Source organism: Bradyrhizobium sp. C-145, from assembly GCF_023375135.1.
GTDB classification, from domain to species: Bacteria; Pseudomonadota; Alphaproteobacteria; order Rhizobiales; family Xanthobacteraceae; genus Bradyrhizobium; species Bradyrhizobium zhanjiangense.
This window is the reverse complement of sequence record NZ_CP088150.1, coordinates 3,283,156-3,398,498: the sequence shown is the minus strand read 5'-3', so window position 1 is coordinate 3,398,498 and position 115,343 is coordinate 3,283,156. Positions and strand designations below refer to the sequence as shown.

Genomic DNA, 115,343 nt, shown 5'->3' with positions numbered 1-115,343 from the left:
CGAGTCTTAGGCCGCGCGACCTCAGGCCGGCAACGATCGCGCTCGCAAAGCCATGCCAACTGGTCTCGCCGGTGCAGACGAGATTGACGACGCCGCCTTTGCGGGCGAAGAGCTCATTAAGGTTCGACAGATTTGGCAGCACGATATCTGCAATCGCGTTGGCGATCGTCCTCGCAGTGGTCGGCGCGCCGATCTGGTCAGCAACGATGCGCAGCTCTTTGCGCTCTGCCGCATGCCGCGCGATCGTGCGTAGGAAGTTGGCGCCCTTGGCGGCGTAGACCCAAGAGGTACGTGCAATCAGATGCGGACCGCCTGCTGCACAAATGGCTGTGTCACCGGCGAGCTTGCTCGCGCCGTAGACCGACAACGGCCCCGTTGGACTATCCTCGCGCCATGGCGCCTTCCCGGAGCCGTCGAAGACGTAGTCCGTGGAAAAATGTACCAGCGGCACGCGACGTTTCGCAGCCCATTTGGCGATCACCTCGGGTCCCGCGGCATTGATGCGGAATGCGAGCTCGCGCTCGTCTTCCGCGCGGTCCACGGCGGTATAGGCCGCGGGGTTGATGATGAGATCCGGCTGGAACGTGTCGAGCGCCCCGACGAGTCTGTCAGGCTTCGACAGATCGAACTCATTGAGGTTAGGCGCGATGATTGTGCCTAGTCGAGCCAGGAGTGGTTGCAATGCACCTCCGACCTGCCCGCCGGTTCCCGTCAACAGTATCCGCATCAGACTTGCCCATACAATGGAAGGTTTTTTATGTCGGCAAGCAGCGGCGCGTCCGCGTCCTTGGCCGAGAGCGACGGCTTTTCGATACCCCAGTTGATACCGATCGCCGGGTCGTCCCAGCGGATCGAAACCTCGTTCTCCGGACTATAGAAATCATCGCATTTGTAGAAAAAGTCCGCGGTCTCTGAGAGCACCAGGAAACCATGCGCGAAGCCGCGCGGAACCCATAGCTGCCGCCGATTCTGCTCGCTCAACTCGACGGCAACGTGACGTCCGAAATTCGGGCTCCCGACGCGGATGTCGACGGCGACGTCGAGCACCTTGCCCCGCAGCACGGCGACCAATTTGCCCTGGGTAAGGGGATTTTGCAGATGCAGACCCCGCAGCACGCCGCAGCGCGAACGGGACATGTTGTCCTGCACGAAGGGCCGCGTGATGCCGTATGTGATGTAACGAGTGAATTGATAGCTCTCGACGAAGAAGCCACGGTCGTCGCCGAAGAACTTGGGCTCGATGACGAGGACTTCAGGAAGCTCGGTCCGGATCACATTCATTTTCGTAGCACTGCGAATTTTTGCCGACCGACACCAGTGTTTCGGCGTCGTCACTAACTTGTACTCTTCACATTATATGTTATGGTTGTGATAAGTAAACTGTGAGGAGCAATGAAAGGCATCATTCTCGCAGGCGGCACCGGCTCTCGCCTCTATCCCGTGACGACCGTCGTCTCGAAGCAACTTCTGCCGGTCTTCGACAAACCCATGATCTACTATCCGCTCTCGACGCTAATGCTCGGCGGAATCAGGGAAATTTTGATCATCTCCACGCCGCAGGACAAAGCGCTTTTCGAGCGCCTGCTCGGCGATGGCAGCGAAATCGGCTTGCGTTTCTCCTACGCTACGCAAGCGACTCCGCGCGGACTTGCCGACGCGTTCATCGTCGGACGGCATTTCATCGGCGACGATCCGGTCGCCCTTGTGTTAGGCGATAACATTTTCTACGGGCACAGCCTGCCTGGTATGTTAACTAAGGCATCCCTGCGCAATAAAGGCGCTACCATATTCGGTTACGTCGTCAACACACCCGAGCAATATGGCGTGGTCGAGCTCGATCAGGCCGGCCGCGCGCTTTCGATCGAGGAGAAGCCGAGACAGCCGAAGTCCAACGTCGCGGTGACCGGCCTCTACTTCTACGACAACGACGTGGTCGACATTGCCGCACGCATCAAGCCGTCGGCTCGTGGCGAGATCGAAATTACGGACGTCAACAAGGCCTATATGGATCGGGGCGATCTCTATGTGGACGTGCTTGGTCGCGGCTTTGCCTGGCTCGACACCGGTACGCATTCCTCGCTCGTCGAAGCCAGCCATTTCGTCCAGATCCTCGAGCAACGCCAGGGCCTGCGCATCGCCTGCCCAGAAGAAATCGCGTTGCGACAGGGCTATATTACGATTCAAGCGTTCGAGCGAGTGGCCGCGAAAACCGCCAAGAGCAGCTACGGCGAATACCTACAATCTGTCGCACGAGCGCACAGAGCAGCCTGATTCGTCACACGGAGTTGATTGATCATGCGTTTGAAAGGATTGACCATCTTCGTGACGGGCGGGGCCGGGTTCATCGGCTCCGCGGTCGTACGACATCTCCTTCGCAACAGCCACGCACGCGTCGTCAACCTCGACAAGCTCACCTACGCCGCGAACCTTGGTTCCCTGCCCGGCGCGATGGAAAACCTCAACTACGCCTTCGAGAAGCAATGTATCTGCGACGCGCCGGGTCTGCGCCGACTGTTCGAGCACTATCAGCCCGACGCTGTGTTGAACCTTGCCGCAGAGAGCCACGTCGACCGCTCGATCGACGGCCCCGGCGAATTCATCCAGACCAATATCGTGGGGACGTTCACACTGCTCCAGGAGACCCTGCGCTACTGGAGGACACTATCTCCGGACAAGCGGACGCGGTTCCGCTTCCAGCATATCTCCACGGACGAAGTGTTCGGCTCGCTCGGCGAGGAAGGCATATTCACGGAAACCACGCCCTACTCCCCCAGTTCACCCTACTCCGCAAGCAAAGCTTCGTCCGACCATTTGGTGCGCGCCTGGCATGAGACCTACGAGCTGCCGACGCTCCTGACCAATTGCTCGAACAATTACGGCCCCTATCACTTCCCTGAAAAGCTGATCCCGCACATGATCATCAAGGGCCTAGCCGGAGAGCAGCTTCCCGTCTACGGCGACGGAAAAAATGTTCGCGATTGGCTCTATGTCGAGGATCACGCCAAGGCCCTCACACTCGTGCTAGAGCACGGAGCCGTCGGCGAGACCTATAATATCGGTGGCCGGAACGAGCGCACCAATCTCCATGTGGTTGAAAGTATCTGCGATCTCCTCGACGAGATTAGTCCGGGTCAAAGCGGGCGGCGCCGCGATCTCATCACCTTCGTCGCCGACCGTCCCGGCCACGATCGCCGCTACGCGATCGACGCCTCGAAGCTCGAACGCGATCTCGGATGGCGCGCAGAGGAGACTTTCGAGACCGGCATTCGCAAGGTCGTGCACTGGTACGTCGATCAACAGCCGTGGTGGCAGGCGATCCTGGAGCGCGGATATCAGACCAAGCGAGTCGGACTCGCCCAGTAGGTCTGAAAGAGGCGGCATTCTGCCTCAAAACCCGGCGTTTTCTCAATCGAGGACGAGATGCACAACACCGAGATCAACAAGATATATGAGACCTATGCGCCTCTTACCGACCAGGAATGGCGGTCCGATCTGGTCAGGAGCATCAGAGAGCCTTCGATACGGGGCATCGCCTTCCCCTCATTTCCGTCAGCGGACCTGCAGCGCCATCTGCAGGGAAACTCGAATGAGATGGCGATCAGAGGTGCGCTCAGCTTTCGCGAGCACTGCGTCGGCGTCTTGAACGCCAACGGCGCCTCCCTCTCCAAGGACAGCATCCTGATCGACTTTGGAACCGGCTGGGGCCGCATCGCGCGCGCTTTTATGAAGGATGTGCCCGCGGCGAACATCTACGCGATTGAACCGTTCGACTTCATCGTCGAAGCGCGCAAGGCGAACAGCTATATCAGCTTCGTCAAAACCGATCCGTTGCCACCGCTCCCGTTCCGTGACGGATTTGCGACCCACTTCGTCACGTGGTCGACTTTTTCACACTTTAACCAGCATTATTTTGATCGGTGGATTTCCGAAATTGCCCGCATTCTCAGACCAGGTGGCATTTGCTTTATAACGACTCTCGGCATTCGGTTCTTAGAGGACCTGAAGGACGCACACCGAAAAAAGATCAATGGTCAAGAGATACACTTCTGGATAGATCTCATTCTGAAGCGGCTTCCCCATGACGCGATCGACACCGCAATAGCGGAAGTCAGGTCCGGCAATTTCTTTTGGCTGCCCTCGGACTCAGTGGCGCGCAGCGAGTTTGCAGAATGCTTCGTAACGGACAGATATCTCTCCGATAAGTTCTCCAATCTATTCGCTGTCATCGACTATGCTGATCACGGACAGTTAGCCCAAGATTGCATAGCACTGAGACGAAAGTAGAGCGTGGTGCCGCAGCTCTCAAAAGACGTTTTCGAGGGAGACGACGGCCATCTCTTCCTGGTCGGTGGCAGCAACGACGTCGCACATCTTTTCTCCGAATCCGACCACAATCTCCAATTGATCTGTTCTGCATGGAAAACTCTCCTGACCAGCAGAAAGAGAGCTGCTACGGATAGAGGAATCAAATATCTTCATTGTTTTGTTCCGGACAAACTCTCGATTCTCAGGACGAAGGCACTCGCCGTCACAGCTCAAATGAGATTTCCGGCCGAAATCCTGGAAGAAAGCGATGATGCCGAGTTGCGCGGGATCTTGGTGCCGCTAACCAAGTATCTCAGAAAGCAGGCAGGCAACTACGAAGTATTCCATCGGACCGATACTCATTGGACGGTGGAGGGCTGTTTCAGCGCCTATCAGATGCTGTGCTCTTACATGGTGATACCGCAAAAGGCAGATCTGATCACGCGGAACGCACCAGCCCGCGAGGGTAGCTGGGATCTCGGCTCTAAGTTGACGCCAAAACGGTTCGAGACGATCCGGTTCGGACGTTTTGGCATCGGAGCATCCCGGGTCGAGGCCAACGATATCGTGACCGCGCGTGAAACCGCCCAAGTGCCGAACGATCTGTTACTGCACGTCGGATCGATCGTCGAATATCGCAATGAAAGACACCCTCTGGCGAAAGTGCGGATGCTCGTGTTCGGTGATTCCTTTTTTGAGTATCGGCCTCATATGCTCACCGGAATGTTTGCCGAGACCGTCGATGTCGTGATGTTTGTCTGGTCGGCCGCCATCGACTGGAAATTGGTCGACGAGTTCAAGCCGGATATTCTCCTGACAGAGATTGCGGAGCGATTTGTCCGCGTCATACCAATGGATGACATCGATATCAGGCGCCATGCGACCAACAAACTTCAGTCTGTCTTGCGTTCGCAAGTCCGAACGGCGAGCTTCATGACCTGAAACGGGAACCGCGCATGCCTCCAAGCGTGGAACAAACTCCCGTGGCGCGAGTTCTTGTCCCTCACGTCTACGAGGCGTGTGCAGCTTGTTCTGGAACGATCAGCAGCTCCGTGGATGTCTTCCGAGGCAAATGAATGGCCCCACCTATCTGGTCGTAACCGTAGATGTCAGCCATCTCGTACCTATCAACGCGTCGGACTCTTCTGCGAGCGTTTCTCGCCAGCCTTCTGCTTCCCACCCGCAGTTACGCAAGAACTCGATGCCCGATCTTCGGAGCCATAAGGTGGGACGCACAATACTGCGACACGAGGGGGGAACCCTGTTATGAAGAAGAAAAAGCTCTGAGTCCCCAACGCTGGCAGTTTCGTGCGCCGCTCCATAGCCGTCTGACTGATTCCAAAACGTTGCAATTCAACGCTACCGAGGCCTCGTTCGACCAAGAGATACGGGTCGCTCATGCGGCCGGTCTCGGCTATTGGGCATATCTAGCGTACGGCGGCGATGGCAAACTGGATCTCGCGCACTCGATGATGCAGGGGCTGAAGTACCATCGTCGAAGCGGCATTGCCGATCAGATGAACTATTGTCTGATAGCGACCTTGGACACGCTAGGTCGCGCTAACGGATTCGACGAAGCGACAAAGCGCATTCACGGTCTCTTTTCGGACCACAACTACCAGAGAACGCAAGACGGCAGACCGCTTCTGTTCCTCTACTACCTCGATGCCCTATTGCCCTCATACTGGAATGGTTCGCTCGCCGAGCTCGGGAAATCGCTGTCTCACCTGCGAAATCAGACGACTTCTTCGGGTGGTAGAACTCCCTACATCGTACTTCTGCACACACCACCTGCTACAGCTGAAACGATCCGAAAGCAGATAGGCGCCGATGCCGTTTCGGCATATGGGATAAATTTCGGGCCAAACAGGTCTGGCACTTATCCCGAGCTCCAACGACACGTAGAACAATATTGGGAACATGAGTTGGCCCACACCTCGGGCAGTGTGGTGCCGACCGTCATGGTCGGCTGGGATTCGCGACCGCGAAAGGAGACCCCTCCCGCGTATGACAAACGGGATTACACGCGCATCGACAAGAGTGCGCATGTCGCGATCGCAACCCCTAGCGAGTTCTCTTTCGCCTGCCGACAGGCGGCGCGCTTCATGTCGAACCATCCGGATCGATGCCCCTATCAGATTGCGCTGATCTATTCCTGGAATGAATACAGCGAAGGTGGAGCACTGGCCCCGACCTTGGGTGATCCGTCCGCCTCAATGTTGAGAACTGCGAGCGAGGTTCTGAAGGCTTGTCGCGCGGGAGAGAACTAAACATCACACGCGGTCCAGGTCCAACGACGGCACCCGCGATCAGCCTCGGCCTTACAAATCAGATCGTACGATAGCAACAACTTGCAATATACTGCGTCGATGTACCCGGCAAGGAAGCGGCCACTCGTCACTGTAAGCACACACGCTTTCCGCTTATGACCGGCTGCTCGATCTGGAACGACGGATCAACCGCAATGCTACCGACGCGCTTACATGCCCGCTGCAGTCCCGGGATCTGAGACTAGAGACGGTCAGTTCAGTTCTTGACGATGAGTTTGTTAGCCGAGAGAAATCGCGTGTATGCTGGATAGAGCCCTTGATAGCGTCGCGCGAGACTTCCGAGCCCGACACGACTATAGAGTTGCGCCACATCGATTTTATCAAGATCAACGATGGAGACGAATGGCATACCTAGGAACCGACACATATCCTCGGTCCTTGTATCGTGACAGATCACAAGAGCAGGAACGCCGCGTTGTAGAGCGGCCATGCAGCCGTGAAAGCGACTCCCGAACACGAAATCATAGTTCTGAACGGTATCGAGCCAGTCATCCACGTCGAAAAAGACCCGCACGTGATCGGCCGCCCACTTCCGTACGTCGACCTCGGGGGCGACGTTCGCCAAGAATGTTGAAATTTCCTTCAACGCTTCTTCAGAATTCCGAGCCTGCTTGTCTGCCAATCTTATTTCGGCCTGCTCGCTTTGAGCAACGAAATCCGCTTTCCAGACTATTCCCGTGCCGTAGATTTCGCGCACGAGCCGGAGCATCCTTTCCTTGTCGAACGAATGACCGACGACGTCTCGCGACGCGTTGATGGAAAGGCGCTTGACCTCTTCAAACGGCCGCCGGGGGATGTTCATGCCGTGAGGTCCTCCCATGTAGTAGGAAGGGCATCCGGTCACAGTCACATTGTGCACACCGCGAAGCGCGAGAACTTCTTGAGTGTAGGGGCCGCGAACGCCGATGCTGACGGCTCTTTCGGCAATAACTTTCACGAACCGCTCGGTGCCAGGCATCAAGCTTATGTTCGGGTCGTAGTTGCTTGATTGAGCTCCGAGACCAACTATCGCCACCGGCAGGTCGGCCCGCTCGATATATTGCGCCATGCCGCCCAAATCAAATTTGGGAAACAGGAAGTTGGCCGCCGCAACGACGATCATGTCGAAGCGCTCATGCACCGCCCTGGGATCGATACTGTGATCCCACGAGAGGTCGTCATACACGATACGATCAAGCAGCCCGCGCGCAATCAACTGGTTCCCGGTATTGCCTCCGGTCTTCGCCAGCTTTGAAATTGGATCTTCGCCAACTTCCGCGGAAAAGCTCGGCGTTGCTCCAAGCAGAAAAATCTTCACTGTGCTCCTCCGGCGGCGATATCGATCCTAAACCAATATGTAGTGCACTTATTCCCACCCATATTGCTCTTCACCACCATCATCCAAATAACTTTGCGGCCACAACAAGGATCGTCACCGCATCTTCACCCTACCTTCTCTCTGATCGCTGATTTCCATTGCGCCGCCTCGGCTTCGTAGTCAGCCGCGGGCGACCGCCCTTCTCCGCCACCAATCGATAGAAAGTGTGCTTCCGCCGATTTCACCCGACCATCTCTAACGGCTGCCGCGACGTCGGGATATTTGCCGAGATACCATTCGGCATCTACGGCCGGCCCTCCTCCGCGGCGGCCCTCAAAGTAGCCGAAGCCTATGTAGTGCATGTGTGCACTTTCGAGCTCCCCACGAGAAATGGCCTTTGCGACGTCGGGATTCTCCCGCAAATAGCTGTCCTCGTCGAAATCGGCAGCGGCTACGGCGATCTGTAGCAACAGCTTGAGCAAGCCTGCCGGCACCTTGACATAGCCGGAACCATCCAAAGCGGACTTGTCGAGGTTTAAGGCACTCATCAACGATTCAGCAGAAGGCACAAACATCAAATCACCCAAAAAAGCCCTTAGTTGCAGTCACCACGATCACATCCCGGCGGCAGCGCGCGCCGCAGCTTTTGCTGTCCGCTTCGGCTTCTCGGCGTCACTGGCTGTTCCCAGCAATTGCACCGACACCTCGTCGAGGTAGGCAGCCTGCGCTCCGATTTCCCGCTCTCCGAAGCCGAACCGCTCGCGCGCGAGGCGGTGCATCGTATCGATCTCTTCGATGTGCTTTTGCGCCTTCAACGAATGGGTGACGCTCGCCGCATGGCGACGGTGAACGTTGAGGGGATCGGCGACATAGGCAATTTTCGCGCCCGGTGCCGCAAGCGCCTCGAGATAGAGCAGCCAATCACCAGCCATCCGGAAGTTCGTTAGACGGTCGCGGCACGCACTCAGCGCCCGCAACAGCGCCTCCCGACGCCACAGAACCGAGCTGACATTCAGAATCGTATTCCGGACACCGAGGTAACGGGTTACGAAGTCGCGACCGCCGAAGATCTCGTTGCGCGATAGCGCACCAGGCTCGATCGTGGCGTAATACGGCTTATAGCTCGCATAGAGATGCGCGCCGTCGGCATCAATGGACTTCGAGTCGGTAAAACCGATGGCGATGTCCGGATCGCCCTGCATGAGCGCGAGCAGGCTGGAGATGAAGGTCGGCTCCGAGAGATCGTCGGCCTCGGCGATCCAAAGGAACTCCCCCTTCGCCATCTCGGCAGCCTTCGCCCATTGCGCGAACACCGAGCCGGAATTCTGTTCATTGATGACGAGGGTGAGATCACGCTGGCGCTGGTCCGCAAGCTTCATGATGACGGAAATGCTGTCGTCGGACGAGCAGTCGTCCAGCACGATGATCTCCTCGACCGGATGGTTCTGGTCGAAGATAGTGTAAAGCCGCTCCGGCAGGCAGTGCGCATAGTTGTAGTTGGGCACCGCGACCGAGACGGTGGGCACGGATGGAACGGCAAGCCGGAGGAGATCGCGGACATAGTCTGCGAAGGCGAACTTGGTCTGGATGATCTCAGCCATGCGGGCACGCTCGGCGTCCGATGGCGTCCAGCGCAGAAAATTCTCCACGGCCTGTGCCATCGACGGCGCATCGCAATAGGGCACGACGCGGCCGACGTTCTCCTTGAGAAGGAAGCCCGGAATGCCGCCGGAGTCCTGAAACGCAACGACGGGCACGCCGACGCTGAGCGCCTCCAGCGCCACTGTCGGGAACGGGTCCTCGCGTGAGGTCAACGCGTAGACGTCGGAGGCGGAATAGAGCGCCTGCATGTCCGAACGATAGCCGGCGAGATGGAAATGGCCGGTGGCCTCGGCCCGCTTGATCTCCGGCCCCAGCCATTCCTGCAGGCTTGGATCGATGCCGCCAGCCCAGCAGAAATGAACATTTGCATCGCGTCGTCGCACCAGGTTCCAGACTTGCAGAAACAGGTCAAAGCCCTTGCGCAGGTCGGCATAGCCGACGCCGAGCACCATCTTGTCGGCGGGCGCAATGCCAAATTCCTTGCGAACGAGCGCGGCCTCCGTCGGCGCCGGCTCGATCTGCTTGTAGCTACCCTGCGCGCGAATGAGGAAACGCTCGTCAGTCGCATCAAGCCCGAGCGCTTCGACGAGCTTGTCGCGTACGAAGTCCGAGGCGAACACGACATTATGCGCACTCCCGATCGCCGCCCGTGCGATCTCCTCCAGGTGCTTCTCATGCAGGATCCGCGGCAGTTCGTGCACAAGGGAAACGGTCCGAAAGCCCATTTCAACGAGGAACTTCGCGGCGCGCCCGCTCGCCGCCGTGTTGGCGATGGCCGCCGTAAAGCCCTTTTCCCGGAAGTGTCGCAGCGTCGCAGGGATCTCCGAGGCCTGCTTGAGCACGGTGAGTGGAGCGACCGAGGCGTATTCGGCCTCCATCGCTCCGCCCTGAAGCAGGAGATATTCAACCTCAATGTTGAAGGCGCTGCGCAGCGTCTTGCCGATGTTGAGCAAAAGATGCTGCGCGCCGCTGGGGAACGCATCATGTCCGACCAATAGAACCTTGGGCAATGACAGGTCCCGGGTCAGACCGGTAGCCGCACGCGCAGTGGCATTCAGGTAAGCCGAGCCGAAATGCAGATCAGGCTCGAGATAAGCGCCTTCACACCATTCGTTCCAGGCGTTGATACAGACGAACGACTCGCCGAAGAAGGTGTGGGTTTGCGCCTGGTCGACCAGCGCCGACAACCAGGCTTCATATTTCTGCGGGGTCGAACCCTGGATCACCAGGCCCGAGCCCTGCCGGCGGGCATCATTGTCCCAGCTCGGCACCACCGTCTTGATCAGTGGAAACTTCGGACGCGGCTCCTCGAGCGAATATTTGGCGACATCGTCATAGCTATAGATCTGACCCGCATAAGTGTCGTCCAGGATCTTGGCTTCGGAGTTCACCAACGGCACGTATTTGGTCAGCTTGTGCGGCGGAAACTCGATCGCGCCGTCCATGCCGCTCGCAGCCGGATCATAATCATCAAAACTCTGGCTCATGATGATGATCGGATCTTCGTTGAATTTCTTCGCGAAGATCGATCGCCAGCGCGCGATCACACTTGCCGTATTCGGAATGAGGCGCGGCCGATAGATCATCAGGAGCGGCCGGCCCTGGATACGAATGTAGCGCTTGTCCTTGAAGTGCCGGTTGAAGTCGGACAACAGGCGCTCGTCATCATCGGAGAGGTAGTCCTGCGAGATTAGGACCTCGCCCTCCATGCCGTCCCAGCGCCGTGTCCAGTTCTCGTTGGCCCACATCAGGCAGAACGGCATGTTGATATCGCGCGTCTTGAGGAACTGCTCCAGCGGCTTTTCCAAGAGGCGCTTGCCGTTGAACCAGTAGTAATAATACACGAAGCCGTGGACACCCGCCGCCTTGGCGAGCTTCGCCTGCTTGCGCATGGTCTCGATGTCGGCAAGCGAATAGAAGCCCAGGTCGCGCGGAATCCGCGGCTGGTAGTGATCCTTGAACCGCGGAATGCCGCGCGCGATGTTCGTCCATTCGGTGAAGCCGGTGCCCCACCATTTGTCGTTCTCAGGAAAGGCGTGAAACTGCGTCAGATAGTAGGCCAGCACCTTGGCGCGCGGCTTGGCGCCGGCCGGCAATGGACGCAGCTCCTCGAACAGCGGGCTCGGCCGGGTGAACCGCTTGATCTCCGCCGGGATGGTGGCTTCGTCCTCCGGAGGTGACGGATAGATGCCATCCTCATGGCGATGCTCGAGATAATGCAGAAGCGGATTCTGATCCGTCTTACCCTTGAAGTAGCGCTGAATATAGAACTTGGTGTCGAAATCCGCTGACGGGTTGCGCCCTTCCTTGTAGCCATGAAAGATGAAATGCTCGAACGGATCGACGCCGGCCGCGGCGACGTCCTGGTAAGCCTGAAGATAGTATTGCGCGTCAAATTCCGGGATCGGGCTGAACGGGCCCAAGCGGTTCTTCAGATAGTGCGCGAGCGGGCTCTCGCCTTCCGGAATGCCGTACTTCTCCCGATACCAGGCCGGCTGAAAATAGGGGCTTGGCCGCCGTCCATCGCGCTCGCCGACCGTCGCATAATGCAGGAACGGATGTGCATCCGCCTCCTGCACATCGGGATAGGTCGTGACGTACCAGATCGGGTCGAAGATCAGATTTGGCTTACGACCTTCCCTGTAGCCATAGAGGAAGAAATGCTCGAATGGATCAGCGCCGACCGCGATCACGTCCGGATAACTCGCGGCGTAGAAGTCCTCGTCGAACAGACCGAGGCCCCTGAGGGTGCGCGCGGCATCTGCAAGGTCGGCGGCCGGCGCTAGCTGCTCGACTTCGCGCGACGGCTGTCTGCTCGCCGGTCCCTCGGCGGCGAGCTCCTTCGCAGAACTGTTTAGCTTTGTGGCGCCCGGTTCTGGCTTGGATTGCAGCCTTGCGGCAGCACTGCGCCTTGCCCGAGGTTCTCTCTGACCGGCGTCGCGCGCGAGCTTCGAAAGGAAATCAGCCATTGTTACTCATTCATGCATTGGATGCTTCGTTCCGCACTGGCAGACTAGCGCAAAGTTTCTGTCTCCGGTGTGAAGGCCCGATCGCGTGTCGCGCCGATCGACTGGAGGCGCCGCACGGCGCCTTCATTGCGTTGCCGCGCCGCGTATTGATACCAATTGACCGCCGCGTCGCGATCTTGCGCGGTGCCTCGGCCCGACATCAACGCGTCGCCTAGCGCAACCTGTGCTTCCGCCATGCCTCGCTCGGCGGCCCTCTGAAACCATTCCGTCGCCTTCGTCACGTCAGCATGGCGCCCCTGTCCCTTCCCGAGCATCACGGCGAGGTTGTATTGCGCAACCGTGTGCCCCTGCTCCGCAGCGGCCTCGTACCAGTTCACACCCTCTGCAAGATCCAGGCCCACTCCGGCGCCCGTGCAGTACATGACGGCGAGTTGGAATTGCGCCGCCGCATGCCCCGCGCGCGCCGCCTTGGCCATCCACGATGAGGCTGCCTGCGCATTCCCCACGCCGCTCTTCGGATCCAGATGAAGAAGTCCCAGCATGTATTGCGCCTCGACATGGCCGGCATCGGCCGCGCGCGTGAGCCACGGGGTGGCGCCTGGCATATCGGCGGTCCCGCCGAACTTGCCCATCTTCAGGGCGCCGAGTTGAAACGCCGCCGGCGGATGACCGGCTTCCGCGGCCTCTCCCAGCAAAGAGTGCGCGCGTGCAACGTTATCATCAGACGCATCCTGATGAAGCAGGAAGAGCGCGTAGGCGGTCTTGGCGTCAGGATCTCCGCTACCGGCGGCCCTGCTCAACCATTCCGACGCCATTTCCTGATCTTTGGGAACGCCCGCACCGGTCGAATAGAGCTTCCCGAGTTGCACCTGTGCAGCGCTGATGCCGCCATCTGCGGCACGTACGAACCATTTGATTGCAGCCTCCACGTTGCGCTGAACACCGGAGCCGTTGAGATAGAAGATCGCAACGTTGAACGCCGCGGTGGCATGGCCATTTTCGGCCGCGCGCTCGAACCACTTCGCGGCCTGGCGAATGTTGGGCGAGACACCGACACCAGTCGCATAGAACCGGCCGACGAAGAATTGCGCCTGCACATCGCCCCGCTCGGCGGCCTTCTCGTACCAAACCGCCGCCTCCCGCAAATTGGGCTCGGCATCGGCTCCGTTCGAATAGAATTCCGCGAGTGCCTGAATTGCCGGAAGATAATCCTTCCGCGCCGCCTTGCGCAGCGCGGTCTCGGCGCGATCGAGGTCTTTGGCGACGCCCTTGCCGCTGAGCCGTAACAGGCCGATGTTGTAGAGTGCGATCGGATCATCATGCGTGGCCGCACTCTGGAACAGGCGAGCGGCCTCAGTCGGGTTCTCGGGCAAGCCCATACCCTTCAACGTCATGAATGCGAGCCCAATCTGCGCCCTCACGTGATCCTGCGCGGCGGCCTTGCCATACCAGATCGCAGCCTGCGCGAAATCGACGAGTACGCCGCGTCCCTGATAATAGACATCGCCGAGCGCGAACTCGGCCGGCGCAAATTTCTGATCGGCCGCCGCCTGATACCAACGAAGTGCAGCAGCAACGTCCTTCGTGCACCCCTGCCCTTCGCTGTAGAGATTGCCCAGGATGGTCTGAGCATCCGCTTTGCCGGCTTCGGCCGCGGCCGATATCCAGCGAAACGCGGCGCAAATATCCTTAGCGACACTGGTCCCGTGCGGGAATATCAGGTGATGCACATTCGACGCGGTATCACCCAATCGCGCGGCGGAGGATTGACGCCAGGTCTCCGGCCTATTCGGTCCGAGGCTGGCGTTGACACCGTACAGATAGATCAGGCCGAGTTGATATTGCGCCTCGGCGTGACCTCGCTGCGCCGCGCGTTCGTACCACACCGCGGCATCGGGAATGCTGCCCGCCACTCCCTGGTTCTTGGCGTAGAGCATGCCGATTCGATAGTCCGCTTCCGCGTCGCCGTTTTGCGATGCACGCTTCCAGAGCTTTAGTGCCTCCAGATAGTGACCGCGCTCGAACGCTGCCTCCGCCGGACCAAGCCGCCTTTCGTCAGATCCGTGAGCGGGCCGAAGCCATTGGAGGAGCGATCGGGTCAATGCGGTCATGGCTCACGCATGGCCTCCCGGATGCCCTTCAGCATTCCGCCAAGCAAATACATTCCGACCGCCCGCGTGCCGACATGGACGTCTCCCGCAAGCGTCATGCCAGGAATCAGGCGGAAGTTTTTCGGGACATCCTTGAAGTTGGTCGAGTCTACCGAGCAACGCGCCTTGTAGTAGGCTTCGATAGGCTTTCCATCGTCGTCGGTGGTGAAGGCGCCCTCGCTGATCCAGCGCACTTTGCCGTCCGCTGTACCATGCTCCGCGGCATTGAACGCATCGATCCGCATCGTGCAGGGGTCTCCGGGCCGGATAAAACCGACATCGCGCGAGGCGATGCGAATTTCAGCCTCGAGCTTGGTGTCGGTCGGCATCAGAGTAATAAAGGGATCGCCGGGCTTCAGCACCGACCCGACCGAGAGCCTTGCCATCGTCAACACGACCGAGTCTTCGGCGGCGGTCAATCGGACCAGATCCTGATGCCTGAGCGCCTTCTCATAAGAGGCTCTCGCCTCGTCGAGCTTGTTGCGGGTCGTCACGAGATCCTGACTCAGTTGCGCAAACCATTGCTGCTTGAAGGCGTCACGATCCGCGATTGACGCGGCGAGCGTATTCTGGGCTTCGATTAGGCTGTTATGGGTGTTCTCCAGGGTCCGCAGCAATTCAAGCCTTGTGTCCTGGGAGATAAACATATTGAGCTGCGAGCCCGTGCCGTGCTCGGCCAGCGTCGTGCGCATGGTCTCGATCTTCTGCAAGATCTCGTCACGCTGCCGATATCTCGCATCGTCCCCGCGAAGCTTCTCCATCGTCGCCTGCGTCTGCTTGATCTTCGAATCGAAACTATTGATCTGCGCGGTATATTGCGCCATCCGCTGATCATAGAGCGCCTTCTGCAAGGCTGCGTATTTCTGGTAGTCCGGGTCGGGCTTGCTCGCAAAGACCAACGGATGCTGATTCAGCTCGGCTTCATCGCGCGCCACCTGAGTCTCGAGACTAGCGATCTGCAACTTCGCCTGGGTCAGGTCCGCCGACGTAAAGGTCGCGTCCAGGGTCGCAATAAGCTGTCCCGGTTGCACCTGCTCGCCTTCCCGCACGTCAATCGTCTTAATGATCGATGGATCCAGCGCCTGAAGGACGCTGATCTGTCCCACCGGCACGATCCGCCCCCCGACGCTGGTGATGACGCGATCTATCCGCGTCAGAGCGAGAATGGCAACGATCGTGACCAGGAAGGCCGAGAGCACAAACAGCGTTGCTCGCGCGATCAGAGGCTCAGCCTCCTCTCGGATCGCATCCGTTTCCGATTGAAATTGGCGAACGGTCGCAAGCGCACCATCAGGAGACAAGCGTCGGACTCCCAAATCTTGACCGATCGTTGCGTGCTGCCGGCGCCAAATGCGTGTTCTGCTGATACCACAGCGAGCTGTAGATATCGTTGCGCGCCAGCAGCTCCTCATGCCGCCCGATATCGTCGACCACACCACGATTAAGCACGAGAATTGCGTCCGCCTTTGTCAGGGACGACAGGCGATGCGAGATGATGATCAGCGTCCGGCCATGCGCGATGCGCGTTATGTTGGCGTTCACGATCGCCTCGCTGTCGGCGTCGAGCGCGCTTGTCGCCTCATCGAGAATCAGGATGGGCGGGTTGACGATCAACGCGCGCGCGATCGCAAGCCGCTGCCGCTGCCCTCCTGAGAGGTTCGGCGAACCTTCATAGATATGCGTCTCGTAGCCACGCGGCAGCTTGTCGATGAATTCTTCCGCGCCCGCCAGCCTCGCCGCCCTGACCACATCGTCGAATGACGCGTCCGGCTTGGCCGCGGTGATGTTTTCGCGGATGGTTCCACTGAAGAGAAAATTCTCCTGGAGCACCACACCCACGTTACGACGGAGATGGTCGATGTCGTACTCGCGAACGTCGATACCATCTATCTTGATCAATCCCTCATAATCGGAATGCAGCCGCTGCAGCAGACGCGTAATCGTGGTCTTGCCGGATCCGCTCTTGCCCATCACGCCCAAAGTAGTCCCCAGCGGGATTTCGAAGGAGATCTTGTTCAGCGTGGGTGATAGCGCTCCCTTGTATTTGAAGGTGACGCCGGAGAACTCCACCTTGCCCTCGAGCGGCGAACGCACGCCATGGCCGGAACGTCCCTCTTCCGCCGGCCGGTTGACGAGATTGCCGACGACTGCAACCGCACTTCGCGCCTCGTCGTATTGATTGATGAGCTGCGCCATCTGCATCAGCGGACCCGAGACGCGCTGCGATAGCAGCAGGAATGAGAACAGGGCCCCGATATAGACGGGATCGTTGCTTTCGAGCGCGAGATAGACGCCGAGCGCATAGGAGCCGCTGACGGCCAGCCGCTCCAGCGGACGCACCACCGACTGGATGGCGTTTCCAGTCATGCCTTCCACGAGCCGGGCCTTGGCAACGCGTGCGACCAGAACATCCCACATGTGGCGCTGCCGCGTATCGAGCGCGAGCGACTTGATCGTCCGGATGCCATTCAAGGTCTGAACCAAAAATGCGCCCTGCGCGCCCTCCGCGGCCAGCACGGCAGTCGACGCCTTGCGGTAATTCGGCAACATCAGGACGAGCCACGCGACGATCAATGCCGACAAGGCGAGAACCACGATCGTCATGACGGGGCTGAAGAAGAACATGACGGGCAGGAAGAATATCAGCGTCGTAGAGTCGAGAATGGTGCCGAACAATTGCCCCATCAGGAACGAGCGAATGCGAAAGACTTCGCGAATGTCGCGCGCGACGAGGCCGACGGCCGTCTGCTCGAAATAGTCGATGGGAAGATTGAGGACCTTTTCGAAGACGTAGGTCGACAATTTGACGTCCAGCCTGGTCGTCAAACGATGGACAAGGAACTGTCTCAAGAACGAGAACGCCGCCTCGAAGGCTATGACCACCAGCATCGCGACGCAGAGCACATAGAACGTGTTGTACGCCTTGTAGAAGATCACCTTGTCCGACAACAAGCGCCAGAACATGATCGGCGCCAGGCCGAGAAGCCCGAGGATCACGGCGGCAATCGCGACGTCGCGAACCATGCGGCGTTCGCGGAACAACAGCGCGGCTACCAGGCCGAAACTGAACGGCTGCGCTTCGTCCGATATCTCGTAGTTGCGCTTGATCAGGACGAGATCGCCGGACCAGATATCTTCAAATCGTGGTTGGTCGATCACGAGCAGCGCGTCTTCCGCGGCATTCGGATCCCTCAGCACGATGCGCGTATTGTGCGCGTCTCCCTCGACACGCAGGAGCACCATATGGCTCCCATTGCGCAGCCGAACGATGACCGGGAGCGCCTTCTTCAGATGAGACAGTCCGCCCCAATCGAGCTTGACGCACTTAGCGCGCATGCCCGCTTTCTCCGCGCAGCGGACAAGCTGATGGAGTGTGACGTTCTCGTCCGGCAGAAGGTTGTCTTGAATGAGCTGTGAGGACGTGAGGTGCAGCCCGTGCTGTCGTGCGACGATGATCAGGCACCCCAGTGCCGATGCGGGTGGCGCATCGGCAAGGTTCTGGTCATCGACATCGTGGACGGTCGTGGATGTCAAGCTACCTGCCATCTATGTTAATACTTTCACGTTCGACTGTGAGCATAACATTTTGCGACAAAAAGGCCAGCAGCACTTATCGTTAAAATTGTGAGGAATGGCTGGCCGCACTCACAGATATGTCAGGCCTAGGCTTCCTGAAAATTGAAGCCGGATTCTAACAAAGACCTCTGGATGGCCTCGCCGTCGGCCTCGGGCATCAGCGCGAGCGCACAGACCTCGAAATTTTGGGTGCTGACCGAAACGGTCGGAAACCCAGCCATCAGCAGGAGATTACCGAGTCGCTCGGCCGTAAATCCGGTTCGGTGGGCCATGTGAACGCGCCCCTCCTCGATCGCGCGCGAATGGCCGTAGAGCATGTCGAGCGGCCTGATCGGCCCCGCCGGCGAATGATAGGCTATCGCGGCAATGCCATGCTCAACGATGAACTGAGCGATCGATTCTACGTCCGGGCTCATGATCAAGGCGAATCCTCCAGGCTTCAGGACCTGGTGGAACTGACGCAGCGTCGGATAGATCTCGTGGGCATAGAGGTGTTCGAGCACGTGCGATGACCAAACCGCGTCGAAAGACTGAGACTCGAACGCGCCGCTCAAACCAAGAATCGAGCCGAGCACATCTGGCTTGACGTCGGGGTCGATGTCGAACCGAATCTCCTCCCAGCCATGATCGACGATCATCCGGGCAATGCGCTGGGCCGTACCAGGCCCGGAGCCCGCATTGAGCAAGCGTTTCATCTTGGCAGACAAGATCCGTTCCTGGCATCGGGCGCCCGGTGAGCGCCAGGTGACGATATTAGCAAATCACAACTTCTCCAGCATCGAAGCAAGACATGGCAATGATAAGACGTCAGAAGGCGAAAGACGTCTTAACTCTCGAACTTCAAAAGCAAAAGCCCCGCCGTGAGCGGGGCTTTCACTCGCGTAGCTTGCATGAGCCGGATCAAAGCTTCGGCAGATGGACGTCCTGATCGGTGAAGTGGAGATCCTCGACGCCACTGACCGCGACCGTCTGGTTGTCGCTAAAGTGTAGCGTGTAGGTGCTCGTTTTCGCGTCGACGTCGATCTTCGTGACATCGAAGAAGGAGCGATTGGCGAAGTCCACGGTGTCCGTGCCGGTGCCGCCAACGATCGTGTCGTTTCCGGTGTGGGTCTGGACATGGAACGTATCGTCGCCGCTCCCGCCTTGCAGCGTCGAGTTCGCAGCAGCCCCGCCGCCGTAGACCCAGAACACGTCTTTGCCGTCACCGCCTTGGAAGACATCGCCCTGCGCGCCGACCAGCGTATCGTTGCCGTCGCCACCGGACAGCGTGCTGTGCCCCGACGCCAGATCTTTCAGGAAGTCGTTGCCACCGTCGCCTTCGAGCAACTGAGCGCCGGAGCCCGCCTCGAGACGGTCGTTGCCGGTGCCGCCGGTCAACGTATCGTTGCCAGTGCCGCCATAGATGCTGTCATTGCCGGCGCCGCCGAACAGCGAGCTATTGCCGTGCCCGCCATGGATCGCATCGTTGCCGCTGCCGCCATAGACCGTGTCGTCGCCGCTATCGTACAGGTTCACGCTGTCGGAACCCTTGCCCATGGCGACGAACACGTCGTTATCGCCGCCGATCACATCGAGCGTCTTGCCGCCGGCGTCATCGAGGATGATCGCCTTCAGGTTCGGCGTGGTCTCGACCGTGGTGGACTGCGAAACGTCGAGGACGTTAACGACCGGCGGAACGCTCCCTCCGGAGAACGGTCCGGACTCGAACCATGCTCTCGAAGCATCCCCGGGATCGTCACTGAATACACCGCTTTGCTCGAGCGAGTCGATCAACGCCGATCTGACGCTCGCCTCGATGTGGTTTCCGTTCTGGTGAAGAAATTGGCCCAGCTCAGTCTTCGTCAGGTACGAGACGGCCATGGTACCCCCTTTCAAGTTTTACTGATGATGATCCGACGCGCCAATCAGCGGCAAAGGTGCTTGAGGCTGAATGTGCTGCGACTTGAACGGGAGCAAACAGGTTGCATCCGCCCGGCTCACCCGCGCCTTATGTTAGAATGTTAAGGCGCTGGCTACTTTTGTTATGATGAATGTTAGTCGCGACGCACAATCACTGTCAAGGATCAAATTCACGCGCTGATAACTCGAATTTGAGGCAATGTCATATTGTGTTAACTATCGCGCGGCGATGCGGGGGGAATCCGCGATCGAATGACGCTTTTCTCGCCATGTGCCGGCGGTTTTGATCCGTACCCATACGAAATTCGTCGACGAGGCATGTGTGGAGACCATATGTACGAGCTTCGCCCGCCTCACTGCACGAGGAGCAAGCGGTCGGCAGCCCGCGAGATGAAGGCACCGACCGAATCTGCCGAGAATACGATCACTTGTTATTGTAGCGCCGCATGAATTCTCCCCGACCGATGCGGACAACCATCACAGTCACCCAACGCAAGGGAGGGGTTGGCAAAACGACGATCGCGATCTGCATCGCCGCCGAGCTGACGCGCAGGGGTCACGATGTCGCGCTGATCGACAGCGATCCTCAGCGCTCCGCCGCTCATTGGGCGGAGTTGGGCAATCTGGAATTCCCGGTCTACGAGATGGCCCTGGAGGACATTTCCGTATCCACCTGGGCGCAGGAGGTCCGAAACGTCGAGGCCGGTATGGTGGTGATCGATACTGCCCCCAACGCGCGCGGAATGGGAGCATCGATCGCGGTGGCAGACTTGATCCTAGTCCCCTGCACTGCCTCAGGGCTGGATCTCGATGCAACGACGCAGACGCTGGCCATCATTGAGGCGGCGCGCGAGCGCCGGCGAGATCGAGTTCAGGTCATTCTGGTTCCGAACCGGGTCGATGGCCGTACCCTCGAGGGGCGCCAGCTTGTCGAGGAACTGAGTGAATTCGGCGAGATTGTTGGGCCTCCGATCGCAAGCCGCCTCGCGTTCGTTCGGTCCTTCACTTACGGACAGTCGGTCGCGAGCTTCGTGGCTGGCGATCCGGCCGATCGAGAAATTCAAGCCCTGGCAGACGAAATCGAGAAAATCGTCGGAAGCGCGCGATAGCAGCAGCCGACAATCGCACGACGCGCGTTCAGCACATCCACTGCATGATCCGCAGAGATGCAGGTACTCGTTCGACCAGTGAGATGAATGATATTCGAATCAGGCTTTGCGTGCCTGGCCAGCGCGGAGCGCCGGTGTCGAAGTCTCTTCGAGCCTCATCTTCTCGAGCATAAGATCCGTGACAAGCTTGCGCAGGCGCTGGTTCTCGACCGTGAGTTCTTCCAGGACACGACGCATTTCACCCATAGTCGGGAGATCGGTGGGCGCGTTCGTGCCAGCTTCGCGAAGGTTCGAAGATTGCGCCTCGTCCTTGCCTAGCGACAGTTTCCGCCAACGATGCAGTGTCATGATGCTCACCCCAAGCGCTTTGCAAATCTCCACCTGGGAATTGCCCGCTCGGGCCAGCTCGTCTGCCTGGACAAGTTTCAGCATGATTTCTTCGTGAGAATGCTTCTTCATATTCGCGCCTAGTATTCGTTGCGGCCCGTAAGCTCGCGCAGAATTCGCTGTCTGGCTTGGCCAGGGGGGTGACCTGACCAGCGTCAAATAACATATACGCCGGGATTCGGAAAATGACTCAGGGTGATGCTATCATACTTATGCCAAGTTCATGAATGATATTTTTGGTTATGTAAACTTAATCCTGAGTGTTAGCTGCAGTGCAATTAACGTTTTCGGAACTCTAATTTCAATTCGGATAAAGATGATCCTGCGTCCGTTGACCACCCCTCCGCATTAAATCTTGTCGAAATATGCAGCCATAGCCTGCCGATGCTGCTGTAGGAAGACGCTGGACCTGAGTATGGCATCGTATTGCCGATTTTGACCTCAGTATCGGAGGCGCCCGGTCCATACGTTTCTGACCGGCTGCCGGTACAGTCGCTGCGATCATCGCGGCGAAAGATGCCGCAAAAGCCAAGAACATCGTCCCCCCGAAGCACCGCGTTTACGAGACACGCGCAAGGATGCGGATGGCTTGGCCTGTCAGGCCTGGATTGCACGCATGCTCAGCTTTCAGCGAGTCGGCCAACTCTCCTTTGCGCTCGGCAACAGAACGCCGGCTATCGTTGTCTCGAGGCGAAGTGCCTCGGGCGCGACACGCATCAAATCGTACCGCTCGACGATGCGATCGCTAGCTACTTAGATCGAATTGCTACCCGTCCGCTCGATATCAAACTTAGTCGGCTCTGCGCGCCAAGAGCAGCCCCTCCCCAGATCGTACTTTCCAGCATCGGCCGGCGCAAAAGTTACAAAGGCTGTAGCCTCACTCGAACGGATGTAGCCGATGTTACGGCTACCACCCGAAGCGCTATATCCGAACTGACGACTGGGCTTTCGATCTTCCCAGGATGACATTCCGTCCGGAGTGCAGAGCCCCTCCGATTGCGCGGAGCGATTGTGATGAGGGAGGTTACAATGGATTTTTCACGAGTGTCGGATGGAATCCGGCTGCATCACGCCTCCCATCGCCACCATGGCTACGATGGTGACGACGACTCCGGTCCGGCACCGCGTGCCCCGCACCTGATCGACAGTGGCGTCAAAGTCCATGGTCCAAGCCCGTTTGCGAGCCATGGAGCGCATCCCGCGAGCGCTCATGCCCTGTCCCATGACTCTGGCCCAATTCAATTCGAACATCTCACCACATCGGTGGGTCACTTCGGCCACCACACTGCGGCGGGCCAGAATCCTTCGGCCACCGAGTCGGCTTGCGGCGCATACCATTTCGGGATGGGCGCCGCCACGGTCGAGAGCGGAACGAACCCGGCTGGGAACGGCGGAGACGGCTACTTCTACGGCGGCATCGTTCACGCGTCTTTGCTGATCTATGAGCCGATCAACATCTCGGTGAGTTCAGGATACGGCTCGGTCGCCCTGGCCAACCAGTCCAACAATTTGAACGTCGATCAATCCGCTTTTCAGATCGCCGGCGTCGGCGGACATGGCGGCAGTGAAAATATTGCATCGGGAGGGAGCGTCAGTACTTCCTCTTGGACGAATGTGATCGCCAGCGGCGACAACAGTGCCGGTAACGGCGGCAGCGGCTATTTCTCCGGTGCGTTGGTGGACGCTCCCGTGGTGATCTATCATCCGATCAACATTGCGTTGGCGAGCTCGGGCGGCTCAGCTCATGCGAGTCAATCGAACACGGTCGACATCGATCAATCGGTCACGCAGATCGCGGGCGTCGGCGGAAATGGCGGACATGGCAATGTGGCCGCCGGCGGTAGCATCCTCACGCTCGACCCTAGCTGGGGATCAAGCAACGAAGTGAGCGCCTGGGACGTTCAAACCGGCGGGAGCCAGGCCGGCAATGGCGGGGACGGCGCGTTTTACGGGGAGCTCGTCCATACCTCGTTCGTGCTGTATAATCCGATCAACATCGCGATCGCTGGCTATGGCTCCAGCGCTTACGCGGTCCAGACAAATGATGTTTCCGTGGATCAATCCGCGGTTCAGATCGCCGGCATTGGCGGACACGGCGGCAACGACAACGCCGCAGCGGGCGGCAACGCAAACCTTCTCTCCCATAATCTGTGGGGCGGCTCCGACACGATCGCGACCGGCTCGAACAGCGCAGGCAATGGCGGCAACGGCTATTTTGCCGGCAGTCTGATCGATGTCAGCGTCGCGATCTATGCGCCCATTAATATAGCCATCGCAGGTCCACATTCGACGGCTGTGGCCGATCAGGTCAACAACGTGCACATCGACCAGAGTGCGGTTCAGATCGCCGGAGTTGGCGGGGACGGCGGCTATGGCAATCTTGCGCTAGCTGACGATGCCGCGCATCTCTTGTCAGACCTTCACCTGGTGGCATAGCGACACTTCGTACCGCTTGCATGATCGATCGCATGGCGGCACGTGCAGTTGCTACTCCTCGCCTGCAAAGCCCCGCGTAGAGGCACCCCCGCCTGACGAACGGCGTACTTTCGTACGTAGGCCGACAAAGCCGGATTGTATCCGATTTGACATCTATCGCACTCGCGCACGGGCGGATCAGACTTGCCGCGCGCGTCCGCCTGATCGGGATGGATGTTGCACGACAGCCAACAGAACGACGGAGGCCTCAAATGATGCCAAAGGCAATCAACATCACGGATACGATCGACTTCAAATCGATCAACACCGGTGGTCAAAGTGCCGGAAATGGCGGCGACGGTACTTTCAAGGGAGCCATCATCAGCAAGCCGACTCTCAACTTCGATCCAACCAACAAAGCCGACGGTGCCGATGTGCATGTGAACACCGGTGATCACGTCAAACAGACGGCGGATTGGGACGCCGGGGGCGCAAACACCAAGGCCTCATGGTTTTCCAAGGCCCATGGCGGAGACGCCCAGTCGAATGGAAGCCAGAAATCCTACAGCGGCCACGATACCTCCAAGGTATACGCCAATACGGATGCCACCCAGATCAACAAGCTCATTGTGGACCAGCACCAGGAAGTCGTGGCTGGCATCGGCGGCGATGGTGGAGACGGCAACTTCGCGTGGGGTGGAGGAGTGACCTTCCATCTCGATACGCTCTGACCAGCGACTCGTCCGACTGGCGGGACCGGCGGCCACTGCCGCCGGTCCTGGATTTCACGTCAATACCCCCGTGATGCCGTTGCCAGATTGCATTGGCCGTCGGGCAAGTGCGCCGGACCTCGATTTCAGGCGGTGACGATCATGCTGGTGCCGCCCATTCGATTGCCCATCCTGCCGCCAATCCGTACGCCGCTGCACGCGGCCCTCTGGTCCTGTGCGGGACCGCTTGGTCTCGTATTCGCATATAGTTGCAGCTACAATTTGCTTCTGTTTGCGCCCTCCATCTACCTTCTTCAGATCTACGACAGGGTTTTGTCGAGCCGGAGCGGCGACACACTGCTTCTGCTCACGCTCATTGTCGCGATCACGGTCGTGGTCGGCGGCGTGTTCGATGCATTGCGGCGTGCTGTCCTGGGCCGGCTTGGTTCCTGGCTCGACGATCGGCTTCGTGCTTGCGTACTTTCGGCCAGCCTCGAATCCGCGCTTCGCAGCGATTGGACGCGGGCCTCGGACGCATATCGGGATCTCACGATCCTGCGCCAGTTCGTGGAATCCGGCGCATGTCCGATGCTGTTCGACGCGCTCTGGGCGCCCCTGTTCCTCCTGGTCCTCTTTCTGATCCATCCCCTGCTTGGCGTGGTGGGCGCCTGCTGCGTGGCCTTCCTGTTCGCTCTCACGGTTGTCGGAGATCTGGTGACCGAGAACGTTCTGCTCAAATCCAGCGCTGCGCTGTCCAGAAGCTACGGCCGCCTTCAGGCTGCCGCCGGCAACGTCCACATGATCCGCGCCATGGGAATGTTCGATAGTGCAGCGCGAGCGATCTACCACGACGCGCAGGACGCCCGCAGAGAGCACGACGAGGCACTGCGCCGAGGCGAGATCGTGATGCTTGCCACCAAACCGGTCCGCGCGCTCTCGCAAGTCCTGATCATGGGAGCAGCCGCGTGGCTCGTCCTTGATCACGGGAAAAGTCCGGCGATCATCTTTGCCTCTACGCTGATGTTCAGCCGGGCGCTCGCGCCAGTCGAGAGTGCAATCGCAGGCTGGAAATCACTCGTTACGGCCGTGAGTGCCTGTCAGCGGCTCGGCGCTCTTCTCGCCGCATTCCCCGCCACCGAGCAGCAGGATACGGAGATCTCGCCGCAACAAGCGCGGAGCGGTCTCCTCGTCGATAACGTTGGTGTAAAGCTACCGGGGCCCGACCACTTTCTGCTGAAAGATGTCTCGTTCAGCCTCGCGCCCGGAGAGTGCCTTGGCATTATCGGTCCGTCCGGTTCTGGCAAGTCCCTGCTTGGCCAAGTGATCGCCGGGCTGTCGATGCCAACGCATGGCGGTGTCCGCCTCGATAATACCGACGTCTCGCTGCTTCGCGAGCAACGAAGCGGCCAACATCTGGGATATCTGCCCCAGGACATCAATCTGCTCGGCGACACCATAAACGACATCATCGCGCGGCTTGATGCTGTCGATCGGCGGAAGGTCGTCGATGCGGCCAAGCTCGTCGGAATCCATGAGGCGATCATGCGCCTACCGCTCGGGTACGACACGGTGGTTCACAGTGAAAAATCATTCTCGCGCGGATATCGGCAGCGCCTCGGTCTGGCCCGAGCCTTTTTCGGCAGTCCGCGCCTCGTTGTTCTAGACGAGCCGAACGCCAGCCTCGACTACGGGGGCGAGCGAATGCTGCTGGATGCCATCGAGCGCATGAAGCGCGAAAATGTCGTCCTGGTCGTCGTCACTCACCGGATGGGTCTCCTCGCAGCCACGGACAAGATCGCCATCATGGAAGACGGTGCGGTCGTCGCGTTCGGCGACAGCGAGGAAATCTTTGAACGGCACTTGGCTCGGCCCCAGGTTACGTCGCAAGTTGCGCCATGACCTGGCATTTTCCCACAAGCTGGAAGCTTCCCGCGGTCTCGCAACTTCCCATGATCTGGGACCAGATCACGCGAACACCCGTACGCCCCCCGCTCGCCGGGCGACTTGGAGACGTTGTCACCGCAATCGACGATTTCGAGCCTCTCGAATTTCCATGGTGCTCGACCCCCACACCGGTCTCTCCGCGCGCCAGGCTTCGCGGGATCACCCTCGTGGGCAATCTGCTGGTGCTCGGCTTCATGCTGGGCCTTGGCACATGGGCGAGCTTCGCGCCACTTGAGAGCGCCGCAATCGCGTCCGGCGTCGTGGAATCGGAATCGAACCGCAAGACAATTCAGCATCTGGAAGGCGGTATCGTCAGGAGGATCCTGGTTTCGGACGGCGATGTCGTGCGAAGCGGACAAGCGTTGATCACGCTGGACGATACCCGCGCCGATTCGGAGGTGCAAAGTCTGCAAGGCCAGTTGTGGGATGCAATTGCTCGTGCCGCGCGGCTTCAGGCCGAGCAGCAGAGATTTGAGAGGATCGCAGTCCCGAGCACGCTGGACCAGGACAGCCAACAGAATGGGGCAGCGGCCGCTGCGCTGTCGGCGCAGCAGTTCATTTTCCAGGCACGCCGGCAGGTTCACGAGTCGCAGCTTGCGGTCATTCGCGAGCGGAGGCATCAGGTCGAGAAGGAGATCGAAGGTCTCAAGGCTCAGGAGAGCGCCACCAGGCAGCGAAGCGACATCGTCCGGGAAGAACTCGATATGGTCACGACCCTCGTCAACAAGGGACTCGAACGGCGGCCACGGCTTCTGAATCTGCAGCGTGAACTGGCCGACGTTGAGGGACGTCGTGGTGAGATCGCGGCGCAGATTTCCCGCGCCGAGCAGGTCATCAACGAGTCGCAGGCAAATTTGTTCAAGCTCGAGAGCGAAAGGCAGAACGAGATCGCACAATCGCTTCGCGAAGCACAGAACCAGATATTCCAACTCCGCGAACGGTTGCTTGCGGCCAGGGACCAACTAACCCGAACGGAGGTCAAGGCGCCCGAGGACGGCGTGATAACTGACCTGCGGATTCATACGACCGGCGGCGTCATCGGGGCTGGCGCTCCGCTCATGGACCTGGTGCCCCGGCAAGACCGCCTCATCGTGACCGCCCGCCTGCGGCCGGAGGACATCGACGTGGTGCATCCCGGCCTCAATGCCGAGGTGCATCTCGTACCATATAATCAGCGTCGCGTGCCGCGCCTGAAGGGAACCGTCGTGCACGTATCCGCGGACCGGCTCCTCGACAAGCGTACCGACCAGCCATACTACGCGACCAGGATTCGGATCGACGACGCACAGATGGCTGCAAATGTCATCCAGATCGTTCCCGGTATGCCCGTTCAAGTGTTCATCACCACGGGGCGCGGCACCGTTGCACTTTACGCGCTGAGCCCCCTGCTCGACAGCTTCCGCGGTGCATTCAGGGAGGATTGATTCAGCTCCCCGTGACTAGGTCTCCGGCGTTGAGGCTGCGCCCGGATCGTGATCGCGACTCTGCGCGGGCAACCGGCCGCGCCAGCGGAGGACCGCTTCCGTGCGATTGTGAGCGGCACATTTCCTCATGATATGCTGAATGTGCATTTTAACGGTGCTCTCCGAGAGGTTCATTTTGGCGGCGATCAGCTTGTTGGGCAGGCCGAGTTCCAGTTCCGCCAGAACCTGCTGCTCTCGAGGCGTGAAATCGGTCAAGCTCCTGTCGATAGCCGCCCTGGCTGCTTCGTTCGTCAGATATGCGGACGCGAACCGACGCGCATCCGGTGGCTCGAAACCCGGTATCCTGTTTATTCCAGCGATGGGCAACGGCCTGTAGCAGCCTCCGACAAGAACAAGGCGCAGGCCGGCGATGACGACCTCTATTGGCAGCGAGGTGGGGAGAAAACCGCGCACACCCCGCTGCATCGCGGCCTGCGCGGTCGGCTCGTCGTCATGGTTTGACAGGATTGCAATGGCCGCGTTGGGACAGCACTCCGCGACGAAGGCGAGATCGTCCTCAACCGAGGGATCGCCGATAGGCTTGTCCGCGATACTCAGCAACACCAGACGAACATCGCGAGCTGACGCGCTGTCCAGGCTTTGGACCGTTGCCATGTCAAGGATCTCGAATTCGGCCAATTCCCGCCTGAAGACGTTCAGAATGCATGTGCGAGGCAATAGAAGGGGCTCGATGATCACCAGAACCGGCAAGTGAAGCGATCCATTGAGCCGTTTTGAGAAGTTGGTTAGGTCATCCATGATTTCCTCGGAATGAAAAGAATCTCTGCCACAGTCCCACGATCCGTGCTGTGTATTCCCGTTGCGGCATTCATCCTGAATGCATCGTCACGCGCAGCGCCAACATTAGGATCGTATCCACTGCGGGATAGTCTGACGCCCGGGTGGAAATTCTTTCCGCTCAAATCACATGGACGCGTGCCGCACCGTGGCGCGGTCGACGCATCCCCTCAATTGCAGATATTTCGATACGCGGTTGACGCCGCCGACCCCGACTTGCCGTCGACGACGTATGCTTCATCCTCCCTCACGAGATACAGAAACGGTTTCTCTCCAGTCTCGTCGCCTGACGCGCTTCTTCCTTTCACACGACCGCAAATCGTATCCACAGCGCGCCCAAACATGTTCAATCGCATTGCGCGCTTCATATCGCTGAACTCGGCCGATCCTGGATCGTCCATCTTCGATGCGATCGTGACCTTTGCCCTGTCCAGGACAGTATCTGACCTTGCCGCCGGGCGTTCGGGCGCCGGGTCGCTGATCCTCGTGCGCGGGGCAGCCGCCTTGGCGAGATCGGCCGATCCGCGTCTCTTCGGGGATGGCCTCTTGCCGGACTTTGCCGAGGTTGCAGAATTCGATTTGACAATCGCAGGAGTTGGCGCCAATGCCGCCGGCGTTGGCTCTGCGGGTCGGGCGACTGCAACCCTGTCGAAACAGGGTCGCGCCGCACAACCAAGGAAATATCCTCGGGACGGCGCGAACCAGCCAAAGCCGACCAGAATTCCTGCCAGCACTCCAACAAAAAGCAGTCCCATCCGATTCCCCTCCCTCGGGAGCTCGGCTCGCAATCGTAACTAGGACTAATTCCGCGCTGGTGATCTATCTGTTGCGCAAAAGCGTTAAGCGCTCATTAAGCGCGGAAGGTTGCCCGGCATCTGCCTGGGCGGGCCGGTCCGGCTCCAGACCATGCGGAAAGCCCGTTTTGTCATCTCGCCGAGCGACAGCCGGGGGATGAAATCTTCCCCGATTGCTGCTCAGCCCAGGTCAGCGCACAACCCTTACCGAACTGATCACCGCATCGCAGAACGATGGCGCGGCGCGCTAGCGGACGGGGAGATGGGGCGCTATTGCGGCAACTTCGTCACAGGTCTGCCAGCAACTTGCGCGCTTCCACGAGATCGCGTGTTTCCAAGCCCTCGCTGAACCAACTGTAGATCGGCACAAGAGCGTCGCGCGCCTCTCGCCGCATGCCGCGTGCCGCCTGGAGTCTGGCGCGCGCAACGCTTGCGCGAAGCTCGGGCAGCCTTGCACCCTGGACAGCGGCAATTTCACTCGCGGCCTGGAATTCCGCGTCCGCTTGATTTTCGGCCTCCTCCCCGGCTGCCAGCAACAGCAGTTCACCGCGCTCCCGGTGAAGTTCGACGGCGCACCAGCTCTCGAGACTGGCGTCCGCAATTGCCACCGCTTCGTCGATGACCCGAAGCCCGGCCATGGCGTTTCCAGCCTTGCGATGAAGCGCCGCGAGCAAGCCAAGATGGTGCGGAATACGTAGCCCCGCACTTGTACGTCGGAAATCCTCAAGCCCCGCATCAAAGTCCGCAAGACCTTCCTCAAGCCTGCCGGATTCAGCGATCGCCCAGGCGCGAACGAGGCTGGCCCATGCGCCATAGTAGTCGAAGCGGTACTCGGTGCAGATGTCGCGTGACTCTGCAGCTGCTTTCAGTGCGGCATCGGGCTCTTGCCGGAATTGATATAGCATCGCCAGATAGTTGAGCGCGAGCGCGATGCTGAATGGATGTGAAATCTCACGCGCGACGGCAAGCCCTTTCTCAGCAATCCCAAGGCTACGAACGGGATAGCCGAGATGCCAATCGCAATGGCTCATGTAGGCGCGGCAGAATACGCTCATATCAATTCCGTAGACCTCGGAATAATAGCGACCGCGGTATTCGCCGGCTTGTGCGCTTCTCTCGAACCGGTCGCGCGAGAATCGAAACTGGCCGAGGTGGAATGAGAGCACTCCCACAAGATGATCGGCTTCGGCTTGACGCACGGGATCACCGCTTCGTTTCGCTAGCGCCTCCGTCTCCTCGACGAGGCTTGTGACCTCGCGCAGGTTGGCGCGCACGTGATAGACGTGGCCGAGCCCCTTCAACGCGGCGGAGAGATCAGCCTCGCTCTGCAGCTCGCGGCTGAGCTCCTGTGCGCGCTGGAACGCCGCTTCTGCCTCGCGCGAAGCAAATCCTTTTGTTGCAATCAGCGGGCCGCCAAGCCCAAGCTGCAGGGCAAGCTCGAAGCGCGAGCGTGATGCTCCAGGAGGAAGTGCTTGGGCGCACTCGAGCCCCGATCTCAGATGGGCAATTGCCTCCATATTCGCCGATCGGGCGGCTGCGAGGCGGCCGGCCCTCAGCCAGTATGGAATGGCCTTCTCGGCCAATCCCGCCTCGCCAAAGTGACGAGCGACCAGCTCGGGCTGTGCTTCGACAAGTTGCGGAAAGAGCGCTTCGATCGATGTGGCAATCCGCGCGTGCAGCTCCTGGCGGCGCCGCTTGAGCAGGCTTTCGTAGGCGGCATCGCGCACCAGGGCGTGCTTGAAGACATAGGTCGCGGCAGGCGCGAGGCCGCGCCGGAAAACGAGCTCTGCCGCTACCAGGCGGTCAAGCGCCGCGGCAAGCTCCCCGCCTGGCATCGACACGACCGCAGCAAGCAATTCGTGATCGAACTCACGGCCGATACAGGCTCCGATCTGGGCGACCTCCTTGACCGGAGCAAGACGGTCAAGCCGCGCCATCAACGAATCGTGCAGCGTCGCCGGGATCGCCAAGGACGGGAACGCGCCGGCGAGCACGTAGCGAGCGCCGGTGTAGCGGAGGATCCCGGCTTCAAGAACGGCCTTCGTGAGCTCCTCGGTAAAGAGCGGCACACCCTCGGTCCGCGCCAGAATCTGGTCGAGGACCTCGGCAGGAAGCGCTTTGCCTTCGGTGATCCGGTCGACAAGTGCAACCACCTGCGCCTGTGGCAGGCGGTTTAGCATGAGCAACGTGACGTGCGGAAACCCGATCCATGGTGGCGGGAGTTCCGGGCGGAACGTGGCCACGACCAGCACTGGCAGGTCCTGAAGACGATCCACGATCTGGTCGAACAGCTCGCGCGAGGTGGGATCGAGCCAGTGCGCATCTTCAAGCACCATCAGCACCGGGCCGCGAGCGGCAAGTCGATCGAGTCGGGCCAGGAAGGTGCGGAACAGGAGCGCCTTCCTTTGCTGCGGCGACATCTCCGGCTGGGTGCTCGGCCTCTCAGTTGGAATGCCGAGCAGATCGGCAACAAGCTGGATTGCATCGCTAGACAGCCCTTCGCCGTTTTCGCCAAGGAGCAATTCGAGGCGCTTGAGCCGTGTTTGCGCGGCATCCTCAGGTGCGAACCGCGCCTCCCTCTCAAGCTGCGAGATGAAGGGAAAGAGCGGACTGTTCAGGTGATGCGGCGAGCAGGCGTAGCTAACGAGCGTGATTTGTTCGGCCTGCAGCCGTTCTCGCAGCGCGAGCACCAATCGTGATTTTCCGATTCCTGGCTCGCCAAAAATCAAGACGACCTGTCCAGCCCCTCCCTTTGGCAAGCTGCCACCGTGACAGCGTCAAATCGAGCTCCTCGCTGCGCCCCACGAGTGGCGTGACGTGGGCTCCATGCAAAGCCTCGAACCTACTCTCTGCCCGGCCTTCGCCGATGACCCGCCAAGCTTGCACCGGATCGGGAAAGCCCTTGAGCCGAAGGGAACCGAGCTCAATAAAGTCGAAGAGATCGCCGACCAGGCGGCGCGTGCTGTCGGCGATAACGACCGTACCAGGCTCCGCAACCTGTTGCAGACGGGCCGCGAGATTAGGCGTTTCCCCAGTGATTGCTTCCTCCTTCGCAGCACCTTCCCCGAGCAGATCACCCACCACGACAAGCCCGGTGGCGATGCCGACGCGTGCTGCCAGCAGGCCTCCTGCACCTGACGACATGCCGCTGACCGCTGTTGCGACCGCAAGTCCCGCCCGGACAGCTTGCTCTGCCGCATCTTCGCTTGCGCGCGGCCAGCCGAAATAGGCCTGCACGCCGTCTCCCAGAAACTTCGCGACGTGGCCCTCCAGTCGCGCAATCTCTCCCGCCACCGTGTTCGAGTAGGCCCGCATGACCTCACGCAACTCCTCGGGATCGAGACGGCGGCTGAGGTCGGTCGAGCCGACAAGGTCGACGAACATGAGCGTGAGCTGACGGCGCTCCACCGACGCGGGGGGCCGCGCTGCCGCCAGGTCCGCTGGTAGCAGGTCGATTGCATCGAGAAGCTTCCGCCGGTGGCCGACAGCCAGGACTCCAATCTCCTTGAGATCTTCAACCGTCAGGTGGGGCAGGATCTCAAGGTCAATTCCGTTGTCGCGGAACGTCTGCTCATAGGATTGCAGGCCCAGGCTGCGCAGCCATTCTCCGATGTCCAACTTCGTCTCCGTAGCCCCCTCGATTACGGATCCCCTCCTCCTCTTGTCAGGCGGCCGGTCGCTGTGCAGCGGCCGGCCTGACGTTCTGGTTTAGCCGGAACAGGTTGCTGGGATCGTACTTGGCCTTCAGCGCGGCAAGACGAGCGTAGTTCGGGCCGTAGGCGCCGGCTACGCGATCGGTCTCGTCCTCCGTCATGAAGTTGACGTAGACGCCGCCGGTTGCGTGAGGCGCAGTCTCAGCAAAGAGCCTGCGCGCCCAGGCGACCGAACGTTGCTCATCCGCCGGATCGCGCCATCGCGTGTGAACGTTCATGACAAACTTCGCATCGCGGTGAGGGAACGCCGTGGCGTCGACGGCCACGCGACTGGTGGCGCCACCAAGCTGACCGATGAAAATCTCGCACTCCCCGGTCGGCAGGCTTGTCGTATGGCTCACCAGCGTATCGAGAAGACCGTCATTGAGTTCAACGAAATTGTGCGACTTCCAGTAATTATAGGCGCCGGGCGCGAGAAGTGGGTCAAACGCGGTCTGCCAAGCCGCGAAGGGCTGCATGCCGATCACGTCTGCGATCGGCTCTCCGAGCGCGCGCAACGGCTCCAATGCACGCTTGCCCTCGTTCTCATCTCCCGCATAGCAGACGGCGAACGCGACGATCTCCTTGCCGTGAACCTCAGCGGGCAAGAACGGCAGCGGCGGTGCCTGCCTAAGCACCACCCACACCGTCAGTTCGTCGGGCGCCTTGGCGGCGACGTCGCGATAGCCCGTCAGCAGCTCCTTCGCCCGCGCAAACGGATGGACGATGAGTCCGGCCAGAACCATCGGACCAACAGGATGCAGGCGGAACTCGAACGAACTCACCACCCCGAAATTGGCTCCGCCTCCGCGCAGCGCCCAGAACAGGTCGGTCTTCTCGGCGATGTTTGCCCGGACGAGCTCGCCTTCGGCCGTCACCACGTCGGCCGAGATCAGGTTGTCGACGGCAAGCCCGAACTTGCGGCTAAGCCACCCGAAGCCGCCGCCCAGCGTCAATCCTGCAACGCCGGTCGTCGAGTTGATCCCGAGCGGGGTAGCAAGGCCGAAAGCTTGCGCCTCCTTGTCGAAGTCGCCAAGCGTTGCCCCCGGGTCCACGCGCGCGGTGCGGTGAAATGGATCAACCCGGACGGAGCGCATCAGCGAAAGATCGATCAGGAGCCCGCCGTCACAAACAGCATTGCCCGCGATGTTATGGCCGCCGCCGCGCACAGCGACCAAGAGGCCGTGCTCACGCGCAAGCCGTACGGCACGAATGATGTCTGCGGTCCCTCTGCAGCGCACGACCGCGCCTGGGTGGCGGTCGATCATCGCATTCCAGATCGTGCGCGCTTCGTCATAGCCCGGCTCCTCGGGCAGACAGACGTTGCCTCGCAAGGTTTGGCGAAGGGCAGCAATTGCATCGCTTTCAAGCGTAATCGCCCCGCCCTGCAGCGAGGCCAGCCGGATCTCCGTCATGGCATCCTCCGTAACTAGCGGTCAGAATTTCGGCAGTCAGCTCTCATGCTCTTGGACGGATCAGCAGAAGGGGCGGCCACGCCCACGGCTCTTGCAACCGACGCGGCGCAGAATCACCCCGCTGCACGCCGTTCGACATTGCGAACGGTAGATTTCCGCCTAGAGGTTAGTCCTCCGGCAAAACGAATGGTTCTGCGACAGAGTGTCTCGCGGGTGAGGAGCGCGGACAAGCCCGCGCGGGTCGCGCTTTCCGTCACCTGCAAACCAAACCAAGAAAATCCGGTCCGCACGGGGAGCTCGGAGGTCCGCTCTTGATGCTGTGGACGGCTCCTCCACGGGCACGAGCCGCTTTCCAGTCGGAGTGCAGCGAAAGTTGTACTGTCCCCGGCATCTCTATTAGGCGCGGTACAGAGCAACGATAATGAAGCTGGAGGCGAGATTCTGGAACTCCTTGAGCTCGAGCTGGGGGACCATTTGCCGTTTGGAGCCGGGGTCCAGCGACTCCCCCCGAGATCACATTCTTTTCCGTTACGCTGAACGACACCAACGCGGGTCCGCTCACCACGCCGACAAACGAGATCAGCTTCTCGGTCGCTGACGGCTGCACTGCTCGTCAATTCGATCGCGTCGAGCCTCGACTGCTCAAGCTCGCTATCACTAGATTTTTCTTGGTCTCCCGGTGCACACGTTGTGGTCGGGCAAGTCCGGCAACCCGAGGCAGGGACAAACAGCGATGAGGCGATGGCCATCATACTGCGCGTCAGCTCCTTGCTCGTCATCATGGCTCGGAACAGCGCGATCTGGCCGGCATTGAAGGCCATGCCGAGCGGTCGATATGGACGACAGCGCGGAGACGTCGGATATTGGGCCGATCAGAGAGGCCTGAACATTTCAAGGGAGGCGCGCCATGCTGAAGTCGATCGATCCTGTTCTGAATGCTGATGTGCTTTATGCGCTGCGGTCCATGGGGCATGGCGACGACCTCGTGCTCTGCGATACGAATTTCCCGGCCGACTCCGTCGCCCGCCAGACCGCCCTCGGAAAGCTACTCCGCATTGATAACGTCAGCGCAGGCCGCGCCGCGCGCGCGATCCTGTCGGTGCTACCGCTCGATTCCTTTGTCGACAAGCCGGCGTTGCGCATGGAGATCGTTGGGCAGCCGAACGAAATCCCGGACGTGCAAGCCGAGGTGCAGAAGGAGATCGACGCCGCCGAAGGCCGCTCGCTTCCGCTGGCGTCGATCGAGCGGTTTGCCTTCTACGAGCTTGCGAAAAAGTCCTACTGCGTGGTCCAGACCGGCGAACGGCGCTTCTATGGCTGCTTCATCTTCAAGAAGGGCGTGATCCCGCCTGATGCGACTTAAGTCGCGCCAAGGCATTGGCGGCGGCACGGGCTGCGCGACGCATTCGGCGCAAATGTGACGGCGACGCGACATCCTTCGCCGGAGCCAGCTCACACATGATGGGCTACTGCAGCGCAAGATCGACAGCATCGTTTGCATCGCATGCGGTCGACCGCGTCCGCTTTGCGCGGATTCGTTGACATTGATCGGTGCCGTTGCATACTCGACGCGGCTTCCCGCACCGCCGCTGCGACATGAACTTCCGCGAGCGTCACTTCTCCACGGTGCTTCGGCAGCCCAATCTGACCTGACCAAGACTTTGACATAAGCAACGTCAAAAAACGGGAGGATTTCGTGGTGAAGCAGCAAGAGCATGATCAGCATCCCGCAATGCACCCCAGCAGGCGCACGGTGCTCAAGAGCGCGGCCGGAGCCGCCGCACTTGGCACGAGCGGCGCGCTTGGCGCCTTCTCCGAGCTTGCATTCGCGCAAGCCAATCTGCGCGCCGAGATCACGAAAATTCCAGGCGTCGGCAAGGGTGCTCCGACCGACGCCGACTGGCAAAAGGTCGGTGAGCTCTGCCTTGGCCCGACCAAGGCCAGCATCAAGGAGGGCGAGTTCAAAGGTGTCGAACTCTCCTTCATGGGACTGAACAATCAGAATCTGCATAATCTGTTGTTCCGCGGCTTCCTGAAGCCGTGGGAGGCCTATACGGGCGCAAGGATATCCTGGATTGATCTGGCGCAGGCCGACTACAACCCACGCCTGCAACAGGCGATCGCCACCGGCACGGTCGACTTCGACATCCTCGAGATGGGAGCGCCGTTCGAGGGCGACGTCTGTGGCAAGGGACTGGCGTCGGAGATGCCGGACTGGGTCAAGAAGCAGATAGATGTTGACGATTATGTCGATTACCTGAAGCCGCCGGTTGGAACTTGGAACGGCAAGACTTATCGGGTCACCATCGACGGCGACTGCCACAACTTCAACTACCGCACCGACATCTTCTCCGACCCAACCCTTGCCAAGGCCTGGAAGGACGCGGGAAATTCGACCGACTGGGGCGTGCCAAAAACCTGGCAGCAGGTGCAGGCAGTGACGAAATTCCTCAAGGGCAAGAAGATCAAGAACCAGAACGCGTTCGGCTATCTCGACGCGCCAAAGCCTTGGGGCGGGTTCGGCTTCTATTTCCTCGGCAGCCGCGCCTCGGCCTATGCCAAGCATCCCGACGACAAGGCCTGGCTGTTCGACATCGACACGATGAAGCCGCGCATCAACAATCCGGCCTGGGTCCGCGCCATCCAAGACGTGATTGACGCGCTGCCGTTCGAACCTGCCGATCAGCTCAATGCCGATCCGAACACGACCGGCTTCCAGCAGTTCCTCGCCGGCATCGGCTCGATGATCCCCTGGTGGGGCGACATCGGCCAAGTCGCGAAGGCGAGCGACACCTCCGTCATCGGCGACGTCGTCGCCTTCGACATCCTGCCGGGCTCGGACGATGTCTACAACTCCAAGACCGGAAAGTGGGACAAGCTCTCGAGCGGCCCGAACCATGCGCCGAACTGCGCCTATCTCGGCTGGGGCGTTTACGTCATGGCGCGGGTCAATGGCGATGAGAAGAAGCATAAGGCGGCGTGGAGCGCGGCCGCGCATCTCGGCGGCAAGGATCTGTCGCTTTGGATGGTGATGTATCCTTCGGGCTTCCAGGCACACCGCACCAGCCACTTCCTGTACGACGAATGGGTGGCGGCGGGCTATGACCGCAAATACATCACCTCCTACCTGAACTCGCAGCTCGCCTCCTACAATCATCCAAACCGCGCCGTGGAGCCGCGCATCCCCGGCATTTTCCAGTACTACAGTATCGCGGAAGACGAGCTCACCAAGATCTTCGCCGGCAAGGTTGACGCGCAAACCGGCGCGAACAATATCGCCGTCGCCTGGGAGAAGCTGACCGACCAGATCGGCCGCGAGCGGCAGATCGGGCTCTACAAGGCCTCGCTCGGCGTATAGCGGCGCTTGCGCGAAGCCATCCCCTTCGGCTGGCGCATCCGGCACCAGCCGAAGACTTGCCCGGCGACAGAGCCGGCACAGAATGCGGCTCATCTCGATGCAGAATTCCGTACCCGTGAGCGACGACCTGCACCACCAGCCCGCGGCGAAGCGCGCACGCGGCAGCAGGAAGATCGCCGGCCGCGCGCTCGTCCTGCTGGCGTCTCTCGGCTTCCTGCTTGTCCTCTTCATTCAGATCTTGCATACGACCGGCACGCCGACTGCCGGATTTTCCGATTGGCGGCCGATCCTCATCGCCTATCTCGTCTGGGCCGTTGCGTTTGGCATCGGACAAGTTCTGACCCGCGGCGAACGTGGCCAGCGCGCGCTGTTCCTGCTGCCGGCGGTGTTCTTCACCGTCGCCGTCGTGATCTTCCCGACGATCTTCGGGATCTATATCGCCTCTCTCGACTGGAATCTGAGCTCGATCGAAGGGCCGCGCTTCAGCGGCTTCGACAACGTCAGGGGCATGCTGAACGACACCTATTACTGGAATGCGCTCGGCAACATGGTCTTTTACACCGCCGCAGTGCTTGGCGAATACGCGATCGCGTTCGGACTGGCGCTCTTGCTCAGCGCCGAGATCCGTGCGCGAAAATTCTTCCGCGTGGTCTTCCTGCTGCCGATGATGCTCAGCCCCGTCGCCGTGAGCTGGATGATCGGCAAGTCGCTGATGGAATATCGCTTCGGACCGGCGGCGACGCTGGCGCGCTATCTCGGCTGGGACAACCCGGCCTTCTTCGCCTCGCCGTGGATGGCGCGCTTCAGCATCCAGGCGATGGACGCGTGGGTGTCGATCCCTTTCATCATGATCATCCTTCTCGCAGGCCTGCAGGCGATGCCGAAGGAGGTGCAGGAGGCGGCCAAGGTCGACGGCGCGAATGGCTGGCAGTCGTTCTGGCACGTCACGTTTCCGATCATGCTGCCGGTGAGCATCACCGTCCTCATTATCCGCATCATCTTCAAGCTGAAGCTCGCCGACCTCGTGATCAACGTCACCGCTGGCGGGCCGGGAGGCGCAACCGACACGGTCTCGAGCTTCATCTACCGCGTCTACCGCGACCGCTCGAACGTCGGATACGGCACGGCGCTCGCTATGGTTTACCTGCTTATGATCATCGTGCTCCTGACCATCCTGTTGCGCCTGTCCAAGCGCTGGACGCAGAAGGTCGTCTAGCGCTTCAAACGGAGTTTCTCGATTGACTAGATCGACCTTGGCATTGAAGCCCGTTCAGAGGCGTCCGGCGGCCCCCCGCGCAAAGCGGACGCTAAGCCGCGTACTGATCTACGCAGCACTCCTGTTCTGGACGATTATCTGCCTGTTCCCGATCTACTGGACCTTCACGACGTCGTTCAAATCGGCGGTCGATGTGACGCAAGCCCACTTGGTTCCCTGGGTCGATTTTCAGCCGGACTGGAAGGGATGGCGCTCGCTCGGCCTGTCGCCAGATACACTGTTCGGAACCTCGACGGCACGCTCCGAATTCGCGAATCGCTTCGTCAACAGCATCATCACCTCGGTCGGCGCATCCTCGCTGGCACTGATCCTCGGATCTCTGGCGGCCTACGGCCTGAGCCGCTTCCGCTACAAGTTCGCCTGGATGCGCAACGACGACATCCTGTTCTTCTTCATGTCCCAGCTGATCCTGCCGCCGGTCGTGCTCGCGCTGCCGTTCCTCGTCCTCTACAAGGCATTGGCCCTGCTCGACACGCGACTTGGCCTTGTCTTGCTCTACACGCTGACCGTGCTTCCGATCGTCATCTGGATCATGCGCGATCAGTTCAATGCGATTCCGATCGAGCTCGACGAAGCCGCCTTCGTGGACGGCCTGTCGACCTGGGGTGCCTTTCTGCGGATCATTCTGCCGCTCGCTGTCCCCGGAATGATGGCCGCATTCATTCTCTCGCTGGTGCTGTGCTGGAACGAATATTTCTTCGCGGCGCTGCTCACGAGCACCGATGCGAAGACGCTCCCCGTTATGGTGGCGAGCCAGACTGGCTCGCAAGGCATCAATTGGTGGTCGATGGCGGCGCTGTCGACGGCGGCGATCGCACCGCTCGTCCTGGTCGGCATTTTCCTTGAGCGCTACATCGTCAGCGGCTTGACTACAGGAGCCGGAAAGTAGCCGGAGGCCGAGCCGGGGACTAATCGCGTTGCGAACTCGGTCGGAGAGGCTGATCGAAGCGGCGACCTCAGGGAACCGCGTACCATCGATGCGTGTCCCGGTTGCGTGAGCGCCGGCCCCATCAACGAAACACGAGATCACGAAATCAGGCGGGCAGAAGCGAAGCAGGCGAATCAATGTGTGGAATAGCTTCGATCAGTTCGCGCGTGTAATCAGTCTGCGGATTGGTAAACAGAGCGAGGCTCTCGCCCTGCTCGACGATGCCGCCGGCGCGCAGCACGATAGTACGGCTGCACATCATGCGCATCACGTTGAGGTCGTGACTAACGAACAGGAAGGCGAGATTGTCCTCGCGCCGAAGCCGGTCGAGCAGCTGCAGCACCACGGCCTGCACCGAGACGTCGAGCGCCGCAGTGGGTTCATCGAGCACCAGCAAACGCGGCCGGCACGCAATGGCGCGGGCAATGCCGATACGTGCCTTCTGGCCACCCGACAATTGATGCGGGAAGCGTGACAACAACTCTCGCGGCAGACCAACGCGGTCGGCGCACTCCTCGACCCGGGAACGCAGCGCGTCGCCAGGGCGCAGGCCGGTGAGCCGCAGCAGCGGATGGGCAATGCAGTCGAACGCGGTAAAGCGCGGATTGAGGCTCTCATGCGGATCCTGAAAGACGATCTGGATCTCCTTGCGCAGCGACGAGCGATGAAAATCGCGCGCCGGCAGCTTTGCGATCGAATAGCCGTCGAACAGGATATCGCCCTCGCTCGGATCGATCAGCCGGCAGATCATGCGCGCGGTGGTGCTCTTGCCGGAGCCGGACTCACCGACCAGGCCGACGCTCTCGCCCGCCGCCATGGTCATCGAGAAATCCGCCACTGCGGCGGCGCCGTCGTCAAAACGCTTGACGATGTGCTGGACGTCGAGCAGCGGCGGTGTGCCCGGCGCGGGCGTCGGCCGCTCCTTCACCTCGACAACCGACAGAGCTTCGTCAGCCGGCACGAGGTCGCCGACACGCGATGTCGCGGTCGGCGATGACGCAACCAGTCGCTTGGTATAGGCGTGCTGCGGCGCCCGAAACAATGTCTGTGGCGCGCCCTCTTCCACGAGCCGCCCCTGCTCCATCACCACCACGCGTCGGCAATAGTGTGCCGCGAGACCAAGGTCGTGGGTAATGAGGATTGTCGTCATGCCGCGTTCGGCGACGACGCGCGCCAAAAGGTCCATTACCACCTTCTGTGTCGTAACATCGAGGCCGGTGGTCGGCTCGTCGGCAATCAGAAGCGATGGATTGCAGGAAATCGCGATCGCGATCATCACGCGCTGGCACATGCCGCCGGAGAGCTCGTGCGGATAAGCGTCCAGCCGTCGCTCCGGATCGCGGATCTGCACCGCGTGCAACAGCTTCAGCGCCTCGGCCCGCGCCTCCTGTTTCGAGAGCCGCCGATGCGAAAGGATGGCATCGGAGATCTGGGCACCGACGGGACGGATCGGATTGAGCGCGGCGCGCGGATTCTGGAAGATCATCGCCATGTTGGCGCCGTGCAAGTTGCGGAGCTCCGCCCCCGACGCGCGCGTGATGTCCTGGCCCTTGAACTTGACACGACCGGCCGTGATGCGGCCCGCCTTGTCGAGCAGGCCCGTCACCGCGAATCCGGTCACGGATTTACCGGACCCGCTCTCGCCGACGAGGCCGAGCATTTCACCCGACTGCAGCGACAGCGAGACGCCCCGCAGCGCCTCGACGAGCCCGCGTCGGGTCGAGAACGTCACGCCGAGATTATCGATTTCGAGCAGTGGCGACATCATGTGCGCATGCGCGGATCGAGGATATCGCGCAACCCGTCGCCGAGAAGATTGAAGCAGAGCACGGCCAGCATCAGGGCCAGACCCGGAAACGACACCAGCCACCAGCGGCCCGTCGAGATGAAGCGCGCGCCCTCGGCGACCATGATGCCCCACTCCGGCGTCGGCGGCTTGACGCCCAGGCCGATGAAGGAGAGGCCCGCGGCATTGAGGATCGCCCAGCCAAGATTGAGCGACATCTGCACTGCCATCGCCGGCAGCACGTTGGGTAGCAAGAAGCGCAGCACGACGGAGACATGCCCGTCGCCGCAGGCACGCGCCGCCTCGACCCAACCGAGATTGCGGCGGATGTTTACCTCCGCGCGAGCGAAGCGGATGTAGAACGGCAAATTGATGATCGCGGTCGCGATGACGATATTTTCGACCCGATTGCCGAGCGCGGCGACCATGGCCATGGCGAGCACGAACAGCGGAAAGGCCATCAGCACGTCGACGAACCGGCCGATCGCACGATCGAGCTTGCCGCCGACATAGCCGCAGAGCGAGCCGATCACCGCGCCGATCACGAAGGACACACTGACGGCTGTCACGGCAATGGCGAGATCGAGCCGCGTGGCGACGATCAATCGGCTGAAGACATCGCGGCCGAGTTGGTCGGTGCCGGCCCAGTGTAGTGCGCTCGGCGGCTGCAGCGCGCGCGGCACGTCCGAAGCGACGGGATCATAGGGCACCAGCATGGGGCCGAAGATCGCGATCAGCGCCAGCAATATCGCCCCGGCGGCGGCGGTCGCGGTGACGAGATTGCCGCGCAGCACCCACACAGCGTGACGGAGCCCCGACGGTGTTTCTGTCAGGCTCATGCGACCGTCGCCCTGGGATCGGCGATGCCGTAGAGCACATCGACCAGGAGATTGACCACGACGAAGATGCTGGCCATCAATAGCACAAAGCCCTGCACCGGCGCATAGTCGGAGACCAACAGCGCATCGAGCGCGTAGGACGCAACGCCCGGCCAGGAGAACACTTTCTCGACCAGCACATTGGCACCGAGCATGGTCGAGAACACGATGCCGGCGATGGTGATCACGGGGAGGATTGCATTCCGCAGCGCATAGGTCACCACGATCTGCCAGCGCGACAGGCCGATCGAGCGCGCGGTACGCACGAAATCGCTGCCGAGCGACACCAGCATCGAGGCGCGGGTGATGCGGGCGAGCGGCGCGATCACGAACAGCGCCATCGTGAAGGCCGGCAGCATCAACTGACGTGCCGCGGCCCACCAGCCCTCGAAGTCACCCGCGAGCAGGAAATCCACCATCAGGAAGCCGGTGCGCGCCGGCGGCACCGAGGCGAAGACGTCGAGCCGTCCCGTCGGATCGGGGGCAAGGCCCAGCAGATAGTAGAACACATAGATCAGCAGCAGTCCGGAGACGAAGGTCGGCACGCAGACACCGAGCGAGCAGAACAGCCGTACGCCGTGATCGAGCAGCGAGTTCGGCCGCAGCGCGGCCAGCACGCCGAGCGGCACCGCCGCGATCAGCGCGATCACGAGCGCGGTCAGCGTGAGCTCGAGCGAGGCCGGCAGCCGCTGCCGCAGGTCCTTGGCGACCGGCTGCCCCGTCATCATGGACCGACCGAGATTGCCGCGGCCGACATCGTAGAGATAGATGCCGAGCTGCTCCGGCAACGACCGGTCCAGCCCGAGCTGCTTGCGGACGATCTCGATCTCCTCCTTGCCGGCACTGGGACCCGAGGCAAAGAACACGGCGGGATCGCCTGGCAACACCCGCATCAGGAGGAAGGTGAAGACCAGCACGCCGAACAGCGCCGGCAGCGACGAGAGAAACCGCCGCCCGGCCCGGATCAAAGTTGCACCGATCGTGCCCATGGTCTCCGCCGCGCTCCCAGCTCCGCTGCTATTTGCGGCTCAGGTTACGATAATCCACCTGGCGGGTGAATTGGTAGACATAGCCGTCGAGATTGGCGGCCATCACCGCGTCCTGCGCCGGCTGCCAGAGCGGGACCTGGAACATTTGCTCGAAATGGATGGCGTTGAGCTCCTTGCCTTCCGCCTCGTACTTCGCCTTGTCCGGCTCGAAGCGCGCCGCCTGCGCGATCTTCTCCAACTCGGCATTGTCCGTGGAGGAATAGTTCCAACGCTGATTGCCGGTGTAGAAGTTGCGGTAGAAATAATCGGTCGACGGCAGCCAGGCGACGATGCCTTCGGTGAAGAAGGGCAGCTTCTTCTCATTGATCGCAGTGGACATCTGCGCATCCGGCAGCTTCTGGATATCGACCTTGATACCGATCTTCTCCAGCGATTCCTTAACCAGGGCGGCCATCGGCTCGGCAGTCGAGGCCTGGCCGACGTTGAAGCTGAAGGTCGTGGCAAAGCCTTCGGGCACGCCAGCCTCCTTCAGATAAGCCCGCGCCTTCTCCAGATCGAGCTTGACCGGTTGCGGAATCGGATATCCGCCGCTCGGTGGCTTGCCGTCGGCCCAGCTGGCACCGAACAGCGGCGCACCACGGCCGAACAGCGCCGCCTTGAACATGTCATCATAGGGTAGCGCCGCGGCGACTGCCCGGCGGACGTTGACGTTGTCGAACGGTGGGATCTTGTTGTTCATCGAGATGAAGGTCACCGCATTGTATTGCGGCGTCGAAATCACCTTCAGCTTGCCTTTGGCTTCCAGCGCCTGCACGTCGCTGGCCTGCAGGTCGATCACGAGGTCGGCGTCGCCGCGCTCGACCAGATTGGCGCGCGTCGCCGGCTCCGGTACCGACTGGATGATCAGCCGCTTGAAGGACGCCGGTTTGTCCGACGAGCCGCGATTCCAGGCCTCGTTGCGCTTTGCGATCGCCTGCTCGCCCGGCTTGAAGGTTTCGACGATATAGGCGCCGCTGCCCGCCTCGTTCTCCTTCAGCCAGCTCAGCGCCCAGGGATCCTCAGGCGTCGCGTGCGACTTGGCGAGCTTGGAATTGATGATGATGGGATAGACGGTCGCAAGGTTCGGCAGCGCCAGCTTGTCGGGCCGCGGCAATGTCACTTCAAAGGTCAGGGGATCGATCACCTTGAACTGGTCGGCGCTGGTCATCGAGCCCGTCAGCAATTGCGCCTTGCCGAGCACCGGCGCGGTGACGCAACGGTCGAGTGACCATTTCACGTCTTCTGCAGTGACCGGCGAGCCGTCATGGAACTTGGCGTCGGGACGGAGTTTGAAGGTGAGCTTCAGGCCATCGGGGCTGACGCTGAAGGACTCGGCGAGCTCGCCATTGATGGTATCGAGATCGAACACCCATTTGCCGTTGAGCTGCTTGCGGCCGAACGACACCAGCCGGTCATAGCTGCTCATGCTGAGCGCGAAGGCTTCGCGGGTCGAGCCGGGAATGTTGGGATCGAGCGTGTTGACCGTTGCCGCCGTCACGTAGCGCAAGGTCTCAGCGCGGCTCTGCGCGTAGGCCGCGGGCGCAATCAATGTCACCGAAAGAAGAACGGCGGACGCCGAAATCAGATGCCTGGAAATCACGGGGTACATCGCTTCTGTCCTTTGTTAGGCCGCGCACGCCCGAAATGGCAGCAAATCGTGTGCCAGAAACGGGCAGTTTGGCATGACTTCTTCGTCGCAGTGGAATGCATCGGCAGGATGCTCGTTTGCTTGCCGTCGTCACGCGTCCCCCGCCGCAGTCGCCGGCGTGCGCCGGATCACAGCCTGAGGTACATCATAGGCCTGGAATGCCGCCCAGTGCTTGTCGATATCGGCGCGGAACAGGCCGCGCGTGAGGCCGTGGACCAGCTTCGGCACCGCCGTCGTCATCGCATTGATCGAGGAGCCGGACGGACCAAAGCTCATGGTCGAGGCGATGGCGAACAGGTGAATGTCGGAGATCCACGGCGTTCGCCCAGCCGCGCGCTCGCGGAAGGCATAATCGTCCGACAGATAAGGAAAGGCGCCAAGGCGCGGGCTCTGTTCCCGCGGCGGCGGCGTGTAGCAGTCGGCCCAGCGCGCGATGTTATCGGCGCACCGCTTCAGTTCGGGGCGACCGGCGAAATCCATCATGACGCCGGTGGCGCAGATAACGAAATCGACCGCGATCTCGCCACGTGGCGTGCGCAGCAGCACGCCGTCAACGGTGTCCCGCGCTCCCTCGACAGGTGCGCCCTCGTGCAGATGGAATGTCGCATGTTGGGCGCAGCGATTATAGGTGGCTTGCGGAAATCCCTCGCGCAGCTCGAGGATCGCACGCATGAAGCGCCAGCGCCAGGAATCGTCGAGCTCGGAGAAATGCCTGAGGAAGCCGCGGAAGGTCAGCCATCGATAGGGCTGCACCAGCTGGATCGCAGCGCGCCGGCATAGCAAATGCACGGCGCCCGCACCTGCCTCGAGTGCCATCGCCGCGTTATCGAAGGCCGAGGCGCCTGCGCCAATCACCGCGACTCGCTTGCCGCGTAGCGCGGTGAAATCTGTCGGCGCCGCGCAGGTGACGCATCGCGACGCCGACAGATGCTGCAACGGTTCGGGAATGCCCCAATCGCCCATGCCTTCCTGTCCCGTCGCGAGCACGATCTTGCGGGCGTAAAGCATCTCCACGCCACGAGCAGTCCTCACTGTTGCCTGCAGCAGGCCGTTTACCCCGGGTGCGATATCCGTCACCTCGCAGCCATTGCGCACCGGTAAATCAAGCACCCTGCGGTACCACAACAAATAAGCCGCCCAATATTCGCGCGGGATCAGACCAAGATCGCGCCAGCTCTCCATTCCGAACTTGGCCTCATGCCAGGCCTGATAGGTCAGGCTCGGCAGGTCGAGATCCGGTCCGGTGTAATCCTTCGGACTGCGCAGGGTCGGCATCCGCGCATAGGTCAGCCAGGGGCCTTCGAAGTCCTCATCCGCCTTGTCGAGCACGAGGATGTTGGTGACCTGTGAGCGCTGCAGGCCGAAAGCCGTCGCAAGACCCGATTGACCGGCCCCAACAATGAGCACATCCAGAGCGCGGCCGCCATCGGGAGCAGTCATCGGCGTCAGCCAGGGCATGCTCGGATGCGCCGTCTTGGCAAGATCGGCGCGGACCTGAACCGCGAGTGCTGCAAGACCATCACTCATGCCGCGAGCCACCCGCCATCGACTGCAAGCACCGTACCGGTGACGAAGGAGGAATCGTCACCGGCGAGAAAGAGCGCGGCCGCGGCCACTTCGTCGGCGCTGCCGAATCGCTTCATGGCGTGACGCTGCCGCGAGGCTTCGCGCACCGGCTCGGGATCGGCATGCCGTGCAAAACTGCGGCGTAGCAGCGGCGTGTCGATCGCGCCGGGCGCCAACGCATTGACGCGGATGCCGTCGGTGGCGAAATCGACCGCCATGGTGCGGGTCAGGCTGACGATGGCCCCCTTGGCAGCAATATAGGCGCTGTTGCCCTTGCCGCCGGCGATCGCCAGCTGCGACGCCAACGTGACGATGGCGCCCTTGCCTTGCCGCTGCATGACCGGCACGGCCGCTCGCGCCCACAACCAGGTGCCGCCGACATTGGCGCGGAATACCGCGTCCCAATCCGTTGGTGAGGTCGTGATCACGGTGCCGCCGCAGGAGAAGCCGGCAGAGGTCATCAGCACGTCGAGCCTGCCGCGGTTTGTTGCGACACTTTCGACGGTGGCGCTTGCAAAATCGGCGTCACCGACATCACCGACATGGACGCTGCCGCTGCCACCCTGTTGGCGAATCATGGCCAGCGTTTCGGCCGCACCGTCGGCATCGCGATCGACCAGCGCAACGAAGGCGCCTTCGCGGGCGAACAGAACGGCGCTGGCCCGGCCGATCCCGGAGCCGCCGCCTGTGATGATGGCCACCCTGCCCGCCAGCTTCATCTCAGGCGCCTCCCCGATCATGATCATGCAACCAGCGCCGCATATGCTCCGCGGACTCCTCGCAGCCATATTTGGCGCGCCATCCGAATTCGTCGGCCATGCGCTGTACCGATAGCGGCGCCCGCGTCAGGCCGTGCACCGTCACGGTTGGTGTCTCACCGGAGACAGCCACGCGGCAAACGAAACCGCCGCCCGGGTCAGCAAAAGCCCTGCCCCAGGCTTCGGCGGTGAAGGTTACGCCGCTCGAGATATTGTAAAGCTTGTGGCGAGGCTGGGCGGCATCGAGCAGCACGCCGACGGCATCGGCGACGTCGGCTGCATAGACCCAGTCCCGCGCGCCGGGCTCGCTGAGCAACGCCGGCGCGCCCCGCCGCGCGCAATCCACGATCAGCGCCTGCGGCGACGGCGTGTCGCGGACACCGCCGGCACGCTCGTGCGGGCCGAACACGCCGGAGAGCCGGACGCTGATCACATCGGCCTGCCAGAGGTCGGAGAGCCGCGCCACCACACGCTCGGAGGCGAATTTCGTGATCGCATACAGCGATTGCGGATCGCAGGGCGTCGTCTCTTCGAGCAGCGGATAATGCCGCCCGCTCGCGCCATAGCTTGCAGCGGACGACAGGTTGATCACACGCCGCACGTTTGCTTTGCTCGCAGCGGTCAGGATCGGCACCTGCGCCAGCAGATTGACGGCCAGGATGCGCTCCGGCTCGGCGGCATCTCGCGCTGCGCCTGCCGTGATCGCGGCGCCCAGCACCACGGCATCGCATGCCACCCCGACTGCGGCATCAACCGCGCTGCGGTCGGTCACGTCCCCTCGCAGCACACGCAAGCGTTCACCGTAAGGTGCAAAGGCGCAGCGCGCCTCCGCCGGCAATTCGGCCTGATCGAACAGCGTGACCTCATGGCCGCGGGCAAGCAGCTGCTCCGCGATATTGAGCCCGACAAAACCTGCGCCGCCGAAGATCACGACGTTCATCGCGCTAACCGCTCACAATAGCTTGGCGCCAAAATTCTGCTCCGGGCTCATGTCCGCGACCAATCGACCGGTCGGCTTCGCCGCCTCGCCGCCGCTGCGGGCAAGGAAGCGGCCGGAGCCCGGCGACGCGTTCAGTTTACCGCTCTCGACGATGACGCGGCCGCGGGAGAGCACCGTCACCGGCCAGCCCTGCAGCGAACGGCCGGCGAACGGCGTGTAGCCGGCCAGATCATGCATCATCGCGTCGGTGACGGTAATACGGCGATCGGGATCCCAGATCGCGATATCGGCGTCAGCGCCAACGGCGATCGAGCCCTTGCGCGGATGCAGATTGTAGATCTTGGCCGGCGCGGTCGCGGTCAGCTCGACGAATTTCTCCAGGCCGAGCTGCCCCTTGGAAACCATCGCGTCGAACAGCAGCGGCAGCCGCAGCTCGAGGCCCGGCAGGCCGTTGGCCACCTGCTTGAAGTTAGGGTTCGGCCCGGCGCGCAGCTTGCCGGTCTCGTCGAAGCGATACGGCGCATGGTCGGAGGAGATGGTTTGCAAGTCGCCGAGCGCCAACGCCTTCCACAGCGCCTCCTGGTCGTCCTTGCGGCGCGGTGGCGGGCTGCACATCCATTTGGCACCCTCCGCGCCCGGCTTGTCGAGATCGTCGGCGGTGAGGAACAGATATTGCGGGCAGGTCTCGGCAAATACTTTCAACCCCTGCCCGCGGGCATCGCGGATCGTCTGCGCGCCCTCGGCGGTCGAGACATGGAAGATCATGATCGGCTGATCGACCAGCGCCGCCATGCCGATCAGGCGGTTGAACGCCTCGGCTTCCGAAAAGCGCGCATGGCTGATCGCGTGATATTTCGGATGAGAGTAGCCGCGCGCCAACAGCCGTTTCACCATCCAGGAGATGATGCCGTGGTTCTCGGCGTGGGCGCAGAGCATCGCGCCGCCCTCGCGCGCGGCAACGAGAATGTCGAGCAGCGGCTCGTCATCGATCTTCAGTCGGTCATAGGTCATGAAGATTTTGATCGAGCCATGGCCCTGACGGATCAGCAGCGGAAGGTCGCGCTCCAGCGTTTCCTTGGTCGGATCGGCGATGATCATGTGAAACGCGTAGTCGATCACCGCGCCCCTGCGTGCCAGCGCGTGATAGTCCTCCAGCACCTGCCCCAATTGCATGCCGACATGCTGCGCAGCAAAGGAGATGACCGAGGTCGTGCCGCCGAAGGCCGCCGAGGTCGTGGCACTCTCGAAGGTGTCGGCATTCATGATGCCGGCAGCAGACAACTGCTCGATATGACAATGGCTGTCGACGCCGCCGGGCAGCACGAGCTTGCCGCGCGCGTCGATCTCGCGTTTGGCCGGACCGAGCCCGCGCCCGACCGCAACGATGGCCTCGCCTGCGATCGCCACGTCTGCCTCGAACACGTCGGTGGCCGTGGCGACGCGCCCACCGCGGATGATCAGGTCATAGGCGGGTTCGGTCATGACGGTGTCTCCTTGCGTAACTTTCGAAATTCATCAGCGCCTGTTTTCGTCGCGGCGCGCCCTTGCGCCCTGCGCATGACCGCTTCATGCTGTCCATGGCATAGTGATTGCCTCTGTTTCGCACCGTCAACACTGCCCAAACAGGAACCTCCCATGCCCCGACCGCGCATCATGGTCATCAATCCGAACTCCAACCGCGTGGTCACCGCCGGCCTTGCCGATGCGTTGAAGCCGCTGTCCTTTGCCGACGGTCCAGAGATCGTGTGCGAGACCTTGGCCGAAGGACCCTACGGCATCGAAAGCCAGGCCGATGCCGAAAGCGTGGTGATGCCGCTGCGGCGCGCCGTCGCCGGCGACAACGAGTCGGCAGCCTTCGTGATCGCCTGCTACAGCGATCCCGGCCTGCATGTTTGCCGCGAGACGACCACGCGGCCGGTGCTGGGCATTGCCGAATGCGGCGTGCTGACCGCACTGACCCGCGCCGAGACTTTTGGCGTGATTGCGATCGCGCAGCGCTCGATCCGCCGGCACATGCGCTATCTGCGCCAGATGGGCCTGATGGATCGGCTGGCCGGCGAGCGTCCGCTCGACATGAGCGTTGCGGAAACCGCATCGGGCGAAGGCACGCTCGCGAAGATGATCACGGTCGGCCGCGCCCTGAAAGAAGAAGATGGTGCCGGCGCCATCGTGATGGGCTGCGCGGGCATGGCGCGCCATCGCAAGCCGCTCGAGGACGCACTCGGCATTCCCGTGATCGATCCGACCCAGGCCGCCGTCACCATGGCGCTCGGCGCCGTGCAATTCGGCGCGTCGTGATGCAGTGATTGGCGGGCTAGCGTGCTTCACGCGCCCGCCTCGCCTGCCAATCGTCGTAGCTCTCGCGGTCCATCGCAAACACGTCGCGCTGGGTCGAATAGAGATTGCCGAACAGCCGTCCGATGGGCTGATAGGTCGCCATGTCGACACATATCCGCGCCGGATCGACCAGACCTTCGCGGGCATGCAGATGCAAGACCTCGCCGACCAGCAACTCGCGGCCTGGACCAAATGCGAGCGAGACCTGCCGCCGGCACTCCAGCGCAAAGGGTGCCGCAGCCAGCCGCGGCACCTTGACCTCGGTACTGGCCTCCGTCATCAGACCCACGGCCGCCACCTCGCTCTCGCCGGAGGGGAAGTCCACCGCACAGTCGTTCATCGCTTTCGCCAGCGCCTGGTCCACCATATGCACGACGAATTCGCCGGTGCGGTGAATGTTGCGCGTGGTGTCCTTGAACCGGCCGTCAGGATGATGCTGCAGGCCGAGCACGATCAACGGCGGGTCCTCGGAGAACACGTTGAAGAAGCTGAACGGCGCCGCGTTCAGCGCGCTGTTCTCGTCCATCGTGGTGACGAAGGCGATCGGTCGCGGTACCACCACGCCGCACAGCAGCTTGTAGCGGTCCCGAGGCGCAAGGTCGCGAAAGGAAAGGCTCGTCATCGCTAGACGTCCTTGCTCACGTCGGCGGGATCGCGCCGGTACGGCTGGTGATCAGGCCATAATGCTCGGTGCGACGATGGGCGGCGAAATTGAAGATCGTCTCTTTGCCGAACGCGGTGGCGTCGAGATCGCAGGGATGCACCAGCAGCTCGTCATCCTCCGTCTTGGCCTCGGTGACAATCTCGCCGTCCGGATTGACGATGATGCTGCCGCCGATCAAGCGATGGCCGTCCTCGTCACCGGCCTTGGCGACCGCAATCACCCAGCAGGAATTCTGGTAGGCACCGGCCTGCGCCGAGAGGCGGTTGTGGAACAGCCGCTTCTCCGGCCCTTCGTCACCCTTCTGCGCGTTGACCGACGGCGTGTTGTAGCCGATCAGCACCATCTCGACGCCCTGCAGGCCCATCACGCGATAGGTTTCCGGCCAACGGCGGTCGTTGCAGACGGCCATGCCCATGATGCCGCCGAGATTGCGCCAGACCGGAAAGCCGAGATCGCCCGGCTCGAAATAGCGTTTCTCCAAATGTTGGTGCGTACGTTCCGGATCAAACTCGGCATGGCCGGGCAAATGGATCTTGCGGTATTTGCCAACGATATTGCCGGTGCGGTCGGTGAGGATCGCGGTGTTGAAATGATGGCCGTCCGGCGTCAGTTCGGCATAGCCAAAGCTCATCGCTATCTCGTGGCGGGCCGCGCGATCGAACAGCGGCCGCACGGCGTCATTGGGCATCTCGCGCTCGAACCAGCCATCGGCGTCGGCGCGATTCTCCATGTACCAGCGCGGGAAGAAAGTGGTCAGCGCGAGCTCGGGATAGACGATCAGGTCCGCGCCTTTCGCCTTGGCCTCATCCATCAGCGCGAGCATGCGCCTGACCACGACATCGCGCCCCTCCGCGCGCTGGATCGGGCCCATCTGGGCCGCGGCAACGTTGATCATGCGCATGGTTGTTGTTCTCCTTGCAAATCGTGCGGCGGGACCTCAGCCATTGAACGCGGCCTGCGCTTCCGGCAGATCCCAGATCTTGCCGATCGCTGCAGCCCCCGCGGTGGTGATCGCAGCCTCGTCGCCGTGAACATAGCGTCCCGCATCGATCAGCAAGCGGCCGTTGACGATGACCTGATCGACATTGGCGCGGTTGCCGAGCGCGATCAGCGCGCGGCGCGGATCGAACAGCGGCTGCAGGTGCGGATGGGTCATGTCAATGACTGTCAGATCCGCCGTTGCGCCGGGCGCAATTGTCCCGAGATCCGGACGCTTCACCAGCGCAGCCGCGGTCGCAGTCACCGCTTCGATCAGGTCGGGCGCGCTCGCGACCTCGGCCCGCTGCAGCGCAAGCTTGGAGATCATCGAGGCCGCATTGAGCTCGCCAAGCAGGTCCATGTTGTAGCCGTCGGTGCCGACCACGGTGCGCACGCCATGTTCGGCAAACCGGCCGAACGCCGCCGTGACGCCGGATCGCGCAAACACCCGCGGGCAATTCAACACCGCAGCGCCCCGCACCGCCATCAGCTTCAGATCGCTGTCGGAGCTTGCGATGCAATGCGCTGCGAGAAGATCAGGAGCCAGCAGGCCCAGCCAATCGAGATATTCGGCCGGCGTGCGGCCGTCATAACGCTTGCCAATCGTTTCCACCTCGGCATGGCTTTGCGCCAGATGGGTGGTGATGGGAACGCCGAGCTCGCGGGCCCGTGCCGCGCAAGCACGCAGCAGATCGGGTCCGCAGGTGTCGGTCGCATGCGGGCTCATCGCGAGGCCAATCCGTCCCTCACCACACCCGTTCCAGCGCTGATAGAGCACGTTCCAGGTGGCGAGGTCGACCGCGCCGTCGTCACCGGCGTATCTGACCACACCGTCCGAGCCGGCCTTGGCGTCCGAGGTCGAGAACAGATATGGCGCGCCATAGAATCGGATTCCCATCTCCTCGGCGGCGTCGAACATCTCGGGAATTGTGTTGCGGAACGGCTCCATCACCGTGGTCGCCCCGCCCTTGAGTAACTGCAAGATGCCGAGCCGCGCGACCGCAAGGCGTTCCTCGGCCGAGAGCAGATCGGCGCCGCGTTTGGTCAGCGGCAACAGCACCGTGTAGACGATGCTCTGATTGTTGCGCCGGCCGTTGCCATCCTCGGTGTGGCTGCGCGCCACCGCCTCGCTGAAACAATGATTGTGCAAGTTCATCAGGCCCGGCAGGATGAAGCGGCCGGGACGATCATGTACCTCGGCGGCGGACGGCCTGTCCTTGGTGATAGCCGCGACCTTCTTGCCTTCGATCAGCACCCAATGATCGCGAAGCACATCCTGCGTATCGTCGCGGCGGGATAGCACGTAGCTGCCGAAGATCGCGATGCTGCTCATGATGGACGCACATTCCAGAAGACCGCGGTGCCGTCGAGAATGCCGGTGATACTCTTGCGGTAGGCAGTCGGTTGCTTGTACAGGCCGATCGGAAAATACGGGATCTCTTCAAACGCCAGCGCCTGGATCTCGCGGCATATCCGCTGTTGCTCTTCGAGCGAGGAAGCCGCGAGCCACTGGCCGCGCAGGCCGCTCATCTTCTCGCTGCTGTACCATCCGGCGACTTTGCCTTCGCCGCGCAGATTGGTGTTACCGGCCGGGTTGAGCCAGTCGATGCCTTGCCAATTGCCGACGGCAGCGCTCCAACCGCCCTTGTCGATAGGATCCTTCTTGAGCTGGCGCTGCAGCACGACCGCGAAGTCGAGCGCCTGATGGTCGACGTTCATCCCGGCCCTCCGCAGCATGTCGGCGGCGATCTGGCCAAGCGGCTTTTGCGCGGCCGAATTGCTCGGCGACAGCAGCACGACCTTCCCGCCTTTGTAGCCGGCCGCCGCCAGATCGGCCTTCACCTTAGCCATATCGCGCGGGCCGCGGAAGACGCTGAGCCCGACGTCATTGGCCATCGGCGTTCCCGGTGCGAAATAGCCGATCGGCGAGAGCTGATACGCCGGATCTCCGCCCGCGACCGCGGTCATGAAGTCGGCCTGATCGATCGCGCCGAGCAGCGCACGGCGGATCGCCGGATCGTCGAACGGCGGCTGCAGGTGATTGACGCGGAGCATGCACGCATAGCCGCGGGGATCGAGCACACGCGTTTCGACCTCATCGGACTGCTTCAGCACGGGTAGCAAATCGTGTGGTGTGGTTTCCTGCCAATCCTGCTCGCCAGTCTGGAGGGCCGCCACGGCGGTCCCCGGGTCCGGCGTCGTGGTCCACACAACGCGGTCATAGTGCACGACCTTGGGACCGGCGGTCCAATCCGGCTTGCCGTCCTGGCGAGGTTGATAGCGCTCGAACCGGGCATAGGCGTTGCGTACGCCCGGCACGCGCTCATCCGCGATGAAGCGGAACGGCCCGCTGCCGATCACTTCGGTGATCGGCTTGAGTGGATCCTGGCTCGCAAACCGCTCGGGCATCATGAATGCGGCATGCACCGCGGCCTTGCCGAGCGCCTGCGGCAGCAGCGGGAACGGCCGCCGCAAGCGAAAGCGGATGGTACGGTCATCCGACGCGGACAGCTCTTCGGTTGCCGCCATCAATTCGCCGCCGAACCCGTCGCGCGAGGCCCAGCGGCGGATACTTGCAACGCAGTCCCGCGCCAGCACCCGCTCGCCGTCATGCCAGAACAGCCCGTCGCGCAGCGTCAGGTCCCATTGCTTGCCGTCATTGGAGACGACGTGGCCCGAGACCATCTGCGGCGAGACTTCCAGCGCCGAGTTGATGCCATAGAGCGTGTCGTAGACCATGAAGCCATGGTTGCGCGACACCTGTGCGGTGGAATAAATCGGGTCGACGAACGCCAGATCGATCACCGGGATGAAGCGCAGCGTGGTCTGCGATTGCGCGCGCACGATACCCGGAAACGACAGCGCGGGCGCCACCGCCGCAGCGCGTAACAGGGACCGGCGAGACAACTGCATCGACGACTTGCCCCTGCTCATCAGCGCGATTGACCCGCCGTTTCGTGGTGCTGGAAGTTTGCTGCGATCGCCTCCCCGGTCGTGATCCACACGTCCGGGCAGGATCTGGCGTAGGTCAGGAACTCGCGGAGCAAACGGAGTCGCATCGGACGGCCGCTGCATTGCGGATGCAGCACGGTGGTCACCATCGCGCCCCAGTCGCGGACCTCGTCAAGCTCGTCCTTCCAGATCGAGAGCACATGCTCCTTGGGAAAGATCGAGCGCGGGCTGAACCGCGCCGAGAGGCCGTGCATCCAGTCGTCATAGCTAGCGGTGACCGGCAGCTCGATCGTGCCGGGCTTGCCGTCCGCGAGGCGATGGCGATAGGGGCGGACGTCGTCGCGGAACGAAGAGGTGTAGACGATGCCGTGCCGGACCAGCGCCCGGCGCAGCTCCTCAGTGAACTCGCCATAGGGTGCGCGATAGCCGATCGGCTTCAGGCCGAGCCGGCGCTTCAGCGCCTCAAACCCCCGCTCCAGCTCCTCCTCGATCCAGGGATCGCCGGGGTCGGGCAGCAGATGGTGGTAGCCATGATGGCCGATCTCATGGCCCGCCTTGAGGATGGATTCCGCCATTGCGGGATGCGCGTCAACCGACCATCCCGTAACGAAGAACGTCGCCTTCAGATCGAGCTGGTCGAGCAGCTCCAAAAGCTTCGGCGTGCCGACCCGCGCCTCATAGCCGCCATAGCTCATGGTGATCAGACGCTGCGCGTGGACGGCGTCCTTACTGGTCCAGGCGCTTTCCGCGTCGACGTCGAACGACAGGAACATGGCCGACGTCCACGGCTTCGGCCAGGGATAGTTCGGTGCCGGGTCCGCGGTGTTCGCCGGGACGAGCGGGATGCTCTGGAGTGCCTTACTGTCCAGCATTGATGGTCGCTTTCTCTACGCCGTTGTCGGTCAATTTCCACTTTGCAAGCAGGCTGCGGTAGGTGCCGTCGGCGATCAACGCATCGAGTGCCTCTACAAAGGCCTGCTGCAGTGCCTTCTCCTTGACCGGCAACGCGATCCCGGTGAACTGCGCCGCGATCGCCTGGCCAACCGGCGCATAGGCGCCGGGTTCCTGGTCCATGATGTAGGGCAGCGTCTCATTGCCCTGGACCGCCGCGTCGATCCGCCCCTGCTTCAGTTGCGTGCGCGCGTCGGCGGAGCCCTCCGTGCCGACGAATACGATCGCGTTGCTGCCGCAATGCGCCGTGCTCCACGCCGCGATCTGATCCGGAAACATGGTGCGGCGGCTGGCGCCGACCTTCTTGCCGCACAGCGCCGCCATGTCCTTGAACTCGGCCGCACGAGATTTCTGCACAAAGAACTGCGGGCCGCTGCGCAGATAATCGACGAAGGTTGCCGCCTCATGCCGCGTCGCATAGTCGGTAAAGCCGGACAGGATCGCATCCACCCGCCCGGACGAGATCGACGGCATGAACTGCGCGAAGCTGGTCTCTTCCCACTCCAGCTTGACGCCGAGCTTGCGGCCGAGCGCCTCGCCGAGATCAATGTCGAATCCGGCCAGCGTATTAGTGGCGGGGTCACGGAACTCCATCGGCGGATAGTTCGGCACGATTGCGAGCTTGATGCTGCCGCGCTTCGCAATCTCCGCTGGCAGCTCGATCGCAAAGGCCGGTCCGGCCAGGACCAATCCAAGCACGCCTGCGACAATCAGTCTGATCATCAAACTCCCCCCATCAAATCACCGCTGCCAGAAATGCCTGCGTGCGCGCCTCGCGCGGCGACCCGAGAACATCAGCGGCGCGCCCGGACTCCAGGATTGCGCCATGGTCCATGTAGACGACGCGATCAGCGACCTCGCGGGCAAAACCAAGCTCATGTGTCACCACCATCATGGTCATGCCGCTCTGCGCGAGCTCCTTCATGACCGACAGCACCTCGCCCACGAGCTCGGGATCCAGCGCGCTGGTCGGCTCGTCGAACAGCATCAGCATCGGCTTCATCGCCAGTGCGCGAGCGATCGCCACGCGCTGCTGCTGACCGCCTGAGAGCTGCGACGGATAGGAGTCTGCTTTCGTCGCAAGCTCGACCCGGCGCAGCAGCTCGATCGCCTCGGCGCGGACCTCATCCAGCGAGCGGCCCTGCACCTGCACCGGTCCTTCAGTGATGTTCTCCAGCGCCGTCTTGTGCGGAAATAGGTTGAATCGCTGGAACACCATCCCGGTTTTCAGCCGCTGGCGCGCGATCTGCCGTTCGGTCAGGCGGCGCAGCTTGCCACCCTCTTCGCGTACGCCGAGCAGTTCACCATCTAGCCAGATGCCGCCGCTGTCGATCATGGTGAGCTGGTTGATACAACGAAGCAGCGTCGTCTTGCCCGAGCCCGACGCACCGATCAGGCAAAGCACCTCGCCGGGCCACACGTCGAGCGAGACATCCTTGAGAGCCTGGAACTCTCCAAAGGCCTTGCTGACGGAGCGGATCGCAACGAGGGGTTTCGTCATCGGTTGATCCGTGCCGTTCCACGCGCAAAGCGGCGCTCGAGCAGCATCTGCAGTGGGGTCAGGATAGACACCACCAGCAGATACCAGCAGCCGGCGACGATCAGGAGTTCGATGACGCGCGAATTGGCGTAGTAGATATTCTCGGCGTTATGCAGCACCTCGGGATACTGGATCACGCTGGCGAGCGAGGTCGCCTTCACCATGCCGATGAATTCATTGCCGAGCGGCGGTATCACCACGCGCATCGCCTGCGGCAGGATGATCCGCCGCAGCGCGCGGAGCCGCCCCATCCCGATCGCCTGCGCCGCCTCATACTGCCCGGCATCGACAGACAGCATGCCGGCGCGCATCACCTCCGACGTATAGGCGCCCTGGTTGATGCCGAGTCCGAGCAGCGCTGCGAGGAAGGGCGTCATGACGTCGACGGCGCGTGCCGTCCACAGACCGGGAATGCCGATGGTCGGAAACACCAGTGCGAGATTGAACCAGAGCAGCAGTTGCAGAATCAGCGGTGTGCCACGGAACAGCCAGGTGTAGCCTGCAGCGACCGACTTCAGCACCGGATTGGGTGACAGCCGCATGATCGCCACGACCACGCCGAGGATGATGCCGAGCGCCATGGCGAGCACCGCCATCACCATGGTGTTGACGATACCCTCAAGGATCACCTTCGCGGTCAGGAAGCGGCTGACATAGGACCATTCGATCTGGCCGGCGGCAAAGGCACGGGCGATGGCCGCCAGCACCACGACGATCGCGGCCGCAGCCAGCCACCGCCGCCAGTGGATCTCCCGCGCGATCTGGATCTGCGAGAGATCGGGAAAGCCTTCCGCAAGCGTCGGGGCCGCCCTCATTGCGGCGCCGCATTCATCATCGGCTTGGCGACGTCATTCGCCCCCAAACCAAATTTGGCGAGGATCTTCTTGTAGGAGCCGTCAACGATCATCGCCGCGAGATGCTCCGTCACCACCTCGCGGAGCGCAGCATCGTCCTTGCGGAACATGATGCCCTGATAGCCGATTGCGAAGGGCTCGCCGACAACACGGTACTTGCCTGCTTCCTGCTGCTGGGCATAGGGCAGCGTCTCGCTGCCCTGCACGGCGGCGTCGATGCGGCCCTGCTTGAGCTGGTTGCGGACGTCGATCGAGTTCTCGCCCGGAACATACTGAATGGCCGCCTTGCCTGCAGCCTCGCAGTTCTGCTTGCTCCACTTCTCGATCTCGACCGGGAAGCTCGTGCTGCGCGTGGTGCCGACCTTCTTGCCGCAGAGATCGGCGGCGACCTTTGCCTCATGCCCGTCCAGAACGAAGAACTGCGGTCCGGTGGTCAGGTAGTCGATGAAGTCGGCGGTCTCGCGCCGTGAGCTACGGTCGGAAATGCCGCTGATGATGAAATCGGCGCGCTTGGTCTGCAGCGACGGGATGAGTTCGGCGAACGGCGTTTCGCTCCAGATGATTTTGACGCCGAGCCGCTTGGCAAGCTCATTGGCCAGATCGATGTCGAGGCCGACGAGTTCGTTCGTCGTGGGATCACGGTACTCCATCGGAGCATAGGTCGAATTGACCGTCAGCTTCAATGTCCCAGTCTGCTTGATCTCCGCCGGTAGTTCACCCGCCCGCACGGAGGCGGCAGCGAATGCGGCAAGGCCGAGGAAAAGCGAGAGGCGTGTCATGTCAGCTCCTTTGCCAACGCGCGACTGGCCGCATGTCAGTCCATGTCGAGAACGGCCGGCTCGACCACGCCGGCGCGTTCAGTGATCATCCTGTATTGCTCGGGCCGCCGGTGGGCGGCAAAATTGAACATCTTGTCCTTGCCCTGGCGGCAGAGATCGAGATCGATGTCGGCAACAACGACCTCGTCCGCCAGTGTCTTCGCTTGTGCGACGATCCTGCCGTTCGGATCGACAATGCATGAGCCTCCGATCAGGCCAGAGCCATCTTCCTCGCCGGCCTTCGCTACCGCAATCGCCCAGGTCGCGTTCATGTAGGCATTGGCCTGCGCGACCAGCGTCGAATGGAAGGTGCGCAGCGACGCGTCCTCGGTGGCGCCGCCGTTCGGATCGTAGGCCGCCGAATTGTAGCCGATGCAGACCAGTTCGACTCCCTGCAGGCCCAGCACGCGCCAGGCTTCCGGCCAGCGGCGATCGTTGCAAATCATCATGCCCATGATGGCGTGGCTCCACGCCGATCCTGCGCGGAAGGCGGGAAAGCCGAGATCGCCATATTCGAAGTAGCGTTTTTCCAACTGCTGGTAGCGCGCGCCTGGCCGGGGTTCGACCGACCCGGGCAGATGCACCTTGCGATATCGGCCCATGATTTGGCCGCTGTCGCCAACCAGGATCGCACAATTGTAACGACGGCCATCCGGGGTAAGCTCGGCATAGCCGACATAGAAGCCGACGCGCAGTTCGCAGGCTCGGTCGAATAGCGCCTGGACAGCCGGATTCGGCATGCCGCGCTCGAAATACTGATCGAGCCCATCGCCCTCGAGCAGCCAGCGCGGAAAGAATGTCGTGAAGGCGAGTTCGGGAAACACCACGAGCCGCGCCCCCCGCCCGGCCGCCTCTTCGAGTAACCGGAGCATGCGATCAAGTGTGTGCGCGCGGGCATCAGCTCTTTGCGTCGGCCCCATTTGGGCAGCGGCAGCACGAAGAACGCGAGTCAACATTGCCTCCAAATGATGCGGACTGCTGCCTCGATAGGCGGACCGATATTCCCTCGGCGGCGCTCATTCCGCACCGCATTACAAGAAATGAGAGCGGCGTTGGCAATCACTCGTGCTATGATATTTTCGGCCAGACTATAACAGGCACGAATAGATGAACCTGCGCCAACTTGAAATTTTGCGTGCGGTCGTTCGACACCGGACGACAGTCGCAGCAGCCGAGGAGCTGTCGCTGTCACAGCCGGCGATCAGCAATGCGTTGAAGGCGATGGAGACGCAGGCGGGTTTCGCCTTGTTCGAGCGCGTCAACAACCGCCTGTTTCCGACCGCCGAGGCGATGGCGCTCTACAAGGAAAGCGAGACGATTTTTGCGCTGCATGCCAAGCTGGAAAACCGCGTCCGTGATCTCAGGGAATGTCGCACGGGGCATCTGTCGATCGTCGCAACGCCGCCGCTGGCCTACAGCATCATCCCGCCCGCATTGTCGGACTTCCTGCGCCGGCGGCCGCAGACGCGGATGTTCTTCGACGTTCGCCGCTATGAGGGCATCATCGACGGACTCCTGAGCCGGGTCGCCGAGCTCGGCTTCGCGCTCGGCTTCTCGCATCATCCGGGCATCGCGCATGAAGTGGTACACACCGGCGAGATGGTCTGCGTCATGCCGCCGCGGCATCCGCTGGCGGACCGCGCGGTGATCACCGCGTCCGATCTCGCCGATCGCCCCTTCATCGGGCTCGAGCGCGGAACACAGTTGGGTGAAGCCGTGCGTGCGAGTTTTGCTTCGGCCGGCGCTCTATTCCAGCCAACCGTCGAGGTGCGATACTGCAACACCGCCTGCGTGCTCGCCGCAGCAGGCGTCGGCGCGGCGGTGGTGGATCCGTTCTCGCCGCACCAGGCTGGCAGTCAGGAGCTGGTCATACGCCCCTTCCTTCCCGTAACCCCTGCGCTAGCATACATGCTGTGGTCCGAAGCGGAGCCGCTCTCGCGTCTTGCTAGAGCGTTCCTCGACGAAGTCCGCCGAGCAAGCCGACAACTGGAATGATCAGGGCACCGTACTGCCGACTGCAGAAGCCGACGTCGTAGCTGGTCCGGCTACCACCCGGAAATATTTATCGCGAGTTGCAGCTCTACAAGTCGAGCGGCGCGACCTCGAAGGCCGCAACCGCGCTGCACGACTATCTCGCGCACTATCTTCGTCTCGACGAAGAGCTCAGCGGCCGCGCCGCGCCGATCGAGCTTGGCTGGGCCAACTGAACATCGAAAACAACCCCATGCACAGTAGACATGGCATTGTCAGCAAAGGGGTTTTCGCGCGCCATTCTTCGGAGAACTGCTACGCACTCTTCCGGATCGTGGTCTGGAGATTTGACACGTCGGGCAAAACACCGGCATTATTCCATCATGCCCGCTTCACCCCTTGGCACGCCCCCCGGCCAGCCCACGTAACGCCAGCGACGGCCAGAACTCCGCCCAGGATTGCGCCGCCTCAAAGGCAGCAGCGATATGGAAGATCGTGGGTTCGTCGAGCCAGGCCGCGATGATCTGGTTTGATCAAGACTGCCTCCTTCTTGGCCAGATATACATGTCAATCCGCGTTGGGGTCATTCCGCATGGAGCGCATGAGCGCTGAACGAGGTATTCGGACTTGCCGAACATCAACCTGAAGCTTCTCCATACTTTCCTGCTCGCGGCCGAGCACGAAAGCTTCCGAAAGGCTGCGGAGGAATCGAACCGGTCGCCGTCTGCCATCAGCATGCAGGTTCGCGACCTGGAGGAGCAAATCGGCGTCCTGCTCTTTCGCAGGACACCGCAGAAGGTGTTGCTTACGCCTGAGGGTCGGATCCTGTTCGAACAGGCAAAGCGAGCCCTCCAGGAAGTTCAGTCCGGGTTGGATCTGCTGACCGAATCAGCGCAATCCCGCAGCCGTCACATTCGAATGGCTTGCGTTCCGACACTTGCGTCCGGATGGCTGCCCAACATCCTGGCGACATTCAAGGTCCGCTATCCGCGGAGCCAGGTCCAGCTCATGGAGCTCTCCACGACGCCCATGCTTGAACTGCTGAAGCGGCAAGATGTCGAGTTCGGCATTGGTCCGGAAGTCCCCGACATGGGGGATTATGAGTTCGAGCCTATCCTTGAAGATCCCCTCTTTGCCTGTGTACCGCCGGTATTCGACGAGGGACAATCAAGCATCGCATTCGCTGATCTCGTCGAAAAGCCGGTTATCCTGCTGTCGAAGACGACAGCGGTCCGAGGGCTGATCGACGAGACGCTGGAGACGCTCGCCGTCCGCCTCGATGTGCAATTCGAGGTCCAGGCCGCCACGACGGCGCTGGCCTTGGCAGCGTCCGGCCTCGGCATCGCAATCGTGCCGCGGGTCGCTCTGGTGCAGGCCGGCGTGCAGCAGTTTCGTGTCGTCCCGATCTCCGACCACGTCAAGCTCCGCCAGATCGGCTTGATCACCCCGCGCGGCCCTGTCAGGCGCCCGAACACCGAGCAATTGATTTCATTGATCCGCTCGAGCCTGGCCCAGCTGCGCTGACGCCGCGCTTAGAGTAACTTCAGAAGCGCATCGACGACCTGACCTGTCGTCGCACTGCCGCCGATGTCACGGGTCCTCAGCGCTGCGTCCTCCAGCCCGGCGCGGACCGCGGCCTCGATCCTGTCGGCACCAAGCCGCAGCCGATTGTCCCGATAGCGCTGATCCAGCCACCGCAGCATCAGGATCGCCGCCAAGATCGTCCCATAGGGATTGGCGAGCCCCTTACCTGCGATGTCAGGCGCCGAGCCATGCGAGGCCTGGAAGAAACCGATCCCGTCCCCAACCTCTTCCGATGGCGACATGCCCATGCCGCCGACCGTGGCCGCACCGAGATCGGAAATGATGTCGCCGAACATGTTCTCGGTGACGATCACGTCGAAATGCGAGGGCTTGTTGATCAGATGAACCGTCATCGCGTCGACGAGGACGTGCTCGGCTTCGATGTCGGGATAGTCTTTGGCGACCTCGTCGAAGACAGCGCGAAAGAATGCATATGTGCGCAACACATTGGCCTTGTCGCAGCAGGTCACCCGGCGCCGACCGTCCTTTGGTGAACCATTCCGTGTTCTCGCAAGCTCGAATGCGAACCGGACGATACGTTCGATGCCCTTCCGGGTCTGGACGAGCGTGTCGACTGCGACTTCCTCCCTGAGTAGCGCGCCGGCGCCGCGCGCGGCGTAGAGGCCCTCGCTGTTCTCCCTGACGATGACGTAGTCGATCGATCCCGGCCGCCCGAGCGGGGACGGCACGCCCTTGTACAGCTTGATCGGCCTCACATTGGCGAACAGGTCGAGCTTGAAGCGAAGCGAGAGCGTGAAATCGAGTCCGGCTTCGGTTCCGTCACGGTGAACCACACCGGGAATGCCGGCCGCGCCATGGAGAATGGCATCGGCTGTGCGGCAGCCCTCGAACGAGGTGGCCGGAAACGAATCCCCGGTTTCGAGAAATTGCGTGGCGCCCGCGGGATATTCCGCAAAATGGAGCGTCCCGGCCTGGACACCGGCTTGCAGCACCGCGACCGCCGCACCAGCGACTTCGGGCCCGATACCGTCTCCATGCACGACGGCGATCTTGTAAGTATCCTTCATGATGCTCGCTCGACAAAATTATCCTAACGGTGGTGATGTCACTTCGCCCGTGGCAGGACATGCGCGACGTGGCATGGCCTCTCGCTGCTCCCGTCCGGCGGCGCGGCCACTGCCACGATCGGCCGCGCCGGGATGATCGATCAATCCAGCTTGATCCAGACGCTCTTCGTGTTCAGGTATTCGTCGAGCTGTTCGGTGCCACCTTCGCGCCCATATCCGCTCATCTTGTAGCCGCCGAACGGCAACGCAGGATCGATGGCGTGATAGGTGTTCACCCACACCGATCCGGCGCGGAGGCTCCTTGAGATGACGTGGGCCTTGCTCACGTCGCGCGTGAAGACACCCGCTGCAAGTCCGTATGGCGTCGCATTGGCGCGCGTCACGGCCTCATCGAGCGTGTCGAACGGCAGCGCGGAAATGACCGGGCCAAAGATTTCATCACGGGCAATCTGCATGTTGTCGGAGACGCCAGCAAATACGGTCGGCGCGACGAAATTGCCCTTCGCGAGGGCACCTTCCCTCAGCCTGTTGCCGCCGGTCACGACCTTCGCACCCTCGTCGCGCCCGCTCCGCAGGAAGCCTTCGACCTTGTCGAGCTGGCGCTCGGAGACCAGCGGTCCAATCTCCGTCGCGGGATCGGCACCATCACCGATCTTCAGGGCCGCGGCAAATTTCCCGAGCCGTTCGACCAGTTCGTCGTGGACCGTGCGCTCGACGAACAGGCGGGAGCCGGCGATGCAAATCTGGCCCGAATTGGCAAACGCCGCCATCGCGGCAATCGGGACAGCCTTGTCGAGGTCCGCGTCCGCGCAGACGATCACCGGTGACTTGCCGCCGAGTTCGAGCGACACCCGCTTGAGGTTGCCGGCCGAGGCGCGAACGATCGCCTGCCCGGTTGCGGTGGATCCGGTGAAGACGATCTTGTCGACACCGGAGTGCTCGGCCAGCGGCGCGCCGGCCTCCGGCCCGGTCCCCGTCACGACATTGACCACGCCAGGCGGCACCCCTGCCTCGTTCATCAAATCAGCGATCAGCAACGGCGTCAGCGGCGCCTCTTCGGAGGGCTTGAGCACGATGGTGCAGCCGGTCGCCAGCGCGGGCCCGATCTTCCAGACCGACGCAGCCGTCGGCGCGTTCCAGGGAATGATGGCGCCAACGACGCCGACCGGCTCCTTGCGCGTGAACGAGACGATATCGCCCGGCAGCGAATTGTCGATCGTCTGCCCGTGGATCGCGGTTGCCATGCCGGCGTAGTATCTGAGCATGCCGAGCACGCGCAGCTTGTTCGCCCGCGTCCTGACGATCGGCATTCCCATGTCTGCTGTATCGGACTGGCTGATCTCCTCCCAGTGCTTCTCGAACAGGTCGGCGATCCGCAACAGCAGCGCCTGCCGCTCGAACGGCTTGAAGCGGCTCCACGGGCCTTCGAAGGCGCGGCGGGCCGCGGTGACGGCAAGACCGATGTCGGCCGCGTCTGCCCGCGGCACGCGTCCGATCACCTCACCGGTCGCGGGGTTGCGCGTCTCGAAGACTTTACCCGAGCGGGCTTCCACCCACGCGCCGTCCACGAACATCTTTCGGGTTCGGCCGTCGATGGGAAATCGGATCTCAGCTTTTGTCATCGGTCTACTCCTGTCTCGCAGAGGCGATTGTCGGATCTGCGCTTCGTTTGATGTCGTGCTTACCTTGCAGCGATCGTCTCGGGAATGGGTTCTATGCAGCGGGCTGCTGTTTGCGGAGTAAGCGTGCCAGTTCCGGAATATAGGCCTGCCCGTGCCCGCTCTCGACCACCGCTGCCATCGCGCCGGCAACACCGTCGGCGATCGTCTCGCACGCGCCGGATGTGCCCGCCATCGTCCTGTAGTAGTTGATGTCCTTCAACGCATTGGCGATGAAGAACGGGACCGTCTCGACGTCGCCAGCCACGATGGCCGGCGCCAACCGCTGCAGCGCCACGCCGGCGCCACCGCCTTTGGCGAGAACATCGACGAAAACCGCGGGATCGACGCCTGCATCGGCCGCCTGCGCGGCTGCTTCGCTGAGAAGCGCCATGAAGCCGATCGAAACGTAGTTGTGGAGCAGCTTGAGCCGATGGCCGAAGCTCACGGGTCCGACCCGTTCGAGGCTCTCGGTGAAAGCGGCAAGGACGGCACGGACGCCTTGAAAGTCTGCTTCATCGCCGCCAACCAGAAGGTTCAACGTTCCCTCTTCCGCATGCCTGGCCGTGCGTGTCATCGGCGCATCGAGGAAGCTTCCGCCGGCGGCCCGGACTGCAGCGGCCATCCGCAACGTCGATTCCGGCAGCGCGGTCGAGCAATCGACGATGATCGTCCCCCTTCGCAGCCGGGGCAAGACGCCGGCATCGCCGGTAAGAATTGCTTCGACCTGCGGAGAGCCGGTCACGCAAAGGATGATGACATCGGATACGTCTGCCACGTCGCCCGGAGTCTTGCAGGCTGTAGCGCCGAGATCGACGAGATCGCCGACCGGCTGATTGCCCGGATGGTCGAGAAAGGCAAGGGGATAGCCGCCCCGCACCAGAACGTTCTTCGCAATTCCGTGCCCCATCAGGCCGACACCAATAATGCCCACCTTCATCGCGATACCTCGCTGATCATTCGCATCTCTGGTTGGACTTGACGGCGTTGCCTGCCGCACGATCGTGTTGGAAAACTCACCATCTAGTGGACGGCCGCGTACATGATCTGCTGCTCAGTCGCATCAGTCGCCTTGATTTCCTCGACGATCTTGCCGCGCTTGGCGACCAGGATGCGGTCAGAGAGCGCCAAGACTTCCGGCAGGTAGGATGAAATCACGACCACGGCCAAACCTTCGTCGGCGAGGCCGTTGATGAACTGGTGGATCTCGACGATAGCTCCGACATCGACGCCGCGGGTGGGTTCATCGAAGATGATGAGCCTCGGCTTCTGGATCAGCGATCTCGCGATGACCACCTTCTGCGAAGACGCGACCGCGCCGCACTGTTGCGCAAGATTGATCGCTCGCGACCATCGTTTCCTGCCTGCATTTGGTTGTTGTTGTGCGGAAAGATGAGCGACGCTACCCCGTTTCTTGCAAGGCGCTTTTTCTGACCCCCTGTTTGGTTTTTCTGATGTACCGGTGTTTTGATACGAACCACCAAGGAAGCAAGAGACCACTCGCTTGGAGCGGCCGCCGCGCTTCGGCCCGCGCGAGCTCGAGTCACCTTCCGGCCTTCAGCGATTGAGAAAAACTGACGCCCCGTTCAGAAATACTGCGCTGCTTCGGCGTTGCCTCGTCGGTCTGTCCATCTAAGATCGGCCCTCGATCGACGTGTCTGTCAATCAAAACGAACCAAGCTGACTTGGTCGATTAGGGAGGTACCGGCATGAAAATTCGCAGGCTGCTGGCGCTTGCGGGCGTGTTCTTTGGCATGAGCACGGTTGCACTGGCTCAAAGTCAAGCCGACGACGAGTGCCAAAATCCGGGAAACGACGAGCTTCTGAAGCAAGGATGCGCTTATCTCGACGAGTTCATGAAGGCGTTCAACTCGCGAGATGCGGAAGCCTGGTCCAAGACGGTTCACTATCCGCATATAAGAATCGCTGGCGGGCAGGTGCAGGTCTGGAACACGCCGGAAGAATATGCGCAATCGAACGATGCGAAACAGTTGGCGCAGGCTTCGACATGGGCTCGCTCAGCGTGGACGTCTCGCAAATTGGTACAGAAATCCGACGACAAACTCCACTTTGTCACGAGATTCACGCGCTATGACGCCAATGACAAGCCGATACTATCCGCCGACTCTTTCTACGTGATCGTCAAGAGGGATGGCCGCTGGGGAGCTCTGGTACGATCGAGCTACGTCGGCATCATCGGCAAGAAGACCGCCTTCTGACGAACGACCTTTCGGAATGAACGCAAGGAGCAGACGTCAAATCGAGTGGCGTCTGCGTGTTCACATCGCCATCGGCGCGATTTGGCCTTCGCGACGGCGCCCGAGCCGAAGGGCGACCAGCCCGACACCCTCGCGCTGATGAGCCGCACACACTAGACCTGGACCGAGGTCAGCTTCTTCAAGCAGCGCAATGCGAAGGACGATCGGCTGTGGCGAATGCCGGGAATGCGATAGAGCTTTTCGCGCAGGAAGCGCTCGTATCCGGCGGTGCTTTCGACGGCCACCTTCACCACATAGTCGTAGTCGCCGGTCGTGAGATAGGCTTCGATCACCTCCGGCAGGTTCGTGAGCAGCTGGCCGAAACGTTCGAGCACCTCCTCGTCGTGGTGGTCGAGCGTCACTTCTATGATGACCGTTTCGGGCAGGCCGAGCTTCTCCTGATTGAGCAGTGCGACATAGCCATCGATATAGCCTTGGGTTTCGAGCCGCTTCAGCCTGTTCCAGCACGGCGTGGTGGAGAGCCCGATTTCGTCGGCAAGCTGCGCCGTCGTCAGTCGCGCATCCTGCTGCAGTGCGCGGAGGATTTTGCGGTCGATCTCGTCAAGGCGAAGCGAATCCTTGCGCGGAGCCTTAGCTGGCCGCGCCGCACGTCTGACCTTCGCCATATCCAGAACTCCATTCTATTTATCGGCACAATTGCCAGAATGATTCCACCTCGAATGACCGAATTACCCAGATAATTGGAACAAAAATCCAGTTATTGGCCAGTACAAACATACTACGTTTAGGGAGGAGCGGACGGTGTTTTTTCTCGAGATCAGGAGCAGCGATATGCATGCCGCCCTCGGCCGGCTGCTCGATCAGGCACGCGTCGCCGACCTTAAGCTCGCGGCCGTCAGCGCCCAAGCCGAAGCGGACGTGTACCGGATATCAGCGTCCATCGACATCACGGATCGTGACGCTGTTGACCGTCTCGCCCGCCGCGTTGGTACTGTGGTCTGCATTGGTGCCGTCGAGGTGCGCGGCGAATGCGACGTCGCGCTGCCGAGCCCGGCGCCGCATCTCTCGCTCGAAATGAGGTCGCGCCCATGACCGACAACGCGCCACTTTCCCTTCACGTCCCCGAACCGGCCGTGCGCCCGGGCGACACGCCCGATTTCTCCAACATCCGCATCCCTCGCGCAGGCCAGGTCGCACGCCCCGAGGTCGACGTCGATGCCGAGGCGATCCGCGACCTCGCCTTCTCCGTCATCCGCGTGCTCAATCGCGACGGCGAAGCCGTCGGCCCTTGGGCGGGATCGCTCTCCGACGACGAATTGCTGGAAGGCCTGCGTCACATGATGACGTTGCGCGCCTTCGATGCGCGGATGCAGATGGCCCAGCGCCAGGGCAAGACGTCCTTCTACATGCAGCACATGGGCGAGGAAGCCGTGAGCTGCGCCTTTCGCAAGGCGCTGTCGCCGGGCGACATGAACTTTCCGACCTATCGCCAGGCGGGACTGCTGATCGCGGGCGGCTATTCGCTGGTGGACATGGCCTGCCAGATCTACTCCAACACCCATGATCCCCTGAAGGGACGCCAGCTGCCCGTGATGTACTCCTCGAGGGAGCACGGCTTCTTCTCGATCTCTGGCAATCTCGCCACCCAGTACATCCAGGCGGTCGGCTGGGCGATGGCGTCCGCGATCAAGAACGATACCAAGATCGCCGTCGGCTGGATCGGTGACGGCGCCACCGCCGAGTCCGACTTCCATGCCGCGCTAGTATTCGCCTCGACCTATCGCGCGCCGGTCGTGCTCAACATCGTCAACAATCAATGGGCCATCTCGACCTTCCAGGGCATCGCGCGCGGCGGTTCCGGCACCTTCGCGGCGCGCGGCCTCGGCTTCGGCATTCCGGCGCTGCGGGTCGACGGCAACGACTATCTCGCGGTTCATGCCGTGGCGAAATGGGCCTGCGAGCGCGCACGCCGCAATCTCGGCCCGACTCTCGTCGAACACGTGACCTACCGCGTCGGCGCGCATTCCACCTCGGATGATCCCGCGGGCTATCGGCCGAAGACGGAATCCGAGGCGTGGCCGCTGGGAGATCCCGTGATCAGGTTGAAGAACCATTTGATCGCACGCGGCGCCTGGTCGGAAGAGCGGCACAAGCAGACTGAGGCGGAAATCCTGGACACCGTGATCTCAGCGCAGAAGGAAGCCGAAGCCTTCGGCACGCTTCATTCGGAGCAACGTCCGTCGGCGCGCGATATGTTCGAAGGCGTGTTTTCGCAGATGCCGCCGCACCTGCGCCGGCAGCGCCAGGAAGCAGGAGTTTAAGCCATGCCGCGCCGAACCATGATCGAGGCGATCCGCGAGGCCATGGACGTGATGATGTCGCGCGATGACGACGTCGTCGTGTTCGGCGAGGACGTCGGCTATTTTGGCGGCGTATTTCGCGCGAGCCAAGGGCTGCAGGCGAAATACGGCAAGAGCCGCTGCTTTGATACGCCGATCAGCGAGCTCGGCATCGTCGGCGCTGCAGTCGGCATGGCGGCCTACGGCCTAAAACCCTGCGTCGAGATCCAGTTCGCCGACTACATGTATCCGGCCTACGACCAGATCGTCTCCGAAGCCGCGCGGCTGCGCTATCGCTCGAACGGCCAGTTCACCTGTCCGGTTGTGGTGCGCATGCCGACAGGCGGCGGCATCTTCGGTGGACAGACACACAGCCAAAGCCCGGAAGCGCTGTTCACCCATGTCTGTGGCATCAAGACCGTGGTGCCCTCGAATCCGAGCGACGCCAAGGGCCTCCTGATCGCCGCGATCGAGGATCCCGACCCGGTCATCTTCCTTGAGCCGAAGCGGCTCTACAACGGCCCGTTCGATGGCCACCATGATCGTCCCGTGACGCCGTGGTCGAAGCACGATCTCGGCGAGGTCGCCGAGGGGTACTACACCGTGCCGCTCGGCCGCGCCGCGATCCGCCGGCAGGGCGAAGCCGTCACGATCCTGGCCTATGGCACGATGGTCCATGTCGCCGAAAGCGCGGCAGCCGAGACCGGCATCGATGCCGAGATCATCGATCTCCGCACCCTTCTGCCGCTCGACCTCGACACCATTGAAGCCTCGGTCAAGAAGACCGGGCGCTGCGTGATCGTGCATGAGGCAACGTTGACGTCCGGCTTCGGCGCCGAGCTCTGCGCGCTGGTGCAGACGCGCTGCTTCTATCATCTGGAAGCGCCGATCGCGCGCGTCGCGGGTTGGGACACACCCTACCCGCACGCCCAGGAATGGGACTACTTCCCGGGCCCGGCGCGAGTCAGTCGCGCGCTGGCCGAAACGCTGGAGGCCTGAGATGACCGAGCGTGTCGTCAGGTTGCCCGACGTCGGCGAAGGTATCGCCGAAGCCGAGCTGGTGGAGTGGCAGGTACAAGTCGGCGATCTCGTGCGCGAGGATGCTGTGCTCGGCGCCGTCATGACCGACAAGGCCACGGTCGAGATTCCCTCTCCAGCCGAAGGACGTGTGGTCTGGCTCGCCGGCAAGGTTGGCGACATGCTTGCGATCGGCTCCGACTTCGTCCGGCTCGACGTGGACGGCAAGGGCGAAACGTCCACCACGACTGCGGCGCCGGCAGTGCAAACGACGAGCGCGCCAGCACGAAAAGCGGGTCATGCGGCGCGCGCCACGCCAGCGATCGCACCCGCGCATGTTGCACCCTCCCCGCAGCCTCTGGCGACACCGGCCCGTCGCGAAGGCGAACGGCCATTGGCAGCGCCCGCGGTCCGGCTCCGCGCGCGCGAGGCGGGAGTCGACCTGCGCCAGTTGCACGGCTCCGGCCCGGCCGGTCGAATCACCCACGACGATCTCGACAGCTACATCGCACGTGGCTCCGACGACGCGCCCGCGCTGCGGAGCCGACCCAAGACGGCCGTCACGGATACCAAGGTCGTCGGCCTGCGCCGCAAGATCGCCGAGAGAATGTCGATCGCAAATGCGCGGATCCCGCACATTACCTATGTCGAGGAGGTCGACGTCACCGCGCTCGAAGATCTTCGCGCAAAGCTCAACGAGCAGAAGCGCACCGACAGGCCAAAGCTGACGCTGCTGCCGTTCCTGATGCAAGCTATCGTGCGTGCCGTCGCCGCACAGCCCGAGCTCAATGCCCATTTCGATGACGAGGCCGGCATCGTGCACCAGCACGCCGCCGTCCACATGGGGATTGCGACGCAAACCGAGGCTGGCCTCATGGTGCCGGTTGTCCGCCACACGGAGGCGCGCGATCTCTTCGACTGCGCGGCCGAGGTGATCCGTGTCACCGAGGCGGCGCGAAACGGCACGGCTACGCGCGACGAGCTCATCGGTTCGACCATCACGATCACTTCACTCGGCGCGTTAGGTGGGCTTGCGACGACGCCGATTATCAATCACCCCGAGGTCGCAATCGTCGGGGTCAATCGAATCACAATACGCCCGCACTGGGACGGCGCAGGCTTCGTGCCGCGCAAGATGATGACTCTGTCGTCGAGCTTCGATCACCGCGTGATCGACGGTTTCAACGCCGCGCTGTTCGTGCAGCGGATCAAGACGCAACTCGAAACGCCCGCCATGATCTTCATTGACGTATAAGACTATGAACGACACCACCTGTAAGCTTCTCGTCATAGGCGCGGGCCCTGGCGGCTATACCTGTGCGATCCGGGCGGGCCAGCTCGGCATCGACACCGTGGTCGTAGAGTCCGAAAAGCCGGGAGGAACCTGCCTCAACATCGGCTGCATCCCCTCGAAGGCCCTGATCCACGCGGCCGACACTTACGAGACGGTCGCACGTGCCGCCGACGGCAAGGCTCAGCTCGGCATCTCCACCCAAAAGCCGTCACTCGACTTCACCAAAACCATCGCCTGGAAGGACGATATCGTGCGGCGTCTCAATGGCGGCGTGAGCGGACTGTTGAAGCGCGCCGGCGTCAGATATGTGGCCGGACACGCGAGCTTTCACGACGGCAAGACCGTCGAGGTTCACACGACCAACGGCGTTCAGCTGATCCATGCCGAAACCATCGTGATCGCCACAGGTTCGGCGCCGATCGAGCTACCGTCCCTTCCTTTCGGCGGCCGCGTCATCTCATCGACAGATGCCCTGGCGCTTGCCGAGGTGCCCAAGCGGCTGATCGTCGTCGGTGGCGGCTACATCGGCCTCGAACTCGGCACGGCCTTTGCCAAACTCGGCGCCGACGTCACCGTGGTCGAGGCCACACCGCGCATTCTGCCGCAATATGACGGCGAGCTGAGCGACCCCGTTGCCAGGCGACTCCGTGCGCTGGGCGTTACAGTCCTGACAAGCGCGAAAGCCAAAGCGTTGGTCGCGGAAGGCACGGCGCTTCTGATCGAAACCGCCGACGGCGGACAGACAACTCTCGAAGCCGACAAGATCCTGGTCACGGTCGGCCGTAAGCCCTCGACGTCAGGCTTCGGCTTCGAGCTGCTCGATCTCGACATGGACGGCCCCTACATCCGCATCGACGATCGATGCCGAACCTCGATGCGCGGCGTATTCGCGATCGGCGACGTCACGGGCGAGCCGATGCTGGCGCACCGCGCCATGGCGCAAGGCGAGATGGTCGCCGAAATCGTCGCAGGCCACCGTCGCGCCTGGGACCGCGTCGCAATTCCCGCGATCTGCTTCACCGATCCCGAGATCGTCACGGTCGGCCTCTCACCAAGCGAGGCGCGGGACAAGGGTCTTGAGGTCAAGTCCGATCTGTTTCCGTTCAAGGTCAGCGGTCGTGCGCTTACGCTGGATCGGGACGACGGCTTCATCCGCACCGTGGCGCGTGCCGACAATCATGTCCTGCTCGGGATTCAGGGCGTGGGCCCGGGCCTCGCCGAGTTGTCAGCGGCGTTCAGTCTGGCGCTGGAGATGGGCGCGCGCCTCGAGGACATCGCCCTGACCATCCATGCCCATCCGACTCTGAGCGAGGGCTTTCATGAGGCTGCGCTGAAATCACTAGGCCATGCAATTCATGTCTAAAACATAAGGGGGGAACCATGAGCCAGACCACGACCTTTGCCGACGCTGCAAGCGGTGCGAGAAGCAGCATCGAGACCTCGACCATCCGCGCCATCTCCTGGCGCCTGATTCCGTTCCTGGTGCTGGCCTACTTCTTCTCCTATCTCGACCGCGTCAATCTCGGCTTCGCCGCGCTGACCATGAATGCGGAGCTGAAGTTCACGCCGCTGATCTTCTCCTGGGGCGCCGGCATCTTCTTCATCGGCTACTTCATCTTCGAGGTGCCGAGCAACCTTGCGCTGGAGAAATTCGGCGCCAGCCGCTGGATCGCCCGCATCATGGTGACCTGGGGCATCATCTCGGCGCTGATGGCGCTGGTCAGCGGTGTCACGAGCTTCTACGTTTTGCGCTTCCTGCTCGGCGTCGCCGAGGCCGGCTTCTTCCCGGGCATCATCCTGTATCTGACCTATTGGTATCCGGCCGAATATCGCGCCCGCTTCCTCGCGGCCTTCGCCATCGCCGTGCCGGTCTCGACCGTGATCGGCGCGCCGGTCTCGGGCCTCTTGCTCGGGCTCGACGGCATGATGGGGCTGAAGGGTTGGCAGTGGCTGTTCATCATCGAGGGCATCCCTTCGGTGCTGCTCGGCCTCGTCACCTGGTTCTATCTCACCGACAGGCCGGAAAAGGCGAATTGGCTCTCGGCCGAGCAGAAGGCCTGGCTCAAGGCCAAGCTCGATTCCGAGATCGCCGCCAAGCAGGCGGTGAAGCATCCCTCGCTCGGCCAGGCGCTGTCGTCGCCGAAGGTGATCGCGCTCAGCCTGATCTATTTCGGCTTCGTCGGCGCGCTCTATGGCATGCAGTTCTGGCTGCCGCAGATCGTCAAGGCGTTCGGCCTCACCAACGCGCAGACCGGCTTCATCACCGCGATCCCCTATCTGTTCGGCACCATCGCCATGATCCTGTGGGCGCGGCATTCGGATGCGAGCCGCGAGCGCGTGATGCATGTCGGCGCGCCGCTGCTGCTCACCGCCGTTGCGCTCGGCATCTCCTCCTATCTCACCGACCCCACCCTCACGATGGTGGTGCTGACGGTCGCCGCGATCGGGGTGTTCTGCTGCTTCGGCGTGTTCTGGACGCTTCCGACCGCCTGGCTCTCCGGCACGGCGGCGGCCGGCGCCATCGCGCTGATCAACTCGATCGGCAATCTCGCCGGCTTCGGTGGGCCGTACCTGATCGGCTGGGTCAAGGAAGCCACCGGCCAGACCTCGACCGGTCTCCTCGTCCTTGCCGTCCTGCCGCTGATCGCCGGCCTCCTGGTCTTCGCCGGCGGCCACGACAGCAAGCAGGAGTTTGCTGAACAGAAGCGGTAAGCAGCGTGCATGCGGTCTCCTCGGTTGCGACAGTCAGGCTGCGACCGTCGTTCGTCCGCGCTCGAACACGAAGTCGCGGTACCCGGCCTCGATTGCGGCGGCACAATACTCCCGGTATTTTGGAAAGCCGCCCGTGAACAGCGACAGCCCTTGCGCTTTGTCCTTGACATTGGTGCCGACGTACCAGGTCTTCGCCTTGGTCAGCAGCGAACGCTGGGCAAGCTTGAATACAAGCGCCATCCATTCGTCTTCCGCCTGCCTGGTCGGTTCGATGGTGTCGAGACCCTGGTCCGCCATATGCGTGATCGTGTGCGCGATCCAGTCGACGTCGTTCTCGCTGATCCTGACGATGTTGGCGAGCGCGGCGGGGCCGTTGGGTCCGGTGGTCATGAAGAGGTTCGGAAACCCTTCCATCATGAGACCGAGATACGACCGTGCTCCTGCCTTCCATTTCTCATTGACTGTCCGGCCGTCGCGGCCGACGACGTCGAAGGCAGTCAACGCTCCCGTTAGCCCGTCATAGCCGGTCGCGAAGATCAGCATGTCGAGTGCGGTTTCACTCGATTGCGTCCGCACGCCTTGCGCCGTGATCTCCACGATCGGATCAATGACGCAATCGATCAGGTGGACATTCGGCTGGTTGAAGGTCTCGTAGTAACCTGTATCCAGGCACGGGCGACGGGCGAAGATCGGATAGCCGCGCGGCTTCAGTCTCTCCGCGGTGACGGGATCGGCGACGACGCCGTTGATCTTGCCGCGCACGAACTCCGCCACGTGCTCGTTGGCTTCCTCGTTGCTCAGGAGATCCGTGAAAGTGCCGAGCATGGCCAGCCCTCCGGCCCTCCAGGCGTCTTCGAGCAATTCGCGGCGGCGCGACGGCGTCACACTGAAGAAGGCCCGCGTCGTCCACGGGCGCACGCCGCCATTCGGGCTGTTACGGGCCGCCTCGCGAATGCCGGTATAGTTACGTTTGACCTCGGCCACGTAATCGGGATCGAGCTTCTGGTTGCGCATCGGCATCGTGAAGCTCGGCGTGCGCTGGAACACGTAGAGCTCGCCGGCCTGCCGGCCCACCTCCTGCACGATCTGAATGCCGGTCGATCCGGTACCGATCACGCCGACGCGCTTGCCTTCATAGCTGACGGGATGATGCGGCCAGCGGCCGGCCCGCAACAACTCGCCCGCGTAGCGCGCGACGCCGGGGATCTCGGGATCCCTGGGCACCGACAGCGGGCCGGTCGCCATCACGCAATAGGTCGCTTCGACCATCTCGCCGCGATCTGTCGTCACCGACCAGAGTTTTCGCGACTCATCCCAGACGGCGCTCACGATGCGCGTGTTGAACTGGTAGTGCTTGCGCAGGTCGAGGCGATCGGCGACGAAGTTGAAGTAGGCCAAGAGCTCCGGCTGCGAGGCGAACTCTTCCGACCAGGTCCATTCCTGCTCGATCTCGGGCGAGAACGAATAGCTGTAGTCGATGCTCGGCAGGTCGACGCGCGCGCCCGGATAGCGGTTCCAGTACCACACGCCGCCGACATCGCCGCCCGCTTCGTAGGCCGCGATGTTCAGACCCATCTCGCGTAGTTTATAGACGGCGTAGAGACCGCCGAATCCCGCGCCGATGACGACCACGTCCAGGCGTCGTCCCTTCACATCTGCATGGCTCATATTGGCATTCCCTCGAGACTGGATCGTTCAAGTCGGTGTCCGCTAGCTCCGGCGGAGCAGATCGTAGATGGGATCGTCGGGATATCGCGCACCCAACGGCAACCGCGGGCCGAAGCGGACCGCCTCGGGCTCGGTCGCAGCGACCTGCTCGTCCACCCAGTCGTAGGCGACAACACGGCGCGCAACGCGCCATTCGCTATCGCGCTTTTTGAAGACATCGCAGTACCGGCCGGCGATCAGAAATTGTCGAACGCCGCCGTCTGTTGCAGGCCCGCGCTGCAAGGCGAGGAAATAGGTCTCGACAACAGCTTCTTCGGGCGCGGTGAATTCGATCAGGATATTGCCGACCGTATGAACGTTGCGCGCGTCGGTCTTGAAGATGTCCTTGGCCCAGTCGAAGAAGCCTTCGACCGGCCCCGAATATGGTCCATGCTGATCGGTGGCATCCGGCCAGTAGGCGCTGCGGAGCGCGGCTTCATCGGCGCGATCAACTCCGCGACAATAGCGGAAGATGCAATCGCGGATCGCCTCCCTGTCGAGCAGCTCCGCGATCTTCTCGTGCGTTACGGTCATTTTCGAGCCTCGAAGCTCCGGCTCGATCCGCCACCAGCGGACCGGCCCTCCCTTGACGGCAGCGACCATCTCATGTGCAGTGGGAGGCCACCAACAAATGTTCATATGTGAAGCTGAATTTCACATCCGTGAATTTGCTAGGGCCGAGGGAGGGACGATTGCCATCGCAGCTGACGACCTCCGCTTCGATTTCCGCGGCCGGATCGACCGTGAAATCCGCGCTGCGCGCCATCGAAATTCTCGAATTCTTCATGCGGGAGCGGCAGCCGCGTGCGATGTCCGAAATCGGCGAGGCGCTGGGCTATCCGGCATCCAGCACAACAGTCCTGCTCAAAACCCTGGTAGGTCTCGGCTACCTGAATTTCGACCGCAGGACGAAACTCTATTTCCCAACCCCAAAAGTGACATCACTGGGCGACTGGATTCCCAAATCCCTGTTCGGCAACAGCCGCGTGCTGGAGGCGATGCGCGACGTGCACGCGGCAACGGGCGAAGCCGTTTCAATCGGCACGACCAACGACGTGTATCTGCAATACGTCAAGATCATCCAGTCGACCCACCCGCTGCGATTCCACGTCGACGAGGGAACGCTGCGGCCGCTGACGCAGTCCGCGCTCGGCTGGCTGTTGATGTCGACGATGTCCGACGAGAAGCTCGACACGATCGTGCGCCGCGCCAATATCGCGACGCCGAACGCAGCTGACAGGGTCAAGCCTCAGGACATGATCCGGCGGATTCGGGAGATCCGGGGCAAGGGACATTGCTCGGCGGAGAACGTCCCGATGCTGGGCGGCGCGACGATCTGCGTCCTGCTCCCAATCACAATTCAGAATCAACCCGTCGCTCTCGGGCTTGGCGGCGTCGCTGAGCGGATCAAGCAAAACGCCAGCCGCTACCTGAATGTTCTGCGGCAGGCCGCGAGATCGGTCAAAGCCGGCGACAGCGACACAGACGTTTGACGCCGGGCGGGCCCGCGGCACCTACTCCTGCAGCGCCTCCTCCCGCCGCGACCGGATCGTCGGCAGCATGACCATGACGATCGCGATTGCGGCTGCGGCCAGCAGCGTTGCCGACAATGGCGAGGTCACGAACACGCTGAGATCGCCGCGCGATAGCGCCATGGCGCGGCGGAAGTTCTCTTCGATCGCTGGCCCAAGCACCAGGCCCAGCAGCAGTGGCGCGGCCGGCAGCTGCAGCTTAATGAGGACATAGCCGAAGACGCAGAACACCGCCGCTTCATGCACCTCGAAGGTCCCGCTGTTGATCGAATAGACGCCGATCGAGCAAAACACCATGATCGCCGGGAACAGATAGCGATAGGGAATGGTGAGAAGTTTGACCCACAATCCAACCAGCGGCAGATTGAGAACGAGCAGCATCAGATTGCCGACCCACATCGAGGCGATCAGGCCCCAGAACAAGGTCGGGTTCTTAGTCATGACCTCCGGACCGGGCTGGATGTTGTGGATGTTCATCGCACCGACCATCAGCGCCATAACCACATTGGAGGGCACGCCAAGTGTCAGCAGCGGAATGAAAGAGGTCTGGGCGCCTGCGTTGTTGGCCGATTCCGGCCCGGCAACGCCTTCGATCGCACCCTTGCCGAACTGTTCGGGGTGCTTCGAGAGCTTCTTCTCCAGCGTGTAGGAGGCAAACGACGACAGCACCGCACCGCCGCCCGGCAGCACGCCGAGCAGCGTGCCGAGCGCGGTGCCGCGCAGCATCGCCGGGATCATGCGGCGGAAATCCTCACGCGTCGGAAACAGATTGGTGATCTTTTGCGTCACCAGCGACAGTTTGTCGTCTTGCTCGAGATTCTTCACGATCTCGGCAAAACCAAAAATGCCCATCGCCAACGGCACGAAATCGAGGCCATCGAACAGCTGCGGGATGCCGAACGCGAAGCGCTGCGTGCCCGTGCTGAGATCGGTGCCGACGAGACTGAGCAGCATGCCGAGTACGACCATGCCGATGCCTTCAATGAAGGGTCCACTGGATAGCACCGAGGCGAGGATGAGGCCGAGGAGCATCAGCGCGAAAAACTCCTTCGGCCCGAACAGCAACGCTGCCGCCGTCAGCGGCCCGGCCAGCGCCGCCAGCGCCAGTGTCGCCACGCAGCCGGCGAAGAACGAACCGATCGCGGCTGTCGAGAGCGCGACACCCGCCCGGCCCCGCTTGGCCATCTGGTAGCCATCTATCGTGGTGACGACAGAGGAGGATTCGCCGGGCAGATTGACCACGATGGCGGTGGTCGAGCCGCCATATTGCGCGCCGTAATAGATGCCGGCGAGCATGATCAGGGCCGAATCCGGCTGCAGCGCGTAGGTGATCGGGAGCAGCATCGCGATGGTGGCGAGCGGGCCCAGGCCCGGGAGGACGCCGATCAGCGTCCCCAACAGGCAGCCGAAGAAGGCGTAGAGCAGATTGGCCGGCTGGGCCGCGGTGGAGAATCCGATCGCCAGGTTATGAAACAGGTCCATCGTCACGGCCCGTCAATTGAGCAGCGCCGGCCACACCGGCAGCTGCAGCCCGAGGCCATAGACGAATGCGAGGAGACACAGCGCGATCAGGATGGCTGCATTGGCCAACGCGCCCTTCCAGGCAAACTCGGGACTAGCCCTGCTCGACACCACGATCAGGACCAGCAGCGCACCGATCAGACCGATCGGAAACAGCAGAAGCGCAAACAGAATCACCGAGCCCGTGACCCAGGCAAGGCCCTTTACGTCCCAACTCCGCAACCTCTGCCGCTCTGCCGTCCTCAGCACGGCACCCAGCATCACCGCGAGCCCGATGGCCGCAAGCACGATCGCCAACAGCCGCGGAAAATAGCCGGGCCCCATCCGCGCCGCGGTGCCGGCCGGATAATTCAGTGCCATCACGAAGAAGAAGATCGCAAAGGCAAGAAACAATGCGCCCGACGCAAAGGCACGCTGATTTCTGATGGTTGGCCTCGCCATCGTCGTCGACCTTCCTGCTATCCCGCTACGTCGACGGAAGACGACTTGCCTGCCGCCGGACCGATCGCTTCCATCAGAATCGGCACCCCGATTGCGCAGGCATGCACGCCCAGATGCGCCGCCATCTGCAGAACCTGAAGGATCTCCCGCTTGTCGATCCCGAGCCGCAACGCGCGCCTGATCTGCAGGCGAAGGCCGTGTGGATTGAGCGCTGTAAAACATCCGTTGAGGGCCAGCGAGATCAGGCTGCGCGAGCGCTGATCGAGACCGCCGGACTTGTCGCCCGCCGTCAGCAGGTCGAGTATCACCGCGAAATAGCCGGGATCGGCGCGCAGCCAGAGATCGCAGAAGTCCGGCCAATCGGCGAATTGCGCGACATAGGCGTCGCGAAGCGCCGTCTGCTCGCGCGACAGCGGCGCCTGGTCCGAATCCAGCCCCGCCAACGCCAGTTCCTCGGCGAGAATGCCGATGCCGAGATTACAGCCGTCGAGCCCCTGCGCCGTAGCCAGCCGCAGCACGTCGACGATCTCCTGCGTGGTCGCACCGTGCTCGAGGGCCAGCTGCATGTGCAGCGCGAGCCCGGAGCGAAACAGATGCGTCGCCGATCCGTCCAGCGCCACATAGATCAATTCGCACATCTTGCGCGACAGCGGGCCGGTTTCAGCGGGATAGGCGCCATAGCGGGCATAGGTGGCAAGAAATGCCGGATCGAGCCGCAGCAGCCCCTCCGTCCACGGCCGCCAGTAACCGCGGGCGCGAATGAATTGCTGCTTCAGCGCCTGCTCTTCTGCGGTGAGAATCATATGACGTGTCCTACAGCGGCCTCGGTGGCCCTTAGGCGATGTTGGTGAAGACAATCCCGCCGTCGACCGTCAGCACCTGCGCCGATATGAAGCCGCTGTCGTCGCCGGCGAGGAAAGCGATTGCCTTGGCAATATCGTCCACTGTGCCGAGCCGTCCGAGCGGCGTGCGCGCGATCCGCCGCGCGTCGAGTTCGGCGTTGCGGTTACGCATCGTCCCTTCAGTCGGAATGGCAGACGGTGCCACCGCGTTCACCCGGATCTTGCGCTCGCCAAGCTCGGCTGCCGCGGCGCGCGTAATCCCCATCACGCCGGCCTTGATGCCGCTATACACGATGCTGTTCTTCGCCGAGATCAATCCGGCGACGGAGGCGACATTGACGATTGCGCCACCGCGCTCGGCATCCATCACCTCAGCCGCGGCCTGAATGCCCCAGATGATCGCCTTGAAGCCGATATTGAGCATGCGGTCGACGGTCTCGGGCGCGATGTCGGCCACCGACTGATAGCGGACCCACGCCGCATTGTTGACGAGAATATCAAGCCGGCCCTGCCGCTCGGCAAAACCGAGCACCGCCGTGCGCATGCCGTCGCGGCTCGCGACATCCTGCGTGATTGCGACGGCCTCGCCGCCGGCCGCCTTGATCGCATCGACGGTCCCGGCGACGAACTCGGGCTTGAGGTCGTTGACGCCGACGATCGCGCCGCGCGAGGCCAGCAGAAGGGCAGTCGCGCGTCCGATTCCGTTTCCGGCCCCGGTGACCAGCGCAGCACGGCCAGCGAGGGGCTTGTCCTTGGCATCAGTCATTGCGGTCTTCCTTTCTTATCCCGACACGGCGAGATCGGACGCCGGAGCTATTGCGGCAATGGTACGGCGGCCGAGCGCGGCCAGGCTTCCGCTGGCATCGCCTTGCGCCTGTAAGGCGCGGACGCGACGCAGGTGTCGATGCACCGGCACATCCCACGTGAATCCCATGCCGCCGTGAACCTGCAGCGCACCTTCGCTGATTGCACAGCCATAGGCGGCTGCCGCTAGAAACACAGACTCGTGCTCGACCGGACCTGCCGCCTCACCCACGCTGCGGGTGATCGCATGCCTGATGCCTTCGAGCGCCAGCTTCTGCCGCGCCAGCGAATGCCGCAGCGCCTGATTGTAGGACAGCGCTCGGCCGAACTGCCGGCGCGTCGAGACGTGCTCTTGTGCGAGTGCGAGGCACGTCTCGGCTGAGCCGAGAATGGCGGCGGCACGCAGCACGTTGGCATCGGAGCTTAAGAGAGCCCAAGTGCTGTCAGGCAAGACACTTGCGGCCGGTATGGTGACGCCCTGCAAGCGAACGGAGTGTTCGGGCACGGTCAAATCCAGCCCTGCCGCGCCCTCGACAACGACTCCTTCGCTGTCAGTCGGAACCAGCGCCGCCGCGGCCGTGCCAATCCGTACCAGGATGCAATCGGCGTCGCGGGCGCAGGCCGCGCGCGCAACCCAGCCATTGAGCACCACAGATTCACCCTCGCGCTCGGCACTCAGGGTGCCCTGCCAAGCGATAGTCGCCAGCATCCCGCCGGACACGATCGCCTCCGCCACGCGCGGCAGCGCGTCCTGCAGGGCACGCGACAGCAGCAGTGCTTCCATCAGCGGAAAGCCGAGCAGGCCCGAGCCGGCGGCGGTCACTACCGGAACCGCAAAGGCCAGTGGCAGGTCGAGCCCGCCGACGTCCTGCGAGGCAAGCACCCCGAGCAATCCATCGTCGGCGAGGTGTTTCGCTTGGTCCCGCGGCCCCAACGCCGCGCAATCCGCCACGGCTCGTGCCGCGGTGACCGCGAACTCGCTCGGCTGCAATCCATCGCCGGTCAATGTCGTCATCACTTGCCTTTCGAGAGCTGCAGGATCCTGTCGGCAATGATGCCGAGCTGAATTTCCGTGGTGCCGGCGTAGATAGTCTCGGCGCGCGCCTGCAGATAGATCGCCTCGAAGCGACGCCGCGCGACCTGCACGGCCGGGAGCTGCGGCAACGAGGCCTGCGCCAACAGCTCGATCGCGAGCGCGGCAAAACGCTGGTGCGCCTCACTCCAGTGCAGTTTTGCCAAACTTCCGCGTGCGCCGATCCTGTCACCCTTGACGAGCGCCTCTACCGCAGTCTCGACATGCGCCTTCAGCACCTCGATATCCACGACGACCTCGCCAATCTTGGCCTCGTAACATCGGTTCGCAACCAGCTGCGCCAGCGCCGGATCACCCTTGCAGGCCGCAATCAGATGACGCAGCTCGTTCTCGAAGCGCCAGGCCCGGTACATGCGGTTGGTTGCGCGCTCGATCTCGAGCACGCGGATTGCCGCGTTCCAGCCTTCATCGGGCGCGCCGAGCGCATCGGATTGCAAGACCTCCACGTCGTCGAAGAAGACCTCGCAAAAACTCTCGCGTCCGTCGATCGATCTGATCGGCCGCACGCGCACGCCCTTGGCATCGAGCCGTACCGCGAACATGGCGAGACCGCGATGCCGGTCTTCCAGCGGGCCGGTACGCGCCAGCACCAGGCAGCGCTGGGCGCGATAGGCGCCGCTGGTCCAGATCTTCTGCCCGCTGATCCGCCAGATATTACCATCGCGCATGGCGCGCGTCCGCAGGCCCGCCAGATCGGAACCTGCTTCCGGCTCGGAAAAGCCCTGGCACCAGATGTCGCGCATCTCCAGGATTGCCGGCAGGAAGCGGTGCTTCTGCTCCTCAGTGCCGACCGCGAGGATGATCGGACCGGCAAGCTCCTTGCCGATCGAATTGACGCTCTCCGGCATCGCGAGCGCGCCGATTTCCTGGTTGGCGATCAGGTGCTCGCGCAAGGTGCGACCGTGCCCGCCATACGCTTTTGGCCAAGTGATGCCGGCCAGGCCGGCGCGATACATCGCCGCTTCCCAGGCGATCTGCTCTTGCAGGCCCGGCGCCGAGAACGCCGCGCTGTCACCGCGAAAGCTCGCCGGCAGATTGGCGCGCAGCCAGCGACGCATCGCCACCCGATAGGCCTCGCCGGATAATTCTCCGGCCGTGGCGGTTACCGGCGGCTCTGTTTCAATGACTGTCATCGTGGATCTCTCGCTTTGGCTGTACCGTCGGGCGCCAGCCATGCATCGGCCGGACGCCCTTTCTTTCCGATCACTGCGACTTGAGCAGATCGCACGCGCTCTCCGAGGCCGGACGCCATGCGTCCTCGGGGGCAATCGTCCCCGTGATCTCGTAATAGTCGAAGGCGTATTTGGACTCGGGCGGCGTCTTGATGCGTGCCACATAGAGCGGACGCATCACCTGCCCGTCGGCGCGAATGCTGATATCCTTCATTTCGAAGTCGTTGATCGGCGTGTTCTTCATCTGCCTCATCACGGCTTCGCCATCATCCGTTCCAGTCGCTGCGACGGCCTTCAGGTAATGCGTGATGGCGCTGTAGGTGGCGGACTTGGCCTCGTTCAGAATTTGCCCGCCGGACGCCTCGGTGAAACGCTTGGCGAAGGCCCGCGTCTCCGGCGTCATGTCCCAGTAGAACGGCGTGGTCAGGCGCACGTTCTGCAGGTCGCGCAGACCGATGCCGTGGGTCTGGCTGATCATAAGTCCAAGCGGCACCAGCAGCTGCTTCTGCGATAGGCCGAACTCCTGGGCCTGCTTGATGGCATTGCCGAAGTCAGAACCGGAATTGGCGAGCGCGATCGCCCTGGCGCCGCTCGCCTGCGCCGTCAGCAGGAACGAGGAGAAGTCCGACGAGTTCAGCGGATGCAGCACCGATCCCACGACCTTGCCGCCGCCGGCCTTGATGAAGTTGGTGGCGTCGGCCTGCCATCCCTTGCCGAAGGCGTAGTCGACGGTCAGGAAGAACCAGGTGTCGACGCCCTGTGACAGCAGCGCCTTCACCGTGGCCTTCGGCTGCGCATAGGTGTCGACCATCCATTGCGTGGTCATCGGCGAGCACTTGTCGTTGGTGAAGAACGAACCTGCTGTCCCCGCCAGCATGTAGGGCTTCTTCCGCGCCTTCATGATGTCCTGCACGCCGAGCGCAATCGACGAGGCCGAGCAGCCGACGATGGCATCGACACCCTCATTGTCGAGCCAGCGCAGTGCCACCGCAACGCCGATGTCCGGCTTGTTCTGGTCGTCGGCGACAACGAGCTCGATCTTCTTGCCGTTGACCGCACCACCGAAGTCGCTGACTGCGAGCTTTGCCGCGGCCACCGCACCGGGGCCGCAATTGTCGGCATACGGACCATTCTGGTCGTTCATGATGCCTATCTTGATCACATCGCCGGACACGCCTTGGGCGCGCAGCGGCGTCGCCAGGACCAGCAAAGCTCCCAGCATCACGGCGATTTCGAGGAGACGGGTATTGAGCTTCATCACAAAATCCTCCCAGCAATCATTGAGCCGACTTCGCGGTTCTTTTTGTTCGATGTGTTCAGTGGTGTTGCGTTGCCTTGCCCGCGTGTGGAATCAGCAGCGCATCGAGCGCGACGGCGCCCTCGCCGTCTGCTTTCAGCAGCAGCGGATTGATGTCGATTTCCGACACGGTATCGGCATGCGCGACGGCAAAACGCGAGAGCGCCGCGATCGTTTGCGCTGCGGCCTCGAGGTCGGTGCGACGCCGCCCCCGTGCGCCGTCGAGAACAGCGAACGCCTTCAGCGACCTCAGCATCGCCATTGCTTGCGTCTCGTTCACCGGCGCCATCTGCACGGCGGTGTCCTGCACGATCTCGGCAAAGATGCCGCCCAGGCCGACCATCACGACAGGCCCGAACACGGGATCGATCCGGCTGCCGAGGATCAACTCGGACAGGCCATGCGCCATGGGAGCAACGATCGTGCCGTCGATCACCGCGCGTGGCGCCTTCTCCGCAACACGCGCCAGCATCCGGGCATGGGCCTGCCGCACCTCTTCCTCGGAGCGAAGACCCACGACAACGCCACCCACCTCCGTCTTGTGCGGCAGATCGGGCGAGACGATTTTCAAGACGACCGGGAAACCGATCTCGCGCGCTGCACGCGCCGCGGCCTCGGCGTCCGATACCAGCTGCTCGGCCAGCACGGGGATGCCGGCCTCCGCCAGCGCGCGCTTGGCGCCGAGCTCATGGCGGAACGCATCAGCCGCGAGCGGTGCAGCCTTCGCGATGGCAGGCTGGCTCACAGCCTTTGGCGCAGTCGCTAGCGCCTGTAATCGCGCCAGCGCCGCGACGATGGCGCAGCAACCGTCAAAGCTCGCAATGGTGGGATAACCCATGGCATGCAGTTCGGCGAGCGCATCCGGCGGGCCCTCCACGCACAGAATGACGGGACGATCGGGGTACTGCGCGCGGATGGTGCGCAATGTCTCCATGTAAACCGAACGCAGGCGCGGCATGTGCAGCGAGAACGGCAGCGGCAGCACGATCGCATCGGTGCGGTCGTCGGCCACGACCGCCGACAGGATCTTCTGCAGCATATCGGGTCGGCTGGACATCTGCGCGGTGGCATCGACCGGATTGCGCGCGGACGCAAATGGCACGAGATCAAGGATCGCGCGCTGGGTCGCCTGGCTCAGTTCCGGCAACGACAGGCCGACCGCCTGCGCGGCATCCGCAAGCAGCACGCCAAAACCGCCGGATGCCGTCACGACCGCAAGGCGCCGCCCCTTTGGCAACCGATCCGGCAACAGGATGGAGGCGGCATGACCGAGATCAATCAGCTCCTCGATGCTCCGCACCCGTACGGCGCCATAGCGCTCCAACAGCGCGTCAAACACCGCATCCGATCCCGCCATGGCACCAGTATGGGACGCCGCCGCGGCTTGCCCGGCCTCTGAGGTGCCGACTTTCAGCGCAATGACCGGCTTGCCGGCATCGCGCGCCTCGGTCAGTGCGGCGATGAGCCGGCCGGCATCACGGCAGGCCTCGAAGCAGCAAAGAATGACTTTGGTCGCGGGATCGCGGGCCAGCCAGGCAATACCGTCGGCGATATCGATGTCGCACTCATTGCCGGTGGTCATGAAACGGCTGATGCCGGCGCCGCGATCGCTCGCCATGCGCATGGTGTAGCTGCCGAGATTGCCGCTCTGCGAAACGATGCCGAGCGAGCCGGCCGCCGGCATGCTGTGCTCGAGCACGATCGAGAATGTCGCGATGGCCTTTTCGGGAATACTGACCGCGCCGAGGCAATTCGGGCCGAGCAGCCGCATGCCGGTGCGTCGCGCAGCCGTGCGAAGCCGATCCTGCATCGCGCGCCCCTCTTCGCCAAGCTCGGCAAAACCGGAAGAGAACACGACGACGCTGCGGACACCGCGATCGGCGCACTGCTCGATCGCTTCGGGCGCCCGCTCGGCATCGACGGCGATGACGGCGAGATCGGGCGCCTCGGGTAGCGCGCCTACCGACGCATAGGCCTGCAGCCCCTGCACCATCGCGGCTCTTGGGTTGACCGGATAGATCTTGCCCGCGTAGCCGTAGCGGCGCAACAGGTCCACTGGTCGGCCGCCGATCTTGGTCGCATCCTGCGACGCGCCGATGATCGCGATCGAGCGCGGCGCCATCAGCGCGTCGAGACCCTCTCCCGGCCGCATCGTCAGCGCCCCTTGAACACCGGCGCGCGCTTCTCAAGGAACGCCATGCGCGCTTCCTTGGCATCCTCGGTCTTCGACAGCGCCATCGTGATGTTCTGCTCGAAGCGATAAGCATCGCGCGGCGGCATCAGCTCGACCATGTTGGCTGCATTCTTGGCGTACTCCATCGCAATCGGGCTCTTGGCTGCGATCTCACGCGCGATCTTCATTGCTTCGGGAATGAGATCTTCCTTGCTGGTACAGGCCTCGATGATGCCAAGGCGATAGAGCTCGGCCGCGGAAATCCGGACGCCGGTGAAGAACATCCGGCGCATCAGCGAACGGCCGAACAAAGTGTTGAGCATCGCCGCACCGCCAGCGAGGCCGACATTGATCTCGGGCATGCCGAACACAGCTTCTTCGGACGCGTAGAAGATGTCGCACGATGCCATCAGACCGAGGCCGGCGCCGAGCGCGACGCCGTTGATCGCTGCGATCACCGGCTTGGAGCACTCGCGAATGCAGTTGCCGGTCTCGCGGGTGATGCGGTTGTGATCATGGAATGCGCCGACCTTCGCCGGGTCTGGACGGTCCTTGAGATCGGCGCCGCTGCAAAACACCTTGCCGTTGCCGGTGAGGATCGCCACGCGAACATCGCTGCGCTCCGAAATCTGGTCGAACACCGCGACGATGCGATCGCGCATCGCGCGGTTGAGCGCGTTCACCGGAGGACGGTTCAGCGTCACGATTGCGATGTGGTCGGATACTTCGAGCGTCACGATGTCATCGGACATGGCTTCCTCCTGGCGCTTGCTTGATCTTGTTTCCGCGACCTCGGACGGTGGCTTCAAGCTACCTGACCGATCGGTCAGTCTATGCGCTGATAACACCAAGCTCGCGGTCTTGCAATAGCTGCGACGTTTGCGCGGTTGACTGACCGATCGGTCGGGACGTAGATTTCGATCAAATCAAATGAGGGAGGAACCGCCGTGGCACCTATCAGCCGACGTCAGGCCGCAATGCTCATGGCCAGCGCTATCGTTGCGCCATTTGCTGCACCTGCGATCGTCAGCGCGCGCTCGTCACAGACCGTCTTCATCATCGTGCCCTATGCGAGCGGCGGCTCGATCGACAGCCTGATGCGCGCGATCGCCAAGGGCATGTCCGAGGCGCTCGATCAGCCCGTGCTGGTCGACAACAAGCCAGGTGCGAACGGCATCGTCGGATCGCAATATGTGGCGCGCGCGGCCAAGGATGGTTCGGTGCTCCTCGCCGGCGGCACTGGTCCGATCTCGCTCAACGTGCTGCTGCGCAAGAACTTGCCGTACAAGCTTGCGGATTTCGCATCCGTCGCCATGCTCTGCAATGGCCCGCTGTCGCTGACCGTGAACGCGAAGATGCCGGTCACCGATATGAAAAGTTTTGTCGGTTACGCCAAGGGTCGCGACAAGCCGATGTTCTATGCCACGCTGGGACCGGGCAGCGTGACGCACCTGTTTGGGATCATGATGGGGAAATCGATGGGCTTTGCAGTTACCGACGTCGCCTATCGCAACAATCCGGCCTCGGTGATGGAACTGCTATCGGGCGAGTGCGACCTCAACTTTGCGACGCCGGCTGCCGTGATCGAGCACGTCAAGGCCGGCAAGCTCCGCTTGCTCGCCGTTTCCTCCGACCAGCGCATGCCAAACCTGCCTGATGTCCCGACCTTTGCCGAGTCAGGCTATCCCGAGCTTTCGGCATCGTTCTGGACTGCGCTGCACGCGCCCGCTGGCACACCGCGCGAGGCGATCGACCGGCTCAACGCCGCCGCCAACGCGGCGATGCAAAAGCCTGAGATCGCCAGGCAGCTCGCGATCGACGGCCTGCAGGCCGATCTCGGGCCGCCTCAATTGCTCGATTCCCAGCTGAGCAAGGATGCCGCCCTGTGGGGACCGGTCATCACGGCGCAGCACATCGCGCTCGATTGAAGGCAGGCGCCTCTAGCGCGGCTTTCGCCGGGGCGACTTCGGCGGCTCGATGGTTGGCGGCCTCGCAGGACCGTCGGTCCGAAGGCCGTTGAATACCATGTCAAAAAAGATGTCGGCGATCTGCTCGGGTGTTGCCGATTTATTGGGATTGTACCAGCGATGCATCCAATTCAGCGACGACAGGATCAGCCGCCCCGTCATGGCAACATCGAGGTTGCGGATCTCGCCGGCGTCGATCGCTTCCTGGATCAATCCGCGCAGAAAGTGCTCGAATCGGTCGCGGCGCGTCATCCGTTCCTTTTGCCGGTGGCGATCGGGATCGTTCCAGAATGCGGTCGTCGATGCGATCCATGCCCAGCGGTAGCGCCGGAAATATTCCGCCGTCGCAACCATGAAGGCTCGGATCTTCTGCGACGGCGGACCGTCGGGAATCCGGTCGCGCACGAAAAGATACAGTTCCAGCGTCGAGCCGACAGCGACGCGCGCGTAGATTTCATCCTTGTTGGAGAAGTGATGATACAGCAGCGACTTCGAGATGCCGCAGGCCACCGCGATGTCGCGCATCGAGGTGCCGTCATAGCCCTTGGTGGCGAACAGACGCCCGGCCTCGCTCAGGATCTGCAGGACGCGATCGGACGCCTCCGCCTGGTTGGCGACCCCGTCCTTTGTCGTCGACAATTCAACCATCGAACCCGCAAATCTAGCCGGACATCTGGGTCGGCCGAACACTGATCTTCATGTGAAAACCAACGTAGTTTTTCGCCGACCGATCGGTCAAGTCCGCTCTGCAGAAGGGATCAAACGAGGTGCTCCCATGAACGCGCTCCCGCGCATCACCCGTATCGGCAAGACCAGGGACCGGCTTGGCGAGAGCCCGGTCTGGGATGACCGGACCCAGACGCTTTACTGGATCGATTCGCTCGCCGGACTGATCCGCAGGCTGTTGCCTGCGATCGGCGCGATCGATGAATTCTCGGTGCCCGCCCCGATCGGATCGCTCGCGCTCGCGCATGACGACCGCGCCGTGCTGGCGCTGCGCCACGGCTTTGCGCATTACAATTTCAGCACGCGGGAATGGACCGAGGGCCCCTCGATCGGCCTCGATCATCCGATGCTCCGCCTGAACGACGGCAAGGCCGACCCGTTCGGGCGCTTCCTGGCGGGCACAATGCACGGCGGCCGCGCGGAGGATGAAAAGCCGCTCGGCGGTCTGTATCGCATCGATGCGGCGGGCGCGATCGAGCAGCTCGAATCCGATCTCGCCGTGACCAACGGCCCCTGCTTCAGTCCGGACGGCCGGATATTTTATCTCGCGGACACGGCACGACGTATGATCTGGGCTTACGACTATCACCGCGACGGCCCGCTGCGGAACAAGCGCGTGTTCGCTGAGATGGACGCGCATGGCTCGGGCGGCGACGGCGCGACCGTCGATGCGGACGGCTATCTCTGGACCGTGCTGGTGCGGATCGGCGCCATCGCACGGTTCGCACCCGACGGAACAATGGTGCGCAAGATCGAGATGCCCGTCCGGCATCCGACCAGCGTGACCTTCGGCGGCCCCGGTCTCGACGTGCTCTATGTGACCTCGATCTCGCGCAGCACCCATCTCTTCGATGACAGCCCGGACGCCGGCGGATTGTTCGCCATCGAGAATCTCGGCGTGACGGGACTGCCTGCCCACAGGTTTGGCACACGCTGAAGGCGGCGCGTGGTGCTAGCCGGATCGCTTGATCAGCCGCGGCACGCTCTCGGCCATGTAGTCGACGAACACCCTGATTTTTTCCGGCAGATAGCTGCTCTGCTGGAACGTGGCGTAGATGCCTTCGTCGAAGGTCGAGTTGGTGACGCGAAAGCCCGGTAACAGACGCACCAGCCTCCCGTTCTTCACTTCGTCCGCGACCGTGTAGTCGTCGAGCAGCGCAATGCCGTGCCCGCGCACCGCGAGGTCGCACAGGATGATGCCATTATTGCTGCTGAATGAAAACGGCACGACGATCTCGCGCAGCCTGCTCTTGCGCATGAACTTCCAGACCACATCGTCGGGCCCCATCCAGTAGGTCAGGCAATTGTGGCCGACGAGATCATCCGGTCCGCGCAACTTTGGCTTCCGCGCGACGTAGTCGGGTGACGCCACGAGGATGCGTTCGCTCCGCACCAGCCGGCGCTGCATCAGGCCTGGATCCTTGGGCGCGGCGATCTGGAAATCGATGTCGAACTCCTCCTCACGAAGCTGGACGCGCCGTTCCGACAGCCGCAGTTCCACCTTCAGCTCCGGGTATAGCTCCTGGAACTGCGGGATCAATGGTGACAGCACCTTGATGCCGAACAGCGTCCGAGAATGAACGCGCAGCGTCCCCCGCGGCGCGGTCTGCAGCGCGAGCGCTGCAGCCTCCGCGTCTTCGATCCCGTGCAGCACCTGCTCGGTGCGCTGGAAGAAGATCTTGCCGGCATCGGTCAATCCGAGATGGCGCGTGCTGCGGTTGAGCAATTGCACGCCAAGCTGCGCCTCAAGCTCGCCGATGTAGCGCGACACGGATGCCGGCGAGAGCCCCGCGCGGCGCCCGGCCGCGGAAAAGCTGCCCTCGCGGACGGCGGCGACGAACAATTCCATGGCCTGGAGGCGATTCATCGATCTTTTCAGATTCTGCAAAAGACATGATCAGATTACGCCAATTGTTCGAAAAATCTCAAGCCGGTAGCCTGATGAGAACAGGTCGCAAAAGCGACTGGTCGGTTTGGCGGAGGATGCATCCATGGAATTCGGCGTATTCATCTTGGCTCAGCAGCGCGGCTATCATCAAAGCTCGCAGCAGGTCATCCACAACGCTGTCGAACAGACCGTGGCGGCTGAAGAGGCCGGCTTCGATACCGCATGGTACGCCGAGCACCACTTCAACAATTACAGCCTGTGTCCTTCGCCGCTGATGATGGTGGCGCACTGCGCCGGCCTCACCAAGCGCATCCGGCTCGGCACCGCGGTCTGCGTGCTGCCGCTGTATCATCCGGCGCGGCTGCTCGGCGAGATCGGCTTCGCCGATACCGTTTCGAACGGCCGCCTCGATCTCGGCATCGGCTCGGGCTATCAGCAATTCGAGTTCGACCGCTTCGGCGTCGACCTCAAGGATTCGCACTCGCTGTTTGCCGAGTTCTACGACGTGCTGCATGCCGGCATGCAGGAGCGGATCTTTTCCTACGCCGGCCAGCACCTGAAGATTCCGCCGACCTCGATTGCCGTGCGCACCGTGCAGACCCCGATGCCGCCGATCTGGGTAACGTCCGGCCATGCCGAGACCCTCGGCCGCGCCATCCGCGACAACCACAATCTGTTCGTGACCGCTCTCCTCAATGGCACCAATGCCATCAAGGCACTGCGCGAGCGGCTCGAAGGCATTGCGGCCCAGGAAGGCCGGTCGATCGACGCCACCCGCTTCGGCTTCCTGCGCTGCGCCTATGCCAGCGACAATGACAGCGAGGTCACCTCCTATCTCGACAATGCCCGCTTCCAGCGCCGGCTCTCCGAAAGCCTGAAATTCCGCCGCGCCCAGAGCGACGACGGCTATCTGATCAAGGAACAGGCCGGGCCCAACGATATGAGCCTGGAGACCATGCGCAACAACCTGCCGGTCGGCAGCGTCAACCAGGTGATCGACCGCATGCTGGAGGAGATCAGCATCCTCAAGCCGTCGCATATCGCGGTGCAGACCCAACTCGGCGACTTCGACCAGCGCACCATGCTGAAGCAGATCGAGCTGTGGGGGAGCAAGATCATCCCCGCGATCCGGAAGGAACTGCGCAGCGGCCGCAAGGATGCGAGGGTCGCCGGCGAAGCAGTGTCGGCTTGACGTCGGCAAGTCCGAAGGTGTTGGCCATGGCTCACCAGAAGTTTCCGCAAGGAGCCGATCGCCACTCGGTCGATGCCACGGAGTTTCGCCGTGCCATGGGCAATCTGGCCGGCGGCGTCGCCATCGTGGCGACCGGCGCGGATGCCGACCGGCGAGGGCTGACTGTCAGCTCGGTCACCTCGCTCTGCATGGATCCGCCCTGCCTGCTGGTCGGCATCAATGCGAGCTCCGAGACCCATGACGCGATCCTCGCCAATGGCAGCTTTGCCGTCAGCCTGCTCGGCAGCGGCCAGCAGGATCTGGCGCTGCGCTTCGCCGGCCGTGACGGCGTCAAGGGCGCCCAACGTTTTGCGACCGCGCCCTGGGACCAGGGCCTGCTCGACGTCCCCGTACTGCGGGATGCGATCGGCGCGGTCGAATGCGAGCTCTACCAGCACCAGGCGGTCGGCACTCACGGCATCTTCATCGGCCGGATCGTGGCGACGCGCGGCGGCGACGGCGGCCCTCTGATCAATTTCCAAGGCGCGCTGCGCACCCTGCTGCATTCGTGATAGAGACGGCGCGAAAGGGCAGAACCATGATCATCGCATGCTCGTCCAACGAGGTCCGGCTGACCGAGCCGTCCGACTTCCGCAAGTTCAAGCTGGTGCTGAAGGGCCAAGCCGCCGCGCGAGCCGCCACGACGAGAGGAATCATGTTCGTCGATGACAACAACGTGCTTGTCCCCATCGATCTTGTCCCGACCCTGCCCGGGCGCCCCGACAACAGGACGTGGGATGCGGCTTACGCCGACATGGTTGCGAAGGCTCGTGAGCATGGCTGGATCGAAACGACGACCAATGCCATCCGAGCACATGTCGAACGCGAGCCCTAGCTTCGCGCCGTGATGTTTTTTGGAGAACTTCACCAGGGAGGAAATCGGGGAACGGCTCGGGCTCACCGGGGCACCCACCATCGCAGAACGGTCGCCAACAATTTAACGACGTCCTCGCCTTGGAAACAGCCGATCGCGAATGTAGCGCGAGGTCGGAGTCAATCTCGCGCCATGCGGCTTACGCCAAACTGCTCTATCGATCTCCTTCTTGTCGCCGACCTTCAAGCGTCCTGACACTTTCTTTGCCAGGAAAATCGCATCACTCATGCGGCGACCGGACCGGCGATTCTTCGCCTTCACTTCCTTCCAGAGTTTCAGCGGCCCAAGCTTCAGCTTGGGGAGCTCCTCCTTGATCTCACGACGAAGGCAGCGCCTGTCGCTCTCGCCGGCTCGCCGGCGGCCGCCTGGAAACATCCAGAGCCCGTCGCGCCTGCGTCTTACCATCAGGACGCGGCCTTTCTTTGCGACGACCAGCTTCGACGATTTCGCCATCACGACCAGTCCTGCTGCACCTGCTCTGCCAAGCTCTAGGCAAGATAGCCCTCAATCTACGGGCAAATGATCGCCTTGATGATTCCATCTCGTCGCGCGACCTGTTGCTCGAACGCGGCAGGTGCCTGGTCGAGCGAGAAGCGGTGCGTCGCCAGCGGCGTGAGCTTGACCTGTCCCCCCTGCGCAAGCGCGATGGCCCGCGGATAAACCTCCGGCATGCGACGCGAAAACTTAATTGATAAGCCCTTTCGGCGCGACTCCGCACCACTCAGGACGTACTGGTTGTTCTCGGGAATGCCGACGAGAACGATCCGGCCACCGATACGCGCACAGCGCGCCGCATGCTCGAAGCCGTGCGAGGAATCGGTCGCCTCGATCACCAGATCGACGCCGCGGCCTTCGGTGATGTCCCCGACCCCGGCGTAGCTACGGCACGCCACATCCGCACCGAGGTCGCACGCCAGCGCAGTACGCTGCTCGACCGGGTCGATCGCAATGATCTTTCCGGCACCGGCGAGCCGCGCGAGTTGCACCAACAACAAGCCCACCGGCCCGCAGCCGAGCACCGCCACGGATTCAAGAAGTCGCGGACGCGCCAGGTCCATGGCATGGATCGCGACGCCGAGCGTCTCCAGGATTGCTGCGCCGGCCGGGTCGATGCTGTCAGGCACCAAATGCACGGCGGATCTGGGCACGCAGACAAATTCGGCCATGGCGCCATTGTGTGGCGCGTAGCCGAGGAACTTCACATTGGGGCAAAGATTGGTATGGCCGCGGTGACACCATTCACAATGGCCGCATGGAATGGAAGGATCGACCGCCACCAACGCATCGGCCGAGAGTCCCGCCTTGCGTGCCGAGTCCGGCGTGAGGACACCCGAGAATTCATGGCCGAGGACGAACGGCCTGACGCGCGTCGGGCCGGTCGTTCCGCCCTCGAGGTAGGAATGCAGATCGCTGCCGCAGACGCCGACCGCCTTGACGCGGACGATGAGATCGTCCTCCGCCACCGGCCTCGGTTCGGGAATATCGAGGACGCGGATATCGCGAATGTCCTGGAGCACCGCAGCGCGCATGTCGACGCCATCTCTCTTTGAGCAATTGTCTTCGTGATATTACATATGTAATCATGACGTGACAAATGCTTTTGCGTCCGGGGACAGCGCGGTGCGATCGCGCCGGCATCGCGCCAGGGCACGGATTTGACACTCGTTACGAAAACAGGGCTATTTTTGCTTGTCGATCAGCTTCAGCGCGGCGACGGCGGCGTTCTCGTCCGTCACCAGGACCTTACCGATCCGGCCGCGCAGCACCGCGGCGATGATCGGCGCCTTGTTGAGGCCCCCGGCAATCAGCATCGAGGTCGGCACGCGCGCCAACTTTTCGAGCGGAAGCGCGATGGCGCGGCTGTTGATGCCGTGATCGATCGGCCGGCCGGATTTGTCGAGAAACTGCGCGAGCACGTCGCCGACGGCGCCTGCGGCCCGCAAATGCTCGATACGTACGTCCGGCGGCAGACCGTGCCGCACCAGCAGCGACCGCGGGGTCAGATCTCCCATGCTCAACAGCGCAAGATCGATCTGCTCGACGCTGTTCAGCACCTCCTGATAGACCTCCTGGGCCAGGAAGGTGTCACGCGAGCGCCGGCTGCTGGCAAAAATCGGGGCGGCCAGATAGCTGCACTGGGCGTGCAGCCGGTGCGCGAGCTCGCCCGCGATTTCGAAGGTGTTGAGCTCGAGTCCGCGCGACAGGCCGCCCATCATGGAGACGATGGAGAGCTCGGGGTAGTCCGCCGGCGTGACGTAGCGGATGGTCTCGCGCAAGGTCGCGCCCCAGCCGATACCGATGATGCGCGGCCGCTTCTGCTCAAGGAATTTCGACAAATGCGCTCCCGCCGCCATCCCGATCAGGCTTCCGACCTGCTCGGGGTTCTCCGGGGTCGGGATGACGACTGCATCCTCGAGGCCGCACTCGCGACGCAACCGGTGCTCCAGCTCCGTGCAGCTCGCAAAGGCGGAGTTGAGGCTGATGTTGACGATGCCGGTCTGCCGGGCATCCGACAACATGCGGTTGACGCGGGCACGCGTCAGCCCCAGCCGCTCGCCGATCTCGGCCTGGGTCAGGTTCTCCATGTAGTAGAGCCAGGCGACCCGCAGGATGGTTTGATCAGTCACGGCGCAGCCCCCCGCAGCGGCCTCAAGGCATAATCAGACGTTCGGAGCATTTGAGGCGATCTTTCGGTGGTCGTCAAACGCGGGGCCATCCGGACGCTCGTCATGCGGCCTTCGCCCCCGGCACGCCGTCCTCGACCACAAAGGTCGTCAGCCGGCGCACGGCGCTCCTGACGTCCTTGACGTCGTCGAGCGCCTCGAATCCTACAGTGCAATGCCGGGTGTCGAGCTCGACGGTCGCATAGCCGCGCTTGTCGCCACGCGCATAGACGAGATGTTGATTTTCCGCCAGCGCCTTGCGCACACCGGTCTCGCTCGGTCCGTCCGAACTGATGGAGGTGCCGACGAACTCGGTCGCGATAGTCGGACCATCCGGCCGGGCAAAATCATGCTTCAGATCGGCGGTAAAGAAGGCGTGACGGTCGCCGCCGATCACGATCGAGTTGCGCCGGCGATGCGCGACAAGCGAATCAAGAAGACGACGCCGGGCGTTGGGATAGCCGTCCCAGCCGTCCATCCAGAAATGCGCGCCATCATCCCCTTCCCGCTTGTCCTGCGCCATCAATGTCTGCTGCGCGACGATCGTCCAGCGGCCGCGACAGTCGCGCAGGCGCGCATCGAGCCATTGTTCCTGTCGCTCGCCCAGCATCGTCCGCGCCTCGTCCGTCCGGCCTGCACAATCAGTCGCCCAGGTCGGACGCTTGCTTCCGACACAGGCCGATGCCGAGCGATATTGCCGGTCGTCGAGCAGCAGCGCGTCGAGCATGTCGCCGAAGCGATAGTGCTCGTAGATCGTTGCATCCGCGCCCCGTGGGCGGGCCGAGGGCGGCAGTGGCATGTGCTCGTAATAGGCCTGATAGGCGGCCGCACGGATCTTGAGGAACTGGCCGGGATCGCGCACGGTGTAGGAGCGATCATTGGCATAGTCGTCCATCACCTCGTGGTCGTCCCAGACCGAAAGCCAGGGGAAGGCAGCGTGCGCCGCTTGCAGGTCAAGATCGCTCTTGTAGAGCGCGTAGCGGTTGCGGAATTCCTCGAGCGTCGTCGGGATTCCGACGCCGTGCTGGCGGACGTGGTGCGATCCCCAGGATTTCTCATAGATGTAGTCGCCGAGATGCACGACCAGGTCGAGATCGCGTGCGGCCATGTCGCGGTAAGCGGTAAAATAGCCCTGCTCGTATTGCTGGCAGGATGCGAAGGCAAAACGGAAAGGACGCCCGGACTCGGCCGGCGCGGTTCGGGTGCGTCCGACCAGGCTGAGGGCCGGACCGGCGCGGAAGCGGTACCAGTAGACGCGATCGGGCCGCAATCCCGTCACCTCGGCATGCACGGAATGCGCAAGCTCCGCTGCCGACCGCACGACGCCGCGGGAGGCGATGCGCGAGAAGGCCTCGTCCTCAGCAACCTGCCACTCGACGTCCACCGGAGCATCCCGCATGCCGCCGCCTTCGAGAGGTTGTGGCGCAAGGCGGGTCCACAGCATGACGCCATCCTGTCGCGGGCATCCGGACGCGACACCGAGCGTGAAGGGATCTGCACTGAACGAGACCGGCGCTCCCCGCACGAACCCGGCGGGCGCAGCGAAGGCGACGCTCGCCAGCGATCCCACGAGAAAGCGGCGGCGGGCAATCATGGACGCGCGGGCGCGGTTGCGAGCTTGCGGCGAATGCTCACGGCGAGATCGGGCCGGTCGGTCGTGATCTGCCGCACTGGTTGGGCAAGCCAGTAGGCGATATCCTCTGGCTCATTGGTCACCCATGCGCCGAGACGCTCGGATCCGAGCACTTTAAGGGCGAGCGGCAGCGTGAACCCCAGAAGCGATTTTTCAACCGCGACGATGCAGCCGGGAATGGCGGCGAATTGCGCCAGCGCGGATGCAATTCCGCCCATCATCTCCGCCGAACGGCGGTCGAGCGAGGCGAGCACCCGCGCCTCCGGCCATAGCCGGCGCACGGTCTCGATCACGCCCGGCACGAAGCAGGTGATGACGGCACGCCGTTCCAGACCCCGGCGCCTGATGTCGTCGATCAGCCGCGCCTCCAGACCCGAATAGGGATTACCGAGCGCATCCGTCTTAATCTCAATGTGGAGCTCGAGCGTCGTTTCGACGAACACGTCGAGCACGTCGTCCAAGGTCGGAATGCACTCATCGCCGGCGTCGCGAAGACGCGTCGCCGTCAAGCGCCTCAGACTGCGCTCGCCAACGGGTCCGCTATCGAACGTGGTGCGGTCCAGCAGCGGATCATGGATCACGACCAGCCCGCCATCCGCGCTTTGATGGACGTCGAACTCGACCGCATCGACCCCCTCCTTGCATAGGTTGCGGAAGCCCGTCAGGCTGTTCTCCGGCCAAAGATTGCGCGCGCCGCGATGCCCGGCGATGAAAACCATGATCGATCCCTACTTGCTGCTGTCGATAAGACCCTTGATGAACCAGCGCTGCAACAGCAGGACGACCAGCGCTGGCGGCAACATCGTGAGGAGCGCGCCGCTCATGGCGATGTTCCAGGCTGGCTCGCTGTCGGAGCGCGGAATCAGACCCTTCAATGCGATGACCGCCGTGGCCATGTCCTTGTCGGTCGTGAACAGCAACGGCCAGAGATACTGATTCCAGCCGAACAGGAACAGGATGATGGCGAGCGCCACCATGTTCGGAACGGAGAGCGGCAGCAGGATGCTCCAGAAGAAGTGCAGCGGCGACGCTCCGTCCAGCCTCGCCGCCTCGCACAGCTCGTCCGGGACCGTCAGGAAGAACTGGCGAAACAGGAACGTGGCCGTGGCCGAGGCGATCAGCGGCAGGATCAGCCCGGGATAGGTGTTGACCATGTTCCATTCGAGCGCGATCGCGATGTCGTGACCGCTGATCCAACCCCACAGATCCGCCAAATGCAGGGTGTCGATGAGCCATTGCAGAGGCAGCGCTGCATTGGCCACGGCTTCGAAGGTCGGCACGATCCGAACCTCGATTGGCAGCATCAGCGAGACGAAGATGAGCCAGAATGCCAGCATTCGGTAGCGGAATCGAAAGTAGGTGATCGCGAAGGCCGACAGCAGCGATACCGCGATCTTTCCGGCGGTAATGCCGAGCGCCACGACGATAGAGTTGGTGAAGGTGCGGCTGAAATTGCCCTTGCTCCACGCCAATTGCAGGTTGTCGAAGAACTGGCTGCCGGGGAGCCACGGCAGCGGCACCCTCTGAACCTCGGCGACCGTGAGCGAGCCCGCCACGAATGCGAAATACAGCGGAATGCAGACCGTCAGCGCCCCGGCGATCAGGATCGCGTGACAGACCATGCTAAGGACCGGTGAGCGCTCGACCATACGGCTAGACTCCGTAATTGACCTTACGGTCGAAGTAGCGGAACTGCAGCAGCGTGCAGATCAGCGCGAAGCTCATCAGAAGAACAGATTGCGCGGCTGAAGAGCCGAGGTCGAGATTGACGAAGCCATCGACGAAGACTTTGTAGACCAGAATGTTGGTTGCGCCGGCCGGACCGCCTTTGGTGACGGCATCGATGATGGCGAAGGTTTCGAAGAAGCCATAGATGAAGTTCATCACGGTGAGAAAGAAGATGGTAGGCCCGAGCATCGGCAGCGCGATCGAGACGAAGCGCCGGATCGGACCGGCGCCGTCCACCGCGGCGGCCTCCATGAGCGATACCGGCACCGCGAGCAGACCCACGACCAGGAAGATGTAGTCGTAGCAGATGTGCTTCCATGACGCTGCGAGTGTAACCAGGATCAGCGCGTCGGTCGGATTGAGGTTGGGATCCCAGGCAATGCCGAAACTGTGCAGCACCTGCGCGAGCGGGCCAACCGCCGGATTGAACAGGAAGGCCCACAGGATACCGGCAATCGCGGGCGCAATTGCATAGGGCAACAGAATGATCGTGCGATAGATCGAACGACCGCGCACGATCCTGTCAGTGGCAAAGGCGAGCACCAGCGCGCTCCCCAGCGTGAGTACGTTCTGCGCCACCGTGAACCAGAACGTCACCGCGATCGACTGGCGATACTCGCTACTCGCAAACAGCATCTTGAAATTGTCGAACCACACGAACTGGACGTTGGTTCCAAAGGGATCACTGAGCAGGACGGATTGCGTCAGCGCCCGCAGCGACGGGATGAAGAAGAAGAACAGCAGGATCAGCAATTGCGGCAGCAACAGCAACGTCGGCAGGCCGGGGCCATCGCCGAAATTGGCTCGCTTCAGTCCTGCCTCTTGCTCACGGCGCCGCGCCTTTACGGGTGCTCGGGATCCACCGGCCACCGCACCCGTCCCGACCTTGGACTGGCCGCCCCCGTGCCTTTGAAGCACGGGTGCGCGCCCATCACGCCAAGGAATGGATAGTCGTAAAGTCATGGACGCTCGGTTTCCGGAGTCTTCCCGGCGTTGAGCTTCTCGAATTGCCGCAAGATCTCGTTGCCCCGCTTGACAGCGTCATCCATCGCCTGCTGCGGCTGCTTCTGACCGGCAAAGACAGCCTCCACCTCCTGGCGCTGGGCCAGCATCGTCTGCACGAAATTGCCGAAGCGGAAGCCGCGCGAGTTCTCATTCGGCGTGCCACGCGAGAGCTGTAGCACGGCAATTTCTCTGGTCGGGTGATCCTTGTAGTAGCCACGTTCCCGCGCAAGCGCATAGGCCCGGTTCGTGGCGGGAACGTAGCCGGTTGCGCCATGCCACCACACCTGAGTTTCCGGCTGGGCGACAAAGTTCAGAAAGGCCGCGACGGCTTCGTATCGCTCCGGCGTGTGGCCCTTCAGGACCCAGATGGCGCCGCCGCCGATGGTGCTGTTGAGGGGCGGATTGACATCGCTCTCGTGCGGCAGGAAGGTCGCGCTCCAGTTGATGGTCGCGTTGCGCTCGATATTACCATGCGATGCGGTCGAATTGACGAACGTCGAGCACCGTCCCGACGTGAACAACTGCTCTGGGCTGAAGCCTTGGCCCGCGATCTGCATCACGCCATCGTCGAGCCACTTCTTCAAGCGCGCGACTTGCGAGACCACCTTGGTCTTGTTGTAGACGAACTCAGTCCCAAGCCCGTCAAAGCCGTTTGCGAGCGTGCCATAAGGCTGGTTGTTGATGGCGCTGTAGTTCTCAAGCAGGCTCCAGTAGAAATCGCCGGGCAGCACCGTGCCGCATTCGCTAATGCCCTTGGACTTGATGGTGTAGAGCTGCTTCTCCAACTCCTGCCAGGTGTCAGCCGGCTTGTCGAAACCGGCCTTCTGGAAGTGATCCTTGTTGTACCAGAAGATCGGCGTCGATGAGTTGAACGGCATCGCCGACATCCGCCCCTTGTAGCTCCAGAAGCTTGCCACAGGCTTGATGAAGTCCGAGAAGTCGATCTTGTAACCCTTCTGGTCCATCAAGTCCTGAACGGGTACTACGGCCCCAGAGAGCAGCATCGTCATGTAACCGCGCTCGGCGATCTGCACCATTTCCGGTGGCCGCTTGGCGCGATAGGCGGCGATCACCCCGTTCGTCACCTCATCATAATTGCCCTTAGCGACGGCGACGACGGTGTATTTGTCCTGCGATGTGTTGAACTTCTCGACAAGCTCATTGAGCCGGTCGGCCAGGACGCCGCTCATGGCGTGCCACCATTGCACCTCGACCCGCGCCTGTACCGGACCGGCCAATGCCAACGCGCCGAACAAGGCCGCAATGAATGCGACTTTCCTACCCATGGGCAGCCCTCCCTGGCCAGGCAGGACGCCCGGCTTTTACATTTGTATTCCTATCATGACATATGTGTCGAGATGATGAAAGAGGGTCGGCTCGCGTCGGGCAGCTTTCGCCCGGCCTGGCGCGGGCACAGGCGAATTAGATAAAGCTCGCAAAGGCGTCCCGTTGCGCCGCCGTCAGATGCAAGCCATGTTTGGTACGCCGATCCAGAAAGTCCTGAGGCTCCCTGGCCCACTCGCTCTCGCGTAAAAACGTTGCCTCACGTTCGTAAAAGTCTCCACCGAAATGCCGACCGAGATCGGCCGAGACACGGGCCGAACCAAGCAGTTCGCGCGCCCGCGTGCCATACAGGCGCGCATAGTGGTGGATCAGCTTGCGCGGAAGGTCGGAATATTCGCCTGCCAGCTGGACGATAAAGGCATCGAAGTCACCACCGATGTCGCCGCCGGGCAGCGGCCTTCCCGCCGTCCAGCCCGGCGACATCTTCGGAAACCATGCCTCAAGTCGCTGCAACGCATGCTCCGCGAGCCGACGGTAGGTCGTGATCTTGCCACCGAAGATCGAGAGCAGCGGCGGCACGCCCTGCTCGCCGTGAACCTCGAAAACATAGTCGCGCGTCACCGCGGACGGGTTTTCGGCATTGTCGTCATAGAGCGGCCGAACACCGGAAAATGCATGGACGATCTCCTGCTCCGACGGGGGGACACGAAAGTAACGGCGCAACACGCCCAGCAGATAGACGATCTCGGTGTCGTCGATCGCGACGTCCTCGGCGCGGCCATCATAGGAGATGTCCGTCGTGCCGATCAGTGCGAGGTCTTTCTCGTAAGGATTGACGAAGATGACGCGACGGTCCTCGTTCTGGAGCAGATAGGCCTGCGCTCCGCTCCAGAATTTCGGCACCACGATATGGCTGCCCTTGACCAGCCGCACATTGTGCGACGAATTCAGCCCGACGACATCTTGCACAACGTCCTGGACCCACGGCCCCGCCGCGTTGACCAGCGCGCGCGCCCGGACGGTGTGCCTGCCGCCGTCATCCCCCTGCATCTCCAGCTGCCATGCGTCCCCTTCCCGGCGCGCACTTAGGGCGCGGGTGCGGGGCAGGATGATGGCGCCGTTGCGCGCGGCATCAACCAGATTGAGGATCACGAGCCGTGCGTCATCGACCCAGCAGTCCGAATATTCAAAGCCACGCCTGAATTCGGAGCGCAGCGGCGCGCCCTCCGGCGCATGCGCAAGATCGAGACCCCTGCTCGACGGCAGCCGCTTGCGGCCACCGAGATGGTCGTAGAGAAACAAGCCGGTGAGGATCAGCCAGGCCGGCCGCTGCTCCGGCGAGTGCGGCAGCACGAAGCGCATCGGCCAGATGATGTGCGGCGCGGACGCGAGCAGCACCTCGCGCTCGATCAAGGCTTCGCGCACCAAGCGAAATTCATAATATTCGAGATAGCGCAAACCGCCGTGAACGAGCTTGCCCGAGCGCGACGAGGTGCCTTCCGCAAAGTCACCCTTCTCGCACAGCAGGACCTTCAGGCCGCGGCCCGCCGCATCGCGCGCGATGCCGGCTCCATTGATGCCACCGCCGATTATCGCGATGTCGACCAGCCCACGATCCCTGCCCGCGCGCGGCGCAGCCTCCGTCATCACGTCCTGCTGCGCTTCTTCTCGATCCGTTGTCGCGCGGCCGCCCTTGCCGATGCGCCTGCCTTACCCAGCTTTGCCTTCGACGCCTTGGATTTGGGTTGCTGGAGGCCATAGGTTGAGAAGCCCTTCGCCGTGTCGGCGATCTCCGCTTCGCTGAGAATGTGAGGCGATCCCAATGCCAGCGAGAGGTAATATTGACGCGCGATGGTCTCGAGCTCGACCGCCAGCCACATCGCCTTGTCGAGGTTTGCGCCGACCGCGATCATGCCATGATTGGCCAGCAGGCAGCCGTTGCGGCCTTCGAGCGCGGCGAGCGCCAGCTCGGATAATTCCGCCGTGCCGTAGCGGGCGTAGCCGGCGCAGCGGATGTCATTGCCTCCGAACGCGGCCATCATGTAGTGGCAGGCGGGGATCGGCTTGCGCGCGATCGCAAGCACCGTGGCGTAGGTGGAATGGGTATGAACGACGCTGCCGACGTCGGGGCGGCCGCGCATGATGTCGAGATGGAAGCGCCATTCGGTCGACGGCTGCAACGGCCCATCCCAGGAGCCGTAGTCACTTTCAAGCGGCATCGAGGCGATCATCTCCGGCTTCATCGCGTCATAGGGTGTCGCCGACGGCGTGATCAGCATCCGATCCTTGTAGCGGGCGGAGATGTTGCCTGACGTCCCCTGATTGAGCCCTGAAGCGTTCATCCATCGGCACTTGGCGATGATCGCCTCGCGCAACTGTCGCTCCTCACGGGTCATGGCAAGATACCTTTCGTCTTCAGCACGGATTGAGCGGCGGCTCGCCGGCGAGATAGCGGCGAACCTCTTCGGCTGCCTGATCGGCGGCAATGGTGACGGTGCGCAACGAGGCCCCCGCAATGTGGGGCGTCAGCGTGACGTTGGGCAGCTGCAGGAGCGGCCAGTCGGCCGGCACCGGCTCCACGGCAAAGGTGTCGAGCATGGCCCCGCCGAGCCGTCCGGCGGAGAGCGCCTCGTAAAGCGCCGTGTAGTCGACCAGTGGCCCCCGCGCCGTATTGATGAGGATGGCGCCCGGCTTGACCTGCGCCAACGCCGCGCGATCGATGAAGCCGGTAGTCTCGGCGGTCACCCGCGCATGCAGGCTGATCACGTCGGCGCGCGCCAAGAGCTCGCTCAAGCCGACGTGCTCGACGCCGTCATTGCGATCCTGCGCGCTGAGCTGGACGTATGGGTCCGTCACCAGGATCCTGCACCCGAATGCCTTGAGCAGTTTCACCACGCGGGTGCCAATCGCGCCATAGCCGACGATGCCGACGGTCATCTCGCCGAGCTCGCGCCCGGTGCGATCGGCGCGGTAGAGATCGCCGCGCCATTCGCCGCCGCGCAAGGATTCGTGCCCACTGCGGATCAGGCGCGTTTCGGCGAGAATGGCGCCGATGGTGAACTCGGCCACCGCACTGGCATTGCGGCCTGGCGTGTTGACCACGAGCACCTTGTGATCGCGCGCTGCCTGCATGTCAATGTTGACCGGGCCGCCGCGCGACACCGCAATGAACTTAAGCTTCGGCAGCCGCTGCAGCATCGACCGCGAGATCGGCGCGAGATGCGTGACCAGCAGCGCGGCATCGCCGATGAACTCCGCGACCTCATCCGGGTCGCCCATGAACTCCTTCAGTCCGTCGAGCTTGGAGCCGGCATAGCCGTGCTCCATCGGCTCGTCCGGCCAGGGTTGCTCCAGGACGCGGATGTCGATGCCGTTGCCGCAAGCCGCCGTGATCCGTTCGGCAAAGACGCTCGGCAGCATGAAGCGGTCACCCACGATGGCAATGGTCTTAGGCATGACCGGCTCCCGCACGCACGGCCGCGAGTTGCTTCCAGACCGGCCGCGCCGCGAGCCTGGCCTCGAGATAGGCCGGAAACAGCCGCGCATAGCGCGACACCAAGGCCGCATCCGGCGTTTGCGGCGCAGCGAGATACGGCCGCACCCACACATCCGTACAGGCCGTCATGTCCGGATAGAGGCCGGTCGCCACTGCCGCGATCATGGCGGCGCCCGCAGCTCCCGCTTCGCCGCGACTACAGACACAAACGTTGCATTCCAGCGCAGCACCGAGGATCGCGCCGAGCGCCCGGCTTCGCGCCGCACCACCGGTGATGCGCACGTCCCGCGGCAGCGCGCCCATCGCGGCGTAGCAATCACGGGCGGCGAAGGCGAGCCCTTCCATGACCGCGCGCATCAGATCCCAATAGCCGTGGCGTGTGCGCAAGCCCAGGAATTGCGCACAGGCTTCATGGGCGACGAATGGGCCGCGCTCGCCGGCATCGGAAATGAAGGGATGGAATAGGAGCTCGCCGGGCCGCGCCTCGAGCACGTGGTCGTCGAGTCGACGGATCAGGTCGGCGCGCGAACGCGTAATGCCCTCGGCGGCGAGCAGGTCGCGCGCGAGGTCGAGGAGCCAGTCGATGTTCAGCGTCGCCGCCATGTTCGATTGCATCTGGGCATAGTGACCGGGGACCGGAAACGGCATGGTATAGCCGGTCGCCTCGGCGTTGAGGACCACCGCATTGGCGCTTGGCGCCAGCCGCATATGCATGCCGGTCGAGCCGATGATGGTGCAGCCGACATCCGGCGCCGGATCGTAGAGCCCGGCCCCCAGCGCATTGCAGATGACGTCGACATAGCCGAGCGAGACCGGAACGCCCTGCGGCAGTCCGATCTCGAGCGCTGCGCCGGCATTCAGCGGATGCGTGGTCACGACGCCGTCGACGACGTCCGGAAACAGGGCCATGCAATCGGCGATTCCGATCAGGCGCGCCGTTTCCGCGTCAAAGCGGCGCTTGCGGAAATCGCCGCAGGAGAAGGTCGCCTCCGACGGATCGGTTGCACGCTCGCCGGTGAGCAGGAAATAGAGCCAGTCCTTGCAATGAAAGGCCGTGCGGGCGCGCGACAGGCTGTCGGGCGCATGCGCCTGCAACCAGGCCAGTTGCGGCCCCTGCTGGCAGGCGTTCAGCCCCGAGCCGGTCCGCCGATAGAGCGCCGCATTGCGCTCGCTGGCGCGGATGTCCCCGACGAGACTGGCCGCGCGCGAGTCGAGCCAGAGCAGCGCCGGCGCGACGGGACGCCCATCATCGTCGATCAGCCAAGTGCCATCGCCCTGCCCTGTCACCGCGATGGCGGCGAGCCGCGAGGCAAGATCGGGTATCGCCGCTCCCAGACCGCGCAGTGCGGCGACCGTATCGTTCCAGGTCCGCGTCATGTCCTGCTCGACATGTCCGCCGGCCGACGTCGTGTAGCTGTTCGGAAGCGCGTATTCGCCGAGCTGCCGGCCATCGCGCGTGAACGCGACCGTCTTGATCAAGGAAGTGCCGGCATCAATGCCGATGATGACGTCGCGACCCGGCTCGGTGCTCATGATCAGGCTGCCTCCGCGTGGCGAATGCAGTTGCCGTCGGCGCCGAACACATGAAGGTGCCGCGTCTCCAGCGCGAAGGGAATAATGTCCCCTGGTCGCGCGGCGATCTTGTTCGGCGTCACCGCAATGAGGAGACGGCCCTCGCGTTCACCTGCGACATGCGACTGGTCGCCCAGCCACTGGTTTGAGACGACGCGCACGCGCACATCCCCGTTGCCGACGGAAATCTTCTGCGGCCTGATGCCGATCCGGACACGCGGGCTCTGCTCGAGCGCGCGGCCCGCGGCCGGGTCGAGCGTCCGCCCATCGAGCTGAAACGAGACATCCGGGCCGATCGAGAGACGAAAGCCGCCGTCGGCGCGAGCGACTTCGGTCTCGAGCAGGTTCATCGGTGGCTCGCCGATGAAGCTCGCAACGAACAGGTTCGCGGGATGATCCTTCAACTCCCGTTCGCTCGCGAACTGCTGAAGCACACCATCTTCCATGACCGCGATTCGGTCGGCGAGCGCGCTGGCCTCGGTCTGGTCATGGGTGACGAATATCGCCGTCATCCCGCGCTCAGCAAGCAGCCCCTTGATCCGGCCGCGCAGCACCGCGCGGAGCTGCGGCTCGAGCTGGCCCATCGGCTCGTCCAGCAGATACAGATCGGCATCGCGCACCAAGGCGCGCGCCAGCGAGACCCGTTGCTGCTGCCCTCCGGAGATCGAGCGCGGATAGCTGTCGAGAATGTCCTCGATTTCCACCAGCCGCGCGATCGCCTCGACCCGGCGGGAGACCTCGCCATGCGAGAGCTGCTGCGCCTTCAAGGCGAAGGCGATGTTTTCGCGAACGGTGAGCGGCGGGTAGAGCGAATAGCCTTCAAAGGCCATCGCCACCTTGCGCCTCGCCGGCGGCAATTCGTCGATCCGGCGCTGGCCGAGCGTGATCGTCCCCGAGGTGACGCTCTCGAAGCCCGCGATCATCCGCAGGGTCGAAGTCTTGCCGCAGCCCGACGACCCCAACAGCGCGACGATCTCCCCCTTGTCGACCTCCATATCCAGCGCGCGCACGGCGTGAACCGGCGGCTTGCCGCGGCTCTGGTAGACCTTGTCGACCTTCCTGATCTCCAGCACGCCCATCCTCACAGAGCTCCCATCATGCCGCCTGCCGCCGAGGCGACAGGTCCAAACGCAGGCCTGTCGTGCGGTCAAACAAGAGAGCCGCCTCGGGCGCGAAGCGAACGAAGACGCCATCCTCCGCACTTGCCATGGCGGAGTCCTGTGGCAGGGCGGCCAGCCATTCGGTCCCGTCGGAGAAGCGCAGAAGCAGCACGGCTTTTTCGTGCATCGGTGTGATGGCGACGATGCGCGCCGGAATGGCATTTTCGCTTGGTTGGCGGGTGATGACGAGATCATCCGGGCGCACGCCAAGCCAGCACGGACCATGATCGACGGCCGCACGGTCGGCGGTATCGAGACGAACGAACGTCCCCGCCACCTCCGCGCTGAGACCGCCCTGCCCTGCGGCCGGCTCGACCTCTGCCAGATTGATGCTGGGATCGCCGAACAGGCGCGCGACGGCAACGGATGCCGGCCTGACATAGATCTCCTCGGGACGCGCGACCTGCACCAGATGCCCGTCGACCAGGACCGCGATCCGGTCGGCGATCGCCATCGCCTCCCGATAGTCCTGGGTGACATAGAGCACCGCAGCCGAGCTCCGCCGGAGCAGGCTCGGCAGTTCGAGCCGCATCTCGTAGCGGAGTTTGGCATCGACGTTGCGCAAGGGATCATCGAGCAGCAGCACATCGGGATTGCCGACCAGCGCGCGGGCAAGCGCGGTGCGTTGCTTCTGCCCGTTCGACAATTCGCGGGGCATGTGGCCTAGCACATGCTCGATCTTCAGAAGCCGGCTGATCGATTTGACCCGGCTCGCGACTTCGGCCGCGCCCGCCCTGGCACGCAAGCCGCTTGCGATATTGGCCTGCGCACTCATGTGGGGAAACAGGGCGAAGTTCTGGAACGCCATGCCGATCCCGCGGTGCTCGGGCGGCGCCCCCACGATCGATTGACCGCCGACCAGAATGTCGCCTTCGTCCGGTTCGAACATGCCGGCGATCATGCGCAAGAGCACGGTCTTGCCGCTGCCGGACGGGCCGAACACAGCGACGATCTCGCCGGGTTCGACGGCCAGCGAAACATCCTCGGCGCAGCGGACCGGGCCGAATGACTTGCCGACAGCGTTGAGCTCAAGACGCGCCATGGCCTCAGCCTTTCACCGCACCGAGCGACAAGCCTTCCACAAGATAGCGCTGCGCATAGAGCGCGAGCAGCAGGGTCGGCGTGACGGAGAGCACGATCGCCGCTGCGATCTGGCCGTACTGAATGCCTGAGGCGGTGACGAAAGCCAGCGCACCAACAGTCACTGGCTGCTTGTCGGCCGAGGCCAGGATCAGCGCGAACACGAAATTGTTCCAGCAGAAGATGAAGGAGAGCAGACCGGCCGCCGCGATGCCGGGCCCGGCGAGCGGCACCGCGATCCGTGTGAACGCCTCGCGCCAGGTATGACCGGCAAGACGATAGGCGTGCTCGATGTCCGGACTAATGTCCTCGAAATAGCCGCGCACGATCCACAGGATCAGCGGCAGCGCGATGAGCTGGTAAACCCAGACGATGCCGAAATAGGTGTCGTTGAGCCCGAGCTGCTGGTAGTAGAGCGACAGTGGCAGCAGCACCAGCAGCGGAGGGGCGAAGCGAAACGACAACAGCGTGAATGCGATGGTTTCGCCGAGCCGAAACTTGAACCGCGCAAAGGCGTAGGCCGCGGGCACGCCAAGCAGCAAGGCAAGGACCACGGCTGCGCTCGACAGCGCGAAACTGTTCACAAGGTTGCGCATGAACGATATTTCGAGATTACCGGCGGCGGTCCGGAGCTGTCCTGAAATCAGCGCCTGGTAATTGGCGAGCGTCGGCTCGAAGAGGATGCGCGGCGGAATCCGCAGGATCTGCTCATTGGTCTGGAACGACATCAGGAAGATCCAGACGATCGGAAACATGAAGAAGACGAGCACAAGCGCGAGCGCGACGCCGCGGAAGATACGACCTGCGAGACTGGAATGATCCATCGCCGTCTTCCCGTCCCTCACGCGTGGCCGTGGGCGCGCGCCCGCAGCCGCAGCCAGTTCTTGATGAAGATGTTCGAGAGGATATTGGTGATCAGCCACAGGATCATCAGCAACGCCGCCGAACGTCCGACATTGGTATATTGGAAGAATTCGAGATAGGCCTGGACCTGGAACACCATCAGCCGATCGCCGGGGCCGCCTTGTGTCATCGCGTAGACGATGTCGAACTGCTGGATCGAATCCAGCAGGCGAAACAGCGAGGCGGTGATGATGTAGGGCGCAAGCATCGGTAACGTGATGCGGAAGAAGACAAAGCTTGCCGGGACACCATCGAGCGCCGCTGCCTCGAACGGCTGGCGCGGCAGCGAGCGCAAGCCCGCCAGGAGCAGGATCATGATGAAGGGCGTATAGACCCAGACATCCACCAGCACCACCGTGAACAATGCAGTCGAGGGATCGGATGCCCATTTGAAATCATGCACGCCGAACAGGCTCACGAGATAGGATAGGATGCCGAAGCTCGGGTTGGTCATGAGCTTCCACATCAGCGCGGCGATCGCGGGCGCCGTCATCAGCGGCAACAGCAGGACGATCGACACTGCGTTATGGAAGCGTGTGGGACGCCGCAGCAGCAAGGCGATGCCGAGGCCGAGCAGCAGTTCGAGCACCACTGTCAGTGCGGTATAGATGAGCGAGATGCGAAGCGTATTCCAGAAGGCGGGATCGGAGAGAAAATCGATGTAATTGTCGATCCCAATGAAGCCGCGCAGATATGGCAGGTTCAGCCGGTAGCGCTGGAGCGAATAAACTGCCGCTGTCACGAAGGGAACGAGGATGGCGATGCAGACGAGCAGAGCCGGCAGGCTCAGCACATAGGGCAGCATCCGCCCACGCAGCCTCGTGGTGCGGCGCGGTAGCACATTCGTCTGGGACAATTGGACCATGCTCATGACGATACCGGATCACGCATTGGCTTCAACACCGCCGGCCCGGATCGGATAGGCGTTCCGAACCGGCGGGTTGGCGTGGCGCGGAGGAATCGGGCACCACGCGAGGCGTCGATGGCGGCAAAGTCAGCCAAGACCTGCCTGCTTGAGCTGACGATTGATGCTGTCGGCTAGCTTGTCGAGCCCCTCGTCTACGCTGACCTCCTTCGCCACCATCTTCTGGAGCGAGGCGGCCCATTCCGTCGTCAGGTCGAAGAACAACGGCTGGGCCGTGAAGTAGATCTTGGCGCCCGGCGACGACAGATCATGCTGCTCGAGATAGCCCGGATAGGACTTCGCGATGCGGTCGCGGAATTCGCTGTCTTTCCACACCGACGCGCGCACCGGATTGACGAAATCCATCTTGCGGGCTCCGAACAGATCGTGCTCGGTCGAGGCTGCCCATTGCATGAACAGCCAGGCCGCGTCCTTCTGCTTGGAGAAGCTGGAGAGCGCGAGCGACCAGATCCAGACGTTCGGCGTCGGCGCCTTGGCGGCCGGATTTGCCGCGAACGGCGCGTAGCCGAGATGACCCCTCTCCTTGTTCTCGCCGCCGTTCATGAAGTAGCCGAGAATATCGGCGTCGAAGATCATGCCGGAGGCGCCGGCGCCAAGGTCCGTGCCGACCTGGTACCAGGTGTAGGTCGACCAGTTCTTCGGTCCCGAGGTCTGGATCATCTTGACCCATTTCTCGTGGAACTCCTTGGAGGCCTTGGTGTTCATGGCGGCCTTCAGCTTGCCGCCTTCCATCACGAAATCCTTCTGGCCGAAATTCGAGTAGGCGGACAGGAATCCGGGATGGATCGTGGCCCAGGAGCGTGAGCCGCGGACGCCGACGCCATAAGGCCCGCCTGCATCCTTGGTGATCTTGGCGGCGACATCGAGCATCTCGTCGAGATTCTTCGGCGGCTTGACACCAACCTTGTCGAAGATGTTGCGGTTGTAAGTGATATTGTTGAGCTCATAACCCCAGGGAATGCACCATTGCTTGGCCTTGCCCGAGCCGAGTTCGGAGCCGGCAACGCCGTCCCACGCCGTCGAGGACCGAAGGCCGGGAAGCACGTCGTCCCAAGCAAAGGCCGGGTTAGTCTTTGCGGGGTCCTTGATATAGGCGTTGAGATCCTCGATCCAGCCGGCCGGACCGTAGGTCCAGGTCATGTAGGCACCGGTCATGAAGGCGTCGTACTGGTCCGATTTCGAGGACAGCGCCGCGGTGACCTTGTCGAAATAGACATCCTCCGGGAAGATATCGTAGGCGACGTTCATCCCCGTAAGCGACTTGAAGGCTTCGATATCGCCAATCATCGCATCGACGTAGGGGTGCTTGTTCAACAGCAGCTTGACGGTCTTGCCGCTATAGGCCTTCCAGTTGAAGTCCGCCGCCATGGCCCGCGACATCGCGGCGACGTAGGCGGAGTTGGCGGCAACGCCGGCGATGCCGAGCTTTGCGGCACCATCCAGCAGATCACGCCGGCTGATGCGCTTGGCGGCGTAGGAATCGAATAGATTCTTCTCGCGATCGTGCATGAGTAACCTCCCGTTATGAGCGTTTACTTTCCCTTCCGACCTTTATTCCTGGTCTTGGTAGTCTTGCCGGATGTTGCCTCCGGCTTTTCCGTCGCGAGGGCCTGAGCGGTTGCCTCGTCGATGATGAGACCGTGCAGGAGACGGCTGCGCAGCACCGCGCGCAGCGCCGTGACCTTGGCCAGCCCGCCACCGATGGCGACGATGCGATGCTTTCTGAGGTCTGCCGCTTCCATCGAAGTCGCACGCGCCGACAGGTCGATGTCGAGCACTTCGCCATCGGCGTTGAAAAAATGCCCAAGCAGGTCGGCGCAAGCGCCGGCACGCTTCAATTCGACGACCTCGTCCGGCCTGATCATGCCGCTCGAAACCAGGAAGCCTTCGGCATGGATTTGTCCGATGCCGACGAACAGGAGCGAGGCCTTGCGCGCGAGCGCGAACACGTCCGCGATGCCATATTGCTTCATCAACACGGCACGATCGGCGACCGAATTGGCGAACACCGGCACCGGCAGAAGATAAGCCTCCGCCCCGGTGCGCTCCGCCAGCCGATGAATGACGTCGAACGGATTTGCGGCGAATTTCCGCGTCAATCCGCCGAGCAAAGAGACGAATTGCACGTCCCGCGCCGGCGTCTGCGGCAACTGCTCGACGACCGCGGCGAGCGTGCGGCCGTGACCGACGCCAATGATCTTGTCCTCGCCGCGCTCCAGGACCTGCCGCAGGAAGCTCGCGCCTTCGAGCGCCAGCGCCTTCAGCGGCAGGTCGCTCTCGCCGAGATCCGGCGCGACGCGGCAGAAAGAAAGGCCGTAGCGCTCGGCCAATGTGTTCTCCAGCGCGACGCATTCGGCCACGGGCCCCTCGACGAAGACGCGGATCATGCCCTCGCGGCTCGCGCGCGCGATCAGCCGATGCGCCTTTGTGCTCTGGATGTTGAGGCGATCGGCGACCTCGGACTGGGTCAGCCCGGCGGCGAAATAGAGCCACGCCGCCCGCGTTGCGAGCGACGCCTCACCGTCCACCATCGGCAGCCTGTCGGAAGGTATCGCCACGCCGGAAAAGCCCGCTTGCAATTTTCTTCACGTCTTGCAAAAAATTGCAGAAGCGGATTAGAACGTCAATCCCCCAAACGTGCTGCGGTGCAATCGTGTTGCGCTATCAGCAATGGTTGCCATCACGGTGT

The 115,343-nt window shown here is 62.5% G+C and carries 100 protein-coding genes and 1 pseudogene (1 of these 101 running past the window's edge); 31 read left to right on the top strand and 70 right to left on the bottom strand.

Features of this window, described 5'->3' with window-relative positions:
* Together rfbD and rfbC are read right to left on the bottom strand one after the other, a co-directional pair.
* A protein-coding gene (rfbD, locus tag LRP30_RS15640) for a dTDP-4-dehydrorhamnose reductase (protein ID WP_249760924.1) crosses the window boundary here: on the bottom strand, positions 1–727 show its 5' portion. Its footprint begins 224 nt before the window's first position; only the first 727 of its 951 coding nucleotides appear in the window; the start codon lies at positions 725–727; the stop codon falls past the left edge of the window.
* Entirely contained in the window at positions 727–1,281 is a 555-nt protein-coding gene (gene rfbC, locus LRP30_RS15635; protein WP_249760923.1) for a dTDP-4-dehydrorhamnose 3,5-epimerase, read from the bottom strand. Before rfbC ends, rfbD begins: the two co-directional genes overlap by 1 nt.
* 111 nt (positions 1,282–1,392) lie before the next feature.
* Between rfbC and rfbA the strand changes: the two genes are divergently transcribed.
* From rfbA to LRP30_RS15610, 5 genes are all read left to right on the top strand, one after another.
* Positions 1,393–2,271: a glucose-1-phosphate thymidylyltransferase RfbA gene (rfbA, locus tag LRP30_RS15630; RefSeq protein WP_249760922.1), complete on the top strand. Its 879-nt coding sequence runs from the start codon at positions 1,393–1,395 to the stop codon at positions 2,269–2,271.
* 24 nt (positions 2,272–2,295) lie between these two features.
* Positions 2,296–3,363: a dTDP-glucose 4,6-dehydratase gene (gene rfbB / locus LRP30_RS15625; protein WP_249760921.1), complete on the top strand. Its 1,068-nt coding sequence runs from the start codon at positions 2,296–2,298 to the stop codon at positions 3,361–3,363.
* Positions 3,364–3,420: 57 nt separating this feature from the next.
* Positions 3,421–4,284 (top strand): class I SAM-dependent methyltransferase, encoded by an 864-nt coding sequence (locus LRP30_RS15620; protein WP_249760920.1) that lies wholly within the window; start codon positions 3,421–3,423, stop codon positions 4,282–4,284.
* A gap of 3 nt (positions 4,285–4,287) precedes the next feature.
* Positions 4,288–5,247 carry a hypothetical protein gene (locus tag LRP30_RS15615; protein ID WP_249760919.1) on the top strand — a complete coding sequence of 320 codons (960 nt, stop codon included), beginning with the start codon at positions 4,288–4,290 and terminating at the stop codon, positions 5,245–5,247.
* Positions 5,248–5,651: 404 nt separating this feature from the next.
* Positions 5,652–6,575 (top strand): hypothetical protein, encoded by a 924-nt coding sequence (locus tag LRP30_RS15610; RefSeq protein ID WP_249760918.1) that lies wholly within the window; start codon positions 5,652–5,654, stop codon positions 6,573–6,575.
* 256 nt (positions 6,576–6,831) lie between these two features.
* Here the strand turns inward: LRP30_RS15610 and LRP30_RS15605 are convergent, their stop codons facing one another.
* The 8 genes from LRP30_RS15605 to LRP30_RS15570 form a co-directional block, all read right to left on the bottom strand.
* Positions 6,832–7,932, bottom strand: a complete 1,101-nt coding sequence (locus LRP30_RS15605; RefSeq protein ID WP_249760917.1) for a polysaccharide pyruvyl transferase family protein — start codon at positions 7,930–7,932, stop codon at positions 6,832–6,834.
* A gap of 125 nt (positions 7,933–8,057) precedes the next feature.
* Positions 8,058–8,519, bottom strand: a complete 462-nt coding sequence (locus LRP30_RS15600) for a hypothetical protein (RefSeq protein WP_249760916.1) — start codon at positions 8,517–8,519, stop codon at positions 8,058–8,060.
* Positions 8,520–8,546: 27 nt separating this feature from the next.
* Positions 8,547–12,503 (bottom strand): glycoside hydrolase family 99-like domain-containing protein, encoded by a 3,957-nt coding sequence (locus tag LRP30_RS15595; protein WP_249760915.1) that lies wholly within the window; start codon positions 12,501–12,503, stop codon positions 8,547–8,549.
* Between the two features lie 44 nt (positions 12,504–12,547).
* A complete protein-coding gene (locus LRP30_RS15590) occupies positions 12,548–14,614 on the bottom strand; it encodes a tetratricopeptide repeat protein (protein ID WP_249760914.1) in 2,067 nt (688 codons plus the stop codon).
* On the bottom strand, positions 14,611–15,954 hold the full coding sequence (locus tag LRP30_RS15585; protein ID WP_249761765.1) for an HlyD family type I secretion periplasmic adaptor subunit: 1,344 nt from the start codon (positions 15,952–15,954) through the stop codon (positions 14,611–14,613). The genes LRP30_RS15590 and LRP30_RS15585 overlap by 4 nt, the downstream gene beginning before the upstream one ends.
* Positions 15,944–18,187, bottom strand: coding sequence for a peptidase domain-containing ABC transporter (locus LRP30_RS15580; RefSeq protein WP_249760913.1), 2,244 nt, complete (start codon positions 18,185–18,187; stop codon positions 15,944–15,946). The genes LRP30_RS15585 and LRP30_RS15580 overlap by 11 nt, the downstream gene beginning before the upstream one ends.
* A gap of 128 nt (positions 18,188–18,315) precedes the next feature.
* The gene (locus LRP30_RS15575; protein ID WP_346016216.1) at positions 18,316–18,936 is read right to left on the bottom strand and encodes a methyltransferase domain-containing protein; all 621 of its coding nucleotides are present in this window, start codon (positions 18,934–18,936) and stop codon (positions 18,316–18,318) included.
* Between the two features lie 193 nt (positions 18,937–19,129).
* Complete coding sequence (locus tag LRP30_RS15570; protein ID WP_249760912.1) at positions 19,130–20,089, bottom strand: calcium-binding protein; 960 nt, start codon at positions 20,087–20,089, stop codon at positions 19,130–19,132.
* Between the two features lie 503 nt (positions 20,090–20,592).
* On the opposite strand from LRP30_RS15570, the gene LRP30_RS15565 reads away from it, so the two are divergent.
* A complete protein-coding gene (locus LRP30_RS15565; protein ID WP_249760911.1) occupies positions 20,593–21,237 on the top strand; it encodes a ParA family protein in 645 nt (214 codons plus the stop codon).
* Between the two features lie 99 nt (positions 21,238–21,336).
* Here the strand turns inward: LRP30_RS15565 and LRP30_RS15560 are convergent, their stop codons facing one another.
* On the bottom strand, positions 21,337–21,669 hold the full coding sequence (locus LRP30_RS15560) for a transposase (RefSeq protein ID WP_249760910.1): 333 nt from the start codon (positions 21,667–21,669) through the stop codon (positions 21,337–21,339).
* 984 nt (positions 21,670–22,653) lie between these two features.
* On the opposite strand from LRP30_RS15560, the gene LRP30_RS15555 reads away from it, so the two are divergent.
* From LRP30_RS15555 to LRP30_RS15540, 4 genes are all read left to right on the top strand, one after another.
* Positions 22,654–24,060: a hypothetical protein gene (locus LRP30_RS15555; protein WP_249760909.1), complete on the top strand. Its 1,407-nt coding sequence runs from the start codon at positions 22,654–22,656 to the stop codon at positions 24,058–24,060.
* Positions 24,061–24,311: 251 nt separating this feature from the next.
* Positions 24,312–24,770, top strand: coding sequence for a hypothetical protein (locus LRP30_RS15550; protein WP_249760908.1), 459 nt, complete (start codon positions 24,312–24,314; stop codon positions 24,768–24,770).
* A gap of 141 nt (positions 24,771–24,911) precedes the next feature.
* A complete protein-coding gene (locus tag LRP30_RS15545; RefSeq protein WP_249761763.1) occupies positions 24,912–26,648 on the top strand; it encodes an ATP-binding cassette domain-containing protein in 1,737 nt (578 codons plus the stop codon).
* Positions 26,645–28,117 carry an HlyD family type I secretion periplasmic adaptor subunit gene (locus LRP30_RS15540; protein WP_249760907.1) on the top strand — a complete coding sequence of 491 codons (1,473 nt, stop codon included), beginning with the start codon at positions 26,645–26,647 and terminating at the stop codon, positions 28,115–28,117. The genes LRP30_RS15545 and LRP30_RS15540 overlap by 4 nt, the downstream gene beginning before the upstream one ends.
* Positions 28,118–28,132: 15 nt before the next feature.
* Here the strand turns inward: LRP30_RS15540 and LRP30_RS15535 are convergent, their stop codons facing one another.
* The 5 genes from LRP30_RS15535 to LRP30_RS15515 form a co-directional block, all read right to left on the bottom strand.
* Positions 28,133–28,915, bottom strand: a complete 783-nt coding sequence (locus LRP30_RS15535; protein ID WP_249760906.1) for a response regulator transcription factor — start codon at positions 28,913–28,915, stop codon at positions 28,133–28,135.
* A gap of 209 nt (positions 28,916–29,124) precedes the next feature.
* Positions 29,125–29,709 (bottom strand): hypothetical protein, encoded by a 585-nt coding sequence (locus LRP30_RS15530; protein ID WP_249760905.1) that lies wholly within the window; start codon positions 29,707–29,709, stop codon positions 29,125–29,127.
* Between the two features lie 326 nt (positions 29,710–30,035).
* Positions 30,036–32,438 (bottom strand): AAA family ATPase, encoded by a 2,403-nt coding sequence (locus LRP30_RS15525; RefSeq protein ID WP_249761762.1) that lies wholly within the window; start codon positions 32,436–32,438, stop codon positions 30,036–30,038.
* Positions 32,389–33,366, bottom strand: coding sequence for an adenylate/guanylate cyclase domain-containing protein (locus LRP30_RS15520; RefSeq protein ID WP_249760904.1), 978 nt, complete (start codon positions 33,364–33,366; stop codon positions 32,389–32,391). The genes LRP30_RS15525 and LRP30_RS15520 overlap by 50 nt, the downstream gene beginning before the upstream one ends.
* A gap of 46 nt (positions 33,367–33,412) precedes the next feature.
* Positions 33,413–34,855: an FAD-binding oxidoreductase gene (locus LRP30_RS15515; protein WP_249760903.1), complete on the bottom strand. Its 1,443-nt coding sequence runs from the start codon at positions 34,853–34,855 to the stop codon at positions 33,413–33,415.
* A gap of 907 nt (positions 34,856–35,762) precedes the next feature.
* Here LRP30_RS15515 and LRP30_RS15510 point away from each other — a divergent pair.
* The 4 genes from LRP30_RS15510 to LRP30_RS15495 all read left to right on the top strand — a co-directional run bounded on the left by LRP30_RS15510 (position 35,763) and on the right by LRP30_RS15495 (position 40,378).
* A complete protein-coding gene (locus tag LRP30_RS15510; RefSeq protein WP_128938430.1) occupies positions 35,763–36,218 on the top strand; it encodes an RbsD/FucU family protein in 456 nt (151 codons plus the stop codon).
* A 369-nt stretch (positions 36,219–36,587) separates the two neighbouring features.
* Positions 36,588–38,213 (top strand): extracellular solute-binding protein, encoded by a 1,626-nt coding sequence (locus LRP30_RS15505; RefSeq protein WP_249761761.1) that lies wholly within the window; start codon positions 36,588–36,590, stop codon positions 38,211–38,213.
* A gap of 115 nt (positions 38,214–38,328) precedes the next feature.
* A complete protein-coding gene (locus tag LRP30_RS15500; RefSeq protein WP_249760902.1) occupies positions 38,329–39,429 on the top strand; it encodes a sugar ABC transporter permease in 1,101 nt (366 codons plus the stop codon).
* A gap of 43 nt (positions 39,430–39,472) precedes the next feature.
* Positions 39,473–40,378 carry a carbohydrate ABC transporter permease gene (locus LRP30_RS15495; protein WP_249761760.1) on the top strand — a complete coding sequence of 302 codons (906 nt, stop codon included), beginning with the start codon at positions 39,473–39,475 and terminating at the stop codon, positions 40,376–40,378.
* 145 nt (positions 40,379–40,523) lie between these two features.
* Here the strand turns inward: LRP30_RS15495 and LRP30_RS15490 are convergent, their stop codons facing one another.
* From LRP30_RS15490 to hydA, 8 genes are all read right to left on the bottom strand, one after another.
* Positions 40,524–42,185 (bottom strand): ABC transporter ATP-binding protein, encoded by a 1,662-nt coding sequence (locus tag LRP30_RS15490; protein ID WP_249760901.1) that lies wholly within the window; start codon positions 42,183–42,185, stop codon positions 40,524–40,526.
* Positions 42,182–43,042 carry an ABC transporter permease gene (locus tag LRP30_RS15485; protein WP_249760900.1) on the bottom strand — a complete coding sequence of 287 codons (861 nt, stop codon included), beginning with the start codon at positions 43,040–43,042 and terminating at the stop codon, positions 42,182–42,184. Before LRP30_RS15485 ends, LRP30_RS15490 begins: the two co-directional genes overlap by 4 nt.
* Positions 43,039–44,070, bottom strand: a complete 1,032-nt coding sequence (locus LRP30_RS15480; RefSeq protein ID WP_128938427.1) for an ABC transporter permease — start codon at positions 44,068–44,070, stop codon at positions 43,039–43,041. Before LRP30_RS15480 ends, LRP30_RS15485 begins: the two co-directional genes overlap by 4 nt.
* Before the next feature lie 28 nt (positions 44,071–44,098).
* On the bottom strand, positions 44,099–45,718 hold the full coding sequence (locus LRP30_RS15475) for an ABC transporter substrate-binding protein (protein WP_249760899.1): 1,620 nt from the start codon (positions 45,716–45,718) through the stop codon (positions 44,099–44,101).
* Positions 45,719–45,847: 129 nt separating this feature from the next.
* Positions 45,848–47,284: an NAD(P)/FAD-dependent oxidoreductase gene (locus LRP30_RS15470; RefSeq protein ID WP_249760898.1), complete on the bottom strand. Its 1,437-nt coding sequence runs from the start codon at positions 47,282–47,284 to the stop codon at positions 45,848–45,850.
* The gene (locus LRP30_RS15465) at positions 47,281–48,042 is read right to left on the bottom strand and encodes an SDR family oxidoreductase (RefSeq protein WP_249760897.1); all 762 of its coding nucleotides are present in this window, start codon (positions 48,040–48,042) and stop codon (positions 47,281–47,283) included. The genes LRP30_RS15470 and LRP30_RS15465 overlap by 4 nt, the downstream gene beginning before the upstream one ends.
* A 1-nt stretch (position 48,043) precedes the next feature.
* Complete coding sequence (locus LRP30_RS15460) at positions 48,044–49,021, bottom strand: NAD(P)-dependent oxidoreductase (protein WP_249760896.1); 978 nt, start codon at positions 49,019–49,021, stop codon at positions 48,044–48,046.
* 12 nt (positions 49,022–49,033) lie between these two features.
* Complete coding sequence (hydA, locus tag LRP30_RS15455) at positions 49,034–50,503, bottom strand: dihydropyrimidinase (protein WP_249760895.1); 1,470 nt, start codon at positions 50,501–50,503, stop codon at positions 49,034–49,036.
* 153 nt (positions 50,504–50,656) lie between these two features.
* Between hydA and LRP30_RS15450 the strand changes: the two genes are divergently transcribed.
* Positions 50,657–51,319, top strand: coding sequence for an aspartate/glutamate racemase family protein (locus LRP30_RS15450; protein WP_249760894.1), 663 nt, complete (start codon positions 50,657–50,659; stop codon positions 51,317–51,319).
* A 16-nt stretch (positions 51,320–51,335) separates the two neighbouring features.
* Here LRP30_RS15450 and LRP30_RS15445 read toward each other — a convergent pair whose 3' ends face one another.
* Genes LRP30_RS15445 through LRP30_RS15400 form a run of 10 tightly spaced genes read right to left on the bottom strand, consistent with a single transcriptional unit; the run spans position 51,336 to position 61,035 of the window.
* Positions 51,336–51,980: a flavin reductase family protein gene (locus LRP30_RS15445; protein ID WP_249760893.1), complete on the bottom strand. Its 645-nt coding sequence runs from the start codon at positions 51,978–51,980 to the stop codon at positions 51,336–51,338.
* A gap of 16 nt (positions 51,981–51,996) precedes the next feature.
* Complete coding sequence (locus LRP30_RS15440; RefSeq protein ID WP_128938419.1) at positions 51,997–52,923, bottom strand: N-carbamoyl-D-amino-acid hydrolase; 927 nt, start codon at positions 52,921–52,923, stop codon at positions 51,997–51,999.
* 36 nt (positions 52,924–52,959) lie between these two features.
* Positions 52,960–54,333 carry an amidohydrolase family protein gene (locus LRP30_RS15435; protein WP_249760892.1) on the bottom strand — a complete coding sequence of 458 codons (1,374 nt, stop codon included), beginning with the start codon at positions 54,331–54,333 and terminating at the stop codon, positions 52,960–52,962.
* A complete protein-coding gene (locus LRP30_RS15430) occupies positions 54,330–55,913 on the bottom strand; it encodes an ABC transporter substrate-binding protein (protein ID WP_249760891.1) in 1,584 nt (527 codons plus the stop codon). Before LRP30_RS15430 ends, LRP30_RS15435 begins: the two co-directional genes overlap by 4 nt.
* A gap of 20 nt (positions 55,914–55,933) precedes the next feature.
* The gene (locus LRP30_RS15425; RefSeq protein ID WP_249760890.1) at positions 55,934–56,824 is read right to left on the bottom strand and encodes a polysaccharide deacetylase; all 891 of its coding nucleotides are present in this window, start codon (positions 56,822–56,824) and stop codon (positions 55,934–55,936) included.
* Positions 56,811–57,626 (bottom strand): ABC transporter substrate-binding protein, encoded by an 816-nt coding sequence (locus tag LRP30_RS15420; protein ID WP_249760889.1) that lies wholly within the window; start codon positions 57,624–57,626, stop codon positions 56,811–56,813. Before LRP30_RS15420 ends, LRP30_RS15425 begins: the two co-directional genes overlap by 14 nt.
* 13 nt (positions 57,627–57,639) lie before the next feature.
* Positions 57,640–58,404 carry an amino acid ABC transporter ATP-binding protein gene (locus tag LRP30_RS15415; protein WP_128945378.1) on the bottom strand — a complete coding sequence of 255 codons (765 nt, stop codon included), beginning with the start codon at positions 58,402–58,404 and terminating at the stop codon, positions 57,640–57,642.
* On the bottom strand, positions 58,401–59,258 hold the full coding sequence (locus LRP30_RS15410; RefSeq protein ID WP_128934639.1) for an amino acid ABC transporter permease: 858 nt from the start codon (positions 59,256–59,258) through the stop codon (positions 58,401–58,403). Before LRP30_RS15410 ends, LRP30_RS15415 begins: the two co-directional genes overlap by 4 nt.
* Positions 59,255–60,076, bottom strand: a complete 822-nt coding sequence (locus LRP30_RS15405; protein WP_249760888.1) for an ABC transporter substrate-binding protein — start codon at positions 60,074–60,076, stop codon at positions 59,255–59,257. The genes LRP30_RS15410 and LRP30_RS15405 overlap by 4 nt, the downstream gene beginning before the upstream one ends.
* 35 nt (positions 60,077–60,111) lie before the next feature.
* Entirely contained in the window at positions 60,112–61,035 is a 924-nt protein-coding gene (locus LRP30_RS15400; protein ID WP_245508619.1) for an N-carbamoyl-D-amino-acid hydrolase, read from the bottom strand.
* Positions 61,036–61,222: 187 nt separating this feature from the next.
* On the opposite strand from LRP30_RS15400, the gene LRP30_RS15395 reads away from it, so the two are divergent.
* From LRP30_RS15395 to LRP30_RS15390, 3 genes are all read left to right on the top strand, one after another.
* On the top strand, positions 61,223–62,110 hold the full coding sequence (locus LRP30_RS15395) for a LysR family transcriptional regulator (protein ID WP_249760887.1): 888 nt from the start codon (positions 61,223–61,225) through the stop codon (positions 62,108–62,110).
* A 77-nt stretch (positions 62,111–62,187) separates the two neighbouring features.
* On the top strand, positions 62,188–62,322 hold the full coding sequence (locus LRP30_RS44955) for a hypothetical protein (protein ID WP_256477662.1): 135 nt from the start codon (positions 62,188–62,190) through the stop codon (positions 62,320–62,322).
* Between the two features lie 391 nt (positions 62,323–62,713).
* A complete protein-coding gene (locus tag LRP30_RS15390) occupies positions 62,714–63,610 on the top strand; it encodes a LysR substrate-binding domain-containing protein (RefSeq protein ID WP_249760886.1) in 897 nt (298 codons plus the stop codon).
* Positions 63,611–63,618: 8 nt separating this feature from the next.
* On the opposite strand, the gene LRP30_RS15385 is transcribed toward LRP30_RS15390, so the two are convergent.
* The 4 genes and pseudogenes from LRP30_RS15385 to LRP30_RS15370 all read right to left on the bottom strand — a co-directional run.
* Complete coding sequence (locus LRP30_RS15385) at positions 63,619–64,698, bottom strand: isocitrate/isopropylmalate dehydrogenase family protein (protein WP_249760885.1); 1,080 nt, start codon at positions 64,696–64,698, stop codon at positions 63,619–63,621.
* A gap of 140 nt (positions 64,699–64,838) precedes the next feature.
* Positions 64,839–66,320 (bottom strand): aldehyde dehydrogenase family protein, encoded by a 1,482-nt coding sequence (locus LRP30_RS15380; protein WP_249760884.1) that lies wholly within the window; start codon positions 66,318–66,320, stop codon positions 64,839–64,841.
* A 91-nt stretch (positions 66,321–66,411) separates the two neighbouring features.
* Entirely contained in the window at positions 66,412–67,296 is an 885-nt protein-coding gene (locus LRP30_RS15375; RefSeq protein ID WP_249760883.1) for an NAD(P)-dependent oxidoreductase, read from the bottom strand.
* Between the two features lie 83 nt (positions 67,297–67,379).
* A pseudogene (locus LRP30_RS15370) lies at positions 67,380–67,658 on the bottom strand (sugar ABC transporter ATP-binding protein); the annotation flags it as partial.
* Positions 67,659–68,065: 407 nt separating this feature from the next.
* On the opposite strand from LRP30_RS15370, the gene LRP30_RS15365 reads away from it, so the two are divergent.
* Positions 68,066–68,575 (top strand): hypothetical protein, encoded by a 510-nt coding sequence (locus LRP30_RS15365; protein WP_128934647.1) that lies wholly within the window; start codon positions 68,066–68,068, stop codon positions 68,573–68,575.
* A 152-nt stretch (positions 68,576–68,727) separates the two neighbouring features.
* Here LRP30_RS15365 and LRP30_RS15360 read toward each other — a convergent pair whose 3' ends face one another.
* Complete coding sequence (locus LRP30_RS15360) at positions 68,728–69,240, bottom strand: Lrp/AsnC family transcriptional regulator (protein WP_091883780.1); 513 nt, start codon at positions 69,238–69,240, stop codon at positions 68,728–68,730.
* 166 nt (positions 69,241–69,406) lie between these two features.
* Here LRP30_RS15360 and LRP30_RS15355 point away from each other — a divergent pair, with 166 nt between their 5' ends.
* Genes LRP30_RS15355 through LRP30_RS15330 form a run of 6 tightly spaced genes read left to right on the top strand, consistent with a single transcriptional unit; the run spans position 69,407 to position 75,937 of the window.
* Positions 69,407–69,667 carry a hypothetical protein gene (locus LRP30_RS15355; RefSeq protein ID WP_249760882.1) on the top strand — a complete coding sequence of 87 codons (261 nt, stop codon included), beginning with the start codon at positions 69,407–69,409 and terminating at the stop codon, positions 69,665–69,667.
* Complete coding sequence (locus LRP30_RS15350; protein ID WP_249760881.1) at positions 69,664–70,896, top strand: 3-methyl-2-oxobutanoate dehydrogenase (2-methylpropanoyl-transferring) subunit alpha; 1,233 nt, start codon at positions 69,664–69,666, stop codon at positions 70,894–70,896. Before LRP30_RS15355 ends, LRP30_RS15350 begins: the two co-directional genes overlap by 4 nt.
* A gap of 3 nt (positions 70,897–70,899) precedes the next feature.
* The gene (locus tag LRP30_RS15345) at positions 70,900–71,913 is read left to right on the top strand and encodes an alpha-ketoacid dehydrogenase subunit beta (RefSeq protein ID WP_249760880.1); all 1,014 of its coding nucleotides are present in this window, start codon (positions 70,900–70,902) and stop codon (positions 71,911–71,913) included.
* Position 71,914: 1 nt separating this feature from the next.
* On the top strand, positions 71,915–73,186 hold the full coding sequence (locus LRP30_RS15340; protein WP_249760879.1) for a dihydrolipoamide acetyltransferase family protein: 1,272 nt from the start codon (positions 71,915–71,917) through the stop codon (positions 73,184–73,186).
* Positions 73,187–73,190: 4 nt separating this feature from the next.
* Complete coding sequence (lpdA, locus tag LRP30_RS15335; RefSeq protein WP_249760878.1) at positions 73,191–74,588, top strand: dihydrolipoyl dehydrogenase; 1,398 nt, start codon at positions 73,191–73,193, stop codon at positions 74,586–74,588.
* Positions 74,589–74,605: 17 nt separating this feature from the next.
* Positions 74,606–75,937 (top strand): MFS transporter, encoded by a 1,332-nt coding sequence (locus tag LRP30_RS15330; RefSeq protein ID WP_249760877.1) that lies wholly within the window; start codon positions 74,606–74,608, stop codon positions 75,935–75,937.
* A gap of 33 nt (positions 75,938–75,970) precedes the next feature.
* Here the strand turns inward: LRP30_RS15330 and LRP30_RS15325 are convergent, their stop codons facing one another.
* Complete coding sequence (locus tag LRP30_RS15325) at positions 75,971–77,605, bottom strand: NAD(P)/FAD-dependent oxidoreductase (RefSeq protein WP_249760876.1); 1,635 nt, start codon at positions 77,603–77,605, stop codon at positions 75,971–75,973.
* A gap of 42 nt (positions 77,606–77,647) precedes the next feature.
* On the bottom strand, positions 77,648–78,178 hold the full coding sequence (locus LRP30_RS15320) for a nuclear transport factor 2 family protein (RefSeq protein WP_249760875.1): 531 nt from the start codon (positions 78,176–78,178) through the stop codon (positions 77,648–77,650).
* Between the two features lie 158 nt (positions 78,179–78,336).
* Here LRP30_RS15320 and LRP30_RS15315 point away from each other — a divergent pair, with 158 nt between their 5' ends.
* Positions 78,337–79,137, top strand: coding sequence for a helix-turn-helix domain-containing protein (locus LRP30_RS15315; protein WP_249760874.1), 801 nt, complete (start codon positions 78,337–78,339; stop codon positions 79,135–79,137).
* Positions 79,138–79,158: 21 nt separating this feature from the next.
* On the opposite strand, the gene LRP30_RS15310 is transcribed toward LRP30_RS15315, so the two are convergent.
* From LRP30_RS15310 to LRP30_RS15270, 9 genes are all read right to left on the bottom strand, one after another.
* Positions 79,159–80,658, bottom strand: coding sequence for a tripartite tricarboxylate transporter permease (locus LRP30_RS15310; RefSeq protein WP_249760873.1), 1,500 nt, complete (start codon positions 80,656–80,658; stop codon positions 79,159–79,161).
* A gap of 12 nt (positions 80,659–80,670) precedes the next feature.
* Positions 80,671–81,138: a tripartite tricarboxylate transporter TctB family protein gene (locus LRP30_RS15305; protein WP_249760872.1), complete on the bottom strand. Its 468-nt coding sequence runs from the start codon at positions 81,136–81,138 to the stop codon at positions 80,671–80,673.
* Between the two features lie 17 nt (positions 81,139–81,155).
* A complete protein-coding gene (locus LRP30_RS15300) occupies positions 81,156–81,941 on the bottom strand; it encodes a carboxymuconolactone decarboxylase family protein (protein WP_249760871.1) in 786 nt (261 codons plus the stop codon).
* Between the two features lie 31 nt (positions 81,942–81,972).
* Positions 81,973–82,746, bottom strand: coding sequence for an SDR family oxidoreductase (locus LRP30_RS15295; protein ID WP_249760870.1), 774 nt, complete (start codon positions 82,744–82,746; stop codon positions 81,973–81,975).
* Positions 82,747–82,761: 15 nt separating this feature from the next.
* Positions 82,762–83,799 (bottom strand): acyl-CoA dehydrogenase family protein, encoded by a 1,038-nt coding sequence (locus tag LRP30_RS15290; RefSeq protein ID WP_249760869.1) that lies wholly within the window; start codon positions 83,797–83,799, stop codon positions 82,762–82,764.
* Positions 83,799–85,010, bottom strand: a complete 1,212-nt coding sequence (locus LRP30_RS15285) for an acyl-CoA dehydrogenase (RefSeq protein ID WP_249760868.1) — start codon at positions 85,008–85,010, stop codon at positions 83,799–83,801. The genes LRP30_RS15290 and LRP30_RS15285 overlap by 1 nt, the downstream gene beginning before the upstream one ends.
* A gap of 70 nt (positions 85,011–85,080) precedes the next feature.
* Complete coding sequence (locus tag LRP30_RS15280; RefSeq protein ID WP_249760867.1) at positions 85,081–86,307, bottom strand: ABC transporter substrate-binding protein; 1,227 nt, start codon at positions 86,305–86,307, stop codon at positions 85,081–85,083.
* A gap of 58 nt (positions 86,308–86,365) precedes the next feature.
* Positions 86,366–88,498: an acetate--CoA ligase family protein gene (locus tag LRP30_RS15275; RefSeq protein ID WP_249760866.1), complete on the bottom strand. Its 2,133-nt coding sequence runs from the start codon at positions 88,496–88,498 to the stop codon at positions 86,366–86,368.
* Positions 88,499–88,500: 2 nt separating this feature from the next.
* The gene (locus LRP30_RS15270; RefSeq protein WP_091887778.1) at positions 88,501–89,271 is read right to left on the bottom strand and encodes an enoyl-CoA hydratase/isomerase family protein; all 771 of its coding nucleotides are present in this window, start codon (positions 89,269–89,271) and stop codon (positions 88,501–88,503) included.
* Positions 89,272–89,502: 231 nt separating this feature from the next.
* Here LRP30_RS15270 and LRP30_RS15265 point away from each other — a divergent pair, with 231 nt between their 5' ends.
* The gene (locus tag LRP30_RS15265; RefSeq protein WP_249760865.1) at positions 89,503–90,447 is read left to right on the top strand and encodes a tripartite tricarboxylate transporter substrate binding protein; all 945 of its coding nucleotides are present in this window, start codon (positions 89,503–89,505) and stop codon (positions 90,445–90,447) included.
* 12 nt (positions 90,448–90,459) lie between these two features.
* Here the strand turns inward: LRP30_RS15265 and LRP30_RS15260 are convergent, their stop codons facing one another.
* The gene (locus LRP30_RS15260; protein ID WP_249760864.1) at positions 90,460–91,134 is read right to left on the bottom strand and encodes a TetR/AcrR family transcriptional regulator; all 675 of its coding nucleotides are present in this window, start codon (positions 91,132–91,134) and stop codon (positions 90,460–90,462) included.
* A 127-nt stretch (positions 91,135–91,261) separates the two neighbouring features.
* On the opposite strand from LRP30_RS15260, the gene LRP30_RS15255 reads away from it, so the two are divergent.
* Positions 91,262–92,149 carry an SMP-30/gluconolactonase/LRE family protein gene (locus tag LRP30_RS15255; RefSeq protein ID WP_249760863.1) on the top strand — a complete coding sequence of 296 codons (888 nt, stop codon included), beginning with the start codon at positions 91,262–91,264 and terminating at the stop codon, positions 92,147–92,149.
* A gap of 15 nt (positions 92,150–92,164) precedes the next feature.
* Here the strand turns inward: LRP30_RS15255 and LRP30_RS15250 are convergent, their stop codons facing one another.
* Positions 92,165–93,079, bottom strand: a complete 915-nt coding sequence (locus LRP30_RS15250; protein ID WP_249760862.1) for a LysR family transcriptional regulator — start codon at positions 93,077–93,079, stop codon at positions 92,165–92,167.
* A gap of 124 nt (positions 93,080–93,203) precedes the next feature.
* On the opposite strand from LRP30_RS15250, the gene LRP30_RS15245 reads away from it, so the two are divergent.
* Genes LRP30_RS15245 through LRP30_RS15235 form a run of 3 tightly spaced genes read left to right on the top strand, consistent with a single transcriptional unit; the run spans position 93,204 to position 95,166 of the window.
* Positions 93,204–94,292, top strand: coding sequence for an LLM class flavin-dependent oxidoreductase (locus tag LRP30_RS15245; protein ID WP_249760861.1), 1,089 nt, complete (start codon positions 93,204–93,206; stop codon positions 94,290–94,292).
* Between the two features lie 26 nt (positions 94,293–94,318).
* On the top strand, positions 94,319–94,843 hold the full coding sequence (locus tag LRP30_RS15240) for a flavin reductase family protein (protein ID WP_249760860.1): 525 nt from the start codon (positions 94,319–94,321) through the stop codon (positions 94,841–94,843).
* A gap of 26 nt (positions 94,844–94,869) precedes the next feature.
* Positions 94,870–95,166, top strand: a complete 297-nt coding sequence (locus LRP30_RS15235) for a hypothetical protein (protein ID WP_249760859.1) — start codon at positions 94,870–94,872, stop codon at positions 95,164–95,166.
* Between the two features lie 102 nt (positions 95,167–95,268).
* On the opposite strand, the gene LRP30_RS15230 is transcribed toward LRP30_RS15235, so the two are convergent.
* From LRP30_RS15230 to LRP30_RS15145, 18 genes are all read right to left on the bottom strand, one after another.
* Positions 95,269–95,658 carry an NUDIX hydrolase gene (locus LRP30_RS15230; RefSeq protein WP_128934670.1) on the bottom strand — a complete coding sequence of 130 codons (390 nt, stop codon included), beginning with the start codon at positions 95,656–95,658 and terminating at the stop codon, positions 95,269–95,271.
* 56 nt (positions 95,659–95,714) lie between these two features.
* The gene (locus LRP30_RS15225; RefSeq protein WP_249760858.1) at positions 95,715–96,734 is read right to left on the bottom strand and encodes an alcohol dehydrogenase catalytic domain-containing protein; all 1,020 of its coding nucleotides are present in this window, start codon (positions 96,732–96,734) and stop codon (positions 95,715–95,717) included.
* Positions 96,735–96,884: 150 nt separating this feature from the next.
* Entirely contained in the window at positions 96,885–97,832 is a 948-nt protein-coding gene (locus LRP30_RS15220) for a sugar-binding transcriptional regulator (RefSeq protein ID WP_249760857.1), read from the bottom strand.
* A gap of 100 nt (positions 97,833–97,932) precedes the next feature.
* Positions 97,933–99,312: an alkaline phosphatase D family protein gene (locus tag LRP30_RS15215; RefSeq protein WP_249760856.1), complete on the bottom strand. Its 1,380-nt coding sequence runs from the start codon at positions 99,310–99,312 to the stop codon at positions 97,933–97,935.
* Positions 99,313–99,458: 146 nt separating this feature from the next.
* The gene (locus LRP30_RS15210; RefSeq protein WP_249760855.1) at positions 99,459–100,220 is read right to left on the bottom strand and encodes a glycerophosphodiester phosphodiesterase family protein; all 762 of its coding nucleotides are present in this window, start codon (positions 100,218–100,220) and stop codon (positions 99,459–99,461) included.
* Positions 100,221–100,229: 9 nt separating this feature from the next.
* On the bottom strand, positions 100,230–101,150 hold the full coding sequence (locus tag LRP30_RS15205; protein WP_249760854.1) for an ABC transporter permease subunit: 921 nt from the start codon (positions 101,148–101,150) through the stop codon (positions 100,230–100,232).
* 4 nt (positions 101,151–101,154) lie between these two features.
* On the bottom strand, positions 101,155–102,099 hold the full coding sequence (locus LRP30_RS15200) for an ABC transporter permease subunit (protein ID WP_249761759.1): 945 nt from the start codon (positions 102,097–102,099) through the stop codon (positions 101,155–101,157).
* An 89-nt stretch (positions 102,100–102,188) separates the two neighbouring features.
* Complete coding sequence (locus LRP30_RS15195; RefSeq protein ID WP_249760853.1) at positions 102,189–103,520, bottom strand: extracellular solute-binding protein; 1,332 nt, start codon at positions 103,518–103,520, stop codon at positions 102,189–102,191.
* A gap of 136 nt (positions 103,521–103,656) precedes the next feature.
* Positions 103,657–105,165 carry a glycerol-3-phosphate dehydrogenase gene (locus tag LRP30_RS15190; protein WP_249760852.1) on the bottom strand — a complete coding sequence of 503 codons (1,509 nt, stop codon included), beginning with the start codon at positions 105,163–105,165 and terminating at the stop codon, positions 103,657–103,659.
* Positions 105,165–105,914, bottom strand: a complete 750-nt coding sequence (locus tag LRP30_RS15185) for a class II aldolase/adducin family protein (RefSeq protein ID WP_249760851.1) — start codon at positions 105,912–105,914, stop codon at positions 105,165–105,167. Before LRP30_RS15185 ends, LRP30_RS15190 begins: the two co-directional genes overlap by 1 nt.
* Positions 105,915–105,933: 19 nt before the next feature.
* The gene (locus LRP30_RS15180; protein ID WP_249760850.1) at positions 105,934–106,974 is read right to left on the bottom strand and encodes a 2-hydroxyacid dehydrogenase; all 1,041 of its coding nucleotides are present in this window, start codon (positions 106,972–106,974) and stop codon (positions 105,934–105,936) included.
* Entirely contained in the window at positions 106,967–108,547 is a 1,581-nt protein-coding gene (locus tag LRP30_RS15175) for an FGGY-family carbohydrate kinase (RefSeq protein ID WP_249760849.1), read from the bottom strand. The genes LRP30_RS15180 and LRP30_RS15175 overlap by 8 nt, the downstream gene beginning before the upstream one ends.
* A 2-nt stretch (positions 108,548–108,549) precedes the next feature.
* Positions 108,550–109,665, bottom strand: coding sequence for an ABC transporter ATP-binding protein (locus tag LRP30_RS15170; protein ID WP_249760848.1), 1,116 nt, complete (start codon positions 109,663–109,665; stop codon positions 108,550–108,552).
* Between the two features lie 16 nt (positions 109,666–109,681).
* Positions 109,682–110,788 (bottom strand): ABC transporter ATP-binding protein, encoded by a 1,107-nt coding sequence (locus tag LRP30_RS15165; protein ID WP_249760847.1) that lies wholly within the window; start codon positions 110,786–110,788, stop codon positions 109,682–109,684.
* A gap of 4 nt (positions 110,789–110,792) precedes the next feature.
* Positions 110,793–111,650: a carbohydrate ABC transporter permease gene (locus tag LRP30_RS15160; protein WP_091887484.1), complete on the bottom strand. Its 858-nt coding sequence runs from the start codon at positions 111,648–111,650 to the stop codon at positions 110,793–110,795.
* 17 nt (positions 111,651–111,667) lie between these two features.
* Positions 111,668–112,594, bottom strand: a complete 927-nt coding sequence (locus tag LRP30_RS15155; protein ID WP_176945595.1) for a sugar ABC transporter permease — start codon at positions 112,592–112,594, stop codon at positions 111,668–111,670.
* Between the two features lie 129 nt (positions 112,595–112,723).
* On the bottom strand, positions 112,724–114,163 hold the full coding sequence (locus LRP30_RS15150) for an extracellular solute-binding protein (RefSeq protein WP_128934684.1): 1,440 nt from the start codon (positions 114,161–114,163) through the stop codon (positions 112,724–112,726).
* A 23-nt stretch (positions 114,164–114,186) separates the two neighbouring features.
* Positions 114,187–115,212 (bottom strand): sugar-binding transcriptional regulator, encoded by a 1,026-nt coding sequence (locus tag LRP30_RS15145; protein ID WP_249760846.1) that lies wholly within the window; start codon positions 115,210–115,212, stop codon positions 114,187–114,189.
* Between the last annotated feature and the right edge of the window lie 131 nt (positions 115,213–115,343).

Excerpts from the sequence above, each read along its gene's own strand:
- rfbC (WP_249760923.1), bottom strand. The coding sequence starts at position 1,281 with ATGAATGTGATCCGGACCGAGCTTCCTGAAGTCCTCGTCATCGAGCCC.
- rfbA (WP_249760922.1), top strand. The coding sequence starts at position 1,393 with ATGAAAGGCATCATTCTCGCAGGCGGCACCGGCTCTCGCCTCTATCCC.
- rfbB (WP_249760921.1), top strand. The coding sequence starts at position 2,296 with ATGCGTTTGAAAGGATTGACCATCTTCGTGACGGGCGGGGCCGGGTTC.
- LRP30_RS15620 (WP_249760920.1), top strand. The coding sequence starts at position 3,421 with ATGCACAACACCGAGATCAACAAGATATATGAGACCTATGCGCCTCTT.
- LRP30_RS15595 (WP_249760915.1), bottom strand. The coding sequence starts at position 12,503 with ATGGCTGATTTCCTTTCGAAGCTCGCGCGCGACGCCGGTCAGAGAGAA.
- LRP30_RS15590 (WP_249760914.1), bottom strand. The coding sequence starts at position 14,614 with ATGACCGCATTGACCCGATCGCTCCTCCAATGGCTTCGGCCCGCTCAC.
- LRP30_RS15570 (WP_249760912.1), bottom strand. The coding sequence starts at position 20,089 with ATGGCCGTCTCGTACCTGACGAAGACTGAGCTGGGCCAATTTCTTCAC.
- LRP30_RS15565 (WP_249760911.1), top strand. The coding sequence starts at position 20,593 with ATGCGGACAACCATCACAGTCACCCAACGCAAGGGAGGGGTTGGCAAA.
- LRP30_RS15560 (WP_249760910.1), bottom strand. The coding sequence starts at position 21,669 with ATGCTGAAACTTGTCCAGGCAGACGAGCTGGCCCGAGCGGGCAATTCC.
- LRP30_RS15555 (WP_249760909.1), top strand. The coding sequence starts at position 22,654 with ATGGATTTTTCACGAGTGTCGGATGGAATCCGGCTGCATCACGCCTCC.
- LRP30_RS15550 (WP_249760908.1), top strand. The coding sequence starts at position 24,312 with ATGATGCCAAAGGCAATCAACATCACGGATACGATCGACTTCAAATCG.
- LRP30_RS15545 (WP_249761763.1), top strand. The coding sequence starts at position 24,912 with ATGCTGGTGCCGCCCATTCGATTGCCCATCCTGCCGCCAATCCGTACG.
- LRP30_RS15540 (WP_249760907.1), top strand. The coding sequence starts at position 26,645 with ATGACCTGGCATTTTCCCACAAGCTGGAAGCTTCCCGCGGTCTCGCAA.
- LRP30_RS15535 (WP_249760906.1), bottom strand. The coding sequence starts at position 28,915 with ATGGATGACCTAACCAACTTCTCAAAACGGCTCAATGGATCGCTTCAC.
- LRP30_RS15530 (WP_249760905.1), bottom strand. The coding sequence starts at position 29,709 with ATGGGACTGCTTTTTGTTGGAGTGCTGGCAGGAATTCTGGTCGGCTTT.
- LRP30_RS15515 (WP_249760903.1), bottom strand. The coding sequence starts at position 34,855 with ATGACGGAGATCCGGCTGGCCTCGCTGCAGGGCGGGGCGATTACGCTT.
- LRP30_RS15510 (WP_128938430.1), top strand. The coding sequence starts at position 35,763 with ATGCTGAAGTCGATCGATCCTGTTCTGAATGCTGATGTGCTTTATGCG.
- LRP30_RS15505 (WP_249761761.1), top strand. The coding sequence starts at position 36,588 with ATGCACCCCAGCAGGCGCACGGTGCTCAAGAGCGCGGCCGGAGCCGCC.
- LRP30_RS15490 (WP_249760901.1), bottom strand. The coding sequence starts at position 42,185 with ATGATGTCGCCACTGCTCGAAATCGATAATCTCGGCGTGACGTTCTCG.
- LRP30_RS15485 (WP_249760900.1), bottom strand. The coding sequence starts at position 43,042 with ATGAGCCTGACAGAAACACCGTCGGGGCTCCGTCACGCTGTGTGGGTG.
- LRP30_RS15480 (WP_128938427.1), bottom strand. The coding sequence starts at position 44,070 with ATGGGCACGATCGGTGCAACTTTGATCCGGGCCGGGCGGCGGTTTCTC.
- LRP30_RS15475 (WP_249760899.1), bottom strand. The coding sequence starts at position 45,718 with ATGTACCCCGTGATTTCCAGGCATCTGATTTCGGCGTCCGCCGTTCTT.
- LRP30_RS15470 (WP_249760898.1), bottom strand. The coding sequence starts at position 47,284 with ATGAGTGATGGTCTTGCAGCACTCGCGGTTCAGGTCCGCGCCGATCTT.
- LRP30_RS15465 (WP_249760897.1), bottom strand. The coding sequence starts at position 48,042 with ATGAAGCTGGCGGGCAGGGTGGCCATCATCACAGGCGGCGGCTCCGGG.
- LRP30_RS15460 (WP_249760896.1), bottom strand. The coding sequence starts at position 49,021 with ATGAACGTCGTGATCTTCGGCGGCGCAGGTTTTGTCGGGCTCAATATC.
- hydA (WP_249760895.1), bottom strand. The coding sequence starts at position 50,503 with ATGACCGAACCCGCCTATGACCTGATCATCCGCGGTGGGCGCGTCGCC.
- LRP30_RS15450 (WP_249760894.1), top strand. The coding sequence starts at position 50,657 with ATGCCCCGACCGCGCATCATGGTCATCAATCCGAACTCCAACCGCGTG.
- LRP30_RS15445 (WP_249760893.1), bottom strand. The coding sequence starts at position 51,980 with ATGACGAGCCTTTCCTTTCGCGACCTTGCGCCTCGGGACCGCTACAAG.
- LRP30_RS15440 (WP_128938419.1), bottom strand. The coding sequence starts at position 52,923 with ATGCGCATGATCAACGTTGCCGCGGCCCAGATGGGCCCGATCCAGCGC.
- LRP30_RS15435 (WP_249760892.1), bottom strand. The coding sequence starts at position 54,333 with ATGAGCAGCATCGCGATCTTCGGCAGCTACGTGCTATCCCGCCGCGAC.
- LRP30_RS15430 (WP_249760891.1), bottom strand. The coding sequence starts at position 55,913 with ATGCAGTTGTCTCGCCGGTCCCTGTTACGCGCTGCGGCGGTGGCGCCC.
- LRP30_RS15425 (WP_249760890.1), bottom strand. The coding sequence starts at position 56,824 with ATGCTGGACAGTAAGGCACTCCAGAGCATCCCGCTCGTCCCGGCGAAC.
- LRP30_RS15420 (WP_249760889.1), bottom strand. The coding sequence starts at position 57,626 with ATGATCAGACTGATTGTCGCAGGCGTGCTTGGATTGGTCCTGGCCGGA.
- LRP30_RS15415 (WP_128945378.1), bottom strand. The coding sequence starts at position 58,404 with ATGACGAAACCCCTCGTTGCGATCCGCTCCGTCAGCAAGGCCTTTGGA.
- LRP30_RS15410 (WP_128934639.1), bottom strand. The coding sequence starts at position 59,258 with ATGAGGGCGGCCCCGACGCTTGCGGAAGGCTTTCCCGATCTCTCGCAG.
- LRP30_RS15405 (WP_249760888.1), bottom strand. The coding sequence starts at position 60,076 with ATGACACGCCTCTCGCTTTTCCTCGGCCTTGCCGCATTCGCTGCCGCC.
- LRP30_RS15400 (WP_245508619.1), bottom strand. The coding sequence starts at position 61,035 with ATGGGGCCGACGCAAAGAGCTGATGCCCGCGCGCACACACTTGATCGC.
- LRP30_RS15395 (WP_249760887.1), top strand. The coding sequence starts at position 61,223 with ATGAACCTGCGCCAACTTGAAATTTTGCGTGCGGTCGTTCGACACCGG.
- LRP30_RS15385 (WP_249760885.1), bottom strand. The coding sequence starts at position 64,698 with ATGAAGGATACTTACAAGATCGCCGTCGTGCATGGAGACGGTATCGGG.
- LRP30_RS15380 (WP_249760884.1), bottom strand. The coding sequence starts at position 66,320 with ATGACAAAAGCTGAGATCCGATTTCCCATCGACGGCCGAACCCGAAAG.
- LRP30_RS15375 (WP_249760883.1), bottom strand. The coding sequence starts at position 67,296 with ATGAAGGTGGGCATTATTGGTGTCGGCCTGATGGGGCACGGAATTGCG.
- LRP30_RS15365 (WP_128934647.1), top strand. The coding sequence starts at position 68,066 with ATGAAAATTCGCAGGCTGCTGGCGCTTGCGGGCGTGTTCTTTGGCATG.
- LRP30_RS15360 (WP_091883780.1), bottom strand. The coding sequence starts at position 69,240 with ATGGCGAAGGTCAGACGTGCGGCGCGGCCAGCTAAGGCTCCGCGCAAG.
- LRP30_RS15355 (WP_249760882.1), top strand. The coding sequence starts at position 69,407 with ATGCATGCCGCCCTCGGCCGGCTGCTCGATCAGGCACGCGTCGCCGAC.
- LRP30_RS15350 (WP_249760881.1), top strand. The coding sequence starts at position 69,664 with ATGACCGACAACGCGCCACTTTCCCTTCACGTCCCCGAACCGGCCGTG.
- LRP30_RS15345 (WP_249760880.1), top strand. The coding sequence starts at position 70,900 with ATGCCGCGCCGAACCATGATCGAGGCGATCCGCGAGGCCATGGACGTG.
- LRP30_RS15340 (WP_249760879.1), top strand. The coding sequence starts at position 71,915 with ATGACCGAGCGTGTCGTCAGGTTGCCCGACGTCGGCGAAGGTATCGCC.
- lpdA (WP_249760878.1), top strand. The coding sequence starts at position 73,191 with ATGAACGACACCACCTGTAAGCTTCTCGTCATAGGCGCGGGCCCTGGC.
- LRP30_RS15330 (WP_249760877.1), top strand. The coding sequence starts at position 74,606 with ATGAGCCAGACCACGACCTTTGCCGACGCTGCAAGCGGTGCGAGAAGC.
- LRP30_RS15325 (WP_249760876.1), bottom strand. The coding sequence starts at position 77,605 with ATGAGCCATGCAGATGTGAAGGGACGACGCCTGGACGTGGTCGTCATC.
- LRP30_RS15320 (WP_249760875.1), bottom strand. The coding sequence starts at position 78,178 with ATGACCGTAACGCACGAGAAGATCGCGGAGCTGCTCGACAGGGAGGCG.
- LRP30_RS15310 (WP_249760873.1), bottom strand. The coding sequence starts at position 80,658 with ATGGACCTGTTTCATAACCTGGCGATCGGATTCTCCACCGCGGCCCAG.
- LRP30_RS15305 (WP_249760872.1), bottom strand. The coding sequence starts at position 81,138 with ATGGCGAGGCCAACCATCAGAAATCAGCGTGCCTTTGCGTCGGGCGCA.
- LRP30_RS15300 (WP_249760871.1), bottom strand. The coding sequence starts at position 81,941 with ATGATTCTCACCGCAGAAGAGCAGGCGCTGAAGCAGCAATTCATTCGC.
- LRP30_RS15295 (WP_249760870.1), bottom strand. The coding sequence starts at position 82,746 with ATGACTGATGCCAAGGACAAGCCCCTCGCTGGCCGTGCTGCGCTGGTC.
- LRP30_RS15290 (WP_249760869.1), bottom strand. The coding sequence starts at position 83,799 with ATGACGACATTGACCGGCGATGGATTGCAGCCGAGCGAGTTCGCGGTC.
- LRP30_RS15285 (WP_249760868.1), bottom strand. The coding sequence starts at position 85,010 with ATGACAGTCATTGAAACAGAGCCGCCGGTAACCGCCACGGCCGGAGAA.
- LRP30_RS15280 (WP_249760867.1), bottom strand. The coding sequence starts at position 86,307 with ATGAAGCTCAATACCCGTCTCCTCGAAATCGCCGTGATGCTGGGAGCT.
- LRP30_RS15275 (WP_249760866.1), bottom strand. The coding sequence starts at position 88,498 with ATGCGGCCGGGAGAGGGTCTCGACGCGCTGATGGCGCCGCGCTCGATC.
- LRP30_RS15270 (WP_091887778.1), bottom strand. The coding sequence starts at position 89,271 with ATGTCCGATGACATCGTGACGCTCGAAGTATCCGACCACATCGCAATC.
- LRP30_RS15265 (WP_249760865.1), top strand. The coding sequence starts at position 89,503 with ATGGCCAGCGCTATCGTTGCGCCATTTGCTGCACCTGCGATCGTCAGC.
- LRP30_RS15260 (WP_249760864.1), bottom strand. The coding sequence starts at position 91,134 with ATGGTTGAATTGTCGACGACAAAGGACGGGGTCGCCAACCAGGCGGAG.
- LRP30_RS15255 (WP_249760863.1), top strand. The coding sequence starts at position 91,262 with ATGAACGCGCTCCCGCGCATCACCCGTATCGGCAAGACCAGGGACCGG.
- LRP30_RS15250 (WP_249760862.1), bottom strand. The coding sequence starts at position 93,079 with ATGAATCGCCTCCAGGCCATGGAATTGTTCGTCGCCGCCGTCCGCGAG.
- LRP30_RS15245 (WP_249760861.1), top strand. The coding sequence starts at position 93,204 with ATGGAATTCGGCGTATTCATCTTGGCTCAGCAGCGCGGCTATCATCAA.
- LRP30_RS15240 (WP_249760860.1), top strand. The coding sequence starts at position 94,319 with ATGGCTCACCAGAAGTTTCCGCAAGGAGCCGATCGCCACTCGGTCGAT.
- LRP30_RS15235 (WP_249760859.1), top strand. The coding sequence starts at position 94,870 with ATGATCATCGCATGCTCGTCCAACGAGGTCCGGCTGACCGAGCCGTCC.
- LRP30_RS15230 (WP_128934670.1), bottom strand. The coding sequence starts at position 95,658 with ATGGCGAAATCGTCGAAGCTGGTCGTCGCAAAGAAAGGCCGCGTCCTG.
- LRP30_RS15225 (WP_249760858.1), bottom strand. The coding sequence starts at position 96,734 with ATGCGCGCTGCGGTGCTCCAGGACATTCGCGATATCCGCGTCCTCGAT.
- LRP30_RS15215 (WP_249760856.1), bottom strand. The coding sequence starts at position 99,312 with ATGCTGTGGACCCGCCTTGCGCCACAACCTCTCGAAGGCGGCGGCATG.
- LRP30_RS15210 (WP_249760855.1), bottom strand. The coding sequence starts at position 100,220 with ATGGTTTTCATCGCCGGGCATCGCGGCGCGCGCAATCTTTGGCCGGAG.
- LRP30_RS15205 (WP_249760854.1), bottom strand. The coding sequence starts at position 101,150 with ATGGTCGAGCGCTCACCGGTCCTTAGCATGGTCTGTCACGCGATCCTG.
- LRP30_RS15195 (WP_249760853.1), bottom strand. The coding sequence starts at position 103,520 with ATGGGTAGGAAAGTCGCATTCATTGCGGCCTTGTTCGGCGCGTTGGCA.
- LRP30_RS15190 (WP_249760852.1), bottom strand. The coding sequence starts at position 105,165 with ATGACGGAGGCTGCGCCGCGCGCGGGCAGGGATCGTGGGCTGGTCGAC.
- LRP30_RS15185 (WP_249760851.1), bottom strand. The coding sequence starts at position 105,914 with ATGACCCGTGAGGAGCGACAGTTGCGCGAGGCGATCATCGCCAAGTGC.
- LRP30_RS15180 (WP_249760850.1), bottom strand. The coding sequence starts at position 106,974 with ATGCCTAAGACCATTGCCATCGTGGGTGACCGCTTCATGCTGCCGAGC.
- LRP30_RS15175 (WP_249760849.1), bottom strand. The coding sequence starts at position 108,547 with ATGAGCACCGAGCCGGGTCGCGACGTCATCATCGGCATTGATGCCGGC.
- LRP30_RS15170 (WP_249760848.1), bottom strand. The coding sequence starts at position 109,665 with ATGGGCGTGCTGGAGATCAGGAAGGTCGACAAGGTCTACCAGAGCCGC.
- LRP30_RS15165 (WP_249760847.1), bottom strand. The coding sequence starts at position 110,788 with ATGGCGCGTCTTGAGCTCAACGCTGTCGGCAAGTCATTCGGCCCGGTC.
- LRP30_RS15160 (WP_091887484.1), bottom strand. The coding sequence starts at position 111,650 with ATGGATCATTCCAGTCTCGCAGGTCGTATCTTCCGCGGCGTCGCGCTC.
- LRP30_RS15155 (WP_176945595.1), bottom strand. The coding sequence starts at position 112,594 with ATGGTCCAATTGTCCCAGACGAATGTGCTACCGCGCCGCACCACGAGG.
- LRP30_RS15150 (WP_128934684.1), bottom strand. The coding sequence starts at position 114,163 with ATGCACGATCGCGAGAAGAATCTATTCGATTCCTACGCCGCCAAGCGC.